The 115343-nt window shown below is 35.3% G+C and carries 111 protein-coding genes (1 of these 111 running past the window's edge); 105 read left to right on the top strand and 6 right to left on the bottom strand.

Annotated features, from left to right (window positions below; all coding sequences use genetic code 11):
• The 69 genes from topA to rpsP form a co-directional block, all read left to right on the top strand.
• Window positions 1-324: the final stretch of a type I DNA topoisomerase gene (gene topA, locus JC2156_RS04680; protein ID WP_006845568.1), read on the top strand. 1818 nt of this gene lie to the left of the window's left edge; 324 of the gene's 2142 nt are visible here — the last part of the coding sequence; its start codon lies beyond the left edge, outside the window; the stop codon is at window positions 322-324.
• 157 nt (window positions 325-481) lie between these two features.
• Window positions 482-1360, top strand: a complete 879-nt coding sequence (locus tag JC2156_RS04675) for an aldose 1-epimerase family protein (protein ID WP_006845567.1) — start codon at window positions 482-484, stop codon at window positions 1358-1360.
• Window positions 1361-1718: 358 nt separating this feature from the next.
• On the top strand, window positions 1719-2546 hold the full coding sequence (gene mutM, locus JC2156_RS04670; protein WP_006845566.1) for a bifunctional DNA-formamidopyrimidine glycosylase/DNA-(apurinic or apyrimidinic site) lyase: 828 nt from the start codon (window positions 1719-1721) through the stop codon (window positions 2544-2546).
• 13 nt (window positions 2547-2559) lie between these two features.
• Complete coding sequence (gene coaE / locus JC2156_RS04665) at window positions 2560-3150, top strand: dephospho-CoA kinase (protein WP_006845565.1); 591 nt, start codon at window positions 2560-2562, stop codon at window positions 3148-3150.
• A gap of 22 nt (window positions 3151-3172) precedes the next feature.
• Entirely contained in the window at window positions 3173-4465 is a 1293-nt protein-coding gene (locus JC2156_RS04660; RefSeq protein ID WP_006845564.1) for a replication initiation and membrane attachment family protein, read from the top strand.
• A gap of 2 nt (window positions 4466-4467) precedes the next feature.
• Window positions 4468-5451, top strand: a complete 984-nt coding sequence (dnaI, locus tag JC2156_RS04655; protein WP_006845563.1) for a primosomal protein DnaI — start codon at window positions 4468-4470, stop codon at window positions 5449-5451.
• Window positions 5452-5564: 113 nt separating this feature from the next.
• Entirely contained in the window at window positions 5565-6560 is a 996-nt protein-coding gene (locus JC2156_RS04650) for a YibE/F family protein (protein ID WP_238530587.1), read from the top strand.
• Complete coding sequence (locus JC2156_RS04645) at window positions 6560-7324, top strand: YibE/F family protein (RefSeq protein WP_006845561.1); 765 nt, start codon at window positions 6560-6562, stop codon at window positions 7322-7324. Before JC2156_RS04650 ends, JC2156_RS04645 begins: the two co-directional genes overlap by 1 nt.
• Before the next feature lie 158 nt (window positions 7325-7482).
• Complete coding sequence (locus JC2156_RS04640) at window positions 7483-8172, top strand: response regulator transcription factor (protein ID WP_006845560.1); 690 nt, start codon at window positions 7483-7485, stop codon at window positions 8170-8172.
• Window positions 8173-8188: 16 nt separating this feature from the next.
• The gene (locus JC2156_RS04635) at window positions 8189-9661 is read left to right on the top strand and encodes a sensor histidine kinase (protein ID WP_006845597.1); all 1473 of its coding nucleotides are present in this window, start codon (window positions 8189-8191) and stop codon (window positions 9659-9661) included.
• A 107-nt stretch (window positions 9662-9768) separates the two neighbouring features.
• Entirely contained in the window at window positions 9769-11103 is a 1335-nt protein-coding gene (locus tag JC2156_RS04630) for an FAD-dependent oxidoreductase (protein ID WP_006845558.1), read from the top strand.
• A 309-nt stretch (window positions 11104-11412) separates the two neighbouring features.
• A complete protein-coding gene (locus JC2156_RS04625; RefSeq protein WP_006845557.1) occupies window positions 11413-11829 on the top strand; it encodes a MarR family winged helix-turn-helix transcriptional regulator in 417 nt (138 codons plus the stop codon).
• A 113-nt stretch (window positions 11830-11942) separates the two neighbouring features.
• Window positions 11943-12809 (top strand): DegV family protein, encoded by an 867-nt coding sequence (locus JC2156_RS04620; protein ID WP_006845556.1) that lies wholly within the window; start codon window positions 11943-11945, stop codon window positions 12807-12809.
• Window positions 12810-12853: 44 nt separating this feature from the next.
• Window positions 12854-13708, top strand: a complete 855-nt coding sequence (locus tag JC2156_RS04615) for a DegV family protein (RefSeq protein ID WP_006845555.1) — start codon at window positions 12854-12856, stop codon at window positions 13706-13708.
• 225 nt (window positions 13709-13933) lie between these two features.
• Window positions 13934-14803, top strand: a complete 870-nt coding sequence (locus tag JC2156_RS04610; protein WP_006845554.1) for a GDSL-type esterase/lipase family protein — start codon at window positions 13934-13936, stop codon at window positions 14801-14803.
• On the top strand, window positions 14803-15411 hold the full coding sequence (locus tag JC2156_RS04605) for a YpmS family protein (RefSeq protein ID WP_006845553.1): 609 nt from the start codon (window positions 14803-14805) through the stop codon (window positions 15409-15411). The genes JC2156_RS04610 and JC2156_RS04605 overlap by 1 nt, the downstream gene beginning before the upstream one ends.
• Window positions 15411-15632 (top strand): YozE family protein, encoded by a 222-nt coding sequence (locus JC2156_RS04600; protein WP_006845552.1) that lies wholly within the window; start codon window positions 15411-15413, stop codon window positions 15630-15632. The genes JC2156_RS04605 and JC2156_RS04600 overlap by 1 nt, the downstream gene beginning before the upstream one ends.
• 12 nt (window positions 15633-15644) lie before the next feature.
• A complete protein-coding gene (gene ylqF / locus JC2156_RS04595; RefSeq protein WP_006845551.1) occupies window positions 15645-16523 on the top strand; it encodes a ribosome biogenesis GTPase YlqF in 879 nt (292 codons plus the stop codon).
• Window positions 16516-17280, top strand: coding sequence for a ribonuclease HII (locus JC2156_RS04590; RefSeq protein ID WP_006845550.1), 765 nt, complete (start codon window positions 16516-16518; stop codon window positions 17278-17280). Before ylqF ends, JC2156_RS04590 begins: the two co-directional genes overlap by 8 nt.
• Window positions 17281-17323: 43 nt before the next feature.
• Window positions 17324-18202 carry a DNA-processing protein DprA gene (gene dprA / locus JC2156_RS04585; RefSeq protein WP_006845549.1) on the top strand — a complete coding sequence of 293 codons (879 nt, stop codon included), beginning with the start codon at window positions 17324-17326 and terminating at the stop codon, window positions 18200-18202.
• 285 nt (window positions 18203-18487) lie between these two features.
• Complete coding sequence (locus tag JC2156_RS04580) at window positions 18488-19855, top strand: Na+/H+ antiporter NhaC family protein (RefSeq protein WP_038241089.1); 1368 nt, start codon at window positions 18488-18490, stop codon at window positions 19853-19855.
• A gap of 145 nt (window positions 19856-20000) precedes the next feature.
• Window positions 20001-20594 carry a Holliday junction branch migration protein RuvA gene (gene ruvA, locus JC2156_RS04575; RefSeq protein WP_006845546.1) on the top strand — a complete coding sequence of 198 codons (594 nt, stop codon included), beginning with the start codon at window positions 20001-20003 and terminating at the stop codon, window positions 20592-20594.
• A 22-nt stretch (window positions 20595-20616) separates the two neighbouring features.
• Window positions 20617-21627, top strand: a complete 1011-nt coding sequence (gene ruvB, locus JC2156_RS08885; protein ID WP_006845545.1) for a Holliday junction branch migration DNA helicase RuvB — start codon at window positions 20617-20619, stop codon at window positions 21625-21627.
• 3 nt (window positions 21628-21630) lie between these two features.
• Complete coding sequence (gene queA / locus JC2156_RS08880) at window positions 21631-22677, top strand: tRNA preQ1(34) S-adenosylmethionine ribosyltransferase-isomerase QueA (protein ID WP_006845544.1); 1047 nt, start codon at window positions 21631-21633, stop codon at window positions 22675-22677.
• 74 nt (window positions 22678-22751) lie between these two features.
• Window positions 22752-23903: a tRNA guanosine(34) transglycosylase Tgt gene (gene tgt, locus JC2156_RS04560; protein WP_038241098.1), complete on the top strand. Its 1152-nt coding sequence runs from the start codon at window positions 22752-22754 to the stop codon at window positions 23901-23903.
• A gap of 18 nt (window positions 23904-23921) precedes the next feature.
• Complete coding sequence (yajC, locus tag JC2156_RS04555; protein WP_006845542.1) at window positions 23922-24287, top strand: preprotein translocase subunit YajC; 366 nt, start codon at window positions 23922-23924, stop codon at window positions 24285-24287.
• 99 nt (window positions 24288-24386) lie between these two features.
• Window positions 24387-25505: a DNA polymerase IV gene (gene dinB, locus JC2156_RS04550; RefSeq protein WP_013989138.1), complete on the top strand. Its 1119-nt coding sequence runs from the start codon at window positions 24387-24389 to the stop codon at window positions 25503-25505.
• Window positions 25506-25584: 79 nt separating this feature from the next.
• Window positions 25585-26535, top strand: a complete 951-nt coding sequence (locus JC2156_RS04545; RefSeq protein ID WP_006845540.1) for a DHH family phosphoesterase — start codon at window positions 25585-25587, stop codon at window positions 26533-26535.
• Window positions 26536-26549: 14 nt separating this feature from the next.
• The gene (locus tag JC2156_RS04540) at window positions 26550-27920 is read left to right on the top strand and encodes a DEAD/DEAH box helicase (protein WP_006845539.1); all 1371 of its coding nucleotides are present in this window, start codon (window positions 26550-26552) and stop codon (window positions 27918-27920) included.
• 19 nt (window positions 27921-27939) lie between these two features.
• On the top strand, window positions 27940-28866 hold the full coding sequence (locus JC2156_RS04535) for a YitT family protein (RefSeq protein ID WP_006845538.1): 927 nt from the start codon (window positions 27940-27942) through the stop codon (window positions 28864-28866).
• Window positions 28867-28882: 16 nt separating this feature from the next.
• A complete protein-coding gene (locus tag JC2156_RS04530; RefSeq protein WP_006845537.1) occupies window positions 28883-29068 on the top strand; it encodes a 2-hydroxymuconate tautomerase in 186 nt (61 codons plus the stop codon).
• A 189-nt stretch (window positions 29069-29257) separates the two neighbouring features.
• Complete coding sequence (glpK, locus tag JC2156_RS04525) at window positions 29258-30760, top strand: glycerol kinase GlpK (RefSeq protein WP_006845536.1); 1503 nt, start codon at window positions 29258-29260, stop codon at window positions 30758-30760.
• 170 nt (window positions 30761-30930) lie between these two features.
• Window positions 30931-31656: a YebC/PmpR family DNA-binding transcriptional regulator gene (locus tag JC2156_RS04520; protein ID WP_006845535.1), complete on the top strand. Its 726-nt coding sequence runs from the start codon at window positions 30931-30933 to the stop codon at window positions 31654-31656.
• 110 nt (window positions 31657-31766) lie between these two features.
• Window positions 31767-32660, top strand: a complete 894-nt coding sequence (gene comGA / locus JC2156_RS04515) for a competence type IV pilus ATPase ComGA (RefSeq protein WP_006845534.1) — start codon at window positions 31767-31769, stop codon at window positions 32658-32660.
• On the top strand, window positions 32650-33651 hold the full coding sequence (locus JC2156_RS04510) for a type II secretion system F family protein (RefSeq protein ID WP_006845533.1): 1002 nt from the start codon (window positions 32650-32652) through the stop codon (window positions 33649-33651). The genes comGA and JC2156_RS04510 overlap by 11 nt, the downstream gene beginning before the upstream one ends.
• Window positions 33645-33965 (top strand): competence type IV pilus major pilin ComGC, encoded by a 321-nt coding sequence (locus JC2156_RS04505; protein WP_006845532.1) that lies wholly within the window; start codon window positions 33645-33647, stop codon window positions 33963-33965. Before JC2156_RS04510 ends, JC2156_RS04505 begins: the two co-directional genes overlap by 7 nt.
• Before the next feature lie 50 nt (window positions 33966-34015).
• A complete protein-coding gene (locus JC2156_RS04500; protein WP_006845531.1) occupies window positions 34016-34381 on the top strand; it encodes a hypothetical protein in 366 nt (121 codons plus the stop codon).
• A 167-nt stretch (window positions 34382-34548) separates the two neighbouring features.
• A complete protein-coding gene (locus JC2156_RS08875) occupies window positions 34549-34650 on the top strand; it encodes a prepilin-type N-terminal cleavage/methylation domain-containing protein (RefSeq protein WP_155815918.1) in 102 nt (33 codons plus the stop codon).
• The gene (locus tag JC2156_RS04495) at window positions 34647-35054 is read left to right on the top strand and encodes a hypothetical protein (RefSeq protein ID WP_006845529.1); all 408 of its coding nucleotides are present in this window, start codon (window positions 34647-34649) and stop codon (window positions 35052-35054) included. The genes JC2156_RS08875 and JC2156_RS04495 overlap by 4 nt, the downstream gene beginning before the upstream one ends.
• A gap of 73 nt (window positions 35055-35127) precedes the next feature.
• Window positions 35128-35289, top strand: coding sequence for a hypothetical protein (locus JC2156_RS09095; RefSeq protein ID WP_006845528.1), 162 nt, complete (start codon window positions 35128-35130; stop codon window positions 35287-35289).
• 42 nt (window positions 35290-35331) lie between these two features.
• A complete protein-coding gene (locus tag JC2156_RS04490) occupies window positions 35332-36333 on the top strand; it encodes a class I SAM-dependent methyltransferase (RefSeq protein WP_006845527.1) in 1002 nt (333 codons plus the stop codon).
• 101 nt (window positions 36334-36434) lie between these two features.
• Entirely contained in the window at window positions 36435-37619 is a 1185-nt protein-coding gene (locus tag JC2156_RS04485; RefSeq protein ID WP_006845526.1) for an acetate/propionate family kinase, read from the top strand.
• A gap of 175 nt (window positions 37620-37794) precedes the next feature.
• Window positions 37795-40215: a primosomal protein N' gene (priA, locus tag JC2156_RS04480; RefSeq protein ID WP_006845525.1), complete on the top strand. Its 2421-nt coding sequence runs from the start codon at window positions 37795-37797 to the stop codon at window positions 40213-40215.
• Window positions 40216-40229: 14 nt separating this feature from the next.
• The gene (fmt, locus tag JC2156_RS04475; RefSeq protein ID WP_006845524.1) at window positions 40230-41183 is read left to right on the top strand and encodes a methionyl-tRNA formyltransferase; all 954 of its coding nucleotides are present in this window, start codon (window positions 40230-40232) and stop codon (window positions 41181-41183) included.
• Entirely contained in the window at window positions 41176-42534 is a 1359-nt protein-coding gene (rsmB, locus tag JC2156_RS04470; protein WP_006845523.1) for a 16S rRNA (cytosine(967)-C(5))-methyltransferase RsmB, read from the top strand. The genes fmt and rsmB overlap by 8 nt, the downstream gene beginning before the upstream one ends.
• A 42-nt stretch (window positions 42535-42576) precedes the next feature.
• Window positions 42577-43320, top strand: coding sequence for a Stp1/IreP family PP2C-type Ser/Thr phosphatase (locus JC2156_RS04465; RefSeq protein ID WP_006845522.1), 744 nt, complete (start codon window positions 42577-42579; stop codon window positions 43318-43320).
• A complete protein-coding gene (gene pknB / locus JC2156_RS04460; RefSeq protein WP_006845521.1) occupies window positions 43320-45308 on the top strand; it encodes a Stk1 family PASTA domain-containing Ser/Thr kinase in 1989 nt (662 codons plus the stop codon). Before JC2156_RS04465 ends, pknB begins: the two co-directional genes overlap by 1 nt.
• A gap of 194 nt (window positions 45309-45502) precedes the next feature.
• Window positions 45503-46417 (top strand): ribosome small subunit-dependent GTPase A, encoded by a 915-nt coding sequence (gene rsgA, locus JC2156_RS04455; protein WP_006845520.1) that lies wholly within the window; start codon window positions 45503-45505, stop codon window positions 46415-46417.
• A 72-nt stretch (window positions 46418-46489) separates the two neighbouring features.
• Entirely contained in the window at window positions 46490-47146 is a 657-nt protein-coding gene (rpe, locus tag JC2156_RS04450; protein ID WP_006845519.1) for a ribulose-phosphate 3-epimerase, read from the top strand.
• A 25-nt stretch (window positions 47147-47171) separates the two neighbouring features.
• Window positions 47172-47840, top strand: a complete 669-nt coding sequence (locus JC2156_RS04445) for a thiamine diphosphokinase (RefSeq protein WP_006845518.1) — start codon at window positions 47172-47174, stop codon at window positions 47838-47840.
• A gap of 131 nt (window positions 47841-47971) precedes the next feature.
• A complete protein-coding gene (gene rpmB / locus JC2156_RS04440) occupies window positions 47972-48172 on the top strand; it encodes a 50S ribosomal protein L28 (RefSeq protein WP_006845517.1) in 201 nt (66 codons plus the stop codon).
• A gap of 231 nt (window positions 48173-48403) precedes the next feature.
• The gene (locus tag JC2156_RS04435; RefSeq protein ID WP_006845516.1) at window positions 48404-48766 is read left to right on the top strand and encodes an Asp23/Gls24 family envelope stress response protein; all 363 of its coding nucleotides are present in this window, start codon (window positions 48404-48406) and stop codon (window positions 48764-48766) included.
• Between the two features lie 27 nt (window positions 48767-48793).
• Window positions 48794-50476, top strand: a complete 1683-nt coding sequence (locus JC2156_RS04430) for a DAK2 domain-containing protein (protein WP_006845515.1) — start codon at window positions 48794-48796, stop codon at window positions 50474-50476.
• Window positions 50477-50713: 237 nt separating this feature from the next.
• The gene (locus JC2156_RS04425; protein WP_006845514.1) at window positions 50714-52435 is read left to right on the top strand and encodes a phospho-sugar mutase; all 1722 of its coding nucleotides are present in this window, start codon (window positions 50714-50716) and stop codon (window positions 52433-52435) included.
• Between the two features lie 25 nt (window positions 52436-52460).
• Window positions 52461-53030 (top strand): LemA family protein, encoded by a 570-nt coding sequence (locus JC2156_RS04420; protein ID WP_006845513.1) that lies wholly within the window; start codon window positions 52461-52463, stop codon window positions 53028-53030.
• A 2-nt stretch (window positions 53031-53032) separates the two neighbouring features.
• The gene (htpX, locus tag JC2156_RS04415) at window positions 53033-53926 is read left to right on the top strand and encodes a zinc metalloprotease HtpX (protein ID WP_006845512.1); all 894 of its coding nucleotides are present in this window, start codon (window positions 53033-53035) and stop codon (window positions 53924-53926) included.
• A gap of 156 nt (window positions 53927-54082) precedes the next feature.
• Complete coding sequence (locus tag JC2156_RS04410) at window positions 54083-55450, top strand: bifunctional folylpolyglutamate synthase/dihydrofolate synthase (RefSeq protein WP_238530585.1); 1368 nt, start codon at window positions 54083-54085, stop codon at window positions 55448-55450.
• A 6-nt stretch (window positions 55451-55456) separates the two neighbouring features.
• Window positions 55457-56989 (top strand): Mur ligase family protein, encoded by a 1533-nt coding sequence (locus JC2156_RS04405; RefSeq protein ID WP_006845510.1) that lies wholly within the window; start codon window positions 55457-55459, stop codon window positions 56987-56989.
• An 83-nt stretch (window positions 56990-57072) separates the two neighbouring features.
• Window positions 57073-57375: a hypothetical protein gene (locus JC2156_RS04400; protein WP_006845509.1), complete on the top strand. Its 303-nt coding sequence runs from the start codon at window positions 57073-57075 to the stop codon at window positions 57373-57375.
• 11 nt (window positions 57376-57386) lie between these two features.
• Window positions 57387-59072, top strand: coding sequence for an arginine--tRNA ligase (gene argS, locus JC2156_RS04395; protein ID WP_006845508.1), 1686 nt, complete (start codon window positions 57387-57389; stop codon window positions 59070-59072).
• A gap of 333 nt (window positions 59073-59405) precedes the next feature.
• A complete protein-coding gene (locus JC2156_RS04390) occupies window positions 59406-60857 on the top strand; it encodes an NCS2 family permease (RefSeq protein ID WP_006845507.1) in 1452 nt (483 codons plus the stop codon).
• Window positions 60858-61018: 161 nt separating this feature from the next.
• Window positions 61019-63049, top strand: coding sequence for an ATP-dependent DNA helicase RecG (gene recG, locus JC2156_RS04385; protein ID WP_006845506.1), 2031 nt, complete (start codon window positions 61019-61021; stop codon window positions 63047-63049).
• 56 nt (window positions 63050-63105) lie between these two features.
• Window positions 63106-64149 carry a phosphate acyltransferase PlsX gene (gene plsX, locus JC2156_RS04380; protein WP_006845505.1) on the top strand — a complete coding sequence of 348 codons (1044 nt, stop codon included), beginning with the start codon at window positions 63106-63108 and terminating at the stop codon, window positions 64147-64149.
• A 16-nt stretch (window positions 64150-64165) separates the two neighbouring features.
• Complete coding sequence (acpP, locus tag JC2156_RS04375; RefSeq protein WP_006845504.1) at window positions 64166-64417, top strand: acyl carrier protein; 252 nt, start codon at window positions 64166-64168, stop codon at window positions 64415-64417.
• Between the two features lie 101 nt (window positions 64418-64518).
• Window positions 64519-65214: a ribonuclease III gene (rnc, locus tag JC2156_RS04370; protein ID WP_006845503.1), complete on the top strand. Its 696-nt coding sequence runs from the start codon at window positions 64519-64521 to the stop codon at window positions 65212-65214.
• 24 nt (window positions 65215-65238) lie between these two features.
• Window positions 65239-66744 carry a signal recognition particle-docking protein FtsY gene (gene ftsY, locus JC2156_RS04365; RefSeq protein ID WP_006845502.1) on the top strand — a complete coding sequence of 502 codons (1506 nt, stop codon included), beginning with the start codon at window positions 65239-65241 and terminating at the stop codon, window positions 66742-66744.
• A 1-nt stretch (window position 66745) separates the two neighbouring features.
• Window positions 66746-67087, top strand: a complete 342-nt coding sequence (locus JC2156_RS04360) for a putative DNA-binding protein (RefSeq protein ID WP_006845501.1) — start codon at window positions 66746-66748, stop codon at window positions 67085-67087.
• Between the two features lie 5 nt (window positions 67088-67092).
• Window positions 67093-68568: a signal recognition particle protein gene (ffh, locus tag JC2156_RS04355; RefSeq protein ID WP_006845500.1), complete on the top strand. Its 1476-nt coding sequence runs from the start codon at window positions 67093-67095 to the stop codon at window positions 68566-68568.
• 92 nt (window positions 68569-68660) lie between these two features.
• Window positions 68661-68933, top strand: coding sequence for a 30S ribosomal protein S16 (gene rpsP / locus JC2156_RS04350; protein ID WP_006845499.1), 273 nt, complete (start codon window positions 68661-68663; stop codon window positions 68931-68933).
• A 344-nt stretch (window positions 68934-69277) separates the two neighbouring features.
• On the opposite strand, the gene JC2156_RS04345 is transcribed toward rpsP, so the two are convergent.
• Together JC2156_RS04345 and JC2156_RS04340 are read right to left on the bottom strand one after the other, a co-directional pair.
• The gene (locus JC2156_RS04345) at window positions 69278-70675 is read right to left on the bottom strand and encodes a DHA2 family efflux MFS transporter permease subunit (RefSeq protein ID WP_006845497.1); all 1398 of its coding nucleotides are present in this window, start codon (window positions 70673-70675) and stop codon (window positions 69278-69280) included.
• The gene (locus JC2156_RS04340; RefSeq protein ID WP_006845496.1) at window positions 70672-71115 is read right to left on the bottom strand and encodes a MarR family winged helix-turn-helix transcriptional regulator; all 444 of its coding nucleotides are present in this window, start codon (window positions 71113-71115) and stop codon (window positions 70672-70674) included. The genes JC2156_RS04345 and JC2156_RS04340 overlap by 4 nt, the downstream gene beginning before the upstream one ends.
• Window positions 71116-71304: 189 nt before the next feature.
• Between JC2156_RS04340 and JC2156_RS04335 the strand changes: the two genes are divergently transcribed.
• Genes JC2156_RS04335 through trmD form a run of 3 tightly spaced genes read left to right on the top strand, consistent with a single transcriptional unit; the run spans window position 71305 to window position 72927 of the window.
• Window positions 71305-71628, top strand: coding sequence for a DUF7671 family protein (locus JC2156_RS04335; protein ID WP_006845495.1), 324 nt, complete (start codon window positions 71305-71307; stop codon window positions 71626-71628).
• Between the two features lie 50 nt (window positions 71629-71678).
• Window positions 71679-72197, top strand: coding sequence for a ribosome maturation factor RimM (rimM, locus tag JC2156_RS04330; protein WP_006845494.1), 519 nt, complete (start codon window positions 71679-71681; stop codon window positions 72195-72197).
• Entirely contained in the window at window positions 72187-72927 is a 741-nt protein-coding gene (gene trmD, locus JC2156_RS04325; RefSeq protein ID WP_006845493.1) for a tRNA (guanosine(37)-N1)-methyltransferase TrmD, read from the top strand. Before rimM ends, trmD begins: the two co-directional genes overlap by 11 nt.
• Window positions 72928-72986: 59 nt before the next feature.
• Here the strand turns inward: trmD and JC2156_RS08870 are convergent, their stop codons facing one another.
• The gene (locus tag JC2156_RS08870) at window positions 72987-73139 is read right to left on the bottom strand and encodes a hypothetical protein (RefSeq protein WP_006845492.1); all 153 of its coding nucleotides are present in this window, start codon (window positions 73137-73139) and stop codon (window positions 72987-72989) included.
• Window positions 73140-73250: 111 nt separating this feature from the next.
• On the opposite strand from JC2156_RS08870, the gene JC2156_RS04320 reads away from it, so the two are divergent.
• The 8 genes from JC2156_RS04320 to JC2156_RS04285 all read left to right on the top strand — a co-directional run bounded on the left by JC2156_RS04320 (window position 73251) and on the right by JC2156_RS04285 (window position 84851).
• Entirely contained in the window at window positions 73251-73907 is a 657-nt protein-coding gene (locus tag JC2156_RS04320; RefSeq protein WP_006845491.1) for a histidine phosphatase family protein, read from the top strand.
• A gap of 129 nt (window positions 73908-74036) precedes the next feature.
• Window positions 74037-75821 (top strand): excinuclease ABC subunit UvrC, encoded by a 1785-nt coding sequence (gene uvrC / locus JC2156_RS04315; protein ID WP_006845490.1) that lies wholly within the window; start codon window positions 74037-74039, stop codon window positions 75819-75821.
• Window positions 75822-75983: 162 nt separating this feature from the next.
• A complete protein-coding gene (obgE, locus tag JC2156_RS04310) occupies window positions 75984-77294 on the top strand; it encodes a GTPase ObgE (RefSeq protein WP_006845489.1) in 1311 nt (436 codons plus the stop codon).
• Between the two features lie 21 nt (window positions 77295-77315).
• Window positions 77316-77987 (top strand): YigZ family protein, encoded by a 672-nt coding sequence (locus JC2156_RS04305; RefSeq protein ID WP_006845488.1) that lies wholly within the window; start codon window positions 77316-77318, stop codon window positions 77985-77987.
• 142 nt (window positions 77988-78129) lie between these two features.
• The gene (gene parE, locus JC2156_RS04300) at window positions 78130-80241 is read left to right on the top strand and encodes a DNA topoisomerase IV subunit B (protein WP_006845487.1); all 2112 of its coding nucleotides are present in this window, start codon (window positions 78130-78132) and stop codon (window positions 80239-80241) included.
• Window positions 80242-80262: 21 nt separating this feature from the next.
• Entirely contained in the window at window positions 80263-82734 is a 2472-nt protein-coding gene (gene parC / locus JC2156_RS04295) for a DNA topoisomerase IV subunit A (protein ID WP_006845486.1), read from the top strand.
• 67 nt (window positions 82735-82801) lie between these two features.
• Window positions 82802-83710: a manganese-dependent inorganic pyrophosphatase gene (locus JC2156_RS04290; protein ID WP_006845485.1), complete on the top strand. Its 909-nt coding sequence runs from the start codon at window positions 82802-82804 to the stop codon at window positions 83708-83710.
• Between the two features lie 130 nt (window positions 83711-83840).
• Window positions 83841-84851, top strand: coding sequence for a diacylglycerol/lipid kinase family protein (locus JC2156_RS04285; protein ID WP_155815915.1), 1011 nt, complete (start codon window positions 83841-83843; stop codon window positions 84849-84851).
• Window positions 84852-84982: 131 nt separating this feature from the next.
• Here the strand turns inward: JC2156_RS04285 and rnjA are convergent, their stop codons facing one another.
• From rnjA to JC2156_RS04270, 3 genes are all read right to left on the bottom strand, one after another.
• On the bottom strand, window positions 84983-86662 hold the full coding sequence (gene rnjA, locus JC2156_RS04280; RefSeq protein WP_006845483.1) for a ribonuclease J1: 1680 nt from the start codon (window positions 86660-86662) through the stop codon (window positions 84983-84985).
• 1 nt (window position 86663) lies between these two features.
• Window positions 86664-86882, bottom strand: coding sequence for a DNA-directed RNA polymerase subunit epsilon (locus JC2156_RS04275; protein WP_006845482.1), 219 nt, complete (start codon window positions 86880-86882; stop codon window positions 86664-86666).
• Window positions 86883-87107: 225 nt separating this feature from the next.
• The gene (locus tag JC2156_RS04270) at window positions 87108-87857 is read right to left on the bottom strand and encodes a M15 family metallopeptidase (RefSeq protein WP_006845481.1); all 750 of its coding nucleotides are present in this window, start codon (window positions 87855-87857) and stop codon (window positions 87108-87110) included.
• 136 nt (window positions 87858-87993) lie between these two features.
• Between JC2156_RS04270 and JC2156_RS04265 the strand changes: the two genes are divergently transcribed.
• The 25 genes from JC2156_RS04265 to JC2156_RS04145 form a co-directional block, all read left to right on the top strand.
• Window positions 87994-88488, top strand: coding sequence for a hypothetical protein (locus tag JC2156_RS04265; RefSeq protein WP_006845480.1), 495 nt, complete (start codon window positions 87994-87996; stop codon window positions 88486-88488).
• Between the two features lie 65 nt (window positions 88489-88553).
• Entirely contained in the window at window positions 88554-89165 is a 612-nt protein-coding gene (locus JC2156_RS04260; RefSeq protein WP_006845479.1) for a peptide deformylase, read from the top strand.
• Between the two features lie 6 nt (window positions 89166-89171).
• A complete protein-coding gene (locus JC2156_RS04255; RefSeq protein ID WP_006845478.1) occupies window positions 89172-89456 on the top strand; it encodes a UPF0223 family protein in 285 nt (94 codons plus the stop codon).
• Window positions 89457-90254, top strand: coding sequence for an inositol monophosphatase family protein (locus JC2156_RS04250; RefSeq protein ID WP_006845477.1), 798 nt, complete (start codon window positions 89457-89459; stop codon window positions 90252-90254).
• An 89-nt stretch (window positions 90255-90343) separates the two neighbouring features.
• Window positions 90344-92185: a translational GTPase TypA gene (gene typA, locus JC2156_RS04245; RefSeq protein WP_006845476.1), complete on the top strand. Its 1842-nt coding sequence runs from the start codon at window positions 90344-90346 to the stop codon at window positions 92183-92185.
• A 273-nt stretch (window positions 92186-92458) separates the two neighbouring features.
• Entirely contained in the window at window positions 92459-93595 is a 1137-nt protein-coding gene (locus JC2156_RS04240; RefSeq protein WP_238530584.1) for an FtsW/RodA/SpoVE family cell cycle protein, read from the top strand.
• 2 nt (window positions 93596-93597) lie between these two features.
• On the top strand, window positions 93598-93909 hold the full coding sequence (locus JC2156_RS04235; RefSeq protein WP_006845474.1) for a YlbG family protein: 312 nt from the start codon (window positions 93598-93600) through the stop codon (window positions 93907-93909).
• Window positions 93910-93921: 12 nt separating this feature from the next.
• Window positions 93922-94473, top strand: coding sequence for a 16S rRNA (guanine(966)-N(2))-methyltransferase RsmD (gene rsmD, locus JC2156_RS04230; protein ID WP_006845473.1), 552 nt, complete (start codon window positions 93922-93924; stop codon window positions 94471-94473).
• 3 nt (window positions 94474-94476) lie between these two features.
• Window positions 94477-94968 carry a pantetheine-phosphate adenylyltransferase gene (gene coaD / locus JC2156_RS04225; protein ID WP_006845472.1) on the top strand — a complete coding sequence of 164 codons (492 nt, stop codon included), beginning with the start codon at window positions 94477-94479 and terminating at the stop codon, window positions 94966-94968.
• A gap of 8 nt (window positions 94969-94976) precedes the next feature.
• The gene (locus JC2156_RS04220; RefSeq protein ID WP_006845471.1) at window positions 94977-96047 is read left to right on the top strand and encodes a SepM family pheromone-processing serine protease; all 1071 of its coding nucleotides are present in this window, start codon (window positions 94977-94979) and stop codon (window positions 96045-96047) included.
• Window positions 96047-97048, top strand: a complete 1002-nt coding sequence (locus tag JC2156_RS04215; RefSeq protein ID WP_006845470.1) for a nucleoid-associated protein — start codon at window positions 96047-96049, stop codon at window positions 97046-97048. Before JC2156_RS04220 ends, JC2156_RS04215 begins: the two co-directional genes overlap by 1 nt.
• A gap of 218 nt (window positions 97049-97266) precedes the next feature.
• Window positions 97267-98046, top strand: coding sequence for a transporter substrate-binding domain-containing protein (locus JC2156_RS04210; RefSeq protein WP_006845469.1), 780 nt, complete (start codon window positions 97267-97269; stop codon window positions 98044-98046).
• A 23-nt stretch (window positions 98047-98069) separates the two neighbouring features.
• Window positions 98070-98768, top strand: a complete 699-nt coding sequence (locus JC2156_RS04205) for an amino acid ABC transporter permease (protein ID WP_006845468.1) — start codon at window positions 98070-98072, stop codon at window positions 98766-98768.
• A gap of 48 nt (window positions 98769-98816) precedes the next feature.
• The gene (locus JC2156_RS04200; protein ID WP_006845467.1) at window positions 98817-100145 is read left to right on the top strand and encodes a dihydrolipoyl dehydrogenase family protein; all 1329 of its coding nucleotides are present in this window, start codon (window positions 98817-98819) and stop codon (window positions 100143-100145) included.
• Window positions 100146-100369: 224 nt separating this feature from the next.
• Window positions 100370-101377 carry a membrane protein insertase YidC gene (yidC, locus tag JC2156_RS04195; RefSeq protein WP_006845466.1) on the top strand — a complete coding sequence of 336 codons (1008 nt, stop codon included), beginning with the start codon at window positions 100370-100372 and terminating at the stop codon, window positions 101375-101377.
• Between the two features lie 215 nt (window positions 101378-101592).
• Complete coding sequence (locus JC2156_RS04190; RefSeq protein ID WP_006845465.1) at window positions 101593-102573, top strand: GMP reductase; 981 nt, start codon at window positions 101593-101595, stop codon at window positions 102571-102573.
• A 516-nt stretch (window positions 102574-103089) separates the two neighbouring features.
• Window positions 103090-105282, top strand: a complete 2193-nt coding sequence (locus JC2156_RS04185; protein WP_006845464.1) for a type IA DNA topoisomerase — start codon at window positions 103090-103092, stop codon at window positions 105280-105282.
• Window positions 105283-105438: 156 nt separating this feature from the next.
• A complete protein-coding gene (locus JC2156_RS04180; protein ID WP_006845463.1) occupies window positions 105439-106458 on the top strand; it encodes a zinc-binding alcohol dehydrogenase family protein in 1020 nt (339 codons plus the stop codon).
• Between the two features lie 228 nt (window positions 106459-106686).
• Window positions 106687-108156, top strand: coding sequence for an MATE family efflux transporter (locus JC2156_RS04175; RefSeq protein ID WP_006845462.1), 1470 nt, complete (start codon window positions 106687-106689; stop codon window positions 108154-108156).
• Between the two features lie 27 nt (window positions 108157-108183).
• Window positions 108184-109080 (top strand): ABC transporter ATP-binding protein, encoded by an 897-nt coding sequence (locus JC2156_RS04170; RefSeq protein ID WP_006845461.1) that lies wholly within the window; start codon window positions 108184-108186, stop codon window positions 109078-109080.
• Entirely contained in the window at window positions 109077-110327 is a 1251-nt protein-coding gene (locus JC2156_RS04165) for an ABC transporter permease (RefSeq protein ID WP_006845460.1), read from the top strand. Before JC2156_RS04170 ends, JC2156_RS04165 begins: the two co-directional genes overlap by 4 nt.
• Before the next feature lie 235 nt (window positions 110328-110562).
• Entirely contained in the window at window positions 110563-113247 is a 2685-nt protein-coding gene (polA, locus tag JC2156_RS04160; RefSeq protein ID WP_006845459.1) for a DNA polymerase I, read from the top strand.
• Entirely contained in the window at window positions 113234-114055 is an 822-nt protein-coding gene (locus tag JC2156_RS04155) for a bifunctional hydroxymethylpyrimidine kinase/phosphomethylpyrimidine kinase (RefSeq protein ID WP_006845458.1), read from the top strand. The genes polA and JC2156_RS04155 overlap by 14 nt, the downstream gene beginning before the upstream one ends.
• A complete protein-coding gene (locus JC2156_RS04150; protein WP_006845457.1) occupies window positions 114048-114581 on the top strand; it encodes an ECF transporter S component in 534 nt (177 codons plus the stop codon). The genes JC2156_RS04155 and JC2156_RS04150 overlap by 8 nt, the downstream gene beginning before the upstream one ends.
• A gap of 23 nt (window positions 114582-114604) precedes the next feature.
• On the top strand, window positions 114605-115343 hold a 739-nt coding region (locus JC2156_RS04145; protein ID WP_038241123.1), incomplete at its 3' end, for an MFS transporter.

Here is a 115343-nt window from a genome sequence, read left to right as displayed (position 1 = left end):
CTTGGACGATATGGTAAATTCTTTGCTTGCTCACGTTTTCCTGATTGTCGGAATACTAAAACAATTGTAAAAGAAATTGGCTTAGTTTGCCCTAAGTGTCATCAAGGTCAAATTATTGAACGAAAGACAAAACGCGGTCGGACTTTCTATGGTTGCTCACGTTATCCTGATTGTGAGTTTATCTCATGGGATAAGCCAACTGAAAAGACATTAGCTGATGGAACTACACCTAAAGATGGTGAAGATAATAAAAAATCTAAGACCACTAAAAGTAAGAAACCAGCCACGAAAAAAGCAACTAAAAAGAAAGCTGCTAAAAAGTAATAAAGCTTGATAAGCGCAGTTGAATGATCATTTTGAATTTTTGGCTGAGATTGTTATAATCTCAGCCTTTTATTATCTAAATTATATTTTGAAAATAGATTAAACTTTGTTAAAATAAAATTATTGAAAGCGCTTTATACAATTCACGGGGGATAGCATGCTATATTTAGAAAATGAAAAAGTCCGAGTAGCTGTAAATGAACAGGGGGCGGAATTAAATAGTATTTATTTGAAAAATAATGAGACAGAGTATCTTTGGCAAGCTAATCCTGAAATTTGGGGAAGACATGCACCTCATCTTTTCCCCATTGTTGGACGCTTACAAAACGATACATATCAATTTGAAGGCCAAATATATGATATGACGCAACATGGATTTGCTCGTGATCTAGTTTTTAAGATAATTAATGCTGATTCAAAGATGATTCAATTACGATTAGAAGATTCTATTGAGACACACCGGCAATATCCTTTTAAATTTCAATTTGATGTAATATTTACCTTATCTGAAATTGGTGAAATTGGAATTAAATACTTAGTTAAAAATATTGATCAGCAAGTGATTTATTTTGGCTTGGGAGGACACCCTGGTTTCAATATTCCATTGTCAGGTGGCAAAAAATTTGAAGACTATCAAATCCAAATTACGCCAGCTAAGTTGTATCAACGTAAAGTTTTAAATGGACCGTTTTTAGATTTACACCAAGACATTATGTTTGATGCCAAAAAAGAATTGGTATTAAATCGTTCAGACTACAAAAATGATGCAATAATTCTTGAACTAGATGAACGTCCAGTTGAAATCAAAATCATTGATACTGATAAGAAACATGGTATTAAAGTTAATATTGAAAATGCTAAATTTGCAGGCATTTGGACCAAATCGAATGTTGAAGCACCATTTATTTGCATCGAGCCTTGGTGGGGAATTGCGGATACATTGGAAACAACTGGGCAATTAGTTGATAAATATGTTATTAATCGGTTAGATGTAAATGATGAATATGTTGGTGAGTATTCAATTCAAGTTTTTTAATGAATTGATGTTTTGTATAAAAAATAAGAGCTTTAATTGTTATTATGTTTAATACGTATTCCAGAGTAAGGAAGGAATACGTTTTTTTGTACTAAATTATAAATGAATTTATTTGTAAGACGTTTTTTGCAGGCGATGATGAAACATTAAATGATAGCTTTCTTTAAATTTAATTTCAGTGTGAGACAACGCATAACTGATATTAATAAATTCTTCAATTATTTGGTACAATAGGGAAGTAATAATTGACATTGAATTATTTGATTTCACAAAGAAAAAAGATATAAAATAAAAAAATTAGCGCCTCAGTTAGTGGTTGTACGTTAAAGTGTTGTTATATCAACGGTTAGGAGACTATATGCCAGAGCTACCAGAAGTAGAAACAGTTCGACGAGGATTAACAAATCTTGTTCAAGGTCGGACAATTTTAAAAGTTGAAGTACGTTGGGAAAAAATTGTCGGTATGTCAGAAGCGGAATTTGATGCAGAAATGGCTGATCGTAAGATAGAAAAAATAGATCGCCGTGGAAAATATTTGTTATTCAGATTGAGTGGAAATAAAACGTTAGTGTCGCATTTACGCATGGAAGGGGCGTATTATACAGTTCCCGCTGGGACAGAGCCAGGAAAGCATGATTTGATCACCTTCCATCTGGATGATGAGATCGATCTTTTTTATCGGGATACTCGTAAATTTGGACGGATGAATTTAGTCGATACACCTAATACAATGCAGGTGGCCGGGTTGGCTAAAATTGGACCTGAGCCAACTGAAGATGATTTGACTTTAGAGTACATGCAAAAAGAGTTTCAAAGGAAAGGTGCTATTAAACCATTTCTATTGGATCAAAGTCATATCGCTGGGTTAGGTAATATTTATGTTGATGAAACATTATGGATGGCAAAAATTCACCCATTACAACCAGCAAATACTATTGATTTAGAACATCTGACCCATTTACGCAAAGCTATTATTGATGAATTAGCTTTGGCCACTAAAAATCATGGAACAACAGTTCATTCATTTACCACTGCTTTTGGTGAGGCCGGGACCTTTCAAAATCAATTGAAGGTTTATGGTCGAGTAGGAGAACCTTGTTATCGATGTGGAACGATTCTTGTTAAAACTAAGGTAGCACAACGTGGAACTACTTATTGCCCACATTGCCAAGTGTTGCACGATTAAAGAGGATTTAAACATGCTTGAAATTGGAATTACTGGAGGGATTGCAACCGGTAAATCGAGTGTTGCAAATTATATTCGTGAAAAAGGGTATCCAGTCTTAGATGCAGATGTTATTAGTCGTGAAATTGTTGAACCTGGTTCATCTACGTTACATGCGCTGGAGTTGCAATTTGGTCCTCAAATCATAAACCAAGACGGGTCACTCAATCGACAATTGTTGGGGAGTGTTGTTTTTGGTGATACACAAAAAATAGATCAATTGAATGCAATTATGCATCCAAAAATCAATCAAATTTTGATTCAACAGGCACAAAAACTATTTAATGATGGGCATGAACTTGTGTTTTTGGAAATTCCTTTATTGTTTGAAACTAACAATGCAGCAGGAGTAGATAAAACTATTGTGGTTACGGTTGAACCTGAAGAGCAACAAATACGGTTGATGAAGCGAAATCATCTAACTTTACTAGAAGCTCGTCAGCGTATTAAGGCACAAATGCCATTAGACCAAAAAGTGCAGATGGCTGATTATGTTGTTGAAAATGATCGGTTAGATCGAATGCATGCTAAAGTTGATCATATTATCAGTGAATTGAAGAATTAAAAATTATGAAAGTGGGGGACTAATGTCTTTTAATATTCATCAAAAATTTAAAGTCGTGGGTATTGAAAATTTAACCCTTAAAAATTTAACCAGTTTAAGTAATTTATACTTACCATTAATTGGGATTGAAGCCTTTACAGTTTATATGGCCTTGATGCATCAACCTCAAAGATCAAATAAAGATGTAACCATCACGCACGTTGAATTATTGAATCAATTGAACCTATCTGGTCCACGTTTGATTCAAGCACGTGAAAAGCTAGAAGGCTATGGGCTGATTCGGACTTTCGAACAAGTATTAACATTAGAATCACAATGGGTTTATGAAATAAATCAACCGATTGATGCTGAAAATTTTCTTAGTGATAAATTGCTAGTGAAACTTCTTTCATCTTATTTAGGTGATGATCAATTTGAGATATTAAAAACAAGTTTATTACCTGATTCAGCAGAAATTGAGGGAAATAATGTGTCAAAGGGATTATTTGATATTATTCGAGAGGATAATTTTGATCAGATTGAACCGTTGAAGCCGATTAATAAAAGGTCAACAGCATGGGATGAAGCTCGTCAAAAGGATCAGCCAACTATTGATTTTGATTTAATGTTTGAAATGTTAAAGGTGTATGGAGTTTCTCGGATGACTTTATTGAAAAATAAAGATAATTTAATGCTTTTCAAAAAATTATATGCAATTGATGATTTAAAATTAATTCGACTTATACAAGGGCATATGCTTGACGATCATCAAATTGACATTAAAGGAATCGAAAATGAGTTACGTCAAGAATTTCAGCAGCGACAAGAAGTTACGATCCAACCTGTAACTGATGTACAACCCAAGACAGGAAATATCCTAATTGATCAAGCTAACCAGTTGAGCCCATTAGAATTTTTAAAAAATATTCGCGAACAACGTGGGGGTGTCGTAACGGCAAGCGAACAATATGCAATTGAGCAATTAATAAAATATGGACGGTTACCTAACCCGGTTATAAATATAGAATTATATACACTGAGTGTTTTACAAGATCGCAAAACTTTGCCGAAAGCAATCTTAGAGGCAACTTATTCAGATTGGGCTCAGGCTAACATTAAAACGCCCAGTGAGGCCATTAAGTATATTCAGCAACGAGAGAAAAAAATTAAACAAGGTCAGCAGAATCGTACATCAAGTCGAGCTGGACAGCAGAAACATGAAACAAAACCCGATTGGGACAATCAACCAATTCAGGAGGTTAGCTCAGCCGATCAGGCTAAACTAGATAAAATGTTAGCCCAGATGGAAGCTAAGCGTGCCATCAAAAAGGAGTGATAATGCCAAATGTAGAACCATTTAATTTTCAAAATAATCGAGGAACTCAAAATATTGGAAAATCATTCCAAGATATTTTAAAAAAGCGGCCTCAAATGAGAAATGAATATGAAAAAATAAGGCAAATTATGTTGGAAGATGCAGAAATTAAAAATTTTATTCAAGAGCATCAGCCGGATTTAAGCGAAGCAATTTTCAATCGCGATTTAGCAACCATCTATGAATATTATTTGCAAAATAAAAAACAACAAGATGGCTTACCAGATGTTCATCCTGGTTATGATCCAGAGTTGTTATTTGTTGATAAACGTGTGGTGATTCAATATCGAGCAAGTCAAAAAATGCAAAAACAACATGAAAAGTTACGAGCAGCTAGTAAAATTATGGCAATTGGTATGCCTAAACAATTAAAATCGGCCACAATGAATGATTTTAAGTCAATGGATTCGGGAATGACTGCCGCTGTCTTAGCAGTTTCGGAATTTATTGAAGATTATGTTGATCGGCCTCAAGAATTTCATCAAGGTGCTTATTTACAAGGACCATATGGGGTAGGTAAAACTTATTTGATGGGAGCAATGGCTAATCAACTGTCTTTTGATGATATTGATGTATTATTGTTGCACTATCCAACTTTGGCTACCAATATGAAAGATGCAATAAGTGATCACAGTATTGACACTAAGACAGTACGGTCAGATATGAAATTGGTAGATATTCTAGTTTTAGATGACATTGGAGCTGAAAGTGATGGAAGTGGTTGGATTCGAGATGATGTTTTGAGTGTTGTTCTTGATTATCGAATGCAAAATGGACTAGCAACATTTTTTACATCTAACTTCTCTATGAAACAATTAGAGGAAGAACACTTCACATTGACCAAGAATGGGGCTGAACCAGTTAAAGCTGCTCGAATTATGCAAAGAATTAAATATTTAGCAAAGGAGATCCCAGTTAACGGCCAAAATAGAAGGCTAAATCCATGATATTAAATAAAGGCAAGAGACATTTTTTGTTTTGGTTATGTCTATTAACAGTTATATTATTTACATATTTTGGATTACGGCATGATGCATCGTTATATAGTAAACCTGTTGTATTGATAGAAAAAGTTAAAGTAATTGATGAAAATAATTCGACTGATGCATATCTGAATCGTGTGACTAATTATCGACAAAAAGTTAAAGCTAAATTTTTAAACACTGATCGTCAAGGTGAAAAAATTTGGATTGAAAATAATTATGATAGTAGTCAAGGAATGGATCAAAAATTAAAGCCAAAAATGCAGATTTTTTTACGTCAACAAGGGGATGCTTGGAACTTTGATAATGTTAAAAGAGATGCCACCTGGATTCCGTTATTAATTGCACTAATTGGTTTGTTAATTAATTTGATGGGGAAGTCTGGACGTCTAACAGCCATTTCTTTGGTTTTAAATACAATTTTATTTATTATTACTATTGATTTAAATTTAAAAACTGGGACCCATTATTTATTACCATTATTTGTGATCTTTAGTTTAATTGTGTCTGCATTGACTCTTGGATTGGTGATGGGATTTAAAAAAAGGCAAACATGGGTGATTTTTGCAACAGTGGTTACAACTACACTTATTACAATGCTTTTAGCTGCTTTAGTTTTTAAGTTGAATCATAATCAAGGTGTTAACTTTGAATTGTTAGGGTTCATTACACAATTACCCGTTCCAATGTTTTTTTCAATGACGTTAGTAGGAGTTTTGGGGGCAGTCATGGATGAATCAACGGACATGATTGCTACTTTATTTGCATTAAGAAAAGAAAATCATGATGTAACAACGAAAGAATTAATAATTGCAGGACGACATGTAGGACAAGAAATATTCGGAGCATTAACCAACGTGTTATTCTTGATTTTTATTGCTGGACAGATCCCGATGGCTATTTTGTTTTTAAGAAATGGGAATAACATTGGGTATACTTATGATATGAACATGGCATTGGGGATGGTTCAAACTCTGATTAGTGCGATCGGAATTGTGTTAACAGTTCCAGCTGGAATTTTGTGGGTTATCATTGATTCTAAGTATGAAATGCACAAAAGGAGGCTTAATTAATGTCAGTTACATTCGTTTTAGCACTCATTTTACTAGTATTAATGGTAGTTATTGGTGGTAAAAAAGGAATGGGTGCTTTTGTTAGTCTATGGATTAATTTTATTTTATTAATGGGCATGCTTCTCTTAATTAGTTGGGGATTTAGTATGTTTATGGTGTTATTAATTGGGAGTAGTTTGGTCTTATTGATTACGATATATAGTGCTGGAGCTGATGAAGAAACTACGATGGTATCATTGAAAAGTAGTTTAATCGTTATGTTGATTTTAATTTTGGTGATTATTCCTGTTGAACATTTAAACTTTGTACAAGGATTTACCGTTGAAAATTCAGAAGAGTTGGAAGGCTTATCTTTGCAAATTGGTTTAAATTTTGGGCAGTTGGGAATTGCAGCCGCACTGTTAGCAACACTTGGAGCAATCGCTGAAGCGTCTGTAGCAATTACATCAGGATTATCTGAGATTATGGAACACCACCCAGATATGGAAGTAAATAAATTAATACGATCAGGTTACCAACTAGGTTATCAAATTATAGGAACGGCTTTAAATACTGTTTTATTTGGTTTTATGGCTGATTTTTTGAGCTTGGGAATTATGTTTGCTAAACTTAATTATGGTATTGGAGATATCGTTAATTCTAAATTATTAGTTTCAGCTATTTTATCAATGCTGTATGCCTTTTTTGGTGTTATTATGGTGTTACCAATAACCTTGGGTTTGATTAAGATTCATCAACTAAAAGTAATAAATTCTGAGAATTAAAGTTAAAAATATTTTTAAATTGTATGCAATATAATACCTCGCTGCGTTAAATATGAAAAAACTCTATTAAATTAGTATTTACTTGATGAAAATTAGATATTTATGTTAAACTTAATAAGTTTGTTAAAAATAATGTTTTGAAAGAATAGGGTGCTAAGATGAATAAAATTTTGATAATTGAAGATGAGGAAAATTTAGCACGATTTGTTGAGTTAGAATTACAACATGAAGGCTATGAAACGACAGTTGCCGATAATGGTCGAACTGGGTTAGAAATATCGTTAGAAGAAAATTTCGATTTGATTCTATTAGATCTAATGTTACCAGAATTAAGTGGGTTAGAAGTTGCACGTAGACTTCGAGAAGTCAAAAACACACCTATTATTATGATGACGGCTCGTGATTCAGTTATTGATCGCGTTTCAGGGTTAGACTATGGGGCTGACGATTATGTTGTAAAGCCGTTTGCAATTGAAGAATTGTTGGCACGTATCCGGGCTTTATTGCGTCGAATTAATATTGAAACTGAAGAGCATGCTAGTCATCAAAGTATTGTAAAGTATCGTGATTTGGTGGTTGAAAAAGAAAATCGAATTGCGCGACGTGGTGATGAAATTATCAATTTAACGAAACGCGAATATGAATTACTTGTTATTTTGATGGAGAATATTAATGTTGTTCAATCAAGAGAAGTACTTTTGGCCAAGGTTTGGGGATATGATGATAACGTTGAAACCAATGTTGTAGATGTTTATATCCGTTACCTACGTAATAAAATTGATTATAGTGACTCTAAAACTTCATATATTCAAACTGTTCGTGGAACCGGTTATGTGATGCGTCAATAGAATTTGGAGAGATACAATGGATAAAACAGCCATTGTTAAAAATAATCCCAAGCAAAAGCCAGGTTTGTCACTTAAATGGAAGTGGGCCATGGGCTCAGCATTGGGATTTTTTTTAATATTTATAATTTTTAGTTACATTTTAATTATGGCATTTGCTAATCGTATGTTGGTGGATGAAAAAATTTCATCGCGGGAATCTCTTAATTGGGTAGCCCAACGATTAGAAAAGGTCCCAATTGACAAGGTTAAATCGCAAGAAATTGAATCAGCGATTATTGGAGATAACGCCTTGTCACAAAAACAAGAGGTCGGATTGGTAGAAACTATGCGCCCTGACTTTAAAATCATAATTTACGATGGATCGTATCAAGTTTATCCCAAACATAAACCGGCAATGATTAATTTAGAAAATAGAAAGATTCATTTAGAACATGACCAAAATGGTAATCAAACATTGGTTGGTTATAAAACCATTCATAATAAAAATGGTAAAACGATCGGAGTCATTCGATTAGATAATAATTTAGAACAATTTAACCGTTTATTTAATCGAATTTATATGATTACGATTATAGCAACACTTTTGGGAGTTTTCTTTACTGCAATTTGGGGTTACTGGTTAGCTGATTATCTGTTGAGACCGATGGATGATATTAAAAAAGTGGTAGATTCAGCTAGAATTGATTCTCAATCGCAGGCTCGAGTTGACTCAGATGGAACTAGAAATGATGAAATAACTGATTTAGGTAAAATTGTGAATCGTAGTTTAGATCAAATGCAACATACTATGATGGCTCAACATCAGTTTGTGGAAGATGTTTCGCACGAACTTCGTACGCCAGTAGCAATTGTTAAGGGCCATATGGAACTCTTAAACCGTTGGGGTAAGGATGATCCTAAGATTTTAAATGAATCAATTGAAGCATCTTTAAAGGAAATTAGCCGGATGCAAGGATTGGTCCAAGAAATGTTGGATTTGACACGTGCAGACCAAGTGGAATTAGCTTTTAAAGATGGAAATACTGATATTCGTGAAGTGGTAACCTTAGTATATAATAATTTCAAAATGATCCATGATGATTTTACTTTTATTCTGGATGATGATTTAAAACATCCAACTTTTGTAAATATGTCACGAGATCATTTGGAGCAAATTATGATTATTTTATCTGATAATGCTGTGAAATACTCACGCGATCGCAAAGAAATTCACTATTCTGTGTCACGTAATGGAGGACAAGTTCAGATTGCGGTACAAGATTTTGGTGAAGGGATTAGTCCTGAGGAAGCCCATCATGTTTTTGATCGCTTTTATCGTGTTGATAAAGCTCGATCACGTAAGCAAGGTGGAAATGGTTTGGGCTTAAGTATTGCTCAAAAATTGATTGAGGGCTATGGTGGGACCATCATCTTGGAATCTGCTGAAGGTCATGGGTCGATTTTTAGAATTACATTACCTATTAAAAACAATGATCGTAAGTCGAAATAATTATAAATATATATTCTTTAAAAGATAGTATGTGAAAAAAGACGCTAACGTTGTATAATTGACTTATACAAATGAAAGCGTTTTTTTTATTATCGGAGGATGGACTAATGAAAGTTGCAATTATCGGATGTACTCATGCAGGTATTTTCTCAGCTCGTGGAATTCTAGAAACAGATCCAACGGCTGAAATTACAGTTTTTGAAAAGAATGATACTGTCTCTTTTCTTTCATGTGGAATTGCTCTATGGGTAGGTAACCACGTTTCTGACCCTGAGAAAATGTTTTATGATTCAGTTGAAGCCATGAAAAATGATGGTATTGATATGAAGATGCAGCATGAAGTTACGAATGTTGACTTGGAAAATAAAGTTGTAACATATCAAAACTTGGAGAATCAACAAGAGAAAACTGAAAAATTCGATAAAATTGTTGTGACAACTGGTTCAAAGCCAGTTATGCCACCAATTCCTGGAATTAATGGAAAAAATATTTATCTATGCAAGAATTGGGATGATGCCAAAGCTATTAATGAGGCCGTCAAAGATGTTAAATCAGCGATCGTAATCGGGGCTGGATATATTGGAGCTGAAATTGCAGAACAATTTTCAGTAAGCGGAATTAAAACAACTTTGATCGATGGTCTTGATCGGGTTCTGGCAAAAAACTTTGATAAAGATATTACGGATGAAGTTGAGATTGAATATCAAAAACACGATGTTACTTTAGGCTTAGGGCAAATGGTACAAGCGTTTGAATCTACTGATGACGGTGTTAAGGTAACAACTGATAAGGGATCTTATGAAGCAGATATTGTTGTCTTAGGAATTGGATTCTTACCACGGACTGATTTATTTACTGGGCAAGTTGATATGATTAAGAATGGAGCTATTATTGTTGATAAGTATATGCAAACTTCAGTTAAAGATGTTTATGCGGCTGGTGATTCTGCGACTGTATTTTATAATCCAACACAGCAAGATGACTACATTCCATTGGCAACAAATGCAGTACGCCAAGGAATTTTAGTTGGTAAAAACATTTTGAAGCCCACTGTAGCATACTTGGGAACTCAAGCAACGTCGGCTGTTGAGCTTTATGGTAAGGCAATGGCCAGTTCTGGATTAAATCAGCAATTAGCTCAAGCACGTGGTATTGAAGGAATCAAGACCGTTACCATTGAACAAGATTATCGACCTGATTTCATGTTAACGACAACCCCTGTACGTGCTACTTTGGTTTGGGATGAAAACACTCGGGCTGTTTTGGGTGGATCATTTTATTCTGAACATGATATTTCACAAACTGCTAATGCCTTATCATTAGCGATTCAAAATAAGATGACAATTGATGAATTAGCGCTTTCAGACTTCTTATTCCAACCAAATTTCAGCCAACCAATTAATTTCTTAGGGGCAGTGGCTATGGCAGCAGCAAAGCAATAAGCTATTGTTAAATTTCTAAAAATTTTTAAGGTTGGGACAGTCTGTCCCAGCCTTTTTATAAACTTATATAAACACTAAATATTTTTTAAATCTAATCGGCGGAATGTGAAAAATATAATTTAAATAAAACATGGATAATATTATTCTTTATTTTTAAATATATTTATTCTTATCATAAAATTTAATAGGAAACTACCATGGAAGCGATTATAATATTTATTAAGCACTTTTATTTTTAAATTTTGAGAAAAAGTAGCCATGATTTAAGATTATTTAAAATTGAGCTAGTCCTATTGGGAGGAGTTGCTAATGAAAGAAATTTTAAATGCATTACATGAAACAGATAAAGATTTTCAAAAAATTTTAAAAGAAATTATGAAAGATTATAAAATAACCATTGCAGAATGGCATCTTTTAATGAAAGTGGACAATGAATTTGATACTCAAGATCAATTGAGCCAAACAACAGGGTTAGATACTTCAACCCTCTCACGACAGTTAAATGCTTTAATGAAAAAAAAGATGATTGAACATCAGGTTGTTGGCCATGATCATCGACATTTTATATATCAAGTTACACCGTTAGGGGCAGAAAGTTTGGCCAAAATTAAAGCACAGTATCAGGCGACTGAGCAACAAATTTTTTCCGTTTGGTCTGAAGAAGAAAAGTCAATGTTGCAAATTTTAATAAATCGATTGGACAAATCAATTCAAAAAGGATTGTAAATCTCGGGTGGAAGCTAGTCAGTTCTAGTGGAACAGCGTATAATGAATAATTAATTTATTATTTGAATTATTTAGATGCCCAAATATTTTTAGATTAGAAAAGAGATTTATTTATGAAGATTGCAATTATGACCGATTCAACGGCAACAATTAGCTCTGAAGAGGCTGAACGATACAATATTAAAGTAATTCCAATTCCAATTATTTTAGATGGTAAGGCGTATAAAGAAGGAACTGAAATTACACCAAAACAGTTTTATGAGAAATTAAAAACTTCAGATTCATTTCCATCAACTTCCCAACCAGCTATTGGAGAATTGATGGAAATTTATGAAGATTTGAAATCCGAAGGCTATGATAAAGTAATTTCAATTCACTTAGCATCTACAATTTCAGGGTTTATCAATAATGTAGCATCAATTGCAGATAAAATTGATGGTTTGGAAGTTATTCCATATGATTCAAAAATAACGGTTCGTTTGATGGGATGGTTGGTTTTAAAAGCTGCTAAAATGGCACAAGATGACAAAAGTGTTGATGAAATTTTATCAACTTTAGATCAACTTCGTGATTCGATAGATGAATATTTCGTAGTTGATGATTTGAATAATTTAGTGCGTGGCGGACGTTTGTCAAATGCTGGGGCCATTATTGGAACAATGTTAAAGGTTAAACCAATTTTAACCTTTGATAACGATTCAAACTATATTGTCCCATTTGAAAAAGTTCGTTCAATGAAGAAAGCTAAAAAACGAGTTGAAGCCATTTTTAAGGATGTATTGATGAATACTGATTATCCTTTGAAACCATTGGTTATTCATGCAAATGATCCAATTGAAGGCGAGAAGTGGCGTCAAGAGCTTGAAGGAATGTATCCTGAATTGAACTTTGAACTTTCTTATTTTGGTCCGGTGGTAGGAACCCATTTGGGTCAGGGAGCATTAGCGGTTGCTTGGATGCGTGATCCAGAAAGTTTGTAAAAAATTAAATTATTAGTATTACATTTATTAGGTAGGAGAGAAAGATGACTAAAGTTAAAATTGTAACCGATTCGACGGCAGTTTTGTCAGATGCAGAAATTAAGGATTTGGGGATTAAAGTAATTCCTTTGAATGTTATGATTGATGATAAGACGTATACAGATGGTGTTGATTTATCACGTGAGGAATTCATGGATAAAATGGCACAGGCCAAAAATCTACCTAAGACATCAACTCCTGCATTGGGTGTTTTTACCGATGCTTATGAAGATTTATTAGCTAATGATGATGATGTGGAAATTATTAGTATTCACTTAACTCCAGGTTTGTCAGGGACTTTTGACACTGCACAACAAGCAGCTAAGATGTTGGAAACTGATAAAATTCATGTTATTGATTCAACCTTCATTGATTGTGCATTAGGGTTCCAAGCAATTAAGGCTGCTGAATTAGCCCAACAAGGTAAGTCTGCGACAGAAATTATGCAAGAAATTAAAGCGGTTCATGCAAATACGGAATTGTACTTAACTTTGAGTTCTTTAGATAATTTAACAGCGGGTGGACGTATTTCGAAAGCAACTGGCTTTATTAGTGGTTTGTTAAATATTAAAATTGGGGCTCATATTGTTAATGGTGACATTATTGCCGAGACTAAAGGACGTGGGTCAAAAACAATTAAGAACTATTTGAAGAAAATTGTGGATCAAATGCATGAAGCTAAAGGTATTCAAAGAATTGGATTATCACATGCTGGAATTCCAGAATTGGCGCAAGAATTAGCTGATATTTTAAGAACTGAGTTTCCTGAAGCCCAAGTTCATGTTCAACAAACGACACCAGTTGTATCAACGCATACTGGCGCTGGTGCATTTGGGCTTAGTTATTTAAAACAATATTAATTATTACTAATGAAGAATAGTGCTGGAACTTGTTTCAGTTCTATTTTTTTTCATTTAACAGAAATAATTTAGTATATCATCCTTAAAATAAGGTCTTAATAATTGTTAATTCATGATTAGGAAAAGGTATTATGTTAGAATTTACTAAAAATAAAGTATAATGATTAGAAATGTCTTGAATTTTATTTGGTATAATTAATTTCTGCGTGAAAGGGGGGATCGATTATGAAAAGAATACTAATCGTTTTAATGACATTATTGATTAGTTTTAGTCTTTCACCGTATATTGAGGCTAAGGAAATTGTTAAGAATCAAGTTCAATTAGTGACGGTTGGTGATTCTTTAACACAAGGTGTGGGAGATACCACTAATCAGGGTGGTTATGAAAAAAGAATTGCGAAATTAATTGAGAAAAAAGATCATGTTAAGGTTAAAACCAATAATTATGGTAAATCGGGTGATCGTTCCGACCAAATTTTAAAGCGTGTTCAAAAAAATGGAATAGCACAGAAAAATATTAAAGAGGCTGATATCATTGTAATGACATCAGGTGGAAATGACTTACAACAAGAATTATTTAAATTAATTCAAACTAAAGAAGAAAAAGATATTTTGTTAAAGGTAAAATCACATAAAGACGAATATTCTGATAGTTTGAATGAACTTATGAATTACATTAGAAGTTTGAACCCAGATGCTCCTATATTTATTTTTGGAAATTATAATCCTTTGTATGTTTATTTAGCTAATCGACCTGATATTAATCAAGCTGTGCATCTTTATAATTCAATAAATAGTGAAACAGCTCGTGAGAATAATAATGCATATTATGTTTCAGTTTTTAATAAACTTACTTATGGTCAGTTTCAAAGCAAAAAACAGCAGGCTAAGCTAAAAAAACAATCAGCAGCGTCTTTTACAGGAACAGTAGATAATAAAGTAGTTAAATCGACTTTAAATGGTCCCAATAAAGATAAAAACGAATATATTACTAGTTCAGATCATTATCATCCAAATAATAAGGGGTATGATCAGATGAGTAAGGCACTTTTTAAAACTGTTCAAAAACAAAAGGATGAGTGGATATATAAATAATGGTTAAAAAAGGATTGACTAAAGAACAACATCAGTTTAGACAACAAGGAATTTTGTGGGGGATTGGAGGAGCTTTAATTGTTTTAGTTTTTGTGGCTTTAATTTTAATGGTGATGCCACAAGGAAAGGAAAAACAATTTAGTACCCAGCAACAAGTTAAAATGACCGATGCTTCAATGGATGTACAATTAACGAAGAAAAATTTGAATGCTTGGATGAATAAATATTTGAATGATGATCCATCATTGAAAAAACGATTACGCTTTGAAATGGGGCAGTCAAGTATGATGGTCTATGGAACAGAACGCCTTTTAGGGCAAGATGTAGACTATGGAATGAAGATGACACCATCTGTCACTAAAGATGGTAATTTATTATTGCACGCTGATTCAGTTGCAGTGGGGCAGTTGCCTTTACCAGTCAATTATGTGATGGGTGGACTAGCTTCGCACTTAGATTTGCCAGCATGGGCCGATGTGAATCCTAAGAAGCAGACAATTTTAATTGATTTTAAAAAAGTTCCTAAGGTTTCTGGTATGCAGATTAAAATTAAGCAAATTAATATGAAAAAGGATCACTTTGTGTTCCAAGTGGGGTTACCAAAATAATGAGGCGTTCATTTTATCAATGGTTGATGACACAAAGAGATCCAGTCACACACGATGAAGTTAAAAATTTTGCGAATGGAACTTTTTATGATCAAGCATTTCCAAAGCAAAGCACAGATTTTGATGAACTTTCAAGATATTTGGAAGAAAATGGTAATTATTTACAAGCAATGGATATTTTTGATGCAGCTTGGCGTCAATATCTAGCATCAGAAGAATAGAGGTTTATTTTTATGGGACAAATTATTCAGTGGTATCCAGGCCACATGGCGAAGGCCTTCCGCTTAATGCGCGAAAATATGAAGTATGTAGATATTGTATTTGAATTAGTAGATGCCAGGATTCCATTGTCTTCACGGAATCCTGAACTAGATGATGTCTTAGGAGATAAGCCACGGTTATTGGTAATGACTAAGACCGATTTAGCTGATCCATCCCGGACTAAGGAATGGATTACATATTTTGAAACACGAGGATTAGCAGTAGTCGCTCTTGATTCACGTGACCGGAAGACCCCTCAGACTATTACAAAAGCGGCGCGTAAAGTTTTGGCTGAAAAGTGGGATCATCTTTTGGAAAAAGGAGTTAAAGACAAGGCGATTCGAGCTTTAGTAGCTGGGATTCCAAACGTTGGTAAATCAACACTTTTGAATCATCTAGTGATGAAAAATGTAGCCATTACTGGTGATCGACCTGGAGTTACTAAAAAATTACAATGGTTAAAAACACCTACTAACTTAGAGTTATTAGATACACCAGGAGTTTTATGGCCTAAATTTGATGATCAACGCGTTGGTCAACATTTAGCTATGACTGGTGCAATTAAAGATCAATTGATTAATGTGGATGATATTGCTTTAGAAGTTTTGAAATTTATGCGTGAGTATAATCCACAATCGATTACTGAGCGGTATAAACTGCCATCAGGTATTTGGGACGAAGAAACTGATGTTAACATCTTGCTTTTGATTACTCAAAAATTAGGTTTTAAGGATGATTATAATCGTGCTGGTGAAAGAATTCTGCTAGATTTGCGTCGTGGTAAATTGGGAAAATATACGATTGAAGTGCCTAATGATCAAATCGGGCAAAATGATGTTAAAAATGGATAAATTAACGATAACCGAAGTTAAATCAATCTTACAACAACCAAAAATTAAGGCCGACATTTTAAAACATTTAGCAGAGGATGAACGTCAAGGCGTTCAACGTTTATTAGTTAGTTATCAACGCCGAATTGAGAAGCAGCAAAAGATGCAAGCTACTTTTAATGAACGACAAGTTTTTGAACAAGCATATTGGAAAAAAGGTCAATTTGTTGCTGGTATTGATGAAGTTGGACGTGGCCCTTTAGCTGGCCCTGTTGTTGCGGCAGCAGTGGTATTAGATGACAATTTTGATTTAATTGAAGTCCATGATTCAAAACAATTGTCTTTGAAAAAAAGAGAAGCGCTAGTTCCTAAAATAAAATCCCAAGCTTTAGATTATGCCTTTGGAGTAGTTACATCTGAACAGATTGACGAAATTAATATATATCAAGCTGCTCGAGTTGCGATGTCTGAGGCTTATAAAGGACTCCAATATAATGTAAATGGTTTATTAATCGATGCAATGGACTTGGACATAGAGCTTGAGCAAACTAGTTTAATTAAAGGTGATGATCGCAGTATTAGTATTGGAGCTGCTAGCATTTTAGCTAAAGATTATCGAGATAATTTAATGGCAGAATACGATTTAAAATATCCCGGTTATGATTTTAAAAATAATGCCGGATATGGTACTGCTAAGCATTTAGCTGGACTAGAAAAGCTTGGTATTACACCAATTCACCGAAAAACTTTTTCACCCGTTAAAAATTATTTGAATTAATATTATTTTTGAGATCCTTTCTTTATATTGGAGGAAGTGGTCTATGACAAATCGAATTTTTATTTTAGTTTTATTGTTAATTCCAAAAATAACTTTGGAACAGCGTATTAAAATTTATCAAAATATTGATTGGCCTCAAGAACAGTCCTGTTCGTCATGGATGGACTGTTTAATGATTGCTATGGATAAACTTAATTTAGCTAAAAAGATTGGCTTAGACAATTTGTTAGAAGATTTAATTGAACAATTACGACGAATCGAAAGAACAGATTATATTTGTATTTTAGATGAATTTTATCCATTAAAATTACATGTATTAGCATATCCGCCACTGGTTTTGTTTTATCAAGGTAATTTGGACTTGTTACAAACGCCTTGTTTAGCGATTGTTGGGGCACGTAAAAATAGTAGCTATGGTAATTTTTTATTGCAATCTTGGATTCCATCTTTAAATGCGGCGGGATTAACTATTGTTTCAGGGTTAGCTGAGGGTATTGATGCGATTGCTCATCATAATACCTTAAAGGTTGGGGGACGCACGATTGGTGTGTTGGGGACGGGTTTGAATCAAATTTATCCACGGCACCATAAGAGGCTCCAACAAACTATTGGCGAAAAAGGATTAGTTATTAGTGAATATTTACCAAATCAGGGTCCTCGTAAATATCAATTTCCGCAAAGAAATCGTTTGATTGCGGCTTTAAGTCACTGCGTATTGGTAGTAGAAGCACGGTACAGATCGGGATCTTTAATTACTGCTGATTTAGCACTTGATTTAAACCGAGGTGTTTTGACCATTCCAGGTCGGGTGGACTTTGCCTTATCAAGGGGTTGTAATGAATTATTAGTACAGGGTGCTCAACCAGTTTTATCTGCTAAAGATGTGATATCAGCTTTTAATGAATATTATTGGTTAAATTAATATAAAACTTTTTGTATATTTGTAAGATAATTAAAATGGTTGACAGTTTATGAAAATTTGGTTAGACTTTTGATATTCAGTAGACGACCTTATTCAATGTCAGAGAAGCCACGGTTGCTGTGAGTGGTGCAGGTAATTTCGTTGAACTATTAACAATTTAACTTTGTAAAGTGACTCGTTCTTTTTTGGACGGGTAATTTTGGGTGGTACCGCGGAAAATGATGCTTCGTCCCAACTACGTTTTTTAACGTAGTTGGGACTTTTTTATTGAAAAGGAAAATGAATATGAATGAAAATACAAATAAAGTGAGCTTTAAATTAGCATTAAGTATTGTTCTAGGACTTATTTTGATTTTTAGTACTGGAATTATTGGTCTCAATCTTCCAGCTTTTATGCCATTGATTGTCAGCTTAGTTTTACTCACGATAATATTACGTTTTAAAAAAGTTTCATGGTCTGAGATGCAAGATAACATATTGGCAGGGATAAGAACTGGTTTAGCTCCATTATTTTTATTCTTATTAATTGGTATGCTAATTGCATTGTGGATGGGAACTGGAGTCATCCCCTCAATGTTATGGTTAGGGTTTGAGTCAGCTAATAGTACATGGTTTTTGCCAAGTACCTTATTAGTAACTGCTTTGGTTGGTTCAATGATTGGTTCAGCCTTTACTACAATTGGAACAGTAGGGGTAGCCTTAATGGGGGTGGGAGTAACGCTTGGATTTAACCCAGCCTTAGTAGCAGGGGCAATTTTATCAGGAGCAATTTTTGGAGATAAATCATCACCATTATCGGATTCTACGAATTTAGCAGCGTCAATTGCTGAAACTGATCTATTTGCACATATTAAAAATTTAATGTGGACGACTTTACCAGCATTATTAGGTTCTTTGATAATTTTTATTATTCTTGGTTTGGGTCATCATGGTGGATCAACAAGTCGGTTAGCTACACTAAGTCAATTGATTACACCCACTTGGTGGAGCATTATTCCGCTGGTATTACTAGTCGGTATGGCCATTTTGAAAGTTCCAGCTATTCCAACTTTATTATTAAACATTGGCTTGACTGGTACGGTATACTTGTTTAATCATTCACCCCAAGCCCTTAGTCAAATTTTAATGGACGGATTTAAAACAACATCAACTAATCCTAATTTAGTAAACCTTTTAAATCGTGGAGGAATGATGTCGATGATGCCAACTGTCATCGTTATTATGTTAGCATTATCTTTAGGTGGAATTTTAACGGAACAACGGATTCTACAAACGGTTATGGCGCCACTTTCACAAAAAATTAATTCAGCATCTGGAGTCTTAACTGGTGTAATCTTTACAGGAATTGCCGCAAATTTTTTAATCGGAGAACAATACCTGTCTACGATATTACCTGGACAACTTTGGAAACCAGCTTTTGACCGAATTAAATTGAGTCGTTTGGCTTTAGGAAGAGCATTAGAAGATTCAGGAACTGTTATGAACTACTTAGTTCCATGGGGAGTTGCCGGTAGCTTTGCGGCTCAAACTTTGGGAGTTCCAGTGGCAGATTTTGCGCCTTTTGTTTTTTTTGCCATCTTGTCGCCAGTCTTTTCGTTATTATCAGCTTGGACGGGAATTGGAATAAAAAAAGAAAATCAGGATGTTAAATAAGGTGTTTGAATTTAGGTAATAAATCCTAGTTACTAATAATTTATTCCAGATAATCTATATTGAATTAGTTATTTGACATGGTCGTTTATTCTTCCAGATAGGTTATAATTAATTTATGCGATTTTAGATGAGGGGAAATGAGATAATGTATGAATATTTAAATGGCTTAATTACAGTTTTAGCGCCAAAATTTATTGTCGTTGAAGCCGGTGGAGTTGGGTATCGGGTTATCGTTGGTAATCCCTACGCCTTTGAACAAAATAAGTCAGCCAAGGTTTATATTGAACAGATTTTACGCCAAGATGAAGAAACGTTATATGGCTTTCAAACGTCTGGTGAAAAACAGCTTTTTGAGCAATTACTAGCTGTTTCTGGGATTGGACCGAAGAGTGCTTTAGCAATTTTAGCAAATTCTGATCATACCGGTCTTATTCAGGCCATTGTTTCGGGTGATGTTAATTATTTGGTTAAGTTCCCCGGTATCGGAAAAAAGACTGCGCAACAAATTGTCCTTGATTTACAGAATAATTTAGCTAAATTACCATTTGATTTTAATAATATTACTGGAATTGAGCAACCAAAACAGTCGGAAAATCCAGCATTAGATGATGCTTTGGAAGCTTTAAAAGCGCTTGGGTACGGAGCGCGTGAAGTAGATAAGGTGTCTAATAAATTGGCAGCCTTAGATACTTTGGATACTGCTGGATATGTTTCAGCAGGTTTAAAATTGTTTAACTAAGTAAGCCTGAAGGAGTAATAACATGAGTGATGGGATTTTAGATCAAACGTCCCTGAATCCGGACGAGGAGCAAAGTGATCTTAATTTAAGGCCTAATACGTTGAAACAGTACATCGGGCAAGCAGAATTAAAAGAACGTTTGCAAGTTTATATTCAAGCGGCTAAACAACGAGAAGAAGCATTAGATCACACGTTGCTCTATGGTCCACCAGGACTTGGTAAAACAACTCTTGCGCTGGTAATTGCGACAGAGCTAGGAGTTAATATTAAAACGACGACAGGTCCTGTTATTGAAAAGCAGGGAGACTTACTGGCAGTTTTAAATGAGTTACAACCAGGCGATGTTTTGTTTATTGATGAAATTCATCGTTTGCCTAAAACGGTCGAAGAAATGTTATATTCTGCTATGGAAGATTTTTATGTTGATATCATTGTGGGCGAAGGTGAAAATTCACGACCTGTGCATTTTCCGTTGCCTCCTTTTACATTGATTGGGGCAACAACCCGTGGTGGAATGCTTTCGCAACCATTGCGAGATCGTTTCGGAATCGTTGAACATATGAATTATTATAATCAACAAGAGCTCAGTGAAATTATTTTGCGCTCAGCTGGTGTATTCGGGATTGAAATTGAAAAATCTGGGGCAGCAGAGTTAGCTCGAAGATCTCATGGGACACCACGAATTGCAAATCGCCTTTTACGCCGAGTTAGAGACTTTGCTATGGTCAAAAATTATGATTCGATTGATTTGTCCTTGGTGGATTTTGCCTTAGGATTGCTCAAAATTGATCGATCGGGATTAGATCAAGTTGATTTAAAAATTCTGAATACGATGATTGAAAATTATGATGGTGGACCGGTGGGAATTAAAACATTGGCGGCAAATGTTGGTGAAGAAGTTGATACTATTGAGTCGATGTATGAACCATACTTATTGCAGATCGGTTATCTAAAAAGAACACCACGCGGTCGTATGGTGACTATGAAAGCCTATGATCATCTGCAAATTGCTTATGATAAAGAAAGAAGATAAAAAATGAATTTATCAAATTATACTTTGGATGATTTTGATTATGATTTACCAGTAGAATTGATTGCACAAACTCCGTTAGAAAAAAGAGATACTTCACGCTTATTAGCATTGAATGCAGATACTGGGATGCTTGAAGATCGTCATTTTTACGATATTTTAGAATATTTAAAGCCAGGTGATGCTATTGTGATGAATAATTCGCGAGTGTTGCCTGCACGACTTCATGGAATTCGCCCTGAGACAGGTGGTCACGTTGAAGTATTGATGCTTCGACAAGATCATGGGGATGTCTGGGAGACTTTGGTTAATCCGGCCCGTAAATATCCAGTTGGTGCGGAAATTTCCTTTGGGAATGGTGAATTAACTGCCACGGTAACTGAAGAGCTAGAGCACGGTGGCCGAATGGTCGAATTTCATTATAATGGAATTTTCTTGGAAATTTTGGAATCCTTAGGTGAAATGCCTTTGCCACCTTATATTAAGGAAAAATTGGAAGATCAAGAACGTTATCAAACAGTTTATTCTAAGGTAAATGGATCAGCAGCAGCACCAACAGCTGGATTGCATTGGACACCGGAATTACTACAAAAAGTTGCAGATAAGGGTGTTAAACTAGTAGAATTGACTTTACACGTTGGATTGGGAACTTTTCGACCAGTTGAAACTAATAATTTAGAAGATCATAAGATGCATTCTGAATTTTACCAATTAAGTCAAGCTGCAGCTGATACTTTGAATGATGTCAGGGCAAATGGCAGTCGGATTATTGCGACTGGAACGACTTCCATTAGGACTTTGGAGACCATTGGGTCAAAGTTCAATGGGGAACTAAAAGCTGATTCTGGATGGACTGATATCTTTATCAAGCCGGGTTATCAATGGACAACGGTTGATGCTTTTATCACTAATTTCCATTTACCAAAATCAACTTTGGTAATGCTGGTGGCGGCTTTTACGGGACGAGAAAATATTTTAAATGCTTATCAGCATGCTATTGAAGAACAATATCGTTTCTTTTCATTTGGAGATGCGATGTTTATTCATCATTAAAAGGAGAAAAAATGCGTCAATATAGTGAATTTGATCAATTTTTAATGGAAAAATATCCATTAAAAGAAGAATTAATGAATGATCCCAAGCGGCCAGTTGTTTATGAATTATTGCATGTTGAAAAACATACTGGTGCACGTTTAGGAAGAATTTATACACGGCATGGAGTGGTACATACGCCAATGTTTATGCCAGTTGGAACTCAAGCTTCAGTTAAAAATGTTTCACCGCGAGATTTAGAGGATATTAATTCTCAATTTATTCTTTCAAATACTTATCATTTATGGGTTCGTCCAGGAGATGAGTTAATCGCTAAAGCTGGTGGGTTGCATAAATTTATGCAGTGGAACGGACCAATTTTAACTGATTCAGGTGGGTTCCAAGTTTGGTCATTGTCTAAAAACAATAAGATTTCTGAAAAAGGTGTTGATTTTAAGAACCATGTTGATGGCTCACAGATGTTCCTCTCGCCAGAAGTAGCTATGTCAATTCAAAATAATTTGGGATCTGATGTAATGATGCAACTCGATGAGGCAATACCATATTTTGAAACTTATGATTATGTTAAAAATTCAGTTGAACGAACGACCCGCTGGGCCAAAAGAGCTAAGGAAGCTCATAATCGACCAAATGATCAAGCTTTGTTTGGAATTATTCAGGGAGCGGGATTCAAAGACTTACGTAAACTTTCTGCAGATGGTTTGATCGATTTAGACCTACCTGGTTATGCAGTAGGGGGGCTTTCTGTTGGTGAATCTAAGGAAGAAATGAATCGTGTACTTGATTTCACCGTGGATTGGATGCCAGCGGATAAGCCTCGTTATTTGATGGGAGTAGCGGCCCCAGACTCATTAATTGATTCAGCTATCCGAGGAATTGATATGTTTGATTGCGTTTTGCCAACTCGAATTGCTCGAAATGGATCACTAATGACAAAGCATGGTCGAATTGTCATAACAAATAGTAAGTATAAAGATGACTTTAGCTTAATTGATGAAGATACTGAAGATTATGGTTCAAATACGTTTACTAAAGCTTATTTACATCACTTATTTAAGGCCAATGAATTGTATGGTCAAAATATTGCATCTGTTCACAATTTAAGATATCTGTTAAAGTTAATGGAAGAGATGCGTGAGGCAATCTATCATGATGAATTATTAGATTTCAGAGCGCAAGTTTTGGAAGATTATGGTTATAATCAGCCAAATGCACGGTTGTTTTAGAGAAGGAGATTTTAACACATGTCACAAAGTTTATTGATTTTTGTTGCGTTTATCGCCTTGATGTATTTCATGATGATTCGCCCACAACAAAAAACTGCAAAAAAGCGTCAAAGTATGTTGAACGAAATAAAGCCAGGAACTGAAATTGTTACCATTGGTGGTTTGCATGGTAAGATTGATTCACTTGATAAAGATACATTCAGTCTTGATGCTGATGGTGTATTTTTAACTTTTGAACGGTCTGCTATTCGAACGGTCGTTGAGAATAAGGATGCAGCTGAAGTAGTTGAAACTACAGATGCTCCAGTAGTAGCAGAAAACACAAAGATTGTTGATGAAACTAGTTCTGTTAAAGAGGATGCGGTTTCAACAAAAGAAGATTAATTTTTAATCTGGTGAGGAGGCTTGGTGTATTTATATCCAAGTCTCTTTTTATATCGACATAATTTTTCAATGCATTCTAAAGTTAGGATAGTAAATGATATGGCTGATTTATTTGATATTCCATTAAAATTAAATAGTGATCGTCATATTATACATATTGATATGGATGCATTTTATGCGCAAATTGAAATGCGAGACCATCCAGAATATCGAGATGAAGCAATAATTTTGGCCAATGATCCACGTTTAACGGGAGGACGTGGAGTAGTTGCAACTGCCAATTATCAAGCTCGTAAACTAGGGGTGCATTCAGCAATGAGTGCTGTAGAAGCCTTGAAATTGGCACCTCATGCCCGTTTCGTAGTTCCTAATTTCAAATTATATCGAAAAACGTCTCAATTAGTTCATGAAATTTTCCATCGATATACCGAAAAAATAGAACCAGTGGCGTTTGATGAAGCCTATTTGGATGTGACTAATGATTTATCGACATTTGATTCAGATTTAGATTTGGCGCATCATTTGCAACAGACGATTTTTGATGAATTAAAGCTTACCTCATCGGTGGGCGTTTCATATAACAAATTTATGGCTAAGTTAGCTTCAGAACACAATAAACCGGTCGGATTTACATATATTGATCCTAGCCAAATTAGAGAATTTTTGAATGATCTTAAGATTCAAGAAATTCGAGGAATTGGTAAAAAAACGATTCCTAAAATGAACGATTTGGGAATCTATAATGGATATGATTTATATCAACAAAGTCAAGCGACCTTGATTGATCATTTTGGTCGTGCAGGTTTTGATTTTTATCAAAGAATTCGAGGAGTTGATGATCGTGAGGTGGAGTGGAAAAGAGAACGAAAATCGATTGGAAATGAAAGAACTTATGGTCCCTTTTTATCTGAAGAAGCTGATGTTTTCGAGGCATTTCATCATTTAGCTAATTTATTAGAAACGTCCGTGCAACAAGAAAAAAAGCATGGAAAGACTTTAGTATTGAAAGTTAGAGATTCAGAATTTAAAACTGAAACACGGCGTCGAACTAATCTAGACTTTATGGAAAATAAAGCTGATTTATTTTACGATTTGGCATTGGAACTTTGGGATGAATTAGGAGGTTTTCAAGAACCAATTCGGTTATTAGGATTGACGATGACGAATTTGGCACCAATAACTTTTACCGATGTTCCGCTGGATTTATATGGGGTTTAACCAGCTTATCTGTGCTATAATTTGTTGTTAGTGATTAGAAAATAATTAAAAATATAATTGAAAGAATTGAGATAAAAATATGACGGCTGAAACAGTTATTTTAGAGCAAATTAAAAAGCATGATACAATTATCATTCATCGACATCAAAGGCCCGATCCAGATGCTTTTGGTGCACAATTTGGTCTAGCGGATTTAATTCAAAACTCATTCCCAGAAAAAAAAGTTTATACAGTTGGTAAAATGCAACACAGTGCCCTTTGGATGGGAACTATGGATGAAATTGAGGACCAACTCTATGAGGATGCACTAGTTATTGTAGTAGATACTGCTAATACTCCCCGAGTGGATGATCAACGTTGGGAACAAGGGGCTACAATTGTAAAAATTGACCATCATCCAAACGAAGAACCTTATGGAGATTATAATTGGGTGATTGAAGGTGCCTCTTCAACCTCTGCAATAATTTTTAGTTTCTATCAACAATTTAAAAATGAATTAGCGTTATCAAATAGTGGTGCTTCATATTTGTATAACGGAATTGTTGGTGATACTGGAAGATTCTTATATGCTACAAATGCGAAGACAATGGAAGTTGTTGCAGGATTAATGGAATTTGATTTTGATTGGTTTAAAATTAATCAAATGATGGATACTATTTCACCAGCTGCTGCTAAAATGTCTGGTTATGTTTTAAGTAATATGCAAATGAACGATCTAGGTTTAAATTATATTATTTTGAAACATGATGTTGTTGAAAGCTTTGAATTGGGAGATTTTGGGACTGCCTTTGTAGTGCCACTCTTAGGAAAAGTTAATACGATGAAAGCTTGGATTATCTTTGAAGAACAAGAAGAAGGTTTTTATCGAGTTCGCATGCGCTCTCGTGACGTGGTCATTAACAAAGTTGCGGCACGTCACGGTGGAGGTGGACACCCATTTGCTTCGGGTGCTTTAGCACAAGATCAAACTGAAATAAACACAATTATTGATGAAGTTAATGCTGTATTAGAAACAACCATTAACGAATAAAACAGGAGAAATTAATGGCAAAATTTACGGATTATAATTTAAAATCAGAAATATATCAAGCTCTAGGTGCAATCAACTTTAAAGAGCCAACACCGGTTCAAGAGAAAATGATTCCAGTGATTCTACAAGGTCGTTCAGTTGTGGGACAGTCACAAACTGGATCTGGTAAGACTCATGCTTTCTTGATCCCAATCTTTGAAAAATTGAATTTAACGGAATCAACAGTACAAGTTATTATCACTACACCTTCAAGAGAATTAGCGGCTCAAATTAATCGTGCTGCTAAGCAAATTGCGGATATGTTTGATGAAAAAATTCGGCCTCAAATCGGGTACTACGTTGGTGGAACCGATAAAGCCCGTCAAACTGCACAACTAGAAAATAAACAACCACAAATTGTTATCGGAACACCTGGTCGAATTCATGACCTTTCAAAAAATGGAGCTTTAGATATACATAAAGCATCAACTTTAGTTATTGATGAAGCTGATATGACATTGGATGGTGGTTTTTTACCAGATGTTGATGCGATTGCTGGAGCGTTGCCAAGTGATCTACAAATGATGGTATTTTCGGCTACGATTCCTAAAAAATTACAACCATTTTTGAAAAAGTATTTAAATAACCCAATTATTGAAGAAATTCCAAGTGAGACGGTAATTGCTAATACTATTACAAATCTATTGGTTGGAACTAAGGGTAAGACAAAAGATGAAGTCGTTTATAGTTTGTTAACGATGGGTAATCCATACATGGCCTTAGTATTTACTAATACTAAGGTTCGTGCCAAAGAATTGGCTAAGTATTTACGACAACAGGGACTTAAAGTTGCTGAAATTCACGGAGATATTCAACCACGAGAACGTCGTCGAGTGATGACTGCTATTCAACGACTTGATTATCAATATGTCGTGGCAACCGACTTAGCCGCTCGAGGAATTGATATTCCAGGGGTTGACTTGATTATTAATGATGGTATTCCAAATGAATTGGAATTCTTTATTCATCGAGTTGGACGAACTGGTCGTAATGGTCAAACTGGAACGGCAATTACAATTTATAATCCAGATGAAGAAGACCGAGTAGCTAGTGTTGAAAAAATGGGGATTGAATTCCAACCTAAAAACTTTAGTCATGGGGAATTGAAGGACGGAATTGATCGTCGTCGTCGGCGTCAACGACATAAGTCTACCCAAAAGCTTGATCCAACGATGTTGGGGATGGTTAAAAAGAAGAAGAAGCACGTTAAACCAGGATATAAGCATCAAATTAAGGCAGCAATTGCTAAAGATGCTCGCTTTAAGAAACGAGTTTCTGACCGTGAAGAGTTACGTGCTAATCGTAAGACTAAAAAGAAAGCATCTGATCAGGCTCGCGGAAAATAACATTTAGGAGGAAGATGCTTTGGTTTGGACATCAGTTAAAAATTACAGTATCCTCGTGGGGGGATTTATATTTGGTTCATTACTTGTTGCGGTATCCATGAATTTCTTCTTTATTCCTAATAATATTTTTTCAGCTGGATTTAATGGAATTGCGCAACTGTTAAATTTATTTTTGACTTATTTGTTTCATATTCATATTGAAGTAGGAACAATGATTTTGGTCTTTAATATTCCGATTGCGATTGCAGGTTGGTTTTGGGCTGGTCGTCGTTTCGTAGTATTAAGTTTCTTGAATAATTTGTTGGCATCTGGTCTACAAGTTTGGATGCCAAAAGTGAGCATTGTAAATAATGAACCGATCTTAGCTGCGTTATTTGGTGGAATGTTATTAGGGGTTGCCATTGGGATTACTTTTAGATTAGGTTTTTCTACTGGTGGAATGGATGTTGTTGCTGCTATTGTTCAAAAACGAACGGGTCGGTCAATTGGATCTGTTAGTATGATGATTAATGGGGGTATAGTTTTGATTGCTGGCTTCTTTATTGGCTGGCAAAATGCGATGTATACGATTATTGGAATTTATGCAACATCTGTTGCTATGGATAACATTTATACTAAACACCGAAAATTAACCGCATTTATTGTCACAAAGCATCCTGATGAAGTCATTGAAAACTTACAGGCGAATGTTGTTCGTGGTATTACAATTCTTGATTCTGTGGGTGCTTATACCAAGCACCCATCAAAAACATTGATGATGGTCCTTTCGCGTTATGAATTAGCAGATATGGAAAATTTAACTAAAGAAGCTGATCCAGATGCCTTCATCAATGTATTGAATACTGTAAATGTATCTAATAATTTCATTAATGAGGATTTACAGCGTCAAATTCAGGTTGAGAAAATTGCTGCTAAAAAGCAAATTTCAGATGTTTTAAATAATTAATAATAGGAGAGAAAAGATGCCATTTGTACATGTTGAATTAGTAGAAGGACGTTCAGAAGCTCAATTAAAAGCAATGATGTCAGAAATTACAGATGCAGTCGAAAAAAATGCCGGCGCACCACGTGATGCAATTAAAGTAATCGTTAATGAAATGCCTAAAAATCGTTATATGGATGGCGGAACTCTAAAGTCCGAAGCATAAAATAAAGTTATCTTTATTTTTAAAGCACGTATTAGCTTAAAATGTAAAAAAACGTTTGATATTACGATTATAGGGGACTGAGATAGTTTTAGCTTAGTCAATAATTTAGGTGAGGCAAACTTGCCTCGCCTTTTTATTTAAAAATATTTAACCAACTAATTTTTATTTGAGGGTAATAGGTAAAAAATAATGACAAAAGAATATGTAATGGCAATTGATCAAGGAACCACTAGTACTCGCGTCATTTTATATGATAAAAATGGTAATACAGTAGGGATGGTTAAAAAAGAGCTACCTCAAATTTTTCAGGAGCCAGGCTGGGTTGAACACGATGCAAATCAAATTTGGATTGACACTGAGTGGTTGATGCAGCAAGTTTTAACAAAATATGATATTCCTGCTCAGGAGATTGATTCAATTGGAATTACTAATCAACGCGAAACAACAGTTTTATGGGACCGAGAAACCGGTGAACCAGTAGCGCCAGCTATTGTTTGGCAATCTAAGCAGTCAAATATAATGGCTGATAAACTCAAAGAAAATCATTTAGAAGAAAAAATATATGATAAAACGGGTCTCTGGATTGATTCATATTTTTCAGCAACTAAAATAATGTGGTTATTAGACCAAAATTCAGAATTAAAACAATTGATGGATGAGGATCGACTTCGTTTTGGGACAATAGATTCGTGGCTGTTGTGGAAGCTCACTAGAGGAAAGGCCCATGCTACGGATTATACCAATGCATCACGAACTATGCTTTTTAATATTCATACCTTGCAATGGGATCCAGAGTTATTGGATCTTTATGGAATTAACCCAAACTTATTGCCGAAAGTTAAAAATTCATCAGATGATTTTGGTGAAACGATTCTGAAAGGTGTTCCAATTAAGATTGGAGCATTAGCTGGTGATCAGCAAGCTGCCTTGTTTGGACATCAAGCATTTAAGCCTGGTTCTATTAAAAGTACATATGGGACTGGCGCGTTTATTGTCATGAACACTGGAGATCAACCAAAAGTTTCAAAGCATGGTTTGCTAACAACGATTGCTTATGGTTTAAACGGAAAAATCACATATGCACTTGAAGGTTCAATTTTCGTCGCTGGATCAGCAGTTCAGTGGTTAGAAGAAGGAATGGATATCATTGATAATTCAGCAATGTCAGCAGAATATGCTTATCAGTCAAGCCAGTCAGTTCCTTATCAAGATATTTACCTGGTACCAGCTTTTACGGGCCTTGGTGCACCTTATTGGGATCAAAAAATTCGTGGAGCTGCTTTTGGATTAACTAGAGCAACTCGAAATCAAGATTTGGTACGAGCTACAATTGAATCTTTGGCATATCAAACTAAAGATGTTTTAGATGTAATGACCGTTGATACAGGACTCACACGAACTCATCTTTCTATTGATGGTGGTGCTGCAGCGAACGAATATTTGCATGAATTTATGGCTGATTTACTTCAAATAAAAATCACGAGACCACGAAAACTTGAAATGACTGCTCGTGGAATTGCGTATTTAGCTGGATTACAAAGTGGATTTTGGTCATCTATTGATCAACTACCCGATAATCCTGAGATGCTAACGGTTGACTATAATGAAGAGCATAAACAGACAATGCAAAAGCATTATGAAAATTGGCAAAAATCCGTTAAAGCTGCTCAAAAGTTTGCATATCATCGATAATTTTTTGATTATCATTAAAGTTAAAAATAATAACCGAATTAATTTAGTAAAGAGTAATAATGATATTTAAATCAAATATATTTGGTTCAAATATTGATATTGTTGTAAATTTGATTTATTATATAATTAATGAGTAGACTGTCAAAATAGATTGAAAAGAGGTTTTTGAAATGTCAGGACACAGTAAGTGGCATAACATTCAAGGACGTAAGAACGCCCAAGATGCTAAGCGTGGAAAAATTTTCCAAAAGTTATCACGTGACTTATATACTGCGGCTAAGTCGGGTGGAGTAGATCCAGATGGTAACCCTGGATTACGGTTAGTGATGGAAAAAGCAAAAGCAGCTAATATGCCTAAGGACAACGTGCAACGTGCCCTTGATAAGGCTTCTGGTGCTGGTGGTGCAAATTACCAAGAGTTAACATATGAAGGTTATGGACCAGCTGGAATTGCTGTTTTGGTTGAAACATTGACTGATAACACTAATCGAACTGCTTCAAATGTTCGTTCTGCCTTTAAGCATGCTGGTGGAGAATTGGGAACTTCTGGTTCAGTTGCTTTTCAGTTTGAACGTAAGGGATATATCGAAATTGCCCGTGGTGAAGACGCTCCTGAAATTGATGAAGATCAATTGTTTGAGGACATGTTAGAAGCTGGTGCCGATGATATGAAGACGTATGATGATCAATTTGAAATTTATACAGATCCAAAGGTTTTCCCAGAAGTTCGAGATGCACTAGAATCAAAAGGTTACACATTGATTAATGATGAAGTAACAATGATCGCTGATAATCCAATGGAAGTTCCAGAAGATAATGCAGAATCATTAGCAAAACTAGTTGAAGAATTAGAAGCTGATGATGATGTTTCAGCGGTATTTACTACAGCTGAATAATAATTTTTTTAAAGTCAAATGTGCATTAGCGCGTTTGGCTTTTTATTTTATTTTAAAAATTAAAAAACACTTTATGTTTTATTGGTTCCTTACTGTGTAAGGGGGTCAAAATGACAATTGAAAATATTTTTAATGAATTAGTTGAATGTGTTATTAAAGAAAAGGGGAGTGATTTATATATTTTACCGTCCAGTAATTATTATCGTATTATGATGATTACTAATAATGGTTTAAAAAAATTGCGGCAAGTTGAAGTTGATATTGGCTTACGGTTGCTTCGTTATATTAAGTTTTGTAGTGGGATGGATATTAGTGAAACACGTAGACCTCAGTTAAGTAGAATGACTTACCAAGTAGGGGGAACTAATTACAATTGTAGAATTTCAAGCGTTGGTGATTTTTTGAATCAAGAATCAATGGTTATTAGATTTTTATATCAAATTTGCAATATAGGTATTAAATTTAAAGATCCTGAACCAATTTATAAGTTAATTGAATCAGTAAAAAATATGAGTGGTTTAATTTTATTAAGTGGGAGGACAGGAGTTGGTAAAACAAGTACACTTTATTATGCTATTCAGCAGTTAAAAACAGCTCGATTGGTACTAAGCATTGAAGATCCAGTTGAAATTGAAGATAGTGAAATATTACAACTTCAAATCAATACACTTGCTGATATGAGCTATCAACAATTATTGAAATTGGCATTACGACATCATCCTGAAATTTTAATTATTGGAGAAATTAGAGACTCTAAAACTGCAAAAATAGCGGTTGAAGCCGGGATGAGCGGTCATTTGGTTTTGAGCACTGTACATGCCGATTCTTGTTTAGGAGTATGGTATCGCATGCTGGGGTTGGGCGTAGATGAGTGGGCATTGAAACATGTTTTATCAGGCGTTGGTTATCAAATAATGACAACGGTAAATGCTGAAAAAATGGCTGATTTACAGTATTTAACCCAACAAGATTTATTGATTGAAATGGAGAAAAATGGGATTTAAACGTTCGCAATGGTCGCGTCATGATCAAGTGCAATTTTTTGAAGTTTTAGGAGATTTACTAAATTCAGGCTATTCACTACAAGACGCATTAAATTCGATTCAAATGTTGCAGCCTAAAAATAGAAATATATTAGAAAGTGTTTTATTGGATATGAGGCAAGGAACAAGTTTTGAACTGGCGATTAAATCATATATGCCAATTAGAATAAATTTTCAATTAAGCTTTATTCAATTGCACGGCAATATGAGGGTAGTAGTGCAAGAGATTGGTAAACAAGAATATATTCATTTTATTCATCAACAAAAAATTAAAATGTTGTTATTATATCCAGGAATATTGCTGCTTTTAGTAACTTTATTAGGTATTGGATTAGTATTATTTTTCTCGAATGATATTTGGTCTAATAATAGCAATACATTATTAAATTCTCCTGAATTGTTAGGGATGGGCTTGGTATTAATTTTAATAATAATAATAATAATTTTGATGAAAAACGTATTTCGTAAAACTATTTTAAATTATTGGTATCTTTATTCAAAAATTCCACTTTTAAATAAGATATTAAATTTGTTGATATCTTATTATTTTTTATTTCATATGGGAATTTTATTGAAATCAGGGGTTAGCTTAGCAACAGTCATTACACGAATTAATAGAGTGAGGACAGTTCCTTTTATTGAAATGCTTGGTTCGGAGATGCAAAAACATCTTTTACAGGGTGAAGATTTAGTAACTGCCTTAAAAGAAATGCCTTTTTTACCAATAGAAGCAGAATGCTTATTTAAGACTGGTAAATCACAAGCGACAATTGGCTGCGATTTTATTCGCCTAGCTCTTTTGAAGAAAGAACAATTAGATCGTTTGATGGAAAGAGTATTGTTGTTAATCCAGCCAATTTGTTTTGGCATAATTGGATGTTTGATTATCGCATTATATTTGAAGTTTTTATTACCGATTTATTCTAATATGGGGGATTTTAACGGATGGTGAAAAAAAGAAAAGGTTTTACATTGATCGAAGTGGTAACTGCGTTATTTATAATTGGGTTATTAACAATGTTGATTTTGCCCAATATTCATAGAGTTCGCGATATTGCTAATCGACGTCAGGCAGAAACGATGGAAAGAACAATTCAAAGCCAAGCTGATTTATATTTATTAGAGCATCCAGAAGACAGGCCTGTCACTAAGGGAAAATTGTTAAAGGACAACTATTTAAGCAATCAACAATCAGCTCGTATGGAACAATTAGGTCTTGATTTTGACCATGAAGGGAATGTAAAACGCCACAAAAACGGGAAATGATGAAATCGAAAAGATCAGGTTTTACAATGATTTAAGTTCTTATAACAGCGATGTTGACGTTTTTAATATTAAGTACATTCGCGTATTTTAAACCTTCAACCCCAACTAAGCAAAACTGGGCTAACTTTAGACGAGAGTTACAATTTGAAGTTGATAGAGCGCGTAATTTGTCACAAACATCTCAGGTTTTAATTGAGGGTTGTGAACAAAAAGATAATCGAGCAATTATGATACAAAATAGAATGAAGTCTATGGTTTACTTACCCGAGGGGTGGGCTGTATATTATGGTGCTATTTCAGTACACTCGGGTTGGGTCCAACCTGGAACCATAACGCTTAAAAATCTTAAAAAGAAAGAATTTAAAGAATTAGTTTTCTCAATGGGGTGGGGTGATTTTGATCTTAGAACGCCGTAAAGGATATTTGATGTTAGATGCTTTGTTGGCTTTAGTTGTTATATGTCAAACAACAATTACTTGTCAGATGGTCATATCTAATCATCATCAAAATACAAACAGATTAATTCAGGAACAGATAAAGTTGTCAAAACAATTGCAAGAGGTAAGAGAACAGTGGGCGATTTATGCAAGTTGAACGAAAGGCATTTTCACTGGTTGAGGTTTTGGCTTCGCTTTTTGTTTTGGGGATAGTGGCTCAAATGATTACGGTCAATGTACACCAGTGATTACGGTCAATGTACACCAGTTAATTAATTTCAAGATATTAGAAGAAAAAGACTATTTTAAATATCAAGCCAACCGATTGATTTTAGATTTAAATCATCCTAAGCTAAATTTAAAATTTGTTATGGGTAATACTAAAATTGAAAAGAGACCAGTTTATCATTTTTATTCTAAAAAAAATAATAAAGATTATCGGTTGATAATTTGGCATCGACGGTTAGTTCTAACGGGTAGTAATAAAGGGTTTATGCCATTGAGCAAAGGCATTTATGTAGAAAAAATATTAACATCTGATAAACCTAATTATTTTAATATTATTATCAGGGAATTGGAGCATCTTAAGCATACCGGTAGAAATGACGACTGCTTATATGCGAAACGCATAATTTATTTAAACAATGATTAATGTAAATAGAGGGTTTATATTGCGTAGAAAAGGACATATTACAGTAACAATTTTATTGTTTAGTTTGGTATGTATGACAACTTTGAATTGTTTTTCACGAATTGAACGTAGACAATATGAAGTAATAATTGAACAAAATAAACGACTAAAACGTGAAATTAAACATTATCTATTACTGATTGAACGAGAGAATAAGCAGAAAACATCCCTTGCTAAAAGCTTTAAAAATGACTAAACTGAAAATTATATTTAATATAAAATTTTTAGAGGTGAAAGCATGTTTGAAAAAATTGAGCAAGCAGTTAATGTTCTACAATTAACGCGGAATGAAATAAGCGATGAAATGGATATTTCATCTATTGAAGCTTTAATAGAAGTGTTTTCTATGATTGTGGAGCATGATCATGAAGATTTGAACATGTTAGATCAAGAAATGGTTACGGCTTGGGAAAACAATGTAAATTCATTGTCATTAGAAAAAATGAACGTTACAGATAGACGTCAAATTTTACAATTGGTTTTGGTGGGAACTTTGATGGAGGACCAGTTACAGGCTAATTATCAAATTACACCAGACGCTATAGGAATGTGGGTAGCATATTTTGTAGATCAGTTTAATAATATAGAAAATAAGAGTAATCTATCAATATTAGACTTGGGAGTTGGGTCAGGTAATTTGAGTGCAACAATTCAGCAAGTCGTTGAAAATGGTGATCAGGTTAAAATAACGGGAATTGATAATGACGATACAATGCTTACCTTGGCAAGTGGAATGAATTCAATTTTAGGTTATGATTGGAATTTACAGTTAGCCGATGCTGTTGATTTTAATTTCACGAATAAATTTAATATCGTAGTGGGTGACTTACCAGTTGGAATGTATCCTAAACAGGTCGAAGATGGCTATAACGTTAAAACTAAACAAGATAACGATTTAACATACGTTCACCATTTATTGATTGAAAAAGCATTGAATACATTGGTTCCTGGTGGGACAGCTTTATTGCTAGTTCCCGAAAACATCCTAGAAACAGAGCAAGGTCCTGATCTTTTAAGACTATTTGCAGATGATACAGTTCTACTACAGGCAATTATTAAATTCCCTCAAAAGCTGTTTAAACAAGGAGCAGTTGGTAAAGAGTTAATGATTTTACAAAGGCGTGATGAAAGTCATACTCAAGCTGAACCTGTTTTGTTAGCCCAAATACCAGAAATCGGTGATAGTTCCTCTAATAAACAATTTATTGGAGACTTCTTAGACTGGAAAACTAAGATTTAGAAATAGCAAACCCTAGATTCTTATTTTCATGGTAAAATATAATTTATATAAAGTTACTATTAACTTTGATGTAATGCGAAAAATAAAGGAGATATTTAAGAATGGCGAAGACAATAGCAATTAATGCAGGATCTTCATCTTTGAAATTTCAATTAATTGAAATGCCAAGTGAAGAGGTAATTGCAAAGGGACAAATTGAACGAATCGGACTATCTGATTCTATTTTTTCATTAAAATTTAATGGAGAAAAGTTTGAAAACATCTTAGATATCAAAGATCATGAGCAAGGAATTGCTTATGTACTTGAACAATTTAAGCAACACGGTGTAATTTCTGATATTCAAGAAATTACAGGTGTAGGACATCGTGTCGTTGCTGGGGGTGAATGGTATAATCATTCCGTAGTAATCGATGACGATGTTATGGAGAAATTACAAAAACTAATTGATTATGCACCACTACATGAACCAGCTAACATTGTAGGGATTAAGACTTTTAAAAAATTAATTCCAAATGCATTATCAGTTGCAGTTTTCGACACTGCCTTTCATCAGACAATGCCGCAAGTTAACTATTTATATGGTTTACCATATGAATATTATACGAAGTACGGTGCACGTAAATATGGTGCACATGGAACTTCACACCGTTATATTTCAGCTCGTGCCGCTGAAATGTTAGGTAAGCCATTAGAATCACTAAAGATTATTACATTGCATTTGGGAGCTGGATCATCAATTACAGCCATTAAGGATGGAAAGTCATTTGATACTTCAATGGGCTTCACACCATTAGCTGGAGTAATGATGGCTACGCGAACGGGTGACATTGATCCATCATTAGTTAACTATATCCAAGAGCGTGAAGGATTAACTAATGAGCAAATGCTTGAAATTATGAACAAAAAGTCTGGTTTGTTAGGAGTGTCTACTATTTCTTCAGATATGCGTGATTTGAAAGAAGTAGCCGAAACTAATCCACATGCTAAGTTAGCTATTGATATGTGGGAAGACCGTGTTCTACGATATATTGGTCAATATATCGTAGAAATGGGCGGTGTGGACGTCTTAGTATTTTCTGGTGGAGTTGGAGAAAATTCTAAGGAACAACGTTCTCACATTATTGAACGCTTGAACTTTATGGGTATTAAGATGGACGAATCAAAGAATGATGTTTACGGTAAAGAAACAATTTTGACTGCCGAAGGATCAACTGCTGAGGTTTTGATTGTGCCAACAGATGAAGAAATCATGATTGCACGCGATGTTGAATCATTGAAAAAGTAAATTTAATTTTAAAAGAGCTGGATAGACGAATTTACGTGTATCTAGTTCTTTTTAATTTCAAGGTAAAATTCAGTCAATTTTTTAAAATAAATCATAATATAATTTATACGGTCCGAAAAGGTGCATGGTCTGCTATAATTATTAGAAGTGTAATTTTTGGAAGGAGATGATCTTAATGGATGTCGCAAAAATTATTGTAGATGTTTCCACACGACAAACGAATAAACCATGGACATATCAAATTCCAGAAAATCTTCAATCAATTGTACAGCCAGGTATGCGAGTACAAGTTCCTTTTGGTAACGGGGGACGCCAAATTCAAGGCTTCGTATTAGAGGTGGTTAAAGGCGAGACAACTACTAAGCCGTTGAAACCGATAACTAATGTTTTAGATTTAGAACCGGTTTTAAATCAAGAATTGCTTCAATTAAGTGCAAGAATTGCTGAACATAATTTTAATTTTCAAATTAATGTTTTACAGGCGATGTTGCCTAATGTGATGAAAGCTAAATATCAAAAAACGCTAATTTTATTAAATCCAAATTTGATTGACGATAATAATATTAATGATTTGTTTATTGATCGCGATGAAATTCCGTTTGAATTAGATTTTATTCCAATTGAATTGATGAGCAAAATTAAACACTATCAAGCAATAAAGGCTCTAGGGTTTAAATATTATTTAAAAAATAAGGCTAAGATTAAAAAAGTCAAAAAATATAAAAATAAATTGTCATCTGATCAATATGATGAGATTAGAAGGAATCTTAACAAAAATGCTAAAAAGCAGGCGCGTTTTGTAACTGCTTTAATGGAAAATCCAACACCAGATTGGCAATTAGTTAGTTCGTTGCAACATTCATATAAATTAACAGCACAAGATATAAATCAGGCGGTTACCAATGGTTGGATTTCTATGACTGAAATGGAAACGTATCGTACGCCAACATTATCAAGCACTATTCAAAAAACTAAGCCATTAGTTTTGAATGAAGAACAATCAGTTGCCTTTGATGCGATTAATAGCGCATTGAACCAACAAATTTCAACAACTTTCCTCTTAGAGGGTGTGACTGGTTCGGGTAAAACCGAAATATATTTACAAGCAATTGCTAGAACTATTGAGGCCGGAAAAACAGCCCTATTTTTAGTTCCTGAAATTACATTAACTCCACAGATGGTCCGACGTGTAAAAGGACGTTTTGGAGATGATGTGGCTTTATTGCATTCGGCTTTATCAGATGGTGAACGATATGATGAGTGGCGTCGAATTCAGCGCCAAGAGGTCCATGTAGTTGTAGGAGTACGTTCGGCTATTTTTGCCCCTTTGGAACAGATTGGCTTGATAATTATGGATGAAGAACATGAAAGTTCTTATAAGCAAGATGATAATCCACGATATCATGCTCGTGATATTGCCTCGTGGCGTGCTAATAGACATCAAGCAGTCCTTATTTTGGGATCAGCCACGCCTTCATTAGAAAGTCGAGCACGGGCACAAAAGCATGTCTATCAGTTGTTGGAATTGAAAAAGCGGGCACTCGCAAATCCATTACCAACAGCTCAAATTATTGATATGAGTGAAGTGATTAAGTCGGGAGGGGATGAAGTTTTTTCACCACAATTGCTTGATCAAATTGAAGAACGTTTAGAAAAAAAGCAACAAATTATTTTAATGCTTAATCGACGTGGTTATGCTAATTTTATGATGTGTCGAGATTGTGGCTATGTTCCAATGTGCCCTAATTGCGATTTAGCATTGACGATGCATAAAGATACTTATCGAATGGAGTGCCATGTCTGTGGTGCTACACAGCCGATACCTCATAAATGTCCAGTATGTGGGTCCACTCGGATTAGGCCTTTTGGGACTGGAACGCAAAAAGTGGAAGAACAATTGCAAGACAAGTTTCCTCAAGCACGTATTATCCGTATGGATAATGATACAACGCGTAAAAAAGGCGCTACAGATCGACTGTTGGAACAGTTTGGTCAACAAAAGGCGGATATTTTGATTGGAACGCAAATGATTGCAAAGGGATTAGATTTCCCCAATGTGACTCTTGTAGGAGTTTTAAATGCGGATACAACTTTGAAAATTCCAGATTATCGTGCTAGTGAAAGGACCTTTCAGTTAATCACTCAAGTTGCAGGTCGAGCAGGTCGGGCTGATAAGGTTGGGAATGTCGTTATTCAGACCTTTAATCCACAGCATTATGCTATCAAATTAGCTCAAAATCAAGATTATGAAGCTTTCTATCAGCAAGAAATGAGTCTACGTAAAACTTGGCATTATTCGCCATATTATTATGCTATTCAGATTAAATTGACTCATCCAAACGAGCAGGATGTAGCTAAAATAGCATATAAAATTGTTAACTGGTTACGAGAACAAATTATGCCTAGTACTATGATATTTGGGCCCGCTCCGGGATCAATTCGTCGAGTTAAAAATCGGTATGTTTATCAAATTTCATTACGATTTAAGTATGATGATAAATTAGAACAAGCGCTTAATCTTTTAGTTAATGATGCTCAAAAGATTATTGATAAAAATATTCAAATTAGTATTAATCGTGACCCTATTAATTTGTAAAATTAGGAGTAAATATGCAAACAAAAATTATTTTTATGGGAACTCCCCAGTTTTCAGTTGGTATTTTAGAATCATTAATTAATCATCCTGATTACGATGTGATTGCTGTTTTAACACAACCAGATCGACCAGTGGGGCGCAAGAAAGTCATGACGCCTACACCCGTCAAAGAAGTTGCTGTTAAAGCGGGGATTCCTGTGTTTCAACCGGCTAAGTTAAGTGGTTCACCAGAATTACAGGCTTTAATTGATTTACAGCCTGATATTATGATTACAGCTGCTTATGGTCAATTTTTACCAACAAAATTATTGAATGCAGCTAAAATTGGTGCTATTAATGTCCATGCTTCATTGCTGCCAAAGTATCGAGGCGGGGCTCCAATTCACTATGCCTTACTTAATGGTGATACTGAAACGGGTGTTTCAATCATGTATATGATTAAGCAAATGGATGCTGGTGATGTTCTATCACAAGCTACATTACCTATTACAGATGATGACAACACTGGAACTTTATTTGAAAAATTATCTATTCTTGGCCGCGATTTATTATTAAAAACATTGCCGGAATTAATCGATGGAACGAATGTAGCGACACCGCAAGATCCTGATTTGGTAACCTTTTCACCGAATATTAAGCCAGAAGAAGAGTCACTTGATTTTTCAAAATCGGCACGAGAAATATTTAATCAAATTCGAGGATTATATCCTTTTCCGATTGCACATACTGAAATTAAAGGGAAACGTACAAAAGTTCAAAAATCCCATTTAATTGATGAACATAGTGATTTACCAAGCGGAACAGTTTTCAAAAAGAATAAACATGAATTATGGATAGTCGCTGGTGATGGAAATATTTTAGCAATTGATGAATTGCAGCCAGCTGGAAAACCAAAAATGGATGTTACCGCCTACTTAAATGGGCATGCTAATTTTACCGAAGGAGAACAAATAATTACTCATGAGTAAAGGAAATTCAAAACAAATCGCGGGGTGGGAACAAAGTAATGCCCGCGCGTTATCAGTTCGGGTATTAGAACGGGTCAAAGATGGCGCATATTCAAATTTGCAATTAAATCAACTTGCGAAAGCCTCAAAATTAGAGGAGCGAGATATACATTTACTCACAACAATTGTTTATGGTGTGATTCAACATCGCCTGACTTTAGAATATTGGTTAAAACCATTCTTACGTGGGAATGTTGATCCATTTGTCAAAGAGTTATTAATGATATCAGTTTATCAAATGCAATACCTTGATAAAATACCACAACATGCCATTTTTGATGAGGCAATTCAAATTGCTAAGCGCCGTGGTCATGATGGAATTCGTAAGTATGTAACGGGGGTTTTGCATAGCCTTGAACGGCAAGGATTACCTGAATTTACGACAATTAAAGATCCAATTGAACAATTATCAATTGAAGCTTCGTTACCAGTTTGGCTACTAAAACAACTAGAAAGTGAAGTTGGCCATGAAAAAATGGTTAAGATCGCTCGTTCTATTAATGATGCACCAGCTCAATCTGCACGAATTAATCGGGCAGTTACAACGCAGGAACAAGTTACTACTGTTTTGGAGGCAGAAGGCTTTGAAGTAGAAGCTTCTAAAGTTACACCTGAGGCACTTCGTATCAAACATGGACATGTTGCTTCTTCTAAAGCATTTGAAGATGGCTTGCTAACATTACAAGATGAATCAGCTATGCTAATGGTTCCTAATCTAAATTTAACACCATCAATGAAAGTATTAGATGCTGCGGCCGCTCCTGGTGGTAAGACAACACAAATCGCCAGTTATTTAGATCCAAAGCAAGGCGGTATCGTGGAAGCACTTGATATCCACCCTCATAAGATCAAATTGATCGAAGAAAATGCACAAAGACTGCACGTATCTGATCAGGTGCACGCTCAAGAATTAGATGCTCGTAAAGTCGATGAACAGTTTGATGATGAAACCTTTGATGCGATTTTAGTTGATGCTCCATGTTCAGGGTTTGGATTATTACGTCGAAAGCCTGAGATTAGATATGAAAAAAGCTACGCTGATAGTATGAAATTACACCAAATTCAACTAGATATGCTAAATGCAGTGGCTCCTAAATTAAAAAAGGGTGGAAATTTGGTCTATGGGACTTGCACTATTTTAGAAATTGAAAATGATGCTGTTGTTCAAGACTTTTTAGAGCAAAATTCAGATTATGAATTAGTACCCACCATTGGTCCTTTGCCTCAACGATCACAATTAACAATGCAAGTTTTCCCTGACGATTTTGATTCAGATGGATTTTTCGTTGCGACGTTACGTAAAAAAAAGTAATATATAATTTATATTGGAGAAACTAAAAGGAGAGGGCAAGTTATGAAAATCGCATTTGCAACAGATCGTGGAACTGTTCGTGCTGATAATCAAGATTATGTTGATGTTTTTGTGAATCAACGAGGAGTTCAATTAGCGATTGTTGCGGATGGCGTTGGTGGTCAAAATGCCGGTGATGTAGCGGCGACTATGGCCGTTTCACATTTTGGAAATGACTGGCTTATGACACAGATATACACTCCAAGCGCGGCTAAAGATTGGCTGTTAGCACAGACACTCCAAGAAAATAAAAAAATTTTAACAACCGCTAATCGCTATAAAACTTTAAAAGGGATGGCAACAACATTAGTCATTGCAGTAATCTTGCCCAATTCTTTGGTTATATCAAATTTAGGCGATTCGAGAGCCTATCTTTTACGTCGTGATAGTATTTTACAACTAACACAGGATCACAATTTGGCGAGCGAGTTATTACGACGGGGAGCTATTACTTCAGAAGAAGCAAAAGATCATCCTGGTCGTAATATGATTACTCGTCAATTAGGAGTTAATACTGAGGCAAAACCAGATATTCAAGATATGAAAATAGAAGAAGGAGACCTCCTCCTCCTCACCACAGATGGATTAGGAAAGGCGCTTTCTGATTATGAGGTTGTTAAAATCATTCAAGATAGTGATAACATTTCCTTAGCAGTAGCGCATTTAATTGCAACAGCTAATCAGAAGAGTACGCCAGATAATATAACAGTGCTCTTAGGTATGCAGGAAGGAGAAGGGGAATACTAATGCAAGTTAATGAATTAATTGCCGATCGTTATCAAATCATTGAGCCATTAGGTGAAGGTGGTATGGCCAATGTTTATCGTGCACATGACCAAATTTTAAATCGGGATGTTTCCGTTAAATTGCTTCGTTTGGATATGCGTGATAACAGTACTAGTCGTCAACGTTTTGAAAATGAAATCGCTGCCTCAACTGAGTTGGTCCATCCAAATATTATCCAAGTTTACGATTTTGGTGAATCTAATCAACTGCAATTTTTAGTCAGTGAATATGTTAAGGGAGAAGATTTAAAACGTTACATTGCTAGTCATCATCCGCTAACGATAACGCGGACATTAGAAATTATGGATGATGTTTTGGCTGGAGTGGCAATGGCACATAGTCATAACATTGTTCATCGTGATTTAAAACCACAAAATATTTTAATTGATGAAAGTAGCCGCGCTAAGATTACTGATTTTGGGATTGCATTAGCACAATCTAGTTTGGGATTAACTAAAACTGACGTTGCAATTGGTTCAATACATTATATGTCTCCTGAGCAAGTTAAAGGGGGGATGGCAACAACGCGTAGCGATATTTATGCATTAGGTATTATTCTCTATGAAATGTTGGTTGGTAAGGTGCCATTTGATGCCCAAGAGGCAGTTAGTGTGGCATTGATGCATTCGTCAGAGCCAATGCCATTTGTACGTGATATTGATCCACGAATTCCACAAGCGTTGGAAAACGTGATTTTACGGGCTACACAGAAAAATCCAATGGACCGTTATAGTTCAGTTAATGAGATGCGCCAAGATTTATCAAATGTAATGTCGACTGAACGTTTAAATGAGCCGCGTTTGAATTTGAATAACCAAGCTGACGATACGACAACAGTTACTAAAATTATTCCTAATGATGTTTTGGGAGCGGTGGCTAATCAAGAGTCTAAGCATAATACAACAGCAGAACCAATATCACGTAAAGCTCAACGGGATGTTAAGAAAAAATCAGGTAAGGGTAAGGAACAATCTAGTATTAAAATTTGGAGTAAACCCCGTCGGATTATGACCTGGATTGCGATTGCATTTTCTGCAATTTTGACTATCTTTTTGATTTTTGGTCTAACACCTAATAAAGTAACGATTTCTGATTTTACAGGAGATACCGAAAGTTCGGCACGCCAATCTTTGAAACAAGATGGGGTTACAGTTGGACAAGTTTATCATGTTAATAATAAAGATGTTAAAAAGGGCTATGTGATTAAAACTGATCCAAAAGCTGGTCAAAAAATTAATAAAGGTGATAGTGTTGATCTTTATATCTCAAGTGGCGCTAAGATGGTTCGTGTTGGCGATTATACAGGTGAGAAATATTCAAAAGTTGCCAGTCAGCTACGAACCAGAGGCTATAAGATCAAAGCCGTACATCAGTATAATGCTGATGTTCCGTCAGGTTATATTAGTGAACAAGATATTCCTGCTGAATATAAGGTAGATCCTTCAAAAACAACGATTACCTTTACGGTATCAAGAGGACAAAAGTCATTAGTTGTACCTGATTTTAGTGATATGACTCAAAATGAGGCACAAAAATTAGCTAATAAACAGGGGGTTATCGTTTCATTTGCTCAGCAAGCCTCGGATTCTGTTGATGAAAATAACGTTATTTCACAGTCGATTAAGGCTGGAACAAAAATTAAAGATGGGACTGTTGTTACGGTAGCAATTTCATCTGGGGCAAACCCAATTTCAGTTCCAGATTTCGTAGGTAAAACATATGGAGATGTTAAGTCTTGGGCTGATAAGAATGGGATTGAGGTTAATGTTGATCCAGCTGGAGCAGATGATAGCAGCAAGGTAACTAGTCAAAATATCTCCTCAGGTGGAACCCTTAAAAAGGGTGGAACTTTGAAGATTAGTGTCTCAAGCGGATCAGGTAATAGTTCAAGTAGCAGTAGTTCTAGCGCTAGCAGTAGCGTCTCTAGTACTAGTAGTTCATCAAGTTAATCAGATAGAAGATCAAACATAATATTTAAAGAAATAGATATCAGAAAAGGTAATTCTAAAGAATTGACCGGATCTGATATTTTTTTTAATTTTGATAGTTTAGTGAGAGTAAGAAAATTTTCAGCATGGTTTTTAAATCAATATTACGCTAAAATTAGTTAATACTAATATCTATAGAAAATTGAGGAAATTGAATGACCAATTATCATGGACAAATTCATCTATCATTAGCTGGATTTTATGATGTTTTAACGGATGACGGAAAAATGAAACGAACTCGAGCACGCGGGAATTTCAGAAAAAAAGGTTTGACACCTTTGGTTGGTGATTTTGTGGAGTTTTCCGCTGATGCTGATCAAGATGGTTATTTGTTAAAAATTGATGCACGTAAAAATAGTTTAGTTCGACCACCCGTGGCCAATGTTGATCAAGCGATTTTAGTAACAGCAGTTAAGTTGCCTGATTTTTCAACCAATTTATTAGATCGACAATTGGTAGCATTAGAAGATGATGGAATTGAACCGATTATTTATTTTTCTAAAATCGATTTATTAACACCAGTGGAGTATGAAAATTTAGCCGAAGTAGTTGTTGGTTATCGAAATGCTGGTTATCAGGTGGTCTTGCCAGAAAAATCATTTGATGAACCTAGCTTAAAAGAATTACGGGAGATTTTAAACGAGGGGTTAAGTGTAGTGATGGGGCAAACAGGAGCTGGTAAATCAACACTGTTAAACCATCTAAATGAAACGCTAAATCTTGCTACAGGAGAAGTGTCACAGGCCTTAAGCCGTGGGAAACACACTACTAGACAAGTGAGCTTAGTTGCAATGGGACAAGGATGGGTTGCAGATACACCTGGTTTTTCTACTTTTGAAGTTTTCAAAATGAAAGCTCGGGATTTAACCAAATATTTCCGTGAAATTAACCAATATTCTAGCCAATGCCGTTTTCGCGGATGTGTCCATTTGAATGAGCCAAATTGCGCAGTAAAGGAAGCCGTTGAGAATGGTGAAATAATGCAATCAAGATATAATAACTATAAATTGTTTTATGATTTGATTGAAGACCGCCGGCCGGTATATAATAAACATGATAAAAAACATTAACTTTACCAATCTAGGTGAGTTAATTTAGAATAATTTGAATTACATTCAAATTCAACAGGAAATGGGGATATTATGTCAATTAAAGTAGCACCATCAATTTTAGCAGCTGATTATTTGAACTTAGAACAAGATGTCAAGCTTGTTGAGAAAGCAGGCGCTGAATATTTGCATATTGATGTGATGGACGGAATGTTTGTACCATCTATTTCATATGGTCCAGGGTGGGTGAAGGCCTTGAAGCCAAAAACTAACATGGTCTTGGATGTGCACCTAATGGTTGAACAACCAGAACGTTATATTGATACTTTCGTTGAAGCTGGGGCAGATATTTTAGGTGTTCATTATGAAGCTACTCAACATCTTCACCGAGCATTACAACAAATTAATGAGCATGGGATCAAATCTGAGGTTGTAATCAACCCAGCAACACCTGTTTCATCAATTGCACCAGTATTACATATGGTTGACCAAGTATTGGTTATGACTGTTAATCCTGGCTTCGGGGGACAAAAATTCTTGCCCGAAACTTTAGCTAAGATTGCTGAATTATCTGAATTAAAGACTAAAAATGGATATCATTATGATATTGAAATTGATGGTGGTGCCAATGATGAGACGACTAAGCTAGCTTACGAAGCAGGTGCTACTGTTGCTGTTGCTGGTTCATATGTTTATGACAAAGTTGATCCTGCAGCTAAGGTTGCACGTTTAAAGGAAGTCACTAAGTAATTCGAGTCAAATGAGGTGAGGATTGATGCAGGCACAGGATAAAACTAATCAATTAATTCGATTACTAGTTGGTGGACCTCAGTCTGAATGGCCGTTAGAGTTAAAAAATGGATCTTTATCGGGACCATGGGTGGCTGCTGATCGTGGCGCACTATATTTAATGAAGCTAGGCATAACTCCTATATTAACGTTTGGTGACTTAGATTCAATTCATTTTGAACATCATTCTGATCTTGCATCGAAATTGCCGGAAATAATTAGCAAAGAAGAACAAGTTCAAACAGACGCTGAGGCAATTTTGCAGGTAATTGAACAAAAATACCAGCCAAAATTGATTGAAATATATGGTGCAACTGGTGGTCGTTTAGATCATTTGTTGCATAATATTTTGATGTTTGCGAAGCCTAATTTGAAAAGAATAGCCGATCAGTGTCGTATTATTGATAAAAATAATGTGATTGATTTCTATCTTCCTGGTAATTATACTATTGAAAAGATTTCTGGGATGAAATATGTTGGATTTGCCGCGATTGAACCTGTCACTGGATTAACGTTAATTGATGAAAAATATCCTTTAACTGATTGGAATGGTCCAGTCACTATTTGGGGATCTAATGAATTTGTGGGTGAAACAAACCATTTTTCATTTAAATCGGGACTTATTGCGGTCATTCAATCTAAAGATGCCGACTAATTATTCAAAAAAAATGATGTAAAGTAATATTACTTTACACAAAGTGCTTGCATATTGTTCCACGCTTTGATAAGATTATTTAAGTAAATTAAAGCACTGAAATAAAGAGCTTAAGATGGGAGGGTCACACCATGGCAGTTGATGCAGTCAACGGAAAGCGTACGCGCTTCGGTAACCAACGTTCACACGCCCTTAACTCAAGCCGTCGTAGCTGGAAGCCAAACTTGCAAAAGGTAACCGTTAAAATTAACGGAGCAGCACCTAAAAAAGTTTACTTATCAGCCCGTACTTTGAAGGCTGGGTTGAAGAACGGTTCAATCGAACGTGTTTAATATCAAATAGATTATGGCTATCTAATTATTTAGGTAGCTTTTTCTTTACAAAAAAGAGAAAATGACAATTTTTATTTACCAGTAATGGTAGGCTGATTTAACAATAATTTACACATTTTTAATCAGTTGCGTTAAAATAAAGTAACCATTGAATTTAGTGACAATTGATAGAGCTGTCTTAAGTTCTGTGATAAAATATTGATTATGGATTTTATAAGGGGGTTTTAGGATATGGCAGTAAAGATTCAAACCGAACAAGGAACCGTTCAAATTGAAAATGATGTAATTGCTAAAATTGTTGGTGGCGCAGCAACTGATAATTATGGTGTGGTTGGGATGGCCAGCCAAAATCCTTTACGTGATGGAATTAACCAAGCTTTGAGTGGAGACAATTATGCTAAAGGGGTAGTTGTTCGTGAGACTGAAACTGGAATTGCTGTAGATGTTTATGTGATTGTGGGTTATGGAATGAAGATCTCAGAAATATCAAAGAGCGTGCAAGCACGTGTTAAAAATGATTTAAGTAGTATGCTGGGAATTATCGCCGATGAAGTCAATGTGATTGTCCAAGGCGTTCGTATTTTGGGTGAATAATCGGAGTATTTCGGAGGATTTGAAATTGTGGAAGTTGTAACAGAAATTACAAACGTTGAATTTGGTAAAATGATCAACGCTGCAGCAAATACATTGCAAGATAATGCAGAAAAAATTAATAAATTAAATGTTTTTCCAGTTCCAGATGGGGATACGGGAACTAATATGACTTTGTCGATGGCTTCTGGAGCTGAGTATGAGCGTGATGAAACTGATTTGCGCCTTGGTTCTTTAGCTAAGGCAACCTCAAAAGGTTTATTGATGGGCGCTCGTGGAAACTCTGGAGTTATTCTATCTCAAATTTTCCGTGGGTTTGCTAATGCCGTTAAAGATGAAGAGGTATTGACAGCCCGGACTTTTGCTAATGGTTTAATGGGTGGAGCTGAAACGGCCTATAAAGCTGTTATGAAGCCCACTGAGGGGACTATTTTAACTGTTATTCGCGAGGCAGCATCAGCAGCAAATAATGCAGCTAAACAATCTGATAACGTAGTTGAAATTGCAAAAGCAGCTTATGATGCTTCTGAAAAGGCTTTAGCATCTACACCTGATTTGCTTCCTGTTTTAAAGGAAGTGGGTGTGGTTGATTCTGGTGGACAAGGGTTAGTTATTGTTCTTGAAGCATTTTATGCTGTTTTGTCTGGTCAAGAAATCAAGCATAATGCTGTTGATAATGCTGGTCTTGAAGCTATGATTCAAGATTTGCATAATACTGGAGTTCAGGGTGAGCTTAATCCAGATAGTATTAAATATGGTTATTGTACTGAAATGATGGTCGATCTTGCTGTTGGAACAACTTATGATACTGAATTTGATTATGATCAATTTTACGATTACTTAGCTAATTTAGGTGATTCATTGTTGGTTATTAATGATGAAGAAGTTGTTAAAGTTCATATTCATACTGAGCATCCAGGAAAAGTCTTTGAATGGGGCTTGAAGTATGGGTCGTTACGTAAGACTAAAGTTGATAACATGCGTTATCAACAAGTAGAAGCATCTATGGCAGCGCAAAAAGCTAAAGATGAACAAAAGAATGAACCACTTCAAGTTGAATTGGCAGTCATTGGAATTGCAGCTGGTGATGGTGTACAAGACCTCTTTAAGACGTCAGGGGCTAATATTATTATTGATAGTACCCAAGCACCATCAACATCTGATATTGTTTCAGCGATTAAAGATAGTGGAGCCAAACAAGCAATTGTTTTGCCAAATGATTCCAATATCTTTATGGCAGCTGATCAAGCCAAGTCGATGTTAGACATTCCGGTTGAAATTATTAAAACCAGAACAGTTCAACAAGGGTTAACAGCCTTGCTAGTTGGTTTCAATCCAGATGCATCGTTAGTAGATAATGCTAAAAATATGACTTTGGCACTTGCTGATGTTAAGTCTGGTTCTGTCACAACTTCAGTACGCGATACAACAATTGGTGGGTTAGAGATTCATGTTGGTGATGCGATTGGCCTTTTGGATGGAGACATCGTTGTCGCCGAACCTGCAGGTGATATAAAAGCAGCAGCCCAAAAATTGCTGGAAAAAATGTTAGATGAGGATGATGAAATTGTTACATTAATTTATGGAGCAGATTCAACTAAGTCTGATGCTGAAGAGTTGGCTAGCTATATTGAAGAATTAGATAGTGAGATGGAAGTCGAAATTCATTCTGGAAATCAACCTCTTTATCCTATTTATTTGGCAGTAGAATAACTAACTTTTCAATTAAATAAAAAGAATATAATGTTAAAAGTTATTAATAACATTAAATTTTAAAAAGCAGATTAGACATATTTTGTCTAATTTGCTTTTTTGCTTTAAGCTGTATTTATAATGTTTTACTAATTAATACATGTCAGGATAGTGGTACTAATAGTGCTGTGATATAATAATGTAAACAATTTCAAAGATGTAATACGATAAAGATTAGTTAGAACTAGGAGAAATAATATGAGTTGGGAAGAAACATATAAAATTTGGTCAGAAAAGCACGATTTACCTGCCGATTTAAAAGCTGATTTAGCTAACATGCAAAATGATAGTGAACGAGAGGATGCTTTTTATACACCATTAAGTTTTGGAACAGCTGGAATGCGTGGGATCCTTGGGGCTGGAATTAATCGGATGAACATTTATACTGTTCGTCAAGCCACTGAAGGCCTTTCACAGTTAATTGATTCATTTAATGATGACGCTATAAAAGCACGTGGTGTAGCAATTTCATATGATTCAAGACATTATTCACAGGAATTTGCTCAAGAAGCAGGACGCGTGTTGGGAGCGCATGGTATCAAAGCGTTCGTCTTTGAAAGCCTTCGACCAACGCCAGAGCTATCATTTGCGGTTAGACATTTAAATACTTATGCAGGAATTATGATTACAGCTTCTCATAATCCTAAAAACTACAATGGTTATAAGATATATGGTGAAGATGGTGGGCAGATGCCACCTAAAGAGTCTGATATCATTACTGATGCAATTCGACAGGTTGATATGTTTAATGTTCCAGTGGCTAACTTAGATGATTTACGAGCTAAAGATTTATATCAAGATTTATCTGATGATTTAGATCAAGCTTATCTTGAAAATGTTAAAACAGTATCAATTAATCATGAATTAATCGACACTGTTGGGCGTGATATGAAGTTAGTCTACTCACCTTTGCATGGAACTGGGGCGATGATTACTGGTCAAGCTTTAGAAAATGCAGGTTTTAAAAATGTATTAATGGTTCCAGAACAAAAAGAACCAAATGGTGATTTCCCAACTGTTGAATTACCTAATCCCGAGGATCCAAAAGCTTTGGCGATGGGGATTGAACTAGCCAAACAAGAAGGTGCTGATGTAGTAATCGCTGTTGACCCCGATGCTGATCGAATGGGAACTGCCGTACGTCAACCATCTGGTGAATATGTTATGTTGACGGGTAATCAAATTGGTGTAGTTTTGATGAATTATATCTTAACTGCTCAAAAGGAAGCTAATAAGTTACCTGAAAATGGGGTGTTAGTTAAGTCAATCGTTTCTTCAGAATTTGCTGCAGATATTGCTGCCAGCTTTGGGATTGAGACTATTAACGTTTTGACTGGATTTAAATATATTGCTGAACAGATTAAAAATTATGAAATTAACCATGATCATACTTTTCTCTTTGGTTTTGAAGAATCATATGGTTACTTGGTAAAGCCGTTTGCACGTGATAAAGATTCAGTTCAAGCAACAATTTTGATGGCTGAAGTGGCCGCTTACTATAAATCACTTGGTAAAACTGTCTATGATGGTGTCCAAGAATTATTTGAAAAATTTGGTTATTTTGTTGAAAACACTAAGTCATTGACCTTTAAGGGTATTGATGGAAAAGAACAAATTGAACAATTAATTGCTAAATTCCGTCAAGAAACACCTAAACATTTTGGTTCATTGAATGTTATTAAGGTCGAGGACTTTGCAGCTGGAACTGAAACTGATATGCAAACAGGGGCAGTTCAAAAAATAACATTACCAACTGCAGAAGTATTGAAATATTGGTTGTCTGATGGTTCATGGGTAGCTGTTCGCCCTTCAGGAACTGAGCCAAAGATTAAGTTTTACGTGGGGACGAAAGGCGCAACATCCGCTGAGGCTGATGATCAATTAACTGCCATTCAAGCCACGATTGCGACTTATCTTTAATAGTTAAAGGGGATAAATAATTTATATGAGTATACTTATTTTAATTGTAATAATAGTAGTATTAGTGATTGCTTATGTAGTCATTTATAATGGCTTAGTTTCAGCACGGATGCACACTAAGGATTCATGGTCTCAAATTGATGTTCAATTGAAGAGACGTAATGATTTGATTCCAAATTTAATTGAGACGGTTAAGGGTTATGCCAAGTATGAACAAGGCACTTTGGAAAAAGTAATAGGTTTGCGAAACCAATTGATGGAGATTCCAGCAAATGATCAAGAAGCAACTATGGAGGTTTCTAATCAATTATCATCAGCTTTGAAATCTGTTTTTGCTTTATCAGAAGCCTATCCTGATTTAAAAGCTAATCAGCAATATACTAATTTGATGGAAGAATTAACTAATACTGAAAATAAAATTGCATATTCTCGTCAATTATTTAATTCAACAACTTCAAATTACAATGCGAAGATTCAAATGTTTCCAACTTCAATTGTTGCTAAGATGGGACATTTTGAACCGTCTGCTTTCTTAGAAGTTCCTAGTGAGGAAAAAGTCGCACCAAAAGTTTCATTTAATGATCAAGGAATATAAATATGTTGTATGACCAGATTAGTCAAAATAAGCGAAAAACGGTGTTGTTATTTATCGGATTCTTTATCTTTTTGGTAATTGTAGGAGCGGCTTTGGGCTACTTTGTGTGGCGATCAGTGTCTATGGGGTTAATGATTACCTTGGTTGTAGGAATTGTTTATGTTGGTTACATCTATAGCCAATCGACTGATATTGTAATGCAAATGAATCATGCTCAGGAGTTGCAAGGTCCAGATGATGCACCAGAACTGTGGCACATTGTGGAAGATATGGCTTTAGTAGCAAATGTTCCAATGCCGCGTGTTTTTATTGTTGATGATCCTTCGCCAAATGCATTTGCAACTGGTAATAATCCTAAAAATGCAGCAGTTGCAGCCACGACTGGAATTCTACAACGATTAAATCGGACAGAATTAGAAGGCGTTATGGCTCATGAAATGACGCACGTACGAAATTATGATATTCGGATTCAAACATTGGCAGTGGCTTTAACATCAGTAATTGCCTTGTTAGCTAACTTTGGAACTAATTTTATGTTTTGGGGTGGCGGACGTCGAGACGATGAAGACAATAACAGTAATAATATTTTAGGTATAATTGTTTCATTACTGGTACTGATCTTAGCTCCTATTATGGGAACTGTTGTCCAACTTGCTATTTCGCGAAATCGCGAATATTTGGCTGATGCTGGTGCTGTTGAGTTAACACGAAATCCGCAAGGGCTGATTTCAGCTTTACAAAAAATATCGCAGAGCGAACCTATGCAAGAAGATAATGTCGCGCCATCGAGCGCAGGATTATATATTAGTAATCCTTTAAGTCGAGATAAGATGAACAATCTATTTTCGACTCATCCACCGATGGAACAAAGAATTGCAGCACTTGAAAAGTTATAAATTTTTTGTATACTGAACACATAGAGTTAATGTTAATTTAATAAGAGGATTGAAGAATTATGCATGACTTCAATCCTCTTTTATTGCATAATTATGTATGATTTTAATGCTCTAAATTTGAAGTTTTTGTGAATAACGTTTTTTTTCGACAAAACATTGTATAATTTGGTAAGAAGTTTTGAATGGAACAATAATAATAAGGATAGTGATGATATGGTTGGTCGTGAAGATTACAGTAAAATTAATAAAAAAATTACAGCTGCGAAAGCTGTAAAACCTTCGTTAGCCCGCGTGGGTATGATTAGCGAAATTTTATCGTGGTTGGGGAATCCAGATAAAAGGCTACGAATTATTCATATTGCTGGGACCAATGGTAAAGGATCAACAGGAACTATGCTGAAAAGCATTCTACAGGAGAGTCAGTACCATGTTGGCCATTTTTCGGCACCAGCCATTCAAGATGATTTAACGATGATCACCATTGATGGTCAACCAATTGGTCAAAAAGATGTGGTCAAAATTGTTCATGAAATTACACTCCAAATTAAAAAACATGATGGTGATTTTTCACTACTCAGCACTTTTGAGTGGTGGGTTCTGATCGCCTTAGTTTATTTTGCACAACAAGATACTCAATTTGTAATCTTAGAAGAGGGGCCAGGAGGAAGTAATGATGTCACTAATGCGGTCCGAACCCCCTATTTAATTGCGTATACTAAAATTTCAGTTGATAATATTTGTTCAACGGGCTCAACTTTAAAACAAGTAGCTAATGAGTATGCCAAAATTATAAAGCCAGGTGCATTAATTGTTAGTTACCCAGGTCAAGATTATGATGTTCAAAAAGTTTTGCATGAACAGACTGATGCAGTTCATGCATTTTGGAACCCTTACCCATTGCCTCAGATAACGATTCTATCTACTGCACCACAGGGATTATCATTAAAAATTGATGATATTCCTGATATTCCTGATATTCATTTACCATTGGCCGGAGCATATCAAGCTAGTAATTTAAGTACGGTGCTTCAAATCGTTAATTATTTACAGCAAAAAGGGTTCCAATTGTCCAAGGATAAGACAATGGCAGCTTTATCTAACATATCAATTCCTGGGCGGATGGAATATGTTGCTGATCGTAATATATTGTATGATGGTGCTAGTAATTTAGATGGAATTAGCGGATTAAGAGATTCAATTAAAGCTTGGCATTTACCATTTAAACCTGTTTTTGTTTTAGGGTTATTGGATGATCGAAATGCACATGAAATAATTGATCTGGTAGCTAGTATCGCGTCAACAATTATTGCCGTAACTCCTGAGTCAAAAGAGGGGATGTCGGCTGAAGCAATGGCATCATATTGTCTACACAACACTAAAAATAATATAGATGTTGAAATTGCCGATGATCCTAGTGCAGCAATACAATTAGCCCGTAAGTATCGAGCTTCATCGAATGCTTTAATTGTTGTGACGGGATCAATTTATACATTAAGAGCAATTTTTAACGAGGAAGAGGGATAATTTTCAATGGTATTAACATCAGAGCAAATAACTAATGTATTATCAGATGAAGGATTATTAGTACAGGCACCAGAAGATCAAGAACGTGTCTTTCAAACGATTAGTTATAATTCAAAGCAAGTGGAATCAGATTCTCTTTTTATTATTAAAGGGGAATTACCTGCTAAATATTTAGAAGAGGCCTTACGAAAAGGGGCAAATGGAATTGTTACCCAACAAAAGCCAGTATTAAATGATATAACAATTCCAATCTGGTATGTTGAAGATAGTTTGGCGGCTATGAGTATTTTAAGTATGACTTATTATGATTATCCTCAACGTTCCCTAAACTTAATTGGTGTGACGGGAACAAAAGGGAAGACTTCAACGACATACATGATTTATGATATTTTAAAACATGCTACAGATAATAAAGTCGCCTTGTCATCAACAATTAGTCAGATTACTGGACCAAAACCAGAAAATCATTACCGTGCTCATTTGACAACACCAGAATCATTAGATCTATTTAAATTAATGCGCGAAGCTGTTGATAATGGCATGACACATATGGTGATGGAAGTTTCTTCACAAGCGTTTAAAATGCGACGGGTTTATGGCCTCCGATATAACGTTGGTATTTTTTTGAATATTTCTCCTGATCATGTCGGAGAAAATGAACATCCGACATTTGAAGACTACTTAGCACATAAAATGATGTTAATTGATCATTCTGATCAGATTATTTTGAATGCAGAAAGTCAACATTTTTCAGAATTGATGGCTCGAGCTACAGAGTTAATTCCTCGTGATGGGATTTGGCTTTATGGAGCGCAACAAGATGATGGAGTTAAACCGGACTTAGAATTTAGGACAAATTCTGCTAATTTAAGCGGTTCAAATTTTGATCTGATTGAAATGAATCAACAGGCACAAAGACTAAATATTCAAGGAAATTATGATCTAGATTTGCCAGGCGATTTTAACGAAAGTAATGCCACTGCGGCAGCTTTAGCAAGTCGGTTAGTCGGTGCTGATCCAGATGCAATTGAAGCTGGATTAGAAGAAGTTCAAATTCCTGGAAGAATGCAAATGTTTTCGACGCAAAAGCATGGGACAATCTATGTGGATTATGCACATAACTATGCCTCAATTGCGGCCTTATTAAAATTCGTACGATCAAATGAAGCAGTAAAGGTCTTACGCGTAGTGGTTGGGGCTCCTGGAAATAAAGGGGTTTCTCGTCGCCCAGGCATTGGGAAAGCTTTAAGTGAAGGAGCTGATGTTGCCATTTTAACGGCGGATGATCCTCAATTTGAAGATCCTTCAGCCATTGCGGATGAGATTGAACAAAATATTATAAATCCAAAGGTAGAAATTTTAAGAGAAATGGATCGTTCGCTTGCTATTGAACGAGCGATTAGTGCTTCTGGAATTAATGATGTTGTAGTAATAGCAGCAAAAGGTCTAGATGAATATCAAAAAGTTAATGGGGTGGATACCCCATATGAAAATGACTGGAATGTTGCACAACGAGTTGTTTCAGAGCTGGAAAATTAACCTAAAAATTGGTATAATATGTTGATTGGCGTTGAATTTTTATACAAAATTAATTAAATACAAAAACAAAAGAGGATTGACGAATGGCTAAAAAAGAACCGCTTGTAAATACATCAGAATTTGATATTGGTGACTATGTTGAAGCACCCGCATTTGCTAATTTCGAACATTCCTTTAAAGGAATTATTGAAAAAATATACGAACATGCCTTATTGGTCATGATTACTGAAAATGATCCAGCTGACGATGCAACTGTGGTTGAATATAACCGACGAGCAATTACCCGAATGAGTGAAACAAAAATTTTAGTTAAGACTGAAAACCCAGCTCCTCGTGAATTGCCTGAAGAAGAAACCACGGATGAGAAGCCAGAAGAAACGAACTAGGAGAAAAGTCGATGGATTATAAAGTAAAAATAGCATCAACATTGTCAACGATTTTACCTGATTTAGATGTTGAGACGTTAAAGGCCAAGATAGAAGTTCCAAAAGATTCAAGCAAGGGTGACTATGCTTTCCCAACCTTCACCTTAGCAAAGGAATTAAAAAAAGCGCCCAATTTGATTGCAAGTGACTTAGTTGACGCAATGGATACTAGTGATTATCAAAAAGTTATTGCAATGGGACCTTATGTTAATTTCTTTTTAGATCCTAAGGCTGCTGGGGCGAATATCTTAAAAGAAATTATTTCCAATGAAAATTATGGGCATAATACAGATGGAGAAGCAGGACATATTACAATTGATATGTCTTCTCCAAATATTGCCAAGCCAATGTCGATGGGACACTTACGGTCAACTGTCATTGGAAATTCTTTGGCAGAAATATCAAAAGCCAATGGTTATCAACCAATTAAAATTAACCATTTAGGTGATTGGGGAACTCAATTTGGTAAGTTGATTGTTGCTTACAAGCAATGGGGCTCAGAGGCTGAGGTCAGAGCTGATCCAATTAATACGTTGGTTCGTTATTATGTTGAATTCCATGCTAAAGCTGAAAATGAACCAGAATTAAATGATCAAGGTCGAGCTTGGTTTAAAAAGCTAGAAGATGGCGATACTGAGGCTTTGGAACTTTGGCAATGGTTTAGAGATGAATCATTAAAGGAGTTTATGGATGTCTATGATTCTTTGGATATTCAATTTGATTCATTCAACGGTGAGGCTTTCTACAACGATAAGATGGAAGCTGTGATCGATCGCTTGGAAGAAAAAGGAAAGCTAGTTGAGTCACAAGGAGCGCAAGTTGTTAACTTGGATGATTATGATTTAAATGTAGCTATGATCAAACGAACCGATGGTGCTACTTTGTATATGACTCGTGACCTTGCTGCTGCGACTTATCGTAAGAAGAACTACAACTTTGTAAAATCTCTTTACATTGTTGGTGGGGAACAACGTGAACATTTCGAACAATTGAAAGCTATTTTGAAAGAAATGGGTTATGAATGGTCTGACGATATTGAACATATCGTATTTGGAATGATTACGGTTGATGGGAAGAAATTATCAACACGTTCAGGTCGAATTATTTTATTGAAGAATGTTTTGGCTGATTCTGAAAATTTGGCTTTGGCTCAAATTAATGAAAAGAATCCTGATCTTCCAAATAAAGAAGAAGTTGCTCATGAAGTTGGAACTGGAGCGGTCGTTTTCCATGATTTGATGAATGAACGGACTTTGAATTTTGACTTTAAACTAGAAGATGTTGTGCGTTTTGAAGGTGATACTGGACCATATGTGCAATATGCTAATGCTCGGGCCCACTCAATTTTGCGAAAAGCAGGTAATCCAGAAATTGATCCAGAACACTTAGAAATTTCAGATGAAAAAGTCTGGGAGACAGTTAAGTTACTTGGGACTTTTAATGAAGTTATTCGTCGGGCCTGGCGTGATCGTGAACCATCAGTGATTGCTAAATATGCTTTGAACTTAGCACGTACTTTTAGCAAGTATTATGCTAATTCAAAAATCTTGGTAGAAGATGATGAATTGAATGCTCGTTTAGCCCTTGTACAAGCGGTATCAAATAATCTGACTGAGTCTTTGCGCCTTTTGGGAGTTAAAGCACCAAGTGAGATGTAATATTAAATTATAAATAAAAAACTAAAATTACGTCTTAACGTAGTTTTAGTTTTTTTATAGAAATATTTAAAAAAATTTAAGATCTGTTTAATTGTGATATTATCTTGACTAATTTTGAAATGAGCGGTATTGTTAAAACAACATTTTAAATCAATCAGTCGTTAACGTGTTCTGCCACAGACTTGAAATAAAATACTTTGATGTTGCTTTTTTAAGTGGCATTATAGGTTTTTGTTGACGACGTAAAGTTTATTACTTTACGTCTTCTTTTATTTCATGCGTCTTTGGTATGGATTCGGAGACGCATATTTTATTTCTCGGGGGATATAAATCGTGTTTGAGCATTTTTTTAAATTATCGGAGAACCATACAACGGTTAGAACGGAAGTCACAGCTGGTTTAACAACCTTTGTGGCGATGGCCTATATTATTTTCTTGAATCCAGCTGTTTTATCAATGACCGGGATGCCATCACAAGGTGTCTTCATGGCCACAATTCTAACAATAATTACTGGAACATTAATTACAGGACTTTTTGCTAATTTACCGTATGCCATTGGACCTTCAATTGGGATGCAAGCAATGTTTACTTATACCATTGTATTTGGCTTAGGCTTTAGTTGGCAACAAGCGTTAGGGATGGTTTTCTTGGTTGGATTAGTTGATGTGATCATTACGTTGACAAAATTAAGATCAGCCATCGTCAAGGCTATTCCAATTTCTTTAAAGCATGCAATTGCTGCTGGAATTGGAATGTTTATTGCCTATATTGGTTTAAAAAATGCGGGATTTATTAACTTTATTGTTGGTGGTGATAGTATTTTAAGCATTAATAATAAACCTTTTCATTCAGGACAAGGAACTAAGGCAATTGAAACAATGGTTGCTGGTGGTGGTACAACTCCATCATTAGCTAACTTTAATACTGCCCCAGTTATATTAGCTTTAATTGGTTTGATTATTATTGTGATTTTAGTAGTGAAACAAGTTCGTGGAGCCTATTTGATTACTGTATTATTAACAACCTTAATTGGAATACCTATGGGAGTAACGAATATTCATGTTGATATTCATAATTCATTTGTTACTACTTTCCATGATTTTGGGACTGTATTTGGGGCAGCGTTGGGTAAAGACGGCCTTTGGTCGATGTTCACTACGCCTAAGCAAATTTTAGTAGTTATTTTAACGGTATTTTCAATGGGACTTTCCGGATTGTTTGATGCGATTGGGACATTCATTGGAACTGGTTTAACAACTGGTATTTTTTCAAAGCAAGATCAAAAAGAATTTGAAGAAGGTAAAGGCTTTAAATCTAAAATGGATCGTGGACTAGTCGCTGATACTTTTGCCACAATGTTTGCTGGAATATATGGAACTTCAAATACGACGACTTTCATTGAATCAGCTTCTGGAATTAATGCTGGAGGTCGTACTGGACTAACTTCTTTGGTCATTGCAATTGGATTTATGTTCTCAATTGTGGCAGCACCACTTGTGGGGGTAATACCTTCTGCAGCCACGGCACCGATTTTGATCATTGTGGGAATCTCAATGATGAATGAGTTCAAGGCCATTGATTGGAATGACTTAGAAGTCGCCATCCCGGCCTTCTTTACTTCCGCATTTATGGCCCTATCATATTCAATTTCATATGGAATTGCAGCTGGGTTCATTTTCTTTATCATCGTTAAGCTTGCCAAAAAGAAAGCTTCTGAAATTACACCGGTACTGTGGGTAGTGGCTTTGCTATTCTTACTAAATTTCATTTCATTAGCATTTTAATTTAAAATATTAAGAAAAAGATCGCCTAATTAAAGCGATCTTTTTTTAATTTATTATGTGATAAAAATAGGTCTAAATTTAAGTGATTTATGATAAAGCTCGTTAGTTATTGTAAAAAAACAATGTATAATTAATAGAATAATAAAAAAGGAGGGGAGACAATGCAATTAAATGATTCGGTCGCAGAACTGAGTGGTGTAGGTCCTAAACGTCTTGATGGGTTGCATCATTTAGGAATTTTTACGATTGAAGACCTTTTAAGCCATTTTCCCTTACGCTATAGTGATCTGGCCACCAAACTACCCTCCGAAGTAGGGAGTGGGGAAAAAGTAACATTCAAAGGTCTTGTTTCTTCTGAACCGGTCTTATCCCGTTATGGATATCGAAAAACACGCATAAATTTCAGACTGCTTGTCGAAAACGAAAATATTGTAGTAACATTCTTTAATCAACCTTGGGTGCAGGAAAAGTTAAAGTTAGGTGAAGAGGTTGCTATATATGGGACCTATGAACAAAGGCGCCAAACCCTGATGGGAATTAAAATTTTAGCCAAAGATAGTATGGATGAACTACAAGCTACTTATCCTGCTTCAAAAGAAGTTACTCAAAAAACATTGAAAGCGCTGATTGAGCAAGCACTTGGTAAATATAAAGAACTCTTTGTAGATTTAATTCCCGAGCCTATTCGATTCCGTTACCGCCTATTACCACGAATGGAAATGCTGTTTGGAATGCATGTACCAAAAAATGCAATTGAGGCTCATGCTGCTCGTCGAACGGCATCTTTTGAAGAGTTTTTTTTATTTCAAATGCGCTTACAATTATTAAAAATGACAGACCAAAGTTATCATGGACGATCTATTGAGTTTAATAATAATAAATTAAAAGCCTTTATTCAGACATTGCCTTTTGAACTAACAGCTGCTCAAAAAAAAGTGGTGAACGAAATTGTGGCTGACCTACGTCGACCTAAGCATATGAATCGTTTGCTGCAAGGAGATGTAGGGTCTGGTAAAACGGTGGTGGCTGCCTTAGCTATGTACGCAGCTGTATCAGCTGGTATGCAGGCAGCATTAATGGCTCCCACTGAAATTTTAGCTCAGCAACATGCCAAAACTTTGAGCCAATTCTTTGATGTAAATGATGTTCGCATCGAAATATTGACTGGATCAATGAAAGCTGGTCCGCGAAGGCAGATATTAGCTGATTTAGCAAATGGGGATATTGATATTTTAATTGGAACGCATGCTTTAATACAAACGGATATTGCTTTTCACAATCTTGGCCTGGCTGTCATTGACGAGCAGCATCGATTCGGAGTAAAGCAGCGTGCAAAATTGCGTGAAATTGGAATGAATCCCGATATTTTAGCGATGACTGCAACTCCTATTCCTCGTACATTAGCTATTACGGCTTATGGGGAAATGGATGTTTCAGTTATTGATCAGTTACCATCTGGACGAAAGCCCATCAAAACACAATGGTTAAGAAATAATGAATTTGAAAAGGCTGTTAGCTTTATTCGAAAACAACTAGATGAAGGTGCACAGGCTTATGTAGTTACTCCGTTAATTGAAGAATCTGAAACTTTAGATGTTCAAAATGCACAAGCCGTTTATGAAGACCTTATGAAATATTTTGCACCACAGTATCAAGTAGGACTGCTACACGGGCGTTTGTCTAATCAAGAAAAAGATACTGTGATGGAATCTTTTAAACGGAATGAATTTCAAGTCTTAGTGGCAACTACGGTGATTGAAGTCGGGGTTGATGTGCCTAATTCTACAGTTATGTTGATTTTAGATGCTGATCGCTTTGGACTAGCTCAATTACATCAGTTACGTGGACGAGTTGGTCGAGGTCAACGTCAATCATATACTTTTTTGATTTCAGATCCGAAAACTCAATTTGGAATCGAACGGATGGAAGCGATGACTAAAACGACCAATGGTTTTGTTTTAGCTCAAAAAGATCTAGAATTAAGAGGGTCAGGGGACGTTTTGGGAAATCGACAATCTGGAATGCCTGAGTTTAAGGTGGGGGATCCAGTTCATGATTTAATTATGATGGAAACCGCTCAACAAGAAGCTCTTGAAATTGTGAATACTCCCGATTGGGCTGATCAACCTGAAAATATTATGCTTAGTAAATTTTTGTCAGAAACGATGGAAAGATATCGAAATTTTGATTAGGTGTGATTTTATCTATATGATATTATGTAATAATACTAGAAAAAGAGGAAAAAAAGATGTATAAAATCGCCGTAGATGCAATGGGTGGGGATGATGCACCAACCACTGTAGTATCCGGGGTAGAGAGTGCTCGAGACAAATTACCAAATGTAGAATTTGTATTATTTGGAAAACTTGATCAAGTTAAGCCTCTAATTAAAGATATGACCCGAATTAGTTTAGTTCAAGCATATGATGCAATTGCAATGGCAGATGAACCTGTTAAATCGGTTCGTACTCGTAAAAATAGTTCATTAGTTATGGCTGCCAATGCGGTCAAACATGGTGAGGCTGATGCTTTATTTTCAGCTGGGAATACTGGAGCTCTTTTAGCGGCAGGTATTTTCTTAGTGGGACGTATTAAAGGGATTAGTCGTCCAGCTTTAATGACTTTATTGCCAGCAATGGGTGGTGAACACGATGCTTTTGTGATGATGGATGTTGGGGCCAACGCAGATAATCGTGCTAATCATCTTTATGAATATGGTGTTTTGGGATCGTTTTACGCACATGAAATCTTACACTATGACCAGCCACGGGTAGGTTTGTTAAACAATGGTGGCGAAGAAGATAAGGGCGATCAAATGCATAAAGACGCTCATCAGTTGCTTAAGGCGGGTCATGCAAAACATTTGGTTAACTTTGTAGGAAATGTTGAAGCTGCAAATATTTTACAAGGACCGGCCGACGTAGTAGTATCGGATGGCTTTACAGGTAATGCAACCTTAAAGGCAATTGAAGGAACTGCTAAAACCGTTATGAAAACATTAAAACATTCACTTTCAAATGGTGGAATTCGTGCTAAAATGGGAGCGGGATTATTACTTCCAACATTAAAAGATATAGCACATCAATGGAATCCTGAGCAGTATGGTGGAGCAGTTGTTTTGGGTGTTAAAGCTCCGGTTGTTAAAGCGCATGGTTCCGCCAGTGCAGAGGCAATTTCTGCCACGATGGTTCAAATCGAATCAATGTTAAGTAGTGATTTAATTAATAAGGTTGAAACTTTTGTGGCTGAACATAAAAATGATTTGGCCGCTAGAATTGACAGTCAAGAGTAATTAAGGGAGAAATAAAATGTTAGAGAAAAAAGTAATTTATGATCGTGTGGCAGCCTTAGTGGCTGACCATTTTGAACTTTCAACAGATCAAATCAGTGGTGATTTGAACTTTTTAAATGATATTGACGTTGATTCTATTGATTTTGTGGAATTGGTTTTGGAAATGGAAGATGAATTTGATGCCGAAATTCCAGATGAAGATGCTGATAAGTTAACAACGATTAATCAAACCGTTGATTACATTTATGAACATCAAGCTAAAAAGTAAGCAATATCATGATAATTTAAAAACCGGAACGTTTGTGGGTCCGGTTTTTTGGTATACTTATACAGAGAATAATCAAAGAAGAATATCGAAGGAGATTTTTAATGTTTGCGCAATTACAAGCAGAAATTGCCGATAAATACGGCTTACAATTTAATGATTTAAAATTACTAGAAGAGGCTTTAACGCAAGCTAATTATATTAATGAACATCCAGGTTATCAAGGTCGCGATTATCAACGTCTCGAATTTTTGGGCGATGCAATTATGCAACAATCATCTGCGGTCTATCTTTTTCAAAATTACCCAGACTGGGATGAAGGTCGATTGACAGAGTTGCGAATCTTAATGGTACAAACCCGTTCATTTGCAGCTTTGTCACGTGAGTTACATCTTGATAAATATGTCCAATTGGGTCATGGAGAAGAGATGTCTGGGGCGAGAAATCGAGATTCGCTTTTAGAAGATTTGTGGGAAGCCTTTATCGGGGCATTATTCCTGGATCAAGGTCAAGATGCAGTAATGCATTTGTTAGATCTTGTTTTCTTTTCTAAAATTAAAACAGGTTTCTATGATCGTTTTGTTGATTATAAATCGAAATTACAAGAATTGTTGCAGAAGCATGGATCAGTGGAAATTAATTATGAAAAAATAGCTGAAGAACAAATTGAAAATAATGAGCAAATTTTCACAGTAGCTGTGAGTGTCAATGATAAAAAGCTGGGTGCAGGTCAAGGTAAATCGACAAAAGAAGCGGAAAAAGCGGCTGCACGAGATGCTTATCAAAGTTTAACAAATTAAAATTACAAATGAGGAATTCAAATTATGGGATTATTTGATGCAATAAAAAAGGCATTTACCGGAGAGCCTTCTGAACCCAAGATAACGAAACAGCCGGTTGAAGTAGTAACGTTATATCCACGAATCACGGCTGATAATCCTTTTCAGCCCAAAGTGAAGCAGGCAATTGTTAAAGTCGAACAATTGATACCTAAGGCAATCGAGATTGATTCTGTAATTGATGAAGCAGAGAAAGTTAACGAATCACTAGAAGCTCATATAGAAGCAGAGAAGGTTAGTGATATATCAAAAGTTAATTCTAATGATACGATTACTTTTTCTGAACCAAGTGAACAAGCAAGTCCAGTTGAGGATAACTTTGATGCCAATGAATCTGAATTAGTATCAAATGATTATGAAATAGAGAAAACCGCTGAATTATTAGATCAAAACAATGAACAAATTCATGCAGTTAAAAATTCGGATATTGAGATAGTTGAAGAAGCGTCTGCTGTTTATGAGCCAAATACTGATGTGGTTGCTTCTTCATCTGATTTAGAACAGACAGAAGTATATGAATCAGAAGTAGAGAAGGACATTGAAGAGCCAAATCAACCAACAGAATCAGACTTGGATCAAGGTTTGAATAAAACTAAAAAGTCTTGGAGCCAACGTTGGAACCAATTTATGGCCAACTTTAGACGCGTCGATGAGGACTTTTTTGATGATCTGGAAGAAACTTTGATCAAGGCTGATGTGGGTGCTGAAACCGCCTTTAAATTAACTGATGAATTACGAGATGAAGTTAAGCTTCAAAATGCTAAGAGCAAAGAAGAAGTTTCAAACGTTATTTTACAGAAATTAGTTGATCATTATACTGAACAAGGCCGTGATGAAGATTCATCAATGCATTTCGCTCAATCTGGGCCAACGGTTATTTTGTTTGTAGGAGTTAATGGTGTCGGAAAGACGACTACGATTGGAAAGTTGGCTGCACGTTATAAGCAAGAAGGAAAGAAGGTCTTGCTCGCAGCTGCAGATACATTTAGAGCAGGGGCAACACAACAGTTACAAGTTTGGGGTGAACGAGATGGTGTTGAAGTCATTGCTGGACCACCGGAATCAGATCCGGCTTCTGTAGTATTTGATGGGGTGAAGGCGGCGATTGACCAGCAAGCTGATATCTTATTTGTTGATACAGCTGGACGTTTACAAAATAATGTTAATCTGATGCAAGAATTAGCTAAAATGAAACGTATTATTGAACGTGAATTACCTGATCAGCCAGCTGAAGTTCTCCTAGTATTGGATTCAACAACGGGTCAAAATGCTTTGCAGCAGGCTAAGTTATTCAAAAGTTCAACGGATGTTACAGGAATAGTCTTAACTAAATTAGACGGAACAGCCAAAGGTGGAATTGTTTTGCCAATTCGAAATGAATTACACTTACCTGTTAAATGGATTGGCCTTGGCGAGCAAGTAGGTGATTTAAAACCGTTTGATGCTAATGATTTTGCCAAAAGCTTATTCGGACCATTATTGGAGTTATAAGATGGAACTAGAAAAAAGTATGCGGCTTAATATTCTGTTTGATTTTTATCGTTCTTTATTGACGAGTAAGCAGGATGATTATTTAGAATTATATTATGCAGATGATTATTCACTAGGTGAAATTGCAGATGAATTTTCTGTTTCAAGACAAGCTGTCTATGATAACTTAAAACGAAGTACGCAGCTTTTAGAAAATTATGAAAATAAATTGCATTTATATGCTGAATATTTAAAAAGGCAGGTAGCTGCTGCTGAAATTGAGACATATATTAAAAAAAATTATCAAAATGATCAGCAATTAATTGATTTAATGGAACAATTAATTACGCTTGAGGAGGATTAAATAAAATGGCTTTTGAGGGATTAACAGAAAGACTACAATCTGCATTGAGCGGATTACGAAAAAAGGGAAAAGTTACAGACGCTGACTTACGGGATACAATGCGAGAAATTCGTATGGCTTTGTTGGAAGCCGACGTGGATTATACGGTTGTAAAAAGTTTCGTTCGCGATGTTCGTGAAAAGGCTGCGGGGCAGAAAGTTCTAGAAGGATTAAATCCGGCTCAACAAATTGTTAAAATTGTGAATGATGAGTTAACAGCAATGATGGGGGAACAAGATGTTCCCTTAAATCGTTCACCAAAAATACCCACTGTTATTATGATGGTAGGGTTACAAGGAGCCGGTAAAACTACCACTGCCGGTAAACTTGCTTTTAAGTTAAAGAAAGAACAAAACGCACGTCCACTTATGATTGCTGCTGACATTTATCGACCAGCTGCCATTGATCAATTGGAAACTTTGGGACAACAAATTGATGTGCCAGTATTCTCAATGGGAACTAATGTAGATCCTCGTGAAATTGTGAAGCAAGGGCTTGCTAAAGCTGAAGAATTGAAGTCTGATTATGTCTTTATTGACGCTGCGGGACGTTTACAAATTGATGAAGCATTAATGCAAGAATTAGCTGATGTTAAGGAAATTGCGCAACCTGATGAAATTTTATTGGTTGTTGATGCAATGACTGGGCAAAACGCTACTGAAACGGCAACTGGTTTTAATGATCGTTTGGGTATTACTGGGGTTGTTTTGACTAAGTTGGATGGTGATACTCGTGGCGGAGCAGCACTTTCAATTCGTGCGATCACTAATAAACCCATTAAATTCGTAGGACAAGGGGAGAAGATGACCGATTTGGATGTCTTCTATCCGGAACGAATGGCTTCACGAATTTTGGGAATGGGTGATTTAATGACCCTGATCGAAAAAGCCCAAAAAGATGTTGATGAGAAAAAGGCCGCTGAACAGGCTGAAAAGATGCGTCAAAACACATTTGATTTCAATGATTTCATTGATCAAATGGACCAAGTTCAAAATATGGGTCCTTTGGAAGATTTGATGAAAATGATTCCAGGAATGGCTAATAATCCTGCTTTGCAAAATATGCAGATGGATCCTAAGCAAATTGATCATATGAAAGCTATTGTGCTATCAATGACACCAGCTGAGCGAGAAGACCCAGATCTAATTAATCCTTCAAGACGTCGTCGTTTGGCTGCTGGAGCAGGTCGTCCGATTGTTGAAGTTAACCGAATGATTAAACAATTTAATCAAATGAAGGGCATGATGAGCAAAGCCATGAATGGTAATACCGCTCAAATGGAACAAATGATGGGTTCATTACAAGGTGGCGGTATGCCTGGTATGCCTAGTGGAATGCCGAACATGCCTGGTATGGGCGGTAATATGGGTAAAAAGATGCAAGATATGGCTATGAAGCGTATGGCGCGTCAAATTAAAAAAAATAAGAAAAAGCGCCGCTAAAATAAAAATAATGTGTAAAGGAAAAACACTTTACACTGTTATATAACTCTGGTATTATAATAAGAGTAGAAAATTACCGGAGGAAATTAAACATGGCAGTTAAAATTCGTTTAAAGCGTATGGGATCAAAGAAGCGCCCATTTTATCGCGTAGTTGTAGCAGATTCACGTTCACCTCGTGACGGACGTTTCATTGAAAACGTTGGAACTTACAACCCATTGGTTGAACCAGCTGAAGTTAAGTTGGAAGAAGAAGTTATCATGGGATGGTTGAACAATGGTGCACAACCTTCTGATACAGTTAAAAACTTGTTATCAGAAGCTGGAATCATGAAGAAGTACCATGAAGCTAAGTTCTCAAAGTAATTTGAGGGTTTTATAAAAAGGTTAGTCCGTAGAAATAGGGACTAACCTTTTTTATAGTGTCTTTTAGATGAAATTTTAATGGTTATTAACGTGATAAGAGGCAAAGACTGATGAAGTATTCATACCATGATGATAAATGCTTAAAATGAGATGCTTACGATGTTTTAGTCGAATATAAAAGCCAAAGTGTTGTAAATACATCATCATGTCAAATTTAAAATGATACATACAAATAAATATCAAAAAGAATGCAGTAAATTATTAAGTGTTTTGTTTTATTGTAATTCATTATATACGTAAAAAAAGACTAGTCTTTTATAGACCAGTCTTTTTTAATTATTTATTTATAGATTAGGCATTAATTTATGACCTAATTTAAATGTGAAGTGGTATAAGAAGAAGTTAATGAAGATTAAGATACCAAAGAACATGAAGACATGTTGTGTACCAGATTGCATTACTTCAGCAGCATTGTTACCAGTTCCAGAAGCTAGGAAGCTAGAGGCGATAACAGTTCCAATTGAACCACCGAATTGTTGAAGGGTGTTGAAAATGGCATTAGCGTCAGCTTCTTTTTCAGGACCGGTAATGGTAAGTGCATAAGTCATTGTATTAGCAAATGACATAGCAACTCCAACGGCAAAGATTAGGTAATAAACTAAGATCATTACTGGTGCTAGTTTAAGACTAAAGACAGCGAAGGCGATGATTGCTAAGAATAAGATCGAATTTCCAATGAAAATTGGCTTTTTAGCACCTAGGGTGTCATACATACGACCCCAGACAGGATTTAATAATCCAGAAATTAAGCTACCAGGAAGTAGGATAAGACCACTAATCATAGCAGTAGCATGATCAGCAATTTGTGCATAATTTGGTAAGACGAAATTAATACCAATATTTGAAAATTGAATTAATACGTAAGCAATTAGAGCCAATGTGAAGACAGGGTTTTTAAAAATAGAAATATTAATCAAAACTCGCTTTGAACGATTAGAAACAGCAATGAAAATCCATACTACAATAGCAGTAATAACTAGGCTAAGACCTAATTCACCATTCAACCAACCATGTTGGCTAACTGTATTAAATCCTAGAGTAAGAGTTGTAAACATAATAGTTAATAAGATTAAACGAATCCAATCAAATTTTTGCTTAACAAGTGGTGTGATTTGTTCAATTGAAAATCCTAAGACAAAACCAATAATCATTAATGGTAGGACAATCCAGAAAATATAACGCCAGCTAACAAAGTTAACGACAACTCCACCAAAGGTAGGGCCAAGGGCAGGTGCCATTGAAACAATTAGACCACCTAATCCCATGAAGACTCCACGTTTTTCCATTGGGGCACGTTCAAGAATAATATTAAATAGAAGTGGTAGAACAATTCCAGTTCCGATTGCTTGGATTAGACGTCCTAGTAATAGAACGGAAAAACCAGGTGCTAGGGCACAGGCAAGATCTCCAATAATTGAAAAGATAACACCTGTCATAAAAATATTACGTTCTTTAAATCTTCCTTTAATATAAGAAGAACAAACGATAATAAGAGATACAACCAATAAATATCCAGTTGTAAGCCATTGCACCATTGATAAATCAACGTTAAATTGACGAATCAAAGTTGGGAATGTAACATTCATTGAAGTTTCAATTAAGACACCAATGAATGCCATGATTGCCGCAGCGGCAATCGAGAGGATGTCTCTAGTAGACATCTTTTGAGCGGTATTATTCATTTCTTAGACCTCGTTTTTTCTAAATGATTGGCTGTTTTTAATAATATACTTTTAATGGTTTCACTTTCTTCAGATGAAATTTCAGAAAAGGTATTATCAAAAATAGTCGTAGTGAGTTCATGTATTTCATATCGAATTTCAGCACCCTTATTTGTTAAAAAGAGACGTGTCGTTCGATGATCTTTTTCATCAAGATGTTTTTCAAGATAGCCTAACTCAACTAGTTTAGCAACAGATCTAGTAATCGTACTATGATCTAAAAACATTGTTCGAGTTAGGTCACCTTGAGAAGACTCTGGATGATCTGCAATATAAGATATAAAAAAATAATTGCTGTCGTTCAATCCGTAAGGCTTAAGGACCCGATTTAGTTCAGTACGAATGACACGGCTGACAATTCCAAAGCTTTGAAGTTGGTCATCACTTACCTCTGGGTTCATATATTTCTCCTTTATGTGCAACTGCACATATTAACCGACCTGATTTATACTAAACTCATTTGTCATCAATGTCAAATCTAAAGTTGGTAATTCTTTTAGAATAGCGGATAATCTAAGTAGTTGGCTATTGCGTCGATAGTTAGATTTATCTATAATTAATTACATTGAATAATTAGGACGGTTAAAGATATGGCTAGTAAATATTCAACAGCAGAGTTAGTAGGTGTAATGCTTAAACAAGATTTAAATGGTCAATATCATGTTGAAAACACCGCCCTCCAATTAGCTGATTTTCATAGTTGGCGTGTTGGTAAGCACACTAAAGGAAAATTACGAGGGCCTGGACAGATATTCTTAACTGAACAAAACATGGCGGTTGCACTAGTTGAGGTAAAATCCTTGAGCTTCAAAAATCGGCATGATTTTACGGTTATGGGTCGTTTTACAAATGAAACATTACCTGATGAACAGTTCAATGCGGCTTTACAGAAGTATTTAAGTTTAGAAGCATAGCATTAAAATTCATGAAATATAGTATATCAAAAAAGAGAGTGAGCAATTGAATGTCTTTATATAAAGTAGGAACTATTGTCAATACCCATGGAATTAAAGGGGAAGTTCGGGTAATTGCAACAACCGATTTTTCAACTGAACGGTTTGTGCCAGGTAACAAAATGGTGATTGGGGCAAAAAATAATGTAGAAGTTGAAATTGCAACTGTACGTAACCACAAACAGTTTATCTTATTGAGTTTTAAAGACTTACAAAATATTAATTTTATTGAAAAATATAAAGGAATGGATTTGATGGTTGATGATACTCAAATACCAGTACTTGATCAAAATGAATATTTTTATCATGATATTGTCGGACTTTCTATTATTAATAATGAGGATCAAAGTGTTATTGGAACCGTCAAAGAAATTCTAGAATTACCAGCAAATGATGTTTGGGTAATACAACGGAAGCAAGGATCAGATTTATTGATACCATTTACAGAACAAGTGGTCAAAGAAATTAACTTAGATGACAAAACTGCTAAAGTTGTTCTATTAGAAGAGTGGGTTGCTGATGAGAATTGATGTATTAAGTTTATTTCCCAATATGTTTGCACCTATGCGAGAATCCATTATTGGAAAGGCCATTGAACGTAAACTGGTTGATTTTAATGTAGTTGATTTTCGTGATTTCACTGAAAATAAACATCATAATGTTGATGATGTCATTTATGGTGGTGGGCAGGGAATGCTTTTAACGCCACAACCTATTTATTCAGCGATGGAGCATGTTGAAGCTGTAGCTGGTAACCGAGGGCGTGTGATTCTCTTAGACCCAGCTGGGCGTACTTTTGATCAAAAGATGGCCGAAGAATTATCACAAGAAGAACATTTAACGTTTATTTCTGGACACTATGAAGGATATGATGAAAGGATACGCGATCTAGTTACGGATGAAATTTCCTTGGGTGACTTTGTTTTAACTGGTGGTGAGTTAGGATCAATGGTTATTATTGATGCAACTGTACGGTTATTAGATGAAGCTTTAGGCGATGATATGTCAGCGGTTGATGATTCATTTTCAACTGGGCTTTTGGAATATCCTCAATATACCCGTCCAGCTGATTTTAAAGGTAAAAAGGTTCCTGATGTCTTAATGAGTGGACATCACGCTAATATTGCAGAATGGCGTAAAAAAGAAGCACTTCGCCGGACCTATTTAAGACGGCCTGATTTACTTGAAAATTATGAATTAGATGCAACTGAAAGAAAGCTATTAGCTGAAGTTAAGCGTGAAGAAAAAGATAATAATTAAAAAAGAGGCTGGGACAAAAATGTCCTGGCCTCTCTGTCGTCTGTATAATAATCGACGATTTATCGTGTTTTTTTATTTTTCTTCAGATAATAAATCTTGTGTTTTTTCTTACCTAAGAAAGCATTTTTTTCGTTATCATCTTTTTTTGGTAATTCGATGAAATTATCAAAAGATGTTTCCATGCTATTTTGACGGTTTGATTGTAATCCCATAGGTGAATTCCTCCTTATTTGTGTTCATTATACTATAATAATAGTAGGTAGACTTTATGAATTGAATTAATTAATATTTTGATTGATTTATTTTGAAATTAGGAGAATGATATGGCTAAATTAACATTGTATTTGGTTCGGCACGGACAAACTTATTTTAATATTTATAACAAATTACAAGGCTGGAGTAATTCGCCTTTGACTAAAAATGGTATCCAAAATGCATTAGACACTGGTCGAAAATTGGCTGAAGTTAAATTTGCTGCTGCTTATTCTTCAGACACAACGCGGGCTGAAGATACAGCTGAATTAATTTTAGCTGAAAATCATCAAAGTAATTTGACCAAAGCTACCAAATCATCCTACTTTAGAGAACAATTTTATGGATCTTTTGAGGGTGATAATATGGATGCGGTTTGGGCTAAAGTTGGTGCACCACAACATTTGACATCATTTGCTGAGATTATTGAATCCTTTTCTATAGCAGAAGCAAAAGATATGATGAAATTAGCTGATCCATTCCATGATGCAGAAGATCAGCATGAGTATTGGGAAAGAATTCAAAAGGGTTTCAAATTAATTTCTGAAAATCATAATTTGCAAGATGGAGATAATGTATTAGTCATTAGCCATGGTAATACATTGCTTAGTCTTATGGAATTATATGGAAAAGGTCAATTCGATTTGAAGATTCGTCCGCAAAACGGAAGCATTACCAAATTAGAATTAGATAATTCCAAAATTAAAGTTTTAAGTTATAACCAATAGATTGATATGGTAATAATATTTTATCTAATTGTTGATAAATTTGAAAAAAACAACAATCAAGAATAAAATTTAATTTTAAATACTTGAAAATGTATAAATAGGGTGAAAATAGTTGTGAAAGAGGGCTCTATGGCATCAGAACATATTGAACAAAAATTAGCCTTATTACCTGATTTACCGGGTTCTTATCAAATGAAAGATCTGAATGGTAAAATTATCTACGTTGGTAAGGCTAAAAACTTAAAAAATAGAGTGCGTTCTTATTTTAAGAGTGAGCATGATGGTAAGACAGCCGAATTAGTTCGTAATGTTGCTGATTTTGATTTTATTGTAACTAGTTCTGAAAAAGAATCGCTCTTACTTGAAATTACGTTGATTCAAAAGTATCAACCATATTATAATATTCGGTTAAAAAGAGGAACGGGTTACCCTTATATTAAAATAACGAATGAAAAGGACCCACAAATTGAGCTAGTTAGTATTGTTAAAAAAGATAATGCACAGTATTTTGGACCTTATCCGAATGTGTATGCTGCTCAAGAAACATTGCATTTTATTCAGAAAAATTATCCACTAAGAAGATGTAGTGGATATCAAGGACGTCCTTGCTTGTACGCAAATATGGGGCAGTGCTTGGGAGCTTGTTGGCATGAAGTTCCAGCTGATGAATATCAAGCGCAAATTAAAAAAATTCAAAGTTTCTTAGCCGGAAATACCCAAGTTGTTACTAAAAAACTACATCAAAAAATGGAAGAAGCGGCAGAAAAGTTAGAATTTGAACGGGCAGCTGATTTACGAGATCAATTACATTTTATTGCTGAAACGGTTGAAAAGCAGAAAATAATTTCTAAAGATGGAACGCCACGTGACCTTTTTAACTTTTATATGGATAAGGGGTGGCTGTCGGTCCAAATTTTCTTCATTCGTCAAGCCCGGTTGTTGAAACGAGAAAAAAGATTATTTGCCATTGTTGATGAACCAAATGAAGAATTAACTAGTTTTATCTTACAATTTTACAATCGTAAAAATACGGTGTTGCCTAAAGAAATCCTAGTACCATCTGGCGTTGATACTAAATTAATTAGTTCTGTTTTGCAAACTATAGTGCGGACGCCGCAACGTGGTGAGAAAAAAGCATTGATGAACTTGGCAGTCGAAAATGCCAAGATTGTTTTAGATGAAAAGTTTCGTTTAATGGAAATGAATGAGAAAAAAACTAACGGAGCCATGCAAGAAATTGCGGATGCTTTAGGAATTGATGAAATTCATCGCATTGAGGCTTTTGATCATTCTCATACACAAGGTGAAGAAATTGTTTCTGCCATGGTGGTCTTTGAAGATGGAATTCCAAATAAACAAAAGTATCGTAAATATAAAATTAAGAGTGTAGATCATGCAGATGAGCGAGCTGAAACCATGGAAGTGATTCGACGTCGTTATTCACGCTTATTAAAAGAACATGCTCAAATGCCGGATCTTGTTTTAATGGATGGTGGGATCATTCAATTAAATGCGGCTAAAGAAGTTTTGGAAGATGAGTTAGGATTAATTGATTTACCAGTAGCGGCGATGGTTAAAAATGAGCATCATAAAACCGCAGATTTGTTGAAGTCGGAAGGCAATGAACATACCGAGCTAGATCCAAAGTCGCAAGGATTCTTTTTATTACAAAGAATCCAAGACGAGGTACACCGATTTGTAATAACATTTCATCGTAATTTACGTTCTAAATCATCACTTGGTTCTAAATTAGATGAAATTGCGGGGGTTGGCCCTAAAACGCGGCAAAAATTGCTCACAAAATATGGATCATTAGGTAAAATTGAAAAAGCACCTGTAGATGAGTTGAAGCAATTGGGACTTTCTGATAAGGTTATTCAATCACTTAAAATATCACTCGGTGCAATTCATTGACGTAGGTATTAGCTTTATCGAGTTAAATACGATACAATAGACAAGTTAATAACGCATCAAATCTTGCTTTTTGGAAGCTGGTAATTTTTTCTAATTGACAGATTTTAAATAAGTTTAACGGCTCTAATCACATGATTAGATAGAGCAGAAGGGGGTACGACGATGGCATTCGTTGACCAAGTAAAAGTTTTTGTTAAAGGTGGAAAAGGTGGCGATGGAGCTGTTTCTTTCCGACATGAAAAGTATATTAATATGGGGGGACCTTTTGGTGGTGACGGCGGAAAAGGTGGCGATGTAATCTTAGTTGTAGATGAAGGTTTACGCACTTTGATGGATTTCCGATACAAGAGTCACTTTAAGGCTACACCTGGTGGTAATGGTGCTACTAAAGGGATGACTGGTGCATCAGCCGATGACATGATTATCCGAGTTCCACAAGGGACGACAGTTACTAATGCTGAAACTGGTGAATTAATCGGGGACCTAGTAGATAAAGATGATCGATTGGTCGTAGCTGCTGGTGGACGTGGTGGACGTGGAAATATTCGTTTTGCTTCACCAAAGAATCCAGCACCTGAAATTGCTGAAAATGGTGAGCCTGGTCGCGAACTTGATATTCGAATGGAATTGAAAGTCTTAGCTGATGTAGGTTTGGTTGGTTTCCCATCAGTTGGAAAATCAACGCTTTTGTCAGTAGTAACGGCTGCTAAGCCTAAAATTGCTGAATATCACTTTACGACCTTAGTTCCTAATTTAGGAATGGTCCGATTAAATGATGGACGTGACTTTGTAATGGCTGACTTGCCTGGATTGATTGAGGGAGCTTCAAATGGAGTTGGATTAGGAATTCAATTCTTGCGTCACGTAGAACGAACTCGTGTCATTCTCCATTTACTTGATATGAGTGGTGTTGATCCTGATTCTGATCCATATGACAATTATAAGCAAATCAATCATGAATTAGCCGAATATGATCCAGCTTTGTTAAAGCGGCCTCAGATTATTGTTCCAACGAAGATGGACATGCCTGATGCAGAAGAAACTTTAGCAACATTTAAAGCTAAATTGGCACAAGATCCTGATTTCGATCAAGATACTGTCATTATGCCAATTTCTTCATTAACACGTGATGGATTGGAACCACTTTTGCAAAAAACGGCCAATGTTTTGGATGAAACAGATGCCTTTATTGCTCAAGAGATGCAATCAGCACCTGAAGAATTGACAATGTATGAGTATAAAGAAAATGAGCAACCATTTGAAATTGTCCGTGAAGATGATCATTATTGGATTTTGACTGGGGATGAGCTGGAAAATCTATTCCAACGAACTAATACTAATTTCACAGAATCATTAATGCGTTTTGCGCGTCAATTACGTACAATGGGAGTAGATGATGCACTTCGGCGAGCCGGAGCAGAGAATGGGGATACTGTTCAAATCATGGACTTCCAATTTGAATTCGAAGATTAAAATGATTGGGGGCTATCAAACGTGGATACAACGTATATCACTATCGAGAAGTCTAGTTTTGTGTATGAACAAATTATAAAAAAATCACGTTTTATTGTTCAGATGCAACGTGTGCAAAATGAAACTGAAGCCCAAGATTTTATCAAACAAATTCAAAAAAATCATAATAAAGCTAATCACAATGTTTGGACATATGTTTTGGGTCCTCATTCTGAAATTCAAAGAGCTTCCGATGATGGTGAACCTAGTGGAACAGCAGGCACACCAATGTTGGAAGTATTAAATAATAATCAGCTTCGGGATGTTGTAGTAGTCCAAACCCGTTATTTTGGGGGAATTAAGTTGGGAGCTGGTGGCTTAATTCGGGCTTATGCAGGGACGTTAGCTGATGCCATTATGGCGGGTGGCTTAGTGCAAAAAATTTTGCAACAAGAACTCGTCATTCAAATTGACTACCCTCAATTTGAAATAATTAAATATTGGTTAGCAGAGCATGCTTTGGATCTTAGTGAAACTGTTTTTACTGAAAAAGTCACTATGGTGGTACCAGTTAATTTAGATGCCTTGAATAGTGTGATGGAACAACTACGTGATTTAACCAAAGGTCAGGCAGAATTATTTAAGCGGGATCAAATTTGGCATGAAGTTCCATTTCAACGGGGTATTAGTGGTCAAACTCAAACGCGTTATTAGGTTTAAATTTAATTAAAAACAATAAAAAACGTTGCAACAGCACTTAAAGTCGTGGTATTTTTGACTGTGAGTGCTTTTTATAGTTACGGTGGTTAATCTTTCATATTAACCTTTTTATAAAATAATGAAGGTAGGCAAACAGATGGTAAAGACAAATACCTACGATGAAAATGATATTACGGTTTTAGAGGGCTTAGATGCCGTTCGTAAGCGTCCAGGTATGTATATCGGTTCAACGGATGGAAAAGGATTACATCATTTAGTGTATGAAATTTTTGACAATGCTGTTGACGAGGCTTTGGCCGGTTTTGGTAATGAAATTAACGTTTCAATTGGCGCAAATAATTCGATTAAAGTTATCGATCATGGACGAGGAATGCCTGTTGGAATGCACGCTTCAGGTAAACCTACACCAGAAGTTATTCTGACAGTTCTACATGCTGGTGGTAAATTTGGTCAGGGTGGATATAAAACTTCCGGTGGTTTACACGGAGTTGGGTCATCTGTTGTTAATGCGTTATCATCTAGCTTAATGGTTACAATTGTCCGAGATGGTTTTAAATATCAAGAACATTTTATTAATGGTGGTCACCCAGATGGAACTTTGAATAACCTAGGTAAAACTAAGGAAGGCAATGGAACAACTGTCGAATTTCAACCAGATCCTAAGATTTTTTCAACCACTAATTATAATTTTGATATTTTAGCTGAACGTTTACGTGAATCAGCGTTCTTATTAAGTGGGGTTAAAATTACTCTTACTGATGAACGCGTTGGACAAGAAAAAAGTGAAGAATATAAATATGATGATGGAATTCGTTCATTCGTGAAATATTTGAATGAAGATAAGACGACGATGGGCGATGTTCTTTACTTTGATGGGACTGAAAAAGGAATTGAAGTTGAAGTAGCAGCTCAATATAACGATGGTTATTCAGAAACTACAATGTCATTCGTTAATAATGTGCGAACATCTGGTGGCGGAACGCACGAGGTTGGATTACGTTCAGCTTGGACTAAAGCATTTAATGAATATGCCAGAAAAGTTAATCTTTTAAAAGAAAAGGATAAAAACTTGGAAGGATCGGATGTTCGAGAAGGATTATCAGCTGTTATCTCGCTTCGAATTCCAGAAGAATTACTTCAATTTGAGGGCCAAACGAAGGAAAAATTAGGAACACCAGAAGCACGCTCAATTGTAGATAGTGTTGTTGCTGAACAATTAGGCTTTTATTTGATGGAGAATGGAAATTTCTCTCAAGAATTAATTCGTAAATCTTTAAGAGCCCGTGAGGCTCGTGAAGCTGCTCGTAAAGCGCGTGAAGATGCCAGAACTGGTAAAAAAAGGGGTAGTAAAGACCGTGTTTTATCAGGTAAATTAACCCCTGCTCAATCAAAAAATGCCAAACATAATGAACTGTTTTTGGTCGAGGGTGATTCTGCCGGTGGTTCGGCTAAGCAAGGACGTGATCGTAAATTCCAAGCAATTTTGCCATTGCGAGGAAAAGTTTTGAATACTGAAAAAGCTAAATTAGCTGATATCATGAAAAATGAAGAAATTGCGACTATGATCTATACGATTGGAGCTGGTGTCGGTTCTGAATTTGATGTCAGTGCATCTAATTATGATAAAGTTATTATTATGACCGATGCCGATGATGATGGGGCACATATTCAAATCTTGCTATTAACATTTTTCTATAAGTATATGCGGCCGTTGGTTGAAGCTGGAAAAGTATATATTGCTTTGCCACCATTGTATATGCTCAGAAAAGGAACTAAGAAGCAGACGATTACTTACGCTTGGACTAACGAGCAGCTGTTAGAAAAACAAAAAGAAATTGGCCGCGGCTATACCTTACAACGATTTAAGGGGCTAGGTGAAATGAATGCTGAACAGTTATGGGATACCACAATGAATCCAGATAGCCGGACATTAGTTAGAATTACGATTGATGACATCATGTTAGCTGACAAGCGTGTAACGACCTTAATGGGTGATAAAGTTGAGCCACGACGTAAGTGGATTGAAAGTAATGTCGCATTCTCTTTGGCTGATGAAGCTTCACTTTTAGATAAACAAAAGGAATTTAATGAGGCTGATGAAACATCAAAGGACGTTGTTGATGAAGCACAGTTAACAAAAGTTTCGGCAGAAATTGATCCAATTGATAAGGATGCTGATGCTAATCAAAATGATGATATTTTACCTGGTTTTTTTGAGCCAGAGATTGAAACTTGGGATAAAGATTAAAGAGGAAAGGAGGTATTCATTATGTTAGAAAACAAGCAAGAAGGAACGATTCAAGAATTGTCATTAGAAGCAGTCATGGGTGATCGTTTCGGTCGTTATTCAAAATATATTATTCAAGAACGAGCTTTACCAGATATTCGTGATGGGTTAAAACCCGTTCAGAGAAGAATTTTGTATGCAATGAGTAAAGATGGAAATACTTATGATAAGCAATTTCGTAAATCAGCCAAGTCGGTTGGAAATATTATGGGTAATTTTCACCCGCATGGTGATTCTTCAATTTATGAAGCGATGGTTCGACTATCACAAGATTGGAAATTACGTGCTCCTTTGATTGAAATGCATGGTAATAATGGTTCAATTGATAATGATCCGGCCGCTGCTATGCGTTATACTGAAGCACGTTTATCAAAACTTTCTGGTGAAATGCTTCGTGATTTAGAAAAAGAAACCGTTGAGATGGTGCTTAACTTTGATGATACAGAGTATGAGCCAACTGTTTTACCTGGTCATTTCCCTAATTTACTAGTTAATGGAGCTACAGGAATTTCAGCTGGATATGCTACAGAAATACCACCACACAATCTAGGTGAAGTGATTGATGCCACTGTCTATCTTTTGAGTCATCCTGATGCAGATATTGATCAATTAATGGAATTTGTCAAAGGTCCTGATTTTCCAACTGGTGCCATTATTCAAGGAGCCAGTGAATTAAAGCGAGCTTATGAGACTGGGAAAGGTAAAATTGTTGTCCGTGCTAAAACACAGATTGAATCAATTAAAGGTGGTAAGCAATTAATCCGAGTTTCGGAAATTCCATACGAAGTTAATAAAGCAGCCCTAGTACATAAAATGGATGAACTCCGTTTGAATAAAGAAGTAGCTGGATTAACTGAAGTTCGTGATGAATCTGATCGAGATGGATTGACGATTGCAATTGAAATTGCGAAAGATGGTAATGCAGAAGGAATCTTACAATATCTATTTAAGAAAACTGACTTACAAATTACTTATAATTTCAATATGGTTGCCATCCATAAGGAACGACCAGTCTTATTTAGTCTTAAAATGGCATTAACAGCCTTTATTGAACATCAACGTGAAATCATTATGAAACGGACTGTCTTTGATTTAAGAAAGGCACAAGAACGTATGCATATTGTTGATGGGCTAATTAGAGCGCTCTCAATTTTAGACCAAGTTATTAAAACAATTCGTGCTGCAAATGACCGGAAAGGTGCCAAGCAAGGCTTAATTGATCAATATCAATTTACGGAAGAACAAGCGGAAGCAATTGTAACGCTACAACTATACCGGTTGAGTAATACTGATGTTACGCAGTTGCAAGCAGAAGCTAAAAATTTGAGTGACTTGGTTGAAAAGTATCAATTGATCTTGAGTGAACCAAAAGAATTAAATAAAGTCTTAAAGCGTGAATTATCGGCTATTAAAAAGGAATATTCAACACCTAGATTAACTGAAATTCAAGCTGAAGTGCAAGAAATCAAAATTGATAAAACTGTTACAATTGCTGATGAAGATGTTGTGATGTTGATTTCTAAATCTGGTTATGTAAAGCGTTCTTCACTTCGTTCATTTAGTGCTTCAGGTAATGATAATGGATTACGTGATGATGATGAGCCAGTATACCTTGAAAAGGTTAACACCCTGCAGCATGTTTTCATTTTTACAAATTATGGAAATGTGATCTATCGGCCAATTAACGAAATTCCAGAATTTAAGTGGAAGGATGCTGGGGAGCATCTTTCTCAAACAGTTAGTGATTTGAGAAATGATGAAACTATCAGTCAAGTTGTAGTGTTAGATGATATTGATAAATTAAATGGTCAATGGTTGGTTGCTTCAAATGAAGGCTATATTAAGCGAGTTGATTTCGCTACTTTGACCCCTCGTAGTAATTACAAGAAGCGATTAATTCCACTAATTAAATTCAAAACAGCGACTGGAAAAGTTGCCTTATTGCAATTTATTGAGCCTAAAGCTCAACTTGATCCAGCTGATGTCATATTGATTACTCAAAAAGCGCAAGGATTATGTTATAGCTTGGATGAAGTACCAGTTCAAGGTAATCGAACAGCTGGCGTAAAAGCAATTAATTTAAATTCTGATGATCAATTAATAGGTGGCGGATTTGTGCAAACTAATATGGCGATTCATTTGATTTCAAATCGAGGAGCTTATAAGTTGATGAAGACTGATGAAATTCCAGTGACATCGCGTGCTAAGAAGGGCGTAGCGGTGATGCGTGAATTGAAGAAGGATTCACATCAAATTGTTACTATGATTTTAACGCCAATAAAAGAAATGCCTCAATTAAGCATTACAACTAATCAAAATCAAATTGTGTTGATTAATCCAAGTGAACACTCATTTGGACAACGTCAAAGTAATGGAAGTTTCGTAATTGAAATATCAAAAGTAGGAATACCAACTAATATGAACATTAATAGTTCAGAATTAATTTTGAATTAAAGATGTAGAATTTGTCTGATTATAGTAAAATATAAATATAATAAAACCTAGAAAGTTGGAGTTAAAAATGACAAAAAAATTAGTCTTTGGACATCAAAACCCTGATACAGATACAATTGCATCTGCAATTGCGGCATCATATTTATTAAATCAAACTATGGGAGAAGAAACTGAGCCAGTCGCATTAGGTGAGCCAAATGCGGAAACTCAATTTGCCTTGGATTATTTTAAGGTAAAGCCACTACGCGTTATTGAAAAAGCTGAAACTGAACAAGTTTATTTGGTTGATCACAATGAAGCAGCACAATCAGCTAAAAATATTGATGAAGTTGAAGTGGTTGGGGTATATGACCATCATAAGATTAATTTTAGTTCTGATGCCCCTCTTTGGTTTATTAATATGCCTCTAGGGTCAGTGGCTACAATTTTGTATTATGAATTTAAGAAAAGTAATATTGAGATTCCAAGTGATGTTGCTGGAATGATGGCTTCAGCTATTATATCTGATACATTACTTTTGAAGAGTCCTACCACAACTTCAATGGATCAACCTGCTTTAGAAGCCTTGGCTGAAATTGCTGGAATTAAAGATTATGAAGCATATGGATTGGAGTTGTTAAAGGCTGGAACTGATCTTTCAAGTCGAACAGCCCAAGAATTGATTGATGGAGATGCTAAGTCATTTGACTTCAATGGACATACTTTCCGTATTGGGCAAGTTAATACTGTTGATATTGACGAAACCTTGGAACGGCAATCTGAACTAGAATCTGCTATGCAAGCTGAAGGATATGATAACTTCTTGTTTGTTATTACGGATATTTTAAATTCAAATTCAAAGGCACTTTATTTGGGAGATGCTTCTAATGAAGTCGCCAAAGCTTTTGATACTGATATTAAGAATAATGTTATTGACTTACCCGGAGTTGTTTCGCGTAAGAAGCAAGTTGTTCCACCTTTGACTGCTGCATTTTAATTTTAATAAAACCAAAGCTTATAACATAAAATAAGCTTTGGTTTTTTGTTAGTTTATATATTAAGAATGTGAAATATATGGTTTATTTGCTATAAAAAACCAAAAGAATAAGGTATAATAAAATAGTTTTGTGTATGAGAATACACAAGCCGAATATTTGAAGTTAGGAACGGTTAGATTCATGGAGAATAAATATCAATTTATCATAAATCCCGTTGCTAAATCCGGAAAATCGGTAGAAAACTGGGAACTTTTAAAAGATGAGTTAATCTCTGAATCAATTGATTTTGATTTCTATATTAGTAAAGATCAGCATGACCTAGAACGTTGGATTAAACGATTTTTAAAGCGTCAAGAAGAACAGTCCATCCAATTAGTGATAATGGGCGGGGATGGAACCTTAAATTTAACGATTAATGCCATTTTAGAGCGAAATAGCGAATATCATCAGCCAATTGCATATATTCCAGATGGATCTGGGAATGACTTTGCCAGGGCTCACGGAATATCGGTTGATCCGATGGCTTCGTTGCAACGAATTTTAAAGAAAACAAAACAAAATATAGAAAAACCTTTAACGATCGATTTAGGGATCTATGAAAATATTAAAGATCATAAACGTAAATATTTTGTAAATAATTTAGGTGTTGGATTTGATGCTATGGTCGTTAGTATGACAAATCATTCACTAGCGAAAGTTTGGTTAAATAAGATGGGTTGGGGAAGCTTGGCCTATCCGTTACTAATTTTAAAAGTTTTAACTGAACAAGATTCTTTCGCGGTTACAGTGAAAGGCGAAGGCCGATTAGCCGATTTTTATGAGAATGCTTATTTAATGACGGTTTCAAATCACCCATATTTTGGGGGTGGAGTAAAGATTATGCCAGATGCTGATCCACATGATGGTAAATTAGATTTAATTATTATTGAAAAGCCTAAGAATAAAATTAGATTACTCAAAATTGTTAAAGCATTATTGAAAAATAAATTATACGATCAACCAGAAGTTCATCGCTATACAAATAAAAAATTAGAATTTCAAACCCATCGTTTAGAATTAGCTCAAGCGGATGGAGAAGAATTAGGTGCACATATTTATAACTATCGGTTTACTTCAAAAACATTAGATTTTTGGTTATAATAATGTGTTCTATTTAAATCAATATTAAATTAAAACAAAAGAGACTCGAACATAATTGTTTGAGTCTCTTTTGTTTTATGGAGTATCAAAAAAGGAATCGAATTTAAATTCGATTCCTTCAAAGCTTGACTTTAAATCATGATAAACATGGGTAAAATAAGGGGGCGACGCTTAGTTTGACTGAATAAGAAACGTTGTAGTTTTGATATAACAGCATTTCTGATTGTATTTTCGTTGGCATTTGGTTCGCGCATTGCGGTTAAAATAGCCTTAAAAATTTCGCGACGTCCTTCATTGATTAATTCTTCTGATTCGCGCATGTAGATAAATCCACGTGAAAGAATGTCAGGCCCAGATGTTATTTCTTGATTTTTTAAATCAATGGTAGCAACGACAACAACAAGTCCATCTTGGGATAACATTTGTCGATCTTTTAGCACTGCAGTACCAACATCACCAATTCCATTACCGTCGACATAAGTGTCGGCAGCAGGGAAATGATCAGCTACTCGGGCTGAATCAGCGGTTAGTGCTAATACGTCTCCGTTATCCATGATAAAGATGTTTTCAGAAGGTACACCAACTGCCTCACCTAATCCCGCGTGGACTTTAAGCATCCGATATTCACCATGGACTGGCATAAAGTATTTAGGTTTCATAAGAGATAACATCAATTTTTGTTCTTCTTGACCACCATGGCCAGAAGTATGAATGTTATTGATCTTACCATAAATTACATTGGCACCGGCTTCTTCTAGCAGATTGATCACGTGATTAACTGATTGAGTATTTCCAGGGATCGGCGAAGAAGAGAAGATTACAGTATCATTTGGATGAATTTTAATTTGCTTATGAGTTCCGTTAGCAATACGAGCGAGGGCAGCCATTGGTTCTCCTTGAGAACCAGTCGATAGGATTAACACTTTTTCAGGTGGTAATTTATTGGCCTCATGGGCGTCAATTAACATATCTTCAGGAATATCTAAATAACCTAAAGCTAATCCGTTTCTGACTGCTGTATCCATTGAACGCCCGAAGACAGCAATTTTACGACCATGCGCTAAAGCAGATTCGGTAGCCATTTGAACTCGAGACATATTTGAAGCAAAGGTAGCAAATATAATTCGACCAGTAATATCATCAAATAATTGATCAATTGTTTTACCTACCCAGCGTTCAGACTTTGAAAACTCAGCACGTTCGGCGTTAGTTGAATCCGACATTAATAAGAGAACACCCTCAGCACCCAAACGTGCCATTTTTTGCAAGTTAGGTGGCTGGTGGGTAGTTGGAGTCAGATCAAATTTAAAATCACCTGTCTCGACAATTACGCCAACTGGTGTATGAACTGCGACTCCAAATGTATCGGGAATCGAGTGGGTAGTTCGGAAAAACTCAACTGATAATTCACCGAATGTTAAAACATCATCTTCGCCAATGATATTTAGTTCAGTACGGTTAGTTAGACCATGTTCTTCTAATTTATTTGTGATCAGAGCAGCTGCTAGGGGACCAGCATAAACTGGTACGTTTACAGCTTCCAAGAAAAAATGAATGGCTCCAATATGATCTTCGTGCCCGTGGGTAATTACCAAACCGCGCACTTTATCAATATTTTCTACAAGATATGAATAATCAGGAATAACATAATCGATTCCTAATAGTTCATCTTCTGGAAACTTAACTCCGGCGTCAATGACGACGATGTCATCACCATATTGTACGGCATAAGTATTTTTCCCGATTTCTCCTAGACCACCTAAAGCATAAACTGCTGCTTCATTAGGTTGTACATCAATATCCATTGCCATATTAGAACTCCGTTAATTTAAACCGTTCACCAAGGCTTTGTTGCTCATAAGTCAACGCAGCCTCAGAAAGCTCTTCGATTTGCTCAACATTGTATTCGGTGTTAGTTTCAACCGCCAAACGAGCAGTTGGTAAATCAGGTGTCTCAATGTAAAGTGACTTAGTGCTTTCCCGCTTGGGGTTTTGAGTCTTAGTTGGTTGGAAATAAACTTTGTAAATCATATTGATTTAGCTCCTTTTAATAAAATAATTTTTTTCTGAGCCCTTTTCATCGTTTTAAAAGACTCGAAATGTGCTAACAGAAATGTTTCCTGACTAATATTGTAACATGAATTAAGGTTTAAGTAATAATAGAACCCTTGGGTTAGGCGTAAAAGTGAAATGAGACCTATTAAAAAATCCCATAAATCAAACTATTTTAGTCTAATTTATGGTATTATATATATTTTATTCATTAACCGCTAGTTGATCTTGACTAGCATCTGGATGGTAATCACCACCCTTTACACCAGTATATTCTTCAAGTGTTGAAATCTTTTTTTTATTCATTGTAGTAGCATTGTTAATGCCAACATAGCGGAGATGCCATTCTTCACCAATATAACCGGTTTGTGTGCTGGAATGTCTAGGGAATCGGATAATAAGTCCATACTTATAAGCGTTATTTTGCAACCATTTGTACATCTTATCATCCGTTGGTAGCTGACCATTTTGACCAGTTAAATCAAAGGCTAAACCACTTTGATGTTCTGAGTAACCTGGACGAGCAGAGAAAGTATCGGCTTCCTTTTGACCATGATTTGCGACATAATTATTGTATAATGTTGTTTGATATTGGTATGATCGATAACCAGAAACTTGGTTTGAAATTGGAAAGCCGGCTGCTTGAAGGGCTGCAATGATTTCATTCTTTGCTTGATTAGCATTTTCGGAAAGACCACCTCCATCAGGGTTATTAGTATCTAAAGCGCCTTTAAATGGATTATAATCTTGAGTTAGAGGATGCTTTTTATTTACTACTAGTAAATTATGATCCGTATGGTAGGTCGGTTTTGTCGCAAGACTGCTTTTTTCTTTTGTTTTAAGAATAGTCTTATTTTGCATAGTGGGTTGATTAATGTGGTGATTCCAAGCCCATATTAAACCGATCAGTAAACAAATGATTAACGAAAAAGTTAATAATCTTTTTTTTAACATCTTACTCTCCTTCAAAATTCGTAGCTAGTATGCAATATTATACTTTAAAACACAATAAATTAGTAATGATATGAACAATAAACATAGGTATGTTAACCTATGCAAAAATATTAAGGTATAGCGGAGGAAAAAATAAATGACAATAGTCTTAATTATCGGGGCCATTATTATCATTGGTATTTTATTAACGATTAGAATTAAGCATCTTGTTGGCCGTCGTAAGACAGAAATTGAAATTATTCATTCTCAGCAGTTGGTGAATGAGGCTATTAATTATTTATTTAAAAATACGACGTTTGAGCATGGATTAAAGTTACCAAAGAATATCAATTCAACATTAACTGCTAATATTTGGGGTCATAATGTTATGGCGTTTGAAATTAAAATTTATTATGAGCAACGGTTGGATCCAAAAGAACTACAACAGCATTTTAATAATGATTTAAAGCAATATTGTGCTGATAAAAATCTACCTAAACTTGATACTGAGATTGCACCAATTGTTATCACTGATTTATGGTATGACCAAATTCATCCCATTTTGCATATTGATGTTGCAAATGTAAGCAACCAGCAAACCGTTGCTTATTTACATGATCTAAAGAAATTAAACCAACCATTTCAAACATAACTTAAATTCACAAATTAGGTTATAATTAAAGTTAATGATAAAAACGTATATGGAGGCGTACATAAATGTATCTAATGAAAGATATCGTCCGAGACCCATCAGAAGTCTTGCGACAGCAGGCTGGGAAAGTCGAATTTCCTTTAAGTGCTGATGATCAGGCTGCTATGCACAATATGATGGAATATCTAGTGATTAGCCAGGACGAAGAATTAAACGAAAAATATGATTTGCGACCAGGAGTTGGGCTAGCAGCCCCTCAAGTTGGCATATCAAAGCAGTTCTCAGCTATTTTAATTCCTGAAGAAGATGAACAAGCTTGGGATGATGAAGCTGAAGATTTTGAAGATAGTGTGGAAGAAGAGGAACCTAAGTATTTCTTCAAAGGAGTGATCTTTAATCCAGTTATTATTCGACAATCTGTTAAGCAATGTGCTTTAACTATTGGGGAAGGTTGTCTTTCAGTTGATGAAGATCGACCTGGTTATGTTCATCGTTCATATCGAATTACAGTTCGCTATCAAGATGAACTAGGTGAAAGTCACGACTTGAAGTTGGAAGGTTATCCAGCAATTGTGTTCCAACATGAAATTGATCATTTAAAGGGAACTCTTTATTATGATCATATTAAAAGTGATGAACCATGGCATCAAATTGATAATGCCAAATATTTGGGGTAATAAAATATGAAAAGTGATTTAAATTTCGACTATCCCCTTTTGAATGGGTGGTCAAAAGATGACATTATTAAAGTCAGCGCACTTTATTCATCAGTGGCAAAAGCTTATGAAGGTGGAGTTGAAGTAGACAAGTTGCTAAATGCGTATCAAGGCTTTAAATCGGTTGTAACTAGCAAAAGTGAAGAAAAACAACTTGGTCGGCAATTTGAAACGACTTCAGAATATAGTATTTATCGGACAATTCAAGCAGCGCGCCAAACTAATAAAAAGGTTTTGATGATGGAGGCCTAGATGGACAAATTGCCGATTAATAATGCGCAATTGGATACCTTAGTTTTGGAATGGATGGATGAAATTCGTCAATTTATTTTGAAAGAAATAAAAAATCCATTAACTATTAAAACTAAAAGTAATGCCCGTGATTTAGTCACTAATTTAGATCGTACTGTTGAACAAATGTATATTGCAAAGATTAAACAATTAAATCCAGCAGCTCGAATTTTAAGTGAAGAGGGATTTGGGGATGAAGTTAATAATCTAGACGGCCCAGTTTGGATTATTGATCCTATTGATGGTACGATGAATTTTGTCAAACAACATGATGAATATGCTTCCATGCTAGCTTATTTTTATGATGGCGAGGCTCAAGGAGCTTGGATTATGGATGTTGTTAAAAATGAAGTCGTTCATGGGGGGCCTACACAAGGTGTCCGATTAAATAAAGCCACAATGGAAGAACCGACTGAGAATAAATTAGATCAAAGTATAATTTCTTTTTCAGGGACTCATTTGTTATATGATCATTATCAATATCAAAACATTGCCCGAATGGCTCTAGGTTATCGGGTTTATGGTTCCGCGGGTATTTCATTTATTCGGCTATTAAAAGGTCAATGTGGAGGATTTACCAGTGTCTTAAAACCTTGGGATTTTGCGGCAGGATTAGTCCTATGCCGGAGTCTAGGGTTACAAGTAGAAACACTTGACGGTCAACCGTTAGACATGTTATCATCAAATGTCATCTTAGCATCTCAAAAACAGGTTATGGCAGACATTAAAATGTTGACAAATACGTCAAGTAACCTTTAAAAGGTCAATTTGGCGTTTTATTTTGTGACATTTGGTGTAGAATAGTAAAAAGAAATTAAAGTGACGAAAACGTCAAGGAGAACAGGAATTTGGCAAAACGCGATAATATTCGTAACATTGCAATCATCGCCCACGTCGATCATGGTAAGACCACGTTGGTGAATGAATTATTGAAGCAATCAGATACATTGGATGCTCGTAATAACATTACTGATCGAGCAATGGATACAAACGATCTTGAAAAAGAACGTGGAATCACAATCTTAGCTAAAAACACAGCCGTTAAGGTTGGAGATAAGCAAATTAACATCGTTGATACTCCCGGCCACGCTGACTTCGGTGGTGAAGTTGAACGTATCATGAAGATGGTTGATGGAGTTTTGTTGGTTGTTGATGCCTTTGAAGGAACAATGCCACAAACTCGTTTCGTTTTGAAAAAGGCTTTTGAACAAAACTTAACTCCAATTGTGGTAGTTAACAAAGTTGACCGTCCAGGGGCTCGTCCTTCTGAAGTAGTCGATGAAGTTTTGGATTTGTTCATTGAGCTTGGAGCTGATGAAGAACAATTGGAATTCCCAGTTATCTTTGCTTCAGCTATGAACGGAACATCTTCATTAGATCCAGAAGTTGATAAGCAAGAACACACAATGAAGCCTGTCTTTGACAAGGTATTCGAAACAATTCCAGCCCCTGAAGATAATTCAGATGAGCCATTGCAATTCCAAGTTGCTTTGCTTGACTATAATGACTTCCTTGGTCGTATTGGTATTGGACGTGTCTTCCGTGGAACTATCAAGCTTGGTGATTCTGTTGAAGTTATGAAATTAGATGGAACAACTCAAACTTTCCGAGTTACTAAGTTGTTTGGATTTATTGGACTTGACCGAGTTGAAATCGAACAAGCCGAAGCTGGTGACTTGATTGCACTTGCTGGAATGGAAGAAATTTCAGTTGGTGAAACAGTTGCTGATCCTGAGCATCCTGAAGCATTGCCTGTTTTGCGTATCGATGAACCAACTTTGCAAATGACTTTCCGTCAAAATGACTCACCGTTCGCTGGTCGCGAAGGTAAGTTTGTAACGGCCCGTCAAATTGAAGATCGTCTTCGTCGAGAATTGCATACTGACGTTTCTTTGCGTGTTGAAGATACTGATGAAGCTGGTGCTTGGTTAGTCTCTGGTCGTGGTGAATTGCACCTTTCTATCTTGATTGAAACAATGCGTCGTGAAGGCTTTGAATTACAAGCTTCTCGTCCACAAGTTATCTATCGTGAGATTGATGGCGTTCAATCAGAACCGTACGAATCTGTTCAAATTGATACACCAGATGAATATGCTTCATCTGTTATCGATTCATTGAACCAACGTAAGGGTGAAATGTTAAACATGGAAGCTATGGGAAACGGACAAACTCGTTTGTCTTACGTAGCTCCTTCACGTGGTTTGATCGGATATTCAACTGAATTCTTATCAGCAACCCGCGGATATGGAATTTACAATCACACTTACGAAGACTACCGTCCAATCGTTCGTAACTGGGAACCAGGTCGTCGTAATGGTGCCTTAGTTTCAATTACACAAGGAACAACGACTAATTACGCCATCATGGGTGTTGAAGATCGTGGACAAATGTTCGTTGGAGCTGGAGTTGAAGTTTATGAAGGAATGATTGTTGGAATGAATTCACGAGATAACGATATCTCTGTGAACGTTACTAAGTTAAAGCCACAATCAAACGTTCGTTCTTCAAACAAGGATCAAACTTCATCAATCAAGACTCCTCGTGAGATGGGATTGGAAGCTTCTTTGGAATTCTTGAACGAAGATGAATATGTTGAAGTAACTCCAGAAAACGTTCGAATTCGTAAGGATATCTTGAATACTTCTGAACGTGAGAAGTATGCTAAGCGTCGTAAGATGTCTCAACAATAATATTTAATAAAAGTTAAAAAGGATAATATTTTAAATTTTAGGTGTTACGTTCATTGCGTAAATTTAAGTTTTAGAAAAATTATATTTTTAACATAAATCGAGAGACCGGGATAGTTTTTGTCCAGGCTCTCTTTTTATTTAAACTAAAATGGTTAAACTTCAATTAGAATCAGTATTTTTGCAGAAAAATTAGTATATAATATTATTATTAACTCTTTGGAGAAATATGAGGGGACCGGTTTGGTAAAATTATTTAAAAAAATACAATATCGGATGCGTTATTTTGACTGGTGGATTGCGATATTAGTCTTAGCGCTAATGTCTTTTGGAAGTGTAATGTCTTTTTCTGCCAGTGCTGGTATGTTAACGGGTACGCCGTCAGGTACATTATTTAAGCAACTATCATTTTATTTGATGGCTTTTATTATGATGCTAGTTGGTTATCATGCATCCAAAAAATGGATTGATTCATTAGGGGCTATTGCCTATATGATGTATTTCATCTCATTATTCTTGCTATTAACGACTTTTTTCTTTCCACCAATTAATGGAGCTAGAGGTTGGATTGTGTTGGGACCAATCTCTATTCAACCCGTGGAACTTTATAAGGTCTGTTTAATTTTATGGGGATCATTTGCCATGACCCGTAATCACGATAATAAATATAATTTTATACATCTTGGATGGATCAGATTTGCCTTTGTCTGTGTAATATTATTTCTTTTCCCAGATACTGGAGGATTCATTATTACCACTGGTATCATGGCCGTGATTATTTTGGCCTCAGGTGTAAAAAAAAGGTTTTCGGTAATCGTAATAACTGGAGTTATATTAATATGGCAAGTTGGATTACGGGCTTTAGAACCAATTTTGTCACTGTCTACACATTATAGCTTGCAGCGTTTTACTGCATATCTAAATCCATGGAAGTATGCGCAGACAACCGGAAATCAAGTTATTAATTCTTATTACGCCATTAGTAATGGTGGTTTATTTGGGCGTGGATTAGGACGTAGTTTACAAAAAAACAGTAATTTGCCAGAACCAAATACCGACTTTATTATGGCAGTAGTTAGTGAAGAAATGGGGGCTATTGGAGTTGCTTTGGTTGTCATAGCACTTGTTATTATTAGTTGGCGGTTGATTTATTTTGCATTCCGTACGCCTTCAATGCGTTATCGTTTACTATTGGTTGGATCAGCTAGTTACTTGTTACTGCAAATTATTGTTAATTTAGGCGGAGTCGTTGGAGCGTTACCAATTACCGGAGTTACTTTTCCTTTAATTTCAGTGGGAGGTTCGTCGATATTATCATTAGGACTAATGTTTGCCATTGATTTAAATGTGATTAAGCAAATTAAGATTGAAAAAGAATTGTATTTAGCTGATAAAAAGAAGGGACAGGCTTAAGAATGGAATTAGAAATTAAACCTCGTCGGAGTGTGATTGTTTATCTAAATAATTTTAAGCAAGCAAAACAATTACGACGCTTTGGAGTGATTGAATATATCTCAAATAAGTTGAAATATGCGGTTATTTATATGGATGAAGCTGATATTGAGAAAAAGCAAATTTTAATTAGTCGTTTAGGGTTTGTAAAATCAGTTGAAATTTCCAATTGGCCTGAAGTTGATTCAACTGTTGGTAGCAATCAAGATAGTGTAGCCTTTGCCGTTGATGAATTTGAATTAGCTGACATGGTTGGGGCTGATGATGAATTATAGGGGAAGGTTAAAATGCGAATTATAAGTGGAGATTATAGAGGCCGTGCGTTAAAGGCGGTCCCAGGTTCGGCAACGCGCCCTACCACAGATAAGATCAAAGAAGCTGTCTTTAATTTAATCGGCCCTTATTTTGATGGGGGTCGCTCATTAGATTTATATGCTGGTTCTGGTGGATTAAGTATTGAAGGGGTTTCACGAGGAATTGAAGAAGCGGTCTTAGTTGACCGACAATTTGCAGCAATTAAAACAATTCAATCTAATGTGGCGGTTACTAAGGAGAGCGAAAAATTTACCGTTATCAAAAGTAGTGCAGATCAAGCGATTCAACGCTTAAATGGACAACAGGCTTTTGATTTGTTCTATTTCGACCCGCCTTATGCTAAACAAACAATTCAAGCAGATGTTGAAAAGTTATCAGCAGCTAATTTAATTGCTGATAATGCTATTTTAATGGCTGAAACTGATCAGGAAGCACAATTACCAGATCAAATTGGGGGCTTCGAATTATGGAAGCAAAGAGAATATGGAATTACAGTAATTACAATTTATCGTTTTAAGGGGTGATTTATGATGCGTAAAGTTATTTTTCCAGGAAGTTTTGATCCGTTTACCCTGGGTCATTTAGATCTAGTGCACCGGTTGAGTGAACTATTTGATGAAGTAATTGTTGCGATTGGAAAAAATCAAGCTAAGTCAGGATTGTTTTCGGTAGAAGAGCGTAAAATTTTAATTGAAAAAGCGTTAAAAGAAGCTCAATTGACAAATGCTTCAGTGATTTCATATGATGGTCTCACAATGGAATTAGTTCATCAATTAGGAGCTAAGTCTATTGCACGTGGTGTTCGCAATGCGACTGATTATCAGTATGAGAAAAACATTGCTGAATTAAATCAAAAATTAGCTGATGCGGAAACTGTTTTTTTGATGGCTCGGCCAGAAAATCAAGCGATTTCTAGTTCTATGGTCAGGGAATTAGCCCATTTTGGCGCTGATATCAAAACCCTGGTGCCTAGTGATGTTGCACAAGCTATTAACCAAAAATACCAAAGAAGTGAGTAAAAAAGACAATGCGTCCTTTAAAAACAAAATATAAATGGCTGATTTGGTCGATTATTGCAATTTTATTAGCTGGTTTTCTCATGATGCCTTTACCGCTTTATAGCGAATCTCCAGGAATTTCAGTTGGGCTGAAAAACTTTATAAAAGTTGATAATAAAAAGCCTAATTTTAAGGGTGATTATAGTTTGACTGCTATTTCACTTAGCCAATTAACGGGGCTAGGCGCATTGATCACCTTAACTAATCCGCACGCTGACTTTATGACTAAAGATCAAGTTATGGCTGGTGCTACAAGCAGTGAAGAACAGAAAATAGATAAAATTGATATGGATACAGCATTTAATAATGCCAAAGCAGTAGCCCTAAAAAAAGCAGGAATTGATTACAAAGAAAATTTTAAAGGGGTTTATGTTCGATCGCTTCAACCCAATTCTAAGTTTAAAAAAGATCTTAAAATTGGCGATATGATTACTAAGATTAATGGAGAAAAGCAGGCAAGTGTTACTGATTTTCAAAGCACCATTCGCAATCATAAATTAGGTGATCCCATTACTATTACTTATTCCCGTAATAATAAGCAATATAATAGTACGCATCCAACGGTTTCCTTAGGCGGAGCTAATGCTAAAATACCGGGAATTGGGATCCTTTTGATTGATCATACAACAATTTCCACTAAACCTAAGATTACCGCTGATATGGGTAAAATTGGGGGACCTTCTGGTGGACTAATGTTTTCATTGGAATTGTATGAAGCTTTAAGTAATAATAATTTGGCACAAGGACGCTTAATTTCGGGAACCGGAACGATTGACCGTGAAGGTAATGTTGGTGAAATTGGTGGGATTGATAAGAAGGTTATTTCTGCAGGCGAGAGCGGTTCTAAGATTTTCTTCGCTCCATATTTAAAGGTGCCAGATAAGTATTTGAAGTATGAAGAAAAGCATCAAACCAATTATCAATTAGCTAAAAAAACTGCTCAAAAATACGAACCACAATTAAAAGTGGTTCCTGTATCTAATTTTCAACAAGCACTCGATTATTTAGAAGCACATCCAGTAAAAGAGGAAAATAAATAATGATTTTAAAACATGCGATTTTGCATATTCTCGATCAAGATGCTCATCAATTAATCTTGTCACAAAATGAAATGAATTTAGATCAAGTTAATTTACATGATTATCTTGAAAAACAAATTTCAAAGTTTAACTCAAGCGATTATCAAACTAGCCAGTTAAATGGAGATGATTATTTAGCTCAGGTTTTAGATGATAATAGTTCAGAGACTTTTGTAGAAAAAACTAGTCAATTAGCTCAAAAGTTATTTTCAATTATTAGCGATATTCCAGAAGTGCCAGGAAGTGATTTGTTAATTTCAGAATATAGTGATGAAGCTCATGATTATTTTGCATTGTTTAAATTAAACTTTACTCCACGTTTTGCACATATGGTGGATTATGAAGATGATATTTTAAGTAATAAGTTGATTGTCAATCAAGCTATTTTACCCAATGCTGGAACTGTACCTGATGAAGGCTTAATTATTGACTTAATGGATGGATCAGTTCGTCTAATTGAAAAGCATTTTCAACATAATGGTCAACGTATGGCCTATTTTGCCGAAAAATTTGCTCAATTGAATCTTAATCCAAGTGTTAAAAATGAGTTGCAGGGCTTAAAACAAGCGGTAAAACACGTGGCTGATAAATTTGATATGCCTTTACATGAGACTTTAGCGAATACTCAAGAAATTATTTATGAAAATGTTTCTGATCAAGGCGTAGTTTCGCCAGAAAAAATTGGAGATGCACTCTTCGATCAAAATTTTAGTGCTAAAGAGGTTTATCAAGAAGCACTAGAAAGCCGATCAATTAATCATGATATTAAAATTGATAATCCATTGAAGTATCAAAAAAAGTATTCAACACAAAAATTTGTTTTAGATTCGGGAATTCAAATTTCGATTCCAATTGAAGCCTATCAAGATAAAAATCAGGTTGAATTGATTAATAATCCTGACGGTAAAATCACATTGATGATTAAAGGTATTGATGATATAAAAAATAAATTTAATGCCTAATTTGACATTAAAATAAATCGTTGTACAATTAAGATTATCAAAGGGGAACTACTATGTTGAAAACAAAAACACAATTTTATATTTGTGGAACTTGGTTGCTTGATGGCAATTGAGAGTTTTTGGCGAGTAATTTGTCTTAATTTCTTGATAGTGAACAAGCACGCACTCATTTTATAATGAGGTCGTGTTTTTTTTATCGAAAAGAGGGGTAATTAGTAATGAAAAAGCATATTTTTAGTACACTTATTGTTTTCAGTTCAATTATTGGGCTCTTAGCTGGAAGCAATTTTACAGAACTACATGCAGATACTATCAAAAAAGGAACGTTAACGGTTGGTTTAGAGGGAACTTATGCACCATTTTCATATCGTGAAAAGGGTAAGTTAACTGGATATGAGGTTGATGTTGCCAAGGCAGTTGCTAAGGAAATCAATATGAAACCAAAATTTGTACAAACTAAATGGGATTCACTGCTAACTGGTTTGGATTCTAATCGTTATGATGTTATTTTTAATAACGTAGGAATCACTAAAGAACGTAAAAACCGATATTTATTTGCCGAACCATATTTATATTCTAAAACGGTATTGATTCAAAAACAAAATGGTAAATTAAAAACCTTAAAAGACATTAAGGGAAAGAAATTAGCACAGTCAACAAGTTCTAATTTTGGTCAAATGGCTAAAAAGAATGGCGCTAAGATTGTTGCTGTTCCGGGAATGGTTGAAGCAATGAATTTGATTGATTCAGGTCGTGCTGATGCTGAACTAAATGATGCTGGAGCCTTTGAATTATGGCATCATAAAAATCCGGATGTAAAAGTTAAGGCTGTTAAAATGGATAGTGAAATTCCAGCAGTTCCAGCAGCCCCAATGTTAAATAAAAATAATCCAAAGTTGCAAAAGCAAATTAATAAGGCAATTAAGGAATTAGCAAAAGATGGAACATTAAGTAAACTTTCAAAACAATACTTCAAAACAGATTTAACTAAAAAATAATTTAATTAAAGGTAGAACCTAGCATGGAATTTATTCAACTGGCTGTGAAATGTTTACCACAATTATTTCAAGCCGCAATTTTATATACTTTACCACTCGCAGCAATTTCGTTTGCGTTGGGACTCATCATTGCAACTGGGACGGCCTTAATACGAGTTATGACAGCGCCTAGGAATCGATTATTGAGAATTATTATGATTCTGGTAAAAGGAATCGCATCTTTTTATATTTGGCTTTTCCGTTCGACACCAATGTTGGTTCAACTGTTTATTGCTTTCTATGGTCTCCCTAGTGCACATATCGATTTCTTTGCCAATGCATGGATTAGTGCCATAACGGTATTTTCACTCAACACGGGGGCGTATGCTGCAGAAACAATTCGTGCGTCAATATTATCAGTCGATAGAGGGCAGTTAGAGGCCGCTCAATCAGTCGGATTATCTAGAATTCAAGCCTATTGGTATGTGGTCTTACCACAGGCGGTACGCATTGCAATCCCACCATTGAGTAACTCATTAATATCACTAGTAAAGGATACGTCCCTGGCTAGTGTAATTACGATTGTAGAGACATTTTATCTCAGCCAGCAAATTGCTGCTGAGAATTATCAAACTTTATCTATGTATATTTTAGTGGCGATTGTTTATGCAGTTATTACGACGATTTTAACTTTTGTTCAACGATGGTTAGAAAAAAGAACTTCCCGCTATTTAGCATCATAATATAAATGAGGTCGGTTCGCTTAAACATAACGAAGGAGATGAATTAATATGAAACAAATTAATTATGATTTAGGTATTATTGGATCAGGCCCAGCCGGCTTAGCTGCAGCGTTTGAAGCAAAACAATTAGGACAAACAGTTGTTATGATTGAAGAATATATGTGGGGTGGAACCTGCCCCAATTATGGCTGCGATCCTAAAAAAATTTTACTGAGTGCGGTTGAAACACTTCATCGTGAGCAAGCTTTACAAAATAAAGGTTTAGTCGGATCATCAATGATTAATTGGCCAGCTTTAATGGCAACTAAACAAGAGTATGTCGACGCCGTTAAACCTCGTAAGATTAAAGGTTTGGAACAAGCAGAGATTGAACATATCTATGGACATGCTCAATTTATTAATCAAGACACTGTAGCTACTAATGAATACCAGATAACAGCTACTAATTGGATCATTGCTACAGGACAACGCCCACGTCAACTTGATTTCCCTGGCGCTGAACTAATGGGCAATAGCGAGGACTTTTTGAATTTGTCAGATATGCCGCAAGATATTACCTTCTTAGGCGGTGGATATATTGGGGTTGAATTTGCTAATATTAGCCACTTTGCGGGAGCTCGAGTTCATTTAATTACCCAAGGATCACATTTGTTGTCAGATTTTGATCAAGTTTTGGTTCGCGAATTTGAAAAAGAAATGCTTAATAATGGTATTGAAATTTTATTTGATAATACAATTGACGTCATTCAAAAACAAGATAATCAATATTTAGTTAAATTATCAAATGGAACGAGTTATTTAACGGATCTAGTCATCAGTGCGGTGGGACGGACTGGAAATGCTGATAAAATTCAAGCCGAAAAAGCCGGTGTTAAAACGTGTGATGGGCATGTGGTGGTAGATCAATATCTTAAGAGTACTAATTCACATGTTTATGCGATTGGAGATGTAGCTGATAATGATGTGCCAAAATTAGTGCCAGTTGGAAATTATGAGGGACGTTATGTCGCTCGACAATTAGCTGGTCAAAATCAAACCCCTTTAGAATATCCAACGATGCCTCAAGTTGTTTTCGGCACACCGAGAATTGCGCAAACTGGGGTTTCCATGGTAGAGGCAAAAAATCAGGGATTTACGATTAAAGATTTAGAGATGGGTAATGTAATTACCTTCTTCCGATATCATGATCAAGCTCGGATTAGGGTAGCTATTGATACTAATGGCCTTATTGTGGGGGCTAGTATTTTCGCTTTTGAAGCTGAAGAATTAATTAACTATTTTGTTACAGCTATTAATATGAAGCGAACTTTTGCAGAAACCCAGGCTAATTTATATGCTTATCCATCATTAGGGAGTGAATTTTCTGAATTTTATTAATTCATTTAAGCAAAACTTGAATTAATATTTAAAGTAATATAGTAAAATAAAGAGCAGATTGCCTAAACTTATGGGTAACCTGTTCTTTATTTTAATTTAATCCTTACAGGAATGTGATAAGTGAAAGAATTTTGAAAACTGATCTGTTTTTATGTTATAATTTTTTATTAGCAAGCTAGAATAAAAAAGATAATTCTTAATAAAATATAGGAAGTTAACAAAAAATGAAAATAAAAGGTTTAACCCCAATTTTAATCGTAATATTGATTATTTTGTTCTTTACTGGACATATCTATATCTTAGCACCATACTTAGCGAACTTTATGCAGATTGTTGAAGGTATGTTCAATGATTCTAATGCCATTGGCTGGTCAATCTTAGTTTTGACCTTCATCGTACGGTTAGTTTTGCTACCCATGCAGCTACACCAATCACGAAATATGACTATTCAACAAGAAAAGATGCGGTTACTACAACCACAATTAACGCGGGTTCAAGAAGCTCAAAAAAATGCTAAAACACCTGATGAACAAGCTCGTGCAACTCAAGCAATGATGCATATTTATCGAGAAAATAATGTTTCAATGCTGGGTGGTATGAACTTTTCTACTTTGGTAATCCAATGGCCAATTTTCTCGGGTTTGTATGCAGCAATTAACCCTAGTATTATTCATGGTTGGAAAGGAATGGACTGGGCGCTTAATCAAGCAGCTGAAATTAAGAGTGCCACTTTCTTTGGAATTCATTTAGCACAACCAAGTATCGGTTTGGCTATTGCAACTGGATTAATTTATCTAATACAATCGTACTTATCAACACTTGGAATTGCGCCTGAACAAAAAAAGCAAATGCGGACAATGATGTTTATGATGCCAATCATGATGTTCATGATGACTTTCTTTACGAATGCCGGAATTGGATTATACTTTATGGGTGGAGCAGTAATTATGGTGCTTCAAACACTTATGATTAATCTTTGGCGTCCACGTTTGCGTCGTCATGTTGGTGCAAATTTTGAAGTTAAAGATGTCGTTGAAGATGCTTTAGCTGGTCGTATTAAAACACCGGAGACTGGAAAAAATTCAAGTTTCATGGATAAAATGGCTGCAGCACAACAGCAAGCAGCACAACAAGGTCAAACTGAGCGTAAAGATGTAACACCTAATAATAAAGAAAAAAACTCACAACGACTTTCTAATCGTGAAAAAAACCAAAGAAATAAACAAAAATAATTATTTTAATAAAAGAAGCCCAATCTCATGTAAGAAGAGATTGGGATTTTTTAATGAATGTAGCTTAATATTTTTGGTAATTTTAAAACATTCGTTTGCTTTATACGTTAATTATAAGTTGATTATCATATATAGTTCGTTATATAATGAAAAAGGAGTCAAATGTTGTGATTCATGACACCAAAAAACGAACTATTAAAAGGGAGATATTTATAATGACTCAAGATATGATTTTTGATTATGAGGATATTCAATTAATTCCCAAAAAAGGTTTATTAAATAGCCGTAAAGATGCTGATACAACGATTCAATTTGGCCCTGAAAAGTTTAATCTGCCAGTTGTTCCTGCAAATATGCAGACCGTTATTGATGAGGATTTAGCTCTCAATTTGGGAGAAAAACATTATTTTTATATCATGCATCGATTTGAACCAGAACGTCGATTAAATTTTATTAAGCGTGCTCACTCTAATCATATTTTTGCTTCAATTTCAGTTGGGGTAAAACCGGCTGAATATCAATTTATTGATCTTTTAAAAGATGAACAATTAATTCCCGAATATATTACAATTGATATTGCGCATGGTTACAGTGATTCAACGATAGCCATGATTAAATATATTAAAAAAGCTTTACCTAAAACATTTGTTATTGCAGGAAATGTTGCTACTCCTGATGCGGTGATTGCACTAGAAGATGCCGGAGCTGATGCAACAAAAGTGGGTATTGGTCCGGGTAAAGCTTGCATTACTAAATTAAAAACTGGATTTGGAACTGGTGGATGGCAATTAGCTGCGATTAATCAATGTGCTCAAGTTGCAACTAAGCCGATTATTGCTGATGGCGGTATTCGATATCATGGTGATATCGCAAAATCGATTCGCTTTGGTGCATCTATGGTCATGATTGGTTCAATGTTAGCGGGCCATCAAGAAGGTCCGGGAGAAGTAATTGATCTAGATGGAGCACCTGTGAAAGCATACTTTGGATCAGCATCCCAATTTCAAAAGGGGACATATCAAAATGTCGAAGGTAAAAAATTATTTGTTCCTTATCGAGGAAGTATTTACAATACGCTGAATGAAATGAAAGAGGATCTACAATCATCCATTTCTTATGCTGGCGGTAAAAAATTATTAGATTTACGTTTGGTTGATTATGTGATCGTTAGAAACTCGATCTTAAATGGTGATTAAATTTATTATTAGAAAGGCTGAGGCATAAGTTGTCTCAGCCTTTTTTAAGCTTGCATATTACAATCAGAGTGGTTTATAATTTTTATGTATTAGGTTAGAATTAATGGCGAAATTAATATGTTTTTGAAATGGTATAAATTTTGCTGAATTAGGTTATTAAATTAATTTATAATTTTTACACGTCAATTTTGATAATGGAAAGTTAATGATGCTCATTTTAAACTTAACAAAATAAAACAGATAAATAAAATAACCTATGTCAAACTAGCCAACAGTAATGGAATGACAAGTTGAAATGGTTGGTTAAATTATATGCGATATCACTAATTTAACTATGGGTTGGCCGTTTATTATATAAATTTACTGAGCTAACAGGCAGATGGAAGAGGCGAAAGTTGTCTTAACTATCTGCTGCTTTTTTATTTATAAAAATTATTAAAATATAAGCTTGAACATGAAATTTATATTTACAACGTATGAGCCTATATATTTAAGTGATGAAGGGAAAAAGGTGTAATGAGAACCATTATATTAGCCGAGAAGCCAACGCAGGCCGTTGCATATTCTAAGGCATTTAAAAGTAGCAAGAAGCGAGAAGGTTATATTGAAGTTTCAAATGAATATTTTGATGGTGAAACTTATATAACTTATGGTTTTGGACATTTGGTAGAACTTTATTTGCCAGAACAATATGATGAAAAGTATAAAAATTGGAGTATTAATAATTTACCAATTATTCCTGATCAATTTAAATTTAAAACGGGTAAAGGGAAGGCAGAGCAATTTAAAATAGTCAAAAATTTACTTTCTGAGGCTGATCAAATTATTATTGCAACCGATGCTGATCGTGAAGGCGAAAATATTGCTTGGTCGATTATTAATCAATCTGGTATTAATCCTCAGGAAAAAATTATGAAACGATTATGGATTAATTCACTAGAATCATCTGCTATTCGTGATGGCCTAACCAATTTGCATGAGGCTAAACAGCATTATTCGGCATATATTGAAGCACAAACAAGAGAATTTAGTGATTGGCTAGTTGGAATGAACGCAAGCCCTTTATATTCTTTATCGTTACGAAAACAAGGAATTAGGGGTGTGTTTTCAATCGGACGTGTCCAAACTCCAACTCTTTATATGATTTATAAACGGCAAGTGGAGATTGATAATTTTAAACCAAAACCATACATTGAATTGCTGGCACATGTAAAAACGGGGAAAAGCGAATTTGAGGCTAAATTAGACCCATTCATCAGGTTTGATAATCAAGATAAGGTTAAAGTTTTCCTATCAGATAACGAATTAGTTTTAGTTAACAAGAGCCAATCAAAAGAAAATAATAATAACTTTGGAATTATTAATAACATTATTAAGGATAAAAAGAAGCAACCTAGTCCAAAATTATTTTCATTGTCAACTTTACAGTCTAGGGCTAATAAGGCCTTTAAAGCATCAGCACAAAATACTTTGGATGCAGTTCAATCGTTATATGAAAAGAAATTTTTAACTTATCCTAGAACGGATACGCAATTTATTTCTGACGAAGAATTTTCATATTTATTGGATAATATTAATCAGTATTGTGAATTTGCGAATGTCACAGCTAATATTGCTCATAAAGAACCTAGAAAACGTTACGTAAATAGTAAGAAAGTTCAAGAACATCATGCTATTATTCCAACACGAACGATTCCTACAAAAAATCAATTTATGAAATTAACTAGTTTAGAAAAATCAATTTATGAATTAGTATTGAGAACAACGATTGCAATGTTTTTGGATGATTTGAATTATGATGAACAGGTTATTATTGTTAAGTCAGGTCAGGCACAGTTTAAGGCAATGGGACGAGTAATAACTACCCCTGGTTGGAAATTATTATTTAAGACAAACAGTAAAAAATCTAGTGCTAATGGGGAGGTTAGCTTGCCTCGAGTTGATATCGGTCAGAAGGTCGATTTTGATTTATTAGATGAACATAAGGTGACAGTTGCACCATCGGCTTATACTGAGGGAACCTTAATTACTGCAATGAAAAATGCTGGAAGAGACTTAGCAGATGCTCAAAAAGAGATTCTTAAAGAAACTGAAGGAATTGGAACTGAAGCGACTCGGGCGGGTATCATCGAACGATTGAAAGCAAAGAGCTATATTGAACTTAAAGATAATAGTTTAGCTGTAACAATGTCGGGTATTATTTTATGTCAAGCAGTTGAGTTACAACCGCTATTAAATTCGCCTGAATTAACAGCACAATGGGAGATGGCCTTACATGAAATTGGTCAAAATAATCGAACTCAAGCATCGTTTTTAAAACAAATCGAAAAATTTATTTTGAAATTAATCAATGAAGTTCCAGATCAAATTGAAACTAATCAAAAATTAACTGATCAGATAAATAGTCAAAAAGATACTAATGCTGATCAATATAAAGAGCATATGGGGATTTGTCCAGTTTGTAAGGCAGGCCATATGATTGATCGAGGTAAATTTTATGGATGTAGTAATTACAACTCAAAAGAAGCATGTAATTTTTCCTTACCAAGCAAATGGGCAGGTAAAATTCTACCAAAAACGGCAATCAAAGATTTAATCAAGAAAGGTCATACTAAAGAGATTAGCGGGTTTAAAAGTAAGGCAGGTAAATCTTTTAGTGCAATTTTAGAATTGGTTGATGGTAAACTGAAATTTGTTTTTGATAAATAATAATTAATGGCTTAAGCGAATAATAATGAAAAAAATTAGTCAAATAACATATAATGATATTAATATAGATAGAAACATAAACTTATGATTTTGAAGTAATATTTTTAGCTAAGTTAATTTGGCAAAGAACTCGAAAATACAGGAGATTTAAACATTATGAAAGCAATAGGTTTTTATAAGGGTAAGTCATTAGAAGCAAGTGATAGCTTTTTGGATGTTGAATTGGGGATGCCCCAGGTATTACCAAATGATGTTTTGGTGCAAATCAAGGCGGTTTCGATCAATCCAATTGATGTTAAGTTGCGTCAGACAACACCAGAACAAACAACACCAAAAATTTTGGGTTATGATGCCGTTGGAATTGTTACGGCCGTCGGTTCACAAGTTACTAATTTCGTGGTCAATGATCGCGTTTATTATGCAGGATCAACTAAACGTAATGGAAGTTATGCAGAATTTCAGGCTGTCGATTCTCGATTGATTGCTCGGGCGCCGCGTAATTTATCAGATGCTCAGGCAGCAGCGTTGCCGCTAACAGCATTAACAGCCTATGAATTATTATTTGAAAAGTTCGGTTTAATTCCACAAGCAAATGCTAATCAATCGCAACGCTTATTAATTATTAATGGTGCTGGTGGGGTAGGTTCTATTATGAGTCAATTAGCTAATTGGAGTGGATTAGAAGTATTAGCAACCAGTAGTCCTGAAAATTTCTATTGGTTAAAAGAGCATGGGGTCACTTATCCCTTAGATTATCATCAAGAATTGCAACCTGCATTAGATTCGTATAAGATCAATCGGGTTGGATTTATCGCTGCTTTATATAATGTAATTCCATATCTTGATCAATTGAAGAACCTAATTGAACCTTTTGGTCATTTGGGAACTATTGTAGGGGTTAATCAAGATTTACCATTGACCGCTTTTAAAGATATGTCAGCTAGCTTTGATTGGGAGTATATGTTTACTAAAAGTGATTATAATTTCAATTTATCTTCACAAGGTAAAATTTTAGAAAAAATTGCACATTTGGCTGAAACTGAATTATTAGTATCGACACTTACGCATGAAATTTCAACGGGAATCAATGCTCATAATATTAAGCAAGCAACCCAATTAGTCGAGCAAGGACATACTCGTGGTAAAGTTGTGGTCTCAGGATCTTTTAATGGATAATAAATACTTAATACTAAGGCATAATTTAATCATTTATTAGGTGACAAATTTTTAAATTGTAAACATTGTATATTGGCAGAATATTACAATCAAGATATATTAAATTTGCTGTATAATGTTAAGTATTAGTCTAATTGTTACCTCTGATTAATTATCAAGAGGCCTCATTAATTAGATATAAACTTATGTATAAATGCTTTAAAAATTAAGGAGTAATAATTATTTAAAATGCGTGGACTTAGAATATATTTAAATCAGGTGAGTTATGAACTTATCAATGTTATTATTCCCCTCATTCCTTTATCCTACTTGTTACACGTTTTAGGTGTCCAAAGTTATGGGGTAGTTGCTTTTACCATAGGTCTAACTGATATTTTTGTTTTAATTTTTTTAGGATCAATGAATTTATTAGCTCAACTTAGTTTGAATAATGCTCTCTATGAAGATCAAAAAGTTCCTAAAATATTTTGGAATGTATTGTTTATGCGATTGATGATGTTGATTCTGGGTGGACTTGCACTATCATTTCTAATTAATTGGGCATCAGGTTGGAATATTAGTTATCTTCAGAATCAATCAACACTTAAGCTGAGTTATTTATTAATGATAGGAAGCTTTTTAGATTTATCTTGGTACTACCTTGGAACTCGTCAAAAAACACGACCACTATTACAGGCAGCATCAATGAAAATTGTATTCTTGATGTTGATTTTAATTACTGTTAAGACATCTAATGATGCTTATCGTTATTTGTTCTTAATGGGAGTGATCCGTATTGTTGGAAATGGATTAATGTGGTTTAGTTTGCCACGTGAATTATTTAATGAAATTTCATTAGGGTCATGGAGATTTTTAAAAACCGGATTAACCTCAGTTACTACTATTTTAGGGGTTGAATTATTTTCGTTAACTGGGCAATTGTTAGTAACCTTGTTAAAACCATACACGCTGGATTGGATCGGATATTATCAAGCTGCATTACAATTAAATCAAGTTTCTATTGTAGTTGTAGTTACTGTCGGATTAAGTACAATGCCACGTTTTTATCAAATATATCGCGAAAATAATTACAATAAATTGATTGAACATATTGATAATGCGGTAGAGTATGTCACTGCTTTTGCAGTACCGGTTATGTTTGGTACTGCTGCCACAGCGGTAACCTTTACTACTTGGTTTTTAGGTGGAACGTTTAAAGATGTTGGACTTTTGATGACCGTTTTATCGCCATTAATTCTCTTATTGGGTTGGAATACAATTTTAGGTGGACAATTTTTACGATTAGCTGGTAAAAATAACATCGTTCACGCGACTCTAGTTCTTGGGTGGTTATTAAACGTTTTGTTAGGGTTACTATTTATTCCTAAATATGGATTATTTGGCGCCATCTATGCTTTGCTAATTTCTGAATTTTTAATTTTTTTGATTCAATTATTTTATGCAAGAGAAGTCATTGCTTTTGGCCGCATCGTAGCAATTACATCAAAATATTTAGTGACTGGACTTTTGATGTATCTCGTGATTATTGTTTCGACTTATAATTGGCCAGCATATCCTAGCACGACGGTTTTCCAATTGATTTTAGGATTTGTAGTTTATTTAATTGGAATTGTTTTATTACGTAGTCCATTAATTACTAAAGCTTGGTTAATTATTCGAGCGTATACTAAAGTCATTCGGCGCCGCTACAATAAATAATTAGTCTTAACGAGATCGAGGAAATTTATGATTGAATTAAAAAATGTTTCAAAGAAATTTGGAGATAAAATAGCTGTTAATAATATTAATTTAATTGTTAAACCAGGTCATATTATGGGACTCATTGGACAGAATGGAGCGGGTAAAACGACCACTTTTCGCATGCTATTAAATTTTATTGAGCCGACGACTGGTTCCATCAATTGGGATGGAAATCCTATTGATGACCTAATGCGGACTAGAATAGGTTTCCTTCCTGAAGAACGAGGACTCTATCAAAAATTGACCATCGAAGAACAAGTTTTATATTTTGCAGAACTACATGGTATGAAACGTAGTGAGGCACGTTTAGAACTTCAAGATTGGATGAAACGTCTTGAAGTAGTGGGAACAATACATGATAAAGTTCAAAAACTTTCAAAGGGAAACGCACAAAAGATTCAGTTGATTTCTACTCTAATTTTTAATCCAGAATTTGTGATTTTAGATGAACCATTCACCGGAATGGATCCAGTTAATACTGAAATTGTTATGCAGGAAATTAAGCAACTTAAACAACGTGGAGCAACGATTATATTTAGTTCCCATAATATGAGCGGTGTTGAACAATTATCGGATGAATTAACGATGTTACGCGCTGGTAGGACTGTGTTACAAGGGAGTGTGGCTAATATTCGCGAATCCTTTGGCCGGACTGAAATATATATTGAATCAGATGTACTAGATGATCAATTAAAATCAATTGATGGGGTTAAGTCAATTGAACGGCGAGGGATAGGGCGACAAATTCATTTATCTGATCCACTTGCGGGACACGCTATTTTCAAATTAGTCAGTGCTGATGGATATGTATCAGCCTTTGCACAACAGGCTCCAACTTTGGATGATATTTTCCGACGTGAAGCAACAGAAGGGAAACAATGATGATGTTTCAAAGACAACTATGGTTGGTTACTAAACAAACTTTTAAAATTAGAATTAAAACCCTTGGGTATTGGTCATTGGTTCTATCACCACTTTTAATTGCATTAGTGGTAGCTGTATTTGCCTTTGTGTTTACAGCAATGTCAAATCATAACGATTCTGTTGTCGGATTAAATGTGGATCAAAGCTTGGTTCAAACCTTAAAAGCAGATAAAAGCATTAAGGCTGAATATAAGATAGTGTCAGATGATAAGAAGGCCGATCAACTATTAAAACATAAAAAGATTGACAGCTATTTAAAACAAAATAATACTGGATATGAATTGAAAAATACAACTCAAGGGAATCCAATTGATGAAAATGAAATTAAACAAGTTTTAAATCAGTATTCGATGCAACGGCAAGCTAAGACGATGAATTTAACTAATGATCAATTGCAGAAGTTAACTACAGCGCCTAAGATGAAAACGCAGCAGGTAAGTTCTAAGGGAACTAGTGTTGGCGGTGAAACAACCAAAACAGCTAATTATATTTTAACGGTTGGACTGGGAATCTTTATTTTTGTATTCTTGACAGCCTATGTTGGAATGATTGCCAATGAGATTGCGAATGAAAAATCTTCACGTATTATGGAAATTCTGTTGGCAGCTACTAGTCCAGCAGTTCAATTTTTTGGTAAACTAGCTGGTATCATTGGGCTGGCCTTAGTGCACTTATTAATTTATATTATTGTTGGTTTGATCAGTTATCAATTTATATCTCATGATAACGCCACCTTTAAAATGATTATGAGTGTCTTGAATGGAGTTGATTTTAGTTTTGCAATAATTACCATTATTATGGTCTTTTTTGGGATTGTCATGTACTTGATTCTGACGGCAATTATCGCAGCATTAGTTAATGATCAAAGCCAAGTTCAGCAGGCGGTTTCACCTATTACATATCTTGCAATGCTTGGATATGTCTTGACTTTTATGGTCTCAAACTCACCAGATAACGTTATTGTTAAAATTTTGTCGTTTGTACCATTCACTTCGCAAACTCTAATGCCCGCTAGACTAGGATTGCAGTTGACGCAACCATATGAATTGTGGATTGCAATTATCTTACAAATTTTAATGATTATTTTCCTTAGTCGCTTTGGGCTAAAAGTATATAAGAAAAATGTTTTGCAGTACAACGAAGGTAATTTGACTAAAGCTGGAATAATGAGTCTTATTGGTCTCTTTAGACGTGAAAATATTTAATATTAGAATAATAAGTGAGAGCAGGGTGATTATGTTTCCTGCTTTTTTTATCTAAATAATTTATATATAAATTTGATCTCCTTATTTTTAATATATTTAGGTTAAATTCGGTTGATTAAATTAGCTTTAACAATAAATTGTTTTAGGCTTATAAATTTTGTTACAATTAAGATTACAACACACTCAAAATAAGTTGATTATTATTGATTAACTTTTGAAATTGAAAGGGGTACTCATGGGGAAACCAAAACTATTATTAATTGATGGGAACTCATTAGCATTTCGTGCATTTTATGCACTCATTAATCAGGTGGACAGATTTGTTAATCATGATGGCTTACATACTAATGCGTTAGTTGGTTTTAACAACCTTCTTGATGGAATTGTAGATCCATTTGAACCGGATAAAGCCTTAGTCGCTTGGGACGCTGGGAAAACAACTTTCCGTACGAATGCCTACGATAATTACAAAGGAAATCGGGATAAAACGCCCCAAGAATTAGTGGAGCAATTTGAACCGCTGCGTGAAATGGTTCGTTTACATGGAATTACAAATTATGAATTAGCTGATTATGAAGCAGACGATATTATTGGAACAATGGCTCACGCAGGCGTAGAATCTGGATATGCAGTTACGATTGTGACTGGTGATCGAGACATGCGTCAATTAGTGGATGACGATATCACAGTTTGGATCACTAAAAAGGGTATCTCTGAAATTGATAAATATACTCCCGCTGAAGTAGCTGATGTTTATGGCGGTTTGACCCCAAAACAAGTGATTGAAGTAAAGGGGTTACAAGGTGATCCATCTGATAATTATCCTGGTGTTCCAGGGATTGGTGAAAAAACGGCCATTAAGTTAATTCAGGAATATCATGATATTCCTGAATTATATGAACAAATTGATATGATGAAGAAGTCTAAACGCAAAGAAAATTTGATTCAATATAAGGATGATGCTTTCTTATCACGGGATTTAGCTCGTATTCGTCTTGATGCACCAGTGACTTTGGATTTAGATGATCTAGCATATCGAGGAATTCAATATCAGGATTTAATTCCGTTTTATCAGCATTTGGATTTTAAACAACAACTAGTAAAATTAGCTAATCAAGGATACACAATTACTGGAACTCAAAATGAAAGTAACCCTACTGTAAAACTTAATGTTGCTCCTTTAACAGCTAATAATTTAGCTCACGTAGAAGCTTTACAAGATGATGTTGACTTTTATGTAGAGTTAGATGGAGAAAATTATCATCGCGCAGCTATTGTTGGTTTTGTTATCGGGAATCAACAACAAGGGTATTTAGCTAGTCGTGACTTAGAGTTATTATCACAAGATACACCTGTGAAAAGAATCTTGGAAAATAATAAAATCAAGAAAAATGTTTTTAATTCAAAAGAAACATTTGTGGCCTTGCACCGCTATAACGTTGATTTAACTGGAGTTGATTTTGATTTGCTACTGGTTTCATATTTATTGAATGTCAATGACAATAGTAATGATTTAGGTACCATTGCACATGAGCATAATTATTTCGATGTTCAAACAGATGATGAAGTTTATGGAAAAGGAGCCAAATTTGCGATCATAGATAATGATACTGATTTTTTTGAACATTTGGGTCGTAAAGCACAAGCAATTGGCGCCTTAAAACAGCCACTCATGCAAAAATTAGATGAGCATGAACAGACTGATTTATATACTGAAATTGAATTGCCTTTAACGTTTGTTTTGGCACATATGGAAATTAATGGGATTACGGTTAATGCTGAACGTTTATTGGGCATGCAGTCAAAATTAACCGAGCGTCTATCAGAATTAGAACAAACGATTCATCAACAAGCGGGCCACGAATTTAATATTCAATCCCCTAAACAACTGGGGGTGATTTTATTTGAAGAAATGGGTCTAAAACCTTTGAAGAAAACTAAAACTGGTTATTCAACATCAGTAGAAGTTTTGGAACAAATGACAGACGTTCCATTAGTTGCATCAATTTTACAATATCGGCAATTAGCTAAGATCTTATCGACATATGTTGATGGATTACTACGAGTTATTCATGGTAGCGATTCAAAAGTACATACCCGATACTTACAGACTTTGACACAAACGGGTCGTTTATCATCTATTGATCCTAATTTGCAAAATATTCCTGTACGTGTCGAGGAAGGCCGACAAATTAGAAAAGCTTTTGAACCACAACAAGCTGGGTGGTCGTTATTAAGCGCTGATTATTCACAAATTGAATTACGAGTATTAGCACATATTACAAATGATGAAAAAATGCGGCAAGCCTTCATTAATGATGAAGACATTCACGCAGCAACTGCGCGTCGTATTTTTGGTCTTGCTGAAGATGCAGTCGTGGATAGTAATTTAAGACGCCAAGCAAAGGCCGTTAATTTTGGAATTGTTTATGGTATTTCTGAGTTTGGCTTGGCTAAAAATATTGGTACGGATCGTAAAACTGCTAAAAGTATAATTGATACTTACTTAAATGAATATAGTGGAGTTAAAAAGTGGACCGAGGAGATTATTTTAGATGCTCGTGAAAAGGGCTACGTTGAGACGATTGCACATCGGCGACGCTATTTACCAGATATCAAGGCAAAAAGCTTTAATGCACGTAGTTTTGCTGAACGAACAGCAATGAATACTCCGGTTCAAGGGTCAGCGGCTGATATTATCAAAATTGCTATGATTAAAATGCAATCTGTAATGGAACAAAAGCAACTTAAGTCCAAAATGCTACTTCAAGTACATGATGAATTGATTTTTGAGGTACCTGAAGACGAATTAACGTTAATGCATAAATTAGTACCTGAAGTTATGGACTCAGCTGTAAAGTTGACTGTGCCTTTGAAGGTTGAAACGCATGAGGGTAAGACTTGGTATGATGCAAAATAAAATTAAAGAACAACCGCCTGTGGTTTTAACCATCGCAGGATCAGATAGTTTATCTGGGGGAGGACTTCAAGCTGATTTAGCAACTTTTAATGAATATAATCTTTTCGGTCTGACTGCAATTACTAGTATTGTGACAGTCCTACCTGAAATTTTTGAAATTCATGCAGAATCAGCAAAGTTATTAGCGGATCAACTGGCTTCAGTTCAAGCTCATTTTACCTTAGCAGGTATAAAGTTAGGTTTGATTCCTAATTTGGAACAAATGATTGTTATTCTGCAATTTTTGAACCAACTAGATCGAAATATTCCATTGGTTGTAGATCCGGTGCTAGTATTTAAAGAAGATCATGCTCCTGAATTAGATGCTATTAAAAAGGTTTATTTAGAAAATATTTTTCCTTTGGCAACTATAATTACACCTAATTTAGTTGAATCTGAGTTGTTAACTAATCAGCCGATTAAAACACTGGATGATTTAATACAAAGTGCCCAAATTCTAAAACAAACCGGTGCTAAAAATGTGATTGTTAAGGGTGGTCGGAGATTAGGAAAACAAGAGGCTGTTGATGTCTTAATTATGGAAAACAACGAGCTTGAAATCCTAAGTAATCCGATTATTCAAAATAATTTTAACAATGGAGCTGGATGTACTTTTTCAGCAGCTATTTTAAGTGGGCTAGTACAAAACGCTACTGTTCTGTCTGCCACACAACAAGCTAAAACATTTGTTCAGCATGGAATCGAAAATGGTATTGCTATTAATCAAAATTTAGGAAATGTTTGGCAAGGAGCAAATCGGGATGTATAGTTTAAAACCAATTTATCAACGGACTATTGTTGCCGTTATTATTGCTTTAAATATTGTAGCCAATTTTTTCTTGAAAATTCCAACACCGACAGGCTTCATTAGTTTGGTAGAGGTTGGCATTTTCTTGATGTCCTGGCTTTTTGGTCGTCGGGCGGGTGGAATTACTGGTGCATTGACTGGCTTTTTAATTGATTTAATATCCGGTTATCCGCAATGGATGCTTTTTTCAATGATCATTCATGGTAGTGAAGGTTGGTTGATAGGGCTTTTAACTCGAAAAAATGCACGATTAATTAATAAATTAATTAGTATCATCGGTGGCGGCTTAATTATGGTAGGGGGGTATTTTATTAGTGGTATTATTTTACAGCTTTGGAATCATGTAACTTTAAATGCTGCTTTAACTATTACCTTCGCTGAAATTTTCGGAAATTGTCTACAAGTTGCAATTGGAGCTGGCATTGCACTAATCTTATTACCAATCCTGGAACGTAATTTCCGGAACCAATCAAATATTTTTAAATAAAATATTACTTAAAGGAAACTTGCATGAACTCAAAAAATAATCACAATCGTAAGAACTCTGCTGGTAAATGGGGATTATTAATTGCCTTAATTTTATTAGGGTTAATGATGCGTAGCCCCATTTCGGCAATTCCTATGATTTTAAAACCGTTAGCTCAACGATTGAATGTTGATCCGGCACAGCTTAGTGTTTTAACAACCATTCCGTTGGTTGTTTTTATGCTATTTTCAAATTTTGCATCTAAAACTGCTAACAAATTAGGGCTAAAAAGAACAGTCACGTTATCGGCAGGATTGATGACACTTGGTAGTCTAGCCCGTTTGTGCCCTAATTTCAATCTAATTGTTTTGGGCACTATTTTGATTGGAATTGGAATTGCGCACCTGAATGTTTTGATGCCCGCTGTTATTATGTCCTTTGTTCCAAATAAAATTGCGCTATATACTACAACCTATTCATTATCAATGATGCTTGGCGTTGCTCTATGTAATTTAACAACCGCCCCATTACTAAACTTAGGTGGAATTAATAGTGTGATGTTAATATTAGTTGGTGCGACTTTACTTGCATTATTAGTTTGGATTTATGTTACTCGTGAATTAGAACCCTTAGGTACTTCAAAGAAGCTAAATAAGGAACAAATTATCGAGGAATTGGATGTGCAACCAGTCCAAATGCTGCACCCATGGAAAACTTGGCAAGCCTGGGCTTTCTTATTAACTTTTGGAGGACAGTCACTATTAAATTATACCTTTGTGGCTT

The sequence above is a fragment of the Weissella koreensis KCTC 3621 genome (genome assembly GCF_000277645.1).
This window is presented reverse-complemented; position numbering and strand designations above follow the sequence as displayed.

Coding starts and splice junctions, on each gene's coding strand:
- JC2156_RS04675 (WP_006845567.1), top strand. CDS start 482: ATGCTATATTTAGAAAATGAAAAAGTCCGAGTAGCTGTAAATGAACAG.
- mutM (WP_006845566.1), top strand. CDS start 1,719: ATGCCAGAGCTACCAGAAGTAGAAACAGTTCGACGAGGATTAACAAAT.
- coaE (WP_006845565.1), top strand. CDS start 2,560: ATGCTTGAAATTGGAATTACTGGAGGGATTGCAACCGGTAAATCGAGT.
- JC2156_RS04660 (WP_006845564.1), top strand. CDS start 3,173: ATGTCTTTTAATATTCATCAAAAATTTAAAGTCGTGGGTATTGAAAAT.
- dnaI (WP_006845563.1), top strand. CDS start 4,468: ATGCCAAATGTAGAACCATTTAATTTTCAAAATAATCGAGGAACTCAA.
- JC2156_RS04645 (WP_006845561.1), top strand. CDS start 6,560: ATGTCAGTTACATTCGTTTTAGCACTCATTTTACTAGTATTAATGGTA.
- JC2156_RS04640 (WP_006845560.1), top strand. CDS start 7,483: ATGAATAAAATTTTGATAATTGAAGATGAGGAAAATTTAGCACGATTT.
- JC2156_RS04635 (WP_006845597.1), top strand. CDS start 8,189: ATGGATAAAACAGCCATTGTTAAAAATAATCCCAAGCAAAAGCCAGGT.
- JC2156_RS04630 (WP_006845558.1), top strand. CDS start 9,769: ATGAAAGTTGCAATTATCGGATGTACTCATGCAGGTATTTTCTCAGCT.
- JC2156_RS04625 (WP_006845557.1), top strand. CDS start 11,413: ATGAAAGAAATTTTAAATGCATTACATGAAACAGATAAAGATTTTCAA.
- JC2156_RS04620 (WP_006845556.1), top strand. CDS start 11,943: ATGAAGATTGCAATTATGACCGATTCAACGGCAACAATTAGCTCTGAA.
- JC2156_RS04615 (WP_006845555.1), top strand. CDS start 12,854: ATGACTAAAGTTAAAATTGTAACCGATTCGACGGCAGTTTTGTCAGAT.
- JC2156_RS04610 (WP_006845554.1), top strand. CDS start 13,934: ATGAAAAGAATACTAATCGTTTTAATGACATTATTGATTAGTTTTAGT.
- JC2156_RS04605 (WP_006845553.1), top strand. CDS start 14,803: ATGGTTAAAAAAGGATTGACTAAAGAACAACATCAGTTTAGACAACAA.
- JC2156_RS04600 (WP_006845552.1), top strand. CDS start 15,411: ATGAGGCGTTCATTTTATCAATGGTTGATGACACAAAGAGATCCAGTC.
- ylqF (WP_006845551.1), top strand. CDS start 15,645: ATGGGACAAATTATTCAGTGGTATCCAGGCCACATGGCGAAGGCCTTC.
- JC2156_RS04590 (WP_006845550.1), top strand. CDS start 16,516: ATGGATAAATTAACGATAACCGAAGTTAAATCAATCTTACAACAACCA.
- dprA (WP_006845549.1), top strand. CDS start 17,324: ATGACAAATCGAATTTTTATTTTAGTTTTATTGTTAATTCCAAAAATA.
- JC2156_RS04580 (WP_038241089.1), top strand. CDS start 18,488: ATGAATGAAAATACAAATAAAGTGAGCTTTAAATTAGCATTAAGTATT.
- ruvA (WP_006845546.1), top strand. CDS start 20,001: ATGTATGAATATTTAAATGGCTTAATTACAGTTTTAGCGCCAAAATTT.
- ruvB (WP_006845545.1), top strand. CDS start 20,617: ATGAGTGATGGGATTTTAGATCAAACGTCCCTGAATCCGGACGAGGAG.
- queA (WP_006845544.1), top strand. CDS start 21,631: ATGAATTTATCAAATTATACTTTGGATGATTTTGATTATGATTTACCA.
- tgt (WP_038241098.1), top strand. CDS start 22,752: ATGAATGATCCCAAGCGGCCAGTTGTTTATGAATTATTGCATGTTGAA.
- yajC (WP_006845542.1), top strand. CDS start 23,922: ATGTCACAAAGTTTATTGATTTTTGTTGCGTTTATCGCCTTGATGTAT.
- dinB (WP_013989138.1), top strand. CDS start 24,387: ATGGCTGATTTATTTGATATTCCATTAAAATTAAATAGTGATCGTCAT.
- JC2156_RS04545 (WP_006845540.1), top strand. CDS start 25,585: ATGACGGCTGAAACAGTTATTTTAGAGCAAATTAAAAAGCATGATACA.
- JC2156_RS04540 (WP_006845539.1), top strand. CDS start 26,550: ATGGCAAAATTTACGGATTATAATTTAAAATCAGAAATATATCAAGCT.
- JC2156_RS04530 (WP_006845537.1), top strand. CDS start 28,883: ATGCCATTTGTACATGTTGAATTAGTAGAAGGACGTTCAGAAGCTCAA.
- glpK (WP_006845536.1), top strand. CDS start 29,258: ATGACAAAAGAATATGTAATGGCAATTGATCAAGGAACCACTAGTACT.
- JC2156_RS04520 (WP_006845535.1), top strand. CDS start 30,931: ATGTCAGGACACAGTAAGTGGCATAACATTCAAGGACGTAAGAACGCC.
- comGA (WP_006845534.1), top strand. CDS start 31,767: ATGACAATTGAAAATATTTTTAATGAATTAGTTGAATGTGTTATTAAA.
- JC2156_RS04510 (WP_006845533.1), top strand. CDS start 32,650: ATGGGATTTAAACGTTCGCAATGGTCGCGTCATGATCAAGTGCAATTT.
- JC2156_RS04505 (WP_006845532.1), top strand. CDS start 33,645: ATGGTGAAAAAAAGAAAAGGTTTTACATTGATCGAAGTGGTAACTGCG.
- JC2156_RS04500 (WP_006845531.1), top strand. CDS start 34,016: ATGTTGACGTTTTTAATATTAAGTACATTCGCGTATTTTAAACCTTCA.
- JC2156_RS08875 (WP_155815918.1), top strand. CDS start 34,549: ATGCAAGTTGAACGAAAGGCATTTTCACTGGTTGAGGTTTTGGCTTCG.
- JC2156_RS09095 (WP_006845528.1), top strand. CDS start 35,128: ATGACAACTTTGAATTGTTTTTCACGAATTGAACGTAGACAATATGAA.
- JC2156_RS04490 (WP_006845527.1), top strand. CDS start 35,332: ATGTTTGAAAAAATTGAGCAAGCAGTTAATGTTCTACAATTAACGCGG.
- JC2156_RS04485 (WP_006845526.1), top strand. CDS start 36,435: ATGGCGAAGACAATAGCAATTAATGCAGGATCTTCATCTTTGAAATTT.
- priA (WP_006845525.1), top strand. CDS start 37,795: ATGGATGTCGCAAAAATTATTGTAGATGTTTCCACACGACAAACGAAT.
- fmt (WP_006845524.1), top strand. CDS start 40,230: ATGCAAACAAAAATTATTTTTATGGGAACTCCCCAGTTTTCAGTTGGT.
- rsmB (WP_006845523.1), top strand. CDS start 41,176: ATGAGTAAAGGAAATTCAAAACAAATCGCGGGGTGGGAACAAAGTAAT.
- JC2156_RS04465 (WP_006845522.1), top strand. CDS start 42,577: ATGAAAATCGCATTTGCAACAGATCGTGGAACTGTTCGTGCTGATAAT.
- pknB (WP_006845521.1), top strand. CDS start 43,320: ATGCAAGTTAATGAATTAATTGCCGATCGTTATCAAATCATTGAGCCA.
- rsgA (WP_006845520.1), top strand. CDS start 45,503: ATGACCAATTATCATGGACAAATTCATCTATCATTAGCTGGATTTTAT.
- rpe (WP_006845519.1), top strand. CDS start 46,490: ATGTCAATTAAAGTAGCACCATCAATTTTAGCAGCTGATTATTTGAAC.
- JC2156_RS04445 (WP_006845518.1), top strand. CDS start 47,172: ATGCAGGCACAGGATAAAACTAATCAATTAATTCGATTACTAGTTGGT.
- rpmB (WP_006845517.1), top strand. CDS start 47,972: ATGGCAGTTGATGCAGTCAACGGAAAGCGTACGCGCTTCGGTAACCAA.
- JC2156_RS04435 (WP_006845516.1), top strand. CDS start 48,404: ATGGCAGTAAAGATTCAAACCGAACAAGGAACCGTTCAAATTGAAAAT.
- JC2156_RS04425 (WP_006845514.1), top strand. CDS start 50,714: ATGAGTTGGGAAGAAACATATAAAATTTGGTCAGAAAAGCACGATTTA.
- JC2156_RS04420 (WP_006845513.1), top strand. CDS start 52,461: ATGAGTATACTTATTTTAATTGTAATAATAGTAGTATTAGTGATTGCT.
- htpX (WP_006845512.1), top strand. CDS start 53,033: ATGTTGTATGACCAGATTAGTCAAAATAAGCGAAAAACGGTGTTGTTA.
- JC2156_RS04405 (WP_006845510.1), top strand. CDS start 55,457: ATGGTATTAACATCAGAGCAAATAACTAATGTATTATCAGATGAAGGA.
- JC2156_RS04400 (WP_006845509.1), top strand. CDS start 57,073: ATGGCTAAAAAAGAACCGCTTGTAAATACATCAGAATTTGATATTGGT.
- argS (WP_006845508.1), top strand. CDS start 57,387: ATGGATTATAAAGTAAAAATAGCATCAACATTGTCAACGATTTTACCT.
- recG (WP_006845506.1), top strand. CDS start 61,019: ATGCAATTAAATGATTCGGTCGCAGAACTGAGTGGTGTAGGTCCTAAA.
- plsX (WP_006845505.1), top strand. CDS start 63,106: ATGTATAAAATCGCCGTAGATGCAATGGGTGGGGATGATGCACCAACC.
- acpP (WP_006845504.1), top strand. CDS start 64,166: ATGTTAGAGAAAAAAGTAATTTATGATCGTGTGGCAGCCTTAGTGGCT.
- rnc (WP_006845503.1), top strand. CDS start 64,519: ATGTTTGCGCAATTACAAGCAGAAATTGCCGATAAATACGGCTTACAA.
- ftsY (WP_006845502.1), top strand. CDS start 65,239: ATGGGATTATTTGATGCAATAAAAAAGGCATTTACCGGAGAGCCTTCT.
- JC2156_RS04360 (WP_006845501.1), top strand. CDS start 66,746: ATGGAACTAGAAAAAAGTATGCGGCTTAATATTCTGTTTGATTTTTAT.
- ffh (WP_006845500.1), top strand. CDS start 67,093: ATGGCTTTTGAGGGATTAACAGAAAGACTACAATCTGCATTGAGCGGA.
- rpsP (WP_006845499.1), top strand. CDS start 68,661: ATGGCAGTTAAAATTCGTTTAAAGCGTATGGGATCAAAGAAGCGCCCA.
- JC2156_RS04345 (WP_006845497.1), bottom strand. CDS start 70,675: ATGAATAATACCGCTCAAAAGATGTCTACTAGAGACATCCTCTCGATT.
- JC2156_RS04340 (WP_006845496.1), bottom strand. CDS start 71,115: ATGAACCCAGAGGTAAGTGATGACCAACTTCAAAGCTTTGGAATTGTC.
- JC2156_RS04335 (WP_006845495.1), top strand. CDS start 71,305: ATGGCTAGTAAATATTCAACAGCAGAGTTAGTAGGTGTAATGCTTAAA.
- rimM (WP_006845494.1), top strand. CDS start 71,679: ATGTCTTTATATAAAGTAGGAACTATTGTCAATACCCATGGAATTAAA.
- trmD (WP_006845493.1), top strand. CDS start 72,187: ATGAGAATTGATGTATTAAGTTTATTTCCCAATATGTTTGCACCTATG.
- JC2156_RS08870 (WP_006845492.1), bottom strand. CDS start 73,139: ATGGGATTACAATCAAACCGTCAAAATAGCATGGAAACATCTTTTGAT.
- JC2156_RS04320 (WP_006845491.1), top strand. CDS start 73,251: ATGGCTAAATTAACATTGTATTTGGTTCGGCACGGACAAACTTATTTT.
- uvrC (WP_006845490.1), top strand. CDS start 74,037: ATGGCATCAGAACATATTGAACAAAAATTAGCCTTATTACCTGATTTA.
- obgE (WP_006845489.1), top strand. CDS start 75,984: ATGGCATTCGTTGACCAAGTAAAAGTTTTTGTTAAAGGTGGAAAAGGT.
- parE (WP_006845487.1), top strand. CDS start 78,130: ATGGTAAAGACAAATACCTACGATGAAAATGATATTACGGTTTTAGAG.
- parC (WP_006845486.1), top strand. CDS start 80,263: ATGTTAGAAAACAAGCAAGAAGGAACGATTCAAGAATTGTCATTAGAA.
- JC2156_RS04290 (WP_006845485.1), top strand. CDS start 82,802: ATGACAAAAAAATTAGTCTTTGGACATCAAAACCCTGATACAGATACA.
- rnjA (WP_006845483.1), bottom strand. CDS start 86,662: ATGGCAATGGATATTGATGTACAACCTAATGAAGCAGCAGTTTATGCT.
- JC2156_RS04275 (WP_006845482.1), bottom strand. CDS start 86,882: ATGATTTACAAAGTTTATTTCCAACCAACTAAGACTCAAAACCCCAAG.
- JC2156_RS04270 (WP_006845481.1), bottom strand. CDS start 87,857: ATGTTAAAAAAAAGATTATTAACTTTTTCGTTAATCATTTGTTTACTG.
- JC2156_RS04265 (WP_006845480.1), top strand. CDS start 87,994: ATGACAATAGTCTTAATTATCGGGGCCATTATTATCATTGGTATTTTA.
- JC2156_RS04260 (WP_006845479.1), top strand. CDS start 88,554: ATGTATCTAATGAAAGATATCGTCCGAGACCCATCAGAAGTCTTGCGA.
- JC2156_RS04255 (WP_006845478.1), top strand. CDS start 89,172: ATGAAAAGTGATTTAAATTTCGACTATCCCCTTTTGAATGGGTGGTCA.
- JC2156_RS04250 (WP_006845477.1), top strand. CDS start 89,457: ATGGACAAATTGCCGATTAATAATGCGCAATTGGATACCTTAGTTTTG.
- JC2156_RS04240 (WP_238530584.1), top strand. CDS start 92,459: ATGCGTTATTTTGACTGGTGGATTGCGATATTAGTCTTAGCGCTAATG.
- JC2156_RS04235 (WP_006845474.1), top strand. CDS start 93,598: ATGGAATTAGAAATTAAACCTCGTCGGAGTGTGATTGTTTATCTAAAT.
- rsmD (WP_006845473.1), top strand. CDS start 93,922: ATGCGAATTATAAGTGGAGATTATAGAGGCCGTGCGTTAAAGGCGGTC.
- coaD (WP_006845472.1), top strand. CDS start 94,477: ATGATGCGTAAAGTTATTTTTCCAGGAAGTTTTGATCCGTTTACCCTG.
- JC2156_RS04220 (WP_006845471.1), top strand. CDS start 94,977: ATGCGTCCTTTAAAAACAAAATATAAATGGCTGATTTGGTCGATTATT.
- JC2156_RS04215 (WP_006845470.1), top strand. CDS start 96,047: ATGATTTTAAAACATGCGATTTTGCATATTCTCGATCAAGATGCTCAT.
- JC2156_RS04210 (WP_006845469.1), top strand. CDS start 97,267: ATGAAAAAGCATATTTTTAGTACACTTATTGTTTTCAGTTCAATTATT.
- JC2156_RS04205 (WP_006845468.1), top strand. CDS start 98,070: ATGGAATTTATTCAACTGGCTGTGAAATGTTTACCACAATTATTTCAA.
- JC2156_RS04200 (WP_006845467.1), top strand. CDS start 98,817: ATGAAACAAATTAATTATGATTTAGGTATTATTGGATCAGGCCCAGCC.
- yidC (WP_006845466.1), top strand. CDS start 100,370: ATGAAAATAAAAGGTTTAACCCCAATTTTAATCGTAATATTGATTATT.
- JC2156_RS04190 (WP_006845465.1), top strand. CDS start 101,593: ATGACTCAAGATATGATTTTTGATTATGAGGATATTCAATTAATTCCC.
- JC2156_RS04185 (WP_006845464.1), top strand. CDS start 103,090: ATGAGAACCATTATATTAGCCGAGAAGCCAACGCAGGCCGTTGCATAT.
- JC2156_RS04180 (WP_006845463.1), top strand. CDS start 105,439: ATGAAAGCAATAGGTTTTTATAAGGGTAAGTCATTAGAAGCAAGTGAT.
- JC2156_RS04175 (WP_006845462.1), top strand. CDS start 106,687: ATGCGTGGACTTAGAATATATTTAAATCAGGTGAGTTATGAACTTATC.
- JC2156_RS04170 (WP_006845461.1), top strand. CDS start 108,184: ATGATTGAATTAAAAAATGTTTCAAAGAAATTTGGAGATAAAATAGCT.
- JC2156_RS04165 (WP_006845460.1), top strand. CDS start 109,077: ATGATGATGTTTCAAAGACAACTATGGTTGGTTACTAAACAAACTTTT.
- polA (WP_006845459.1), top strand. CDS start 110,563: ATGGGGAAACCAAAACTATTATTAATTGATGGGAACTCATTAGCATTT.
- JC2156_RS04155 (WP_006845458.1), top strand. CDS start 113,234: ATGATGCAAAATAAAATTAAAGAACAACCGCCTGTGGTTTTAACCATC.
- JC2156_RS04150 (WP_006845457.1), top strand. CDS start 114,048: ATGTATAGTTTAAAACCAATTTATCAACGGACTATTGTTGCCGTTATT.